Source organism: Actinomycetota bacterium (assembly GCA_030776625.1).
Lineage (GTDB): Bacteria > Actinomycetota > CADDZG01 > CADDZG01 > WHSQ01 > MB1-2.
In genome coordinates this window covers 54312-167524 of record JALYHL010000002.1, presented here as the reverse complement: position 1 = coordinate 167524, position 113213 = coordinate 54312, and the positions used below count along the sequence as shown (strand labels likewise).

Below are 113213 nucleotides of genomic sequence, written 5' to 3'. Positions count from 1 at the left end.
ACCGAGTTCCTGTCCGGCCTCCTCGAGGCTATGGGCCTTCAGGCCGAGGTCGAAAAGTCCATCGAGGGCGACGCCGTGTCGCTGGAGGTGACCGGGCCCGAGCTCGGGATGCTCATCGGGCGACGCGGTCAGACGTTGGACGCGCTCCAGGAGCTGACGCGGACGGCCGTTCAGCGTCGCCTGCGGGCCCGGGTCCGTCTGATGGTGGACGTGGAGGGATATCGCGCCCGGCGCCGAGACTCGCTAGCGGACTATGCTCGCTCCATCGCCGAGCGCGCCAAGGAGCGGGGGACCGAGATCGAGCTCGAGCCGATGTCGAGCTGGGACAGGAAGATCGTCCACGACGCGGTCTCAGAGATCGAGGGCGTGTCGAGCTTCAGCGAAGGCGTCGATCCCGCTCGGAAGGTCGTCATCAGGGCGGAGTGACGCCGTCCTCCCGCGTGTTCGCCCAGCTAGCGACGCGTAAAACGTGAAACACCCCGGCATCGAGGAGCGGTTGGCGGTGTACCGCGCGCTCCTCGAAGGGTGGGCCCCCCGGCTCGACCTGATCTCCCCCGGCGACCTGAGCCGCGTCCGCGAGCGCCATATCGAGGACTCGCTACGGGCTCTCCCACTTGTGACGGAGGTCGGCAACGGCTGGTGCATCGACGTGGGTTCGGGCGCCGGGCTCCCGGGGATCCCCCTAGCGATCGGCTCCGGCCTCCCCTGGCGCCTGCTGGAGCCGAGGAAGAGGCGGGCCGCTTTCCTGGAGGAGGCGCTGAGGGAACTGGAGCTGGACCAGTGCGAGGTGGTCGTCCGAACGGCGCAACAGGCGGCCCTGGATCCCGCGCTGCGAGCCGCCCACAGCGTCGCCACCGCGCGGGCGCTGGCTCCGCCCGCAGACGCGGCCGCGCTGTGCCGGCCCCTGGTCCGTGCGACCGGTCACGTCATCCTGCTCGTGGGATCGAGCGCGGATATCCCTCGAGATGCCGAGGAGATCGAACCGGGTCTGATTAGACTGAGTGCAGATGCCTCCGAGTCAGGAAATACCTGGAAATAATCCCCCTGCCGCGTGGTCGGGGACGTCGTGGAAGCTCCTGGAGACGCGGCCGATCCTGCCCGGTGCGGGTCGCCTCGTCTGTGTCGCCAACCAGAAGGGCGGGGTCGCGAAGACCACGACGTCGGTGAACCTGGGTGCAAGCCTGGCGCTGCGCGGGCACCGGGTCCTGGTCGTCGACGTGGATCCACAGGCGAATGCGACGACGGGGCTGGGCTTCGACCACCGCGACTCGACCCCGACCACGTACGACCTCCTCATCGGAGCGGCACCTCTCGCAGAGGTGGCCCGGCCGACGGCGGTTGCCGGCCTGGACTGTGCTCCCGCCGCGCGCGACCTGGCCGGCGCCGAGATAGAGCTCGCGGGAGCGATGGCTAGGGAACGAAAGCTCGCCGACGCCCTCGAGGGGGCAGCGCAGCGGTACGACCTGATCTTCCTGGACTGCCCTCCTTCGCTCGGCCTCCTGACCCTCAACGCTCTTGCCGCGGCGCAGGACCTGATCGTGCCGGTGCAATGCGAGTACTACGCGCTCGAGGGTCTGGGTCAGCTGCTGGCGACGGCGGAGAGGGTGCGCCGGTCGTTGAACGCGGAGTTGAGGATCGCCGGGTTCTTGCTGACGATGTACGACGCGAGGACGAAGCTGTCGAGCCAGGTGGCAGACGAGGTACGCACGCACTTCGGCAACGCGGTCTTCGGCACCGTCATCCCGCGCAGCGTGCGGCTGTCGGAGGCGCCGTCGTTCGGCGAGCCGGTGGTGACGCTCGACCCCTCCTCCCGCGGAGCGGTGTCGTACCGGCTTCTGGCCGCCGAGGTCGAGGAACGCTACGGGTTAGACGTGCACGTGCCGCCTTCACCACCCGCCCCGCGTCCGAACCCGGTTGCGGTCCCGGCACCGGCTGCGGTTCCGGGGCCCGGGGGCCGGGGGTACGGCACCATCGCGCCCGAGCCGGCCGGTCTCGACGAGGAGTGGCCTCGCCGCGAGCCGTGGACGGTGGCCAGATGATGCGCCGGAGCGGCCTCGGTCGTGGGCTCGACGCTCTCCTGCCGCCCACCGCCGACGAGGGGCTCGAGCGGCGCACAGGAACCGCTACCCCCACCGCCGCGGTCGATCGCATCCGCCCGAACCCTCTTCAGCCGCGCCGGTCCTTCGAACCCGACGCTCTGCACGAGCTGACCGCGTCGATCCGCGAGCTCGGGGTCCTACAGCCCTTGCTCGTGCGCCCCGACGGCGATGGATACGAGTTGATCGCGGGGGAGCGACGGTGGCGCGCCGCCATCGCTGCGGGGTTGACGGAGGTTCCGGTGGTCGTGGTCGAGACCGACGAGCGCGGGTCGCTGGAGCGAGCCCTCGTCGAGAACATCCACCGGGCAGACCTCGACCCCATAGAGGAAGCCGCGGCCTACCGCCAGCTGATGGACGAGGCGGGTCTGACCCAGGAGGCGCTGGGCGACAAGCTCGGGCGGAACCGGGTCACGATCACGAACGCGTTGCGGCTCTTGGACCTCCCGGTCGAGATACAGGGGCTGCTGACCTCGGGACGGCTCACCGCGGGTCATGGGCGAGCGCTGCTCGGGCTGCAGGGCAACCCCCTACAGCAGCGCATCGCGCGGCGCGCAGCCACAGAGTCGCTCTCGGTGCGAGAGGTGGAAGACCTCGTCAGGCGGTATCAGGCGATGACCGGTTCCGCACCGGCGCGGGCACCGGGTGGGGCCGCCGCCTCCGCTGCGGCTATGGAGGCGCAGCGGATCCTGGCGGACCACCTGCAGACGCGAGTGCGCGTCGAGGTGGGGAAGCGCAAGGGGCGGATCGTCCTGGATTTCGTGTCTCCCGCGGAACTGCAGCGCCTGCTGCACATCATCACGGGCGCTCGGGCGGAAGCAAGCGCCGACAGCGAAGACGGCGAAGCTCTAGAGACCGCTCTCTAAAACCCCTCCTCGTAGTAGCGGCCCACCGCGGCCGCGACCGCATCCGCGACACGGGAGAGGAACTCGGGATCGCGGAGCCTCTTCTCGTCGTCGGGGTGCGTGATGAACCCCGGCTCCACCAGGACCGCCGGCATCCGAGTCTCTCGCAGCACGGGATAGGAGCGAGCGTGGCTGCGACAGTCCTTCAACCCGAGGCGGACGAGCTCGCTCTGCAACTTGTCGGCCAGCGCCTCACCGGCTCGCGATCCTCCGAAGTAGAAGGTCGTCGCACCCTCGGCACCCGCCTCACCGTGAGCGTTCAGGTGGATCGAGATGAACAGGTGCGCGCCGAAACGGTTGGCGCGACGCGCCCGCTCGTGGGGATCTAGGTCCTCCACCTCGGTGCGCGTGAAGCGCACCTTCGCCCCCACCGCCACGAAGCGCTCGGCCAGCTTCAGCGCAAGCTCCCAACAGACGTCGGCTTCCACGAGACCATCTGCGCCGATCTCGCCGGGATTCGCGCCTCCGTGGCCGGGATCGATCGCGATCACCGCGTCCGACAGTCCCTCCTCGCCCCGCCGAAGCTCCTCGCGCAAGCGTGCTGCGGTGCCAGGACGATCCACGCGAAGCCCCGTCAGTGCGGCGTGGCTGGCGGGTCCGAAGATGCCATCCTCGGCAACGCCGTACTCGCGTTGGAACGCGCGTACCCCCTCGTCCGTCTCGCGCCCGAAGATCCCGTCCTCGCGCCCCGCGTCGAAGCCGAGTGCATTCAGTCGTGACTGCAAGGTCAGCACATCGTCTCCCCGGATCACGGGGACCCTCAGGTACAGGACGCGGTCGCCCAGGCGCCACGAGGCTTCGACGAGCTCGTTCCATGTGTGTGGACCGACGATCCCGTCGACGATGATGCCGCGCTGCTGCTGGAAGGCGCGAACCGCCTGCTTCGTCGACGCGCCGAACTGGCCCGTCTCGTCTTCGACCCGCAGCTTCAGCGCGCGCAGGCGCATCTGAACGTCCGCGACTTCCTCGGAGCGATCGCCCTCCCTGATCAGCCCCTTCATCGAGCGGGTCGGTGCTCAGGGCGGATGGGGGAGCACAAGCTACGGAACATGCACGAAGAGTAGCCCCGCGCTGCTTCCGTGAACCGTTTACCAGGCGTGCTCTGTGACCGGCATCCCTTCCAGGTAACGCTCAGCGTCGATGGCGGCCATGCATCCCATGCCGGCCGCAGTGATGGCTTGCCGGTACCTGAAGTCGACGACGTCGCCGGCCGCGAACACGCCGGGCACCGTGGTCTGGGTGTCCTCGCCCCTCGTCAAGATGTAACCACCCGCGAGCTCGAGCTGACCTTCGAACAACGAGGTGTTCGGCGTGTGGCCGATCGCGACGAACACGCCGCCCGTCAGCTTCTCTGTCTCCTCTCCGGTCTTCAGGTTCTTCAGCCGGACGCCCGCGACCTTGCCGTTGCCGAATATCTCGGTGACCGCGGTGTCCCAGATGAACTCGATCTTCGGATTCGCCCGCGCCCGGTCCTGCATGATCTTCGACGCCCTGAGGCTGTCGCGGCGATGTACCACGGTCACCTTCGCGGCGAAGCGAGTCAGGAAGTTCGCCTCCTCCATCGCGGAATCGCCGCCGCCCACCACGACGATCTCTTGGCCGCGGAAGAAGAAGCCGTCGCAGGTCGCGCAGGTCGAGACGCCGTGACCCAGCAGCTCCTTCTCGCCGGGTACCCCGAGCATCAGCGCGGAGGCGCCGGTGGAGATGATCACCGTGTCGCTGCGGATCGCGCGATCGGGCGTCTGGATGCCGAAGGGTGGCTCGGAGAGGTCAACGGAGGTGACGTTTTCGGTCAGGAACTCGGCGCCGAACCGGGCGGCCTGCGCCCGCATGTTCTCCATCAGCTCGGGGCCCATGATCCCGTTGACGAAGCCCGGATAGTTCTCGACCTCGGTCGTCAGCATCAGCTGTCCACCTGCGTCGATCCCTTCGATCACCAACGGCTCGAGGTTGGCGCGAGCCGTGTAGACCGCGGCGGTGAGGCCCGCAGGGCCGGAGCCGATGATGGTCACGCGTCGCTTGTCTTGGACCACGTCCATAACCTATCGAACCCTCGGCCGGGGCGGTTGATTCCCCGGTTCAGAGGCGGCTAGGGCCGGGGCTGGATGACGTTCTTCGAGTAGTGGACGGGGATCCCGGCGCAGTCATCCACGGCCCACGCCCACACCATCGACTGGTCGAGAGGTCCCTGTTCCTGATCGCTCCAGGCGAAGGCCAGAACCAGGATGTCGCCGCGGTTGCGGTACTCCGCCAGCGCGGCGTACGCGGGCAGGGCGTTGGGAAACTGCGTCGTGACAAGGCCGGCGCACTCCCGGATGTCGTCACCGCGAGCGTCGGGCGCGCGCTCTGCCAGGCTTTCGATGAACTCACCCTGGAGGCGGGGGACGTCGTCGACCGTGTAGGCGCGTGAGAACACCACCAGCGGGAGGCCCTGCTCTCCCAGCTTGTTGAGGCGCTCTGGGTCCACCTCACCCAACGAGGCTCTGAAGGTGGGAGACGGGGCACCTGTTGCAGCCCCTGCCTCGGAGGAGGTCCCCATGACTGCCTCGCTCGCGCCGCGCCCCCGCCGCGGTCTCGCCTCCTCGACAGCATCCGAGTCGGCACCGCCTCCCGTGCTGGTGATGCCTGCCTGATCGTCACCCCCACTCATCCCGCCGAACCCCAAGTAAGCGAACGTGCCGATCACGGCCACCAAAGCGGCCGCCCCGAGGAGCGACCACAGACGGCTGCCCGACCGCGTGCCCGCAGCGGGTGCATCGGCGCCCGCGGCCGGCACCGGCACCGCCTGGTTCAACACTGCGCGCCGCAGCCCGACGCGTTCGAGCTCGGACAACTGCGGAGCATCCGGCTCCGGCACGACCGCGCGCAGGGCAGCCAGCTCTTGCGCGCATGTGGCACAGGTGCCGAGGTGCTCTTCCACCCAGAGACGGTCGTCGTCCGCAAGGTCGCCGTTGACGAACCCGCGCAACAGGTGCGAACAGCGCTCGTGTTCTGGTGCGTTCATATCGTTCCCTTGGACTCGCTGGATGGTGCGCGTTGTTCCAATAGCTGCGCCAGCCGCTGGCGACCTCTGCTGATGCGCGACTTGACGGTGCCGACCGGCGCGTCGGTCAGCAGCGAGATCTCCTCATACGGGATGCCGCCGATGTCGTGCATCACCACAGCCTCGCGGTAATCGTCGGGTAGTTGAGCAAGCGCACGCGTGACATCCAGGCGGGCCGTCACCCGGTCGTCGAAGCTCGGTGATGCAGCTTCAGGGTGCTGCTCCGGGTCGCCCTCATCCAGAGCCCACCGCTTCCGTTTCCGAAGGAGATCGTGACAGGCGTTGATCCCGATCCGATACAGCCAGGTACCGAACGCGGAGTCGGAGCGGAAGTTCGCAGCTTGGCGGAAGGCGGCAACGAAAGTGTCTTGCGTTGCATCGAGCGCGTCGGCGCGGTTCCCGGTCATGCGGTAGGCGAGCGCGAAGATCCGGTCCTCGTGTCGCGCCATGAGCTCTGCGAACGACGTCTGGTTGCCCTCCAGGAAACTCCTGAGAAGCATGCCGTCGCTGCGCCCGTCAGCTGCCACGGAACTCGACCTCGGCGATCGACGCGGCTCCGCCCTCCGGTCCGATCTCTGTGATCCAGATCAGCCAGTAGCGGCCGGACGTCGGGTCGGGGCGCAGGGTCAGGACGGGCGGGATCGCGCGGCGACCGGCAGCCTCGACGAACGCTTGTTCGTCGGACCCGAGGGAGTCGGAGGCCCTGACCTCCAAGTCCAGACCCGACGAGGCCTGGATCCGCACCTCGGTCACGTCGACGGTTGCACCTAAGTCGAAGACGAGGCCGACGCCGGGCTTCCCTTGCGCCGCGAGGGACGAGCTGTACGACTCCGTCGTCCACGAGGTGGAGGTGTCGCCATCGGCGGCTGCCGGCGCCTCATCGGAGTGCTCGGCGCCGTCGCCGTGAGGATCGAAATCCGTCGCCGACGCGATCTCGAGGGGCGCCGCGGCGGCGGGTTGCGGGCGCTGCTGGGAAGGCTGCTCTCCTTGCGGCTCGGGCCCCTCCCCTGCTCCGTCCAGCAGAGACGAGACGAAAACGGCAAGGAGGATGGCCCCGAGCACGGCCCCGACGACCCGGAGTATCCAACCGGCATCTCCTGCGCGCGTTCGCTCGGGAGCTGCCCCACGGCGCCGAGGGACGGGCATGCGCATCGCAACGGTCGCGCCGTCTCGCTCGAGGGACGCACCGAGCGCCGCCGCCATCTCGTCTGCATCTGCGAAGCGTTGAGCCGGATCCTTCTCGAGCGCTTTCAGGATCGTCGCCTCTAACGGACGTGGCACGCCTGCCTTGATGCTGCGCGGAGGAGGTGGCGGGTGTTTCAGATGCATCAGCGCGGTTCCTATCTCCGTCTGGCCCGTAAAGGGCGGGCGCCCGACCAACAGCTCGTACAGCACGACGCCGAGCGCGTAGAGATCCGACCGGTGGTCAGGCTCGCGCCCCTGGCCTTGCTCAGGCGAGAGATAGGTGACCGTTCCGATGATCGAGCCCGTCGTAGTGATGTCACCCTTTACGAAGGCGGCCCTCGCGATCCCGAAGTCCCCCACCTTCAATAGACCGTCGGCCGCGATCAGGACGTTCGCAGGCTTCACGTCGCGATGGATCACGCCCTGCCTGTGGGCGTATCCGAGGGCGTCGCAGATCGTGATGCCGATCGCGACGACACGTTCCGGCTCCATCGGTGAACCACCCGCTAGCAGCCCGGCGAGGGTTCCTCCGGCGCACAACTCCATCACGATGAATTGCACCCCGGCAGCGCCGGACTCGGATTCCTGCGTGCCGGTGTCGAAGATCGACACGATGTTCGGGTGACTTAGCCGCGCCGCCGCTAGAGCCTCTCGCCGGAACCGCTCGAGGAACGCTTCGTCCTCGGACAGGTGGGGATGGAGGACTTTGACGGCGACCGGGCGCGCGAGGATCTGGTCGCGCGCCTGCCACACGGTCGCCATCCCGCCGCGTGAGATCTCGGTCTCGAGCACGTAACGCCCGGCGATGACGTCGAGCTGAGAGGACATGGGGATCTAGCGGAAAGCTACGTGGTCCCGGCCTGGCCGTCGGAGGTGGCCCGCGCCCATTTCGCTATCGGGCCGATCCGGCTCACGATGAGGCTGTCGGCCGTGCGCCGGAGCCGGATGTGAACGACCCCGGTGTCATCGATATTGGTTCCCTCTCGCAGTACGCGCGCTCCCTCGACCCCGCCGTCTTCGCTGTTCACCTCGGCTTTAGCGAGCTGGTAGATCTCTTCGTCGGTGTACTGGCCGGCGTTGCCGGTGGTGCCGACGATCAGGGAGACCGCGATAGCGACGTCGTCGGCCCCCGAGTCGAGCGTGAAGTAATTGACGAGGATCGAGCCGGCGTCGTAAGCGATGACCGCGAAGATCGCCATCCCCAGGACCACCTTCACGATCCAGTCGCCGATGATCCCGCGCTGGTCTCTGATGAGCATCCGTGGATTATCGCGTGCCTGCAGGGCCTCAGCCCTGATTCGGACCGCGTCGCCCGACGAGTCGCTTCACGAGCGAGAGCTCCTCTACCCCGAGCGCGGCGGCCACCGCTAGATACGTCACCACCCCCACCAGGGCGGGGGCGAGGAGCGCCACCGCCTGCTCTCCGAACGTTTCTGGAGCTATCGCTTCTTGCAGGCCCTCGGACGCCGCCCACACGAGAGCTCCCATCACGACCGCCGCAACGGCGATCCTCACCACGCTGCGCGCTAGACGGCGTCCGTCAAGCGCGTCCAGGCGCTTGCGCAGCGCGCGCGTCTGGAGCGCGACGCCCAGCGTGTAGGCGCAGGCGTGACCGAGAGCGAGCCCCTTCACGCCCAGCCACAGGAACAGAGGGACGTTGATGATCGTGTTGAACACCACCGCGACCACGTTTATCTGGAACGGTGTCTTCGTGTCCTGTAGTGCGTAGAACGTCCGCAGGAACAACTGGAATATCGAGAACGGGACGAGGCCCAAGACGAAGAACCTCAACACTCCCGCGACGAGCTCGGTCGACCGCGCCGTCATGACCCCGCGCTCCAACAGGAGCCGCACCACCGGCTCGCCCAGGACGAGATACCCGACGGCCGCAGGAAGAACGAGCAGGATCGTCGTCCGCACACCTGTCGAGACCCGGTCTCGGAACGAATCCCAGCGGCCGTTGCTGGCGTCGGCGCTCATGCCCGGAAGCAGCGCGGTTATGACGGAGACTGCGAAGAGGCCGTGCGGAAGCATGAAGAATGTGAACGCGGCCACGTACGCGGTGTATCCACCGGTCTGCTCGTTCGCCAGCCACTGCACGATCAGGTAGCCGATCTGATTCGTCACGACGTACCCGATGACGAAGACCGACAGCCGCGCCAGCTTCCTGAGCGACGGGTGGTTGATCGAGAGCGTCGCGCGGTAGGTACCGAGGCCCCGCAAGAACGGGATCTGCGCGAGCGCCATCAGCGCGACGCCGGCCGTCGTACCGAGCCCGATGATCAGCAACTGTGTCGTCGTGACAGCGCCGAGGTCGTCGATCTCCCCGTAGGCCTGGTGGAACGCGACGAACACGCCGATCACCGCGAGGTTGTTGAGGATCGGCGTGTACATCGGGGCGCCGAACCGCTTGTGCGCGTTCAGCAATCCCGCCGTGACCGCGGTCAGCCCGTAGAAGACGATCTGTGGGATGAAGAGGCGCAGGAGGAAGCTCAGCACCTCCACCTGCTGGACGGCCTCGGCCCCCTCGAGGCGGACCGCGTAGAACCGCGCGATCAGCGGCGCCAGCACGACACCAAGGGTGGCTATGGCCACCAGCACGACCAGTGAGAGGTTGATGATGGCGCTGGCGACTTGCCACGCCCGGTCGCGGCCTTCCTTCTCTAGAAGGTCAACGAACACCGGGACGAACACCGACGTCAGGACCCCGCCGAGGACGAGCTCGTAGATGATGTTGGGAGCGGTATTGCCGATGTTGTACGTGTCTGCAAGGCGGCCCGACTCGACTACCCCCAAGGCGGCGGCGATCGCCGCCAGCCGCAGCAGTCCGGTCACCCGCGAGAGGATCGTCCCGGCCGTCATGACGACGGTCGCACGGGCGAGAGAGGTCAAACCGGTGCCTGGCCGCGTCGCCGCCGCGAGAGACGCAACAGATAGAAGAACACCAGGAACGCGAGCGCCCCCAGCGTCACGCCGAGAGCGATCCGGTTGAAGGCGGTGGAGCGGATCGTGATCTGTTTCGACGCGATCTCAAGCGAGCCGTCCACCGTCTCGACCACGACCTGCATCTGGAAGATTCCGCTCGAGCGCGCGGTCGCGTCGACCGTGAACTGGAAGGTGTCCTGCGCCGCAACCTGCTGAGGAGGCAACGCCTGCGGTTCGAGCGCGAGGTCTCGCTGTGGAGACGTTATCGCGACCCGTACCGTGGCCGGGAAGCTCGTTTGGTTGGAGACCACCAGCGGGATGCGGCCCTCTCGCGAGGTGAGGTTGATCTGATCGGGACCGCCGATCGTGACCTTCTGCGTCTCCGCGGCGATCTCTGCCTCGGTTCCATCTAGGTATCCCTCAGCGACCCGGAGCAGATCAGAGCTCGCCCACCAGAGCCTGCTCTCCGCAACCAGGGTGTTGCGGCGGAGGCGTCTGATCAGGGTCTCCGGAGGCTGGAGGCGCCGGAAGCTGTCGACCAGTTCGGTGGTCTCCTCGATCGAGTCGAAGAACTCCTCCGGCGGCTCGTTCTCCAGCGTCGGGAGGTTCTGGACGAAGCGCTCCGTCACCTGCTCTGGTGGCGCGAGCTCCACCGCCTCCTGCGGCGTCACCGTCCGCAGCCACGGCGCCTCGCGCAGCCCCGCCAGCAGCTGTTGGGACATCTGGGGGCGCGGGTGCCACAGCGAAGGCATGGTGGCCTGCACTACGCGACCGGCTATGGACGGGAGCTCTTGCCTGATGGCCGCCGTCTCCGCGAAGAAGTTCTGTAGACCGAGCCTGTCCCCGGCCCCCAGGGCCAGGTCGACGAAGCGCTCGCGCAGCCCCTCGTCGGCGACCAGGCCCTCGGTGGGACCCTGCAACGTCCTGACGGAGACGGGGCAGGTGAACGAGGCAAACGCTTCGGGGCATCCCGGCAGCGGAAGGCCGGTGGGGTCTTCGAACGCCTCCGGCAGGAACAACGTCCTGGTGGCCGCGTCGGCATCGGCGAAACGGACCTCGTCCAGCGTCTGTGCGCCCAGCCTCGCGCCGGGTGCAAACAGCCACCCGTCGCCGACGTCGAGCCCCAGGGCCCCCGACAGCACCGCGGCCCCCTCATCGAGCTCGATCTCGAGGCGGTCCGGAGCGGCGCGCGCCAGCGTGGGGAGGTCGGGGAACGAATAGGGCGCCAGGAGGGTCTGGATCCCCTCTTCACCCAGAAGCGCCCGGAGCCTGTCGAGCAACGAACGCGCCGCGGCGGCCGTGGGGGCACTCGCCGCGACCGGGGTGGAGCCGTCGGCATTCTGGATCCGATACCCGTCCGCGAGCTGGGCGAGCTCGTCTATCAGTCTGGGAGTCGGTGCCACACCGAGGTGCAGCCCGCGCTGCGGGATCTCGATCGTCCGGAACCTCGGGCGACGGTTCTTGCCGCGGGGCCTCTTCACGCGGACGTTCCTCTCGAGCGGCGGCAGCTCTCCCGCCTGGGCCTCGAGCGCTCCGACGAGCCCGTGCAGCCATCCCCCGGGCTTCGCGGCTTCCTCGATCGCGATCTGGCCGCCTTCGAGTGGAGCACCTACGGTCGCGTCGGGACCAACGCTGGGCAGCTCGTTCAATGGGACAACGAGCGCCAGGTTCAACGGCGTCTCGGGTTGCTCCGGGTAGATGATGAGCGGCGTCGTCAGCGAATCGTGCTGAACCACGCCGGGGCGATCCGAAAGAGTGAGGGTGAGCGGATAGACGCCACCTTCCGTGACGCCCCCCAACGCCAGGCTTGGCAGCGTCTGATCGAGCTCGATCACGAGGGAATCGCCCGGGTCCACCTTCTGATCGGAGCTTTCCGACGCGGCGCTGAGGATCGCCCCCGCGTTGCCGGCGAAAGCCTCGTGAAGCCCCGACCGCGTCGTGACCACGGGGTGGGCGGCAAGGCTCAGCAGGAAGCCGTCGAGCGGGGTTAGGCCGCGGTTGACGATGCGAACCCGTATCGACAACGAGTCTGCGGGGCGATGCCACACCGGCTGGTCGACGAGGCGCAGAGAGATCGCCCCCGCGGGCGCTTCCTGGGCAGAGGCCCTCGGGGACCATCCGGGGACTGCGAGCGAAGCGGCCACCACCACGCAGCTCAGCGATCGGAGCGCGGGTCCTGCGCACCTCATGCGGGAGACCTGCGTCAAGCGGAGGTTTCCGGCGAACGCGTCGCGGCTCGTGCGGGCGCCGTGCGAGTGCAAGACATCGCAGTGAGCATAGAGAAAGGGCTCCTCCGACAGGTGGAGGAGCCTGGATGTCTAGGTGTGCGTGCGGGTTACTTAGAACCTCCCAGACGACCGATCTTCTGGTAGAACTCCGAGCCGTAGCGCTCCTTGGTCGTCTCGCCGCCCTTCTTACCGCCGATCTTGCCGATGCGACCGAAATGCTCTTCGCCGTAGCGCTGCTTCGTGGTACGTCCGCCCTTGCGTCCGGCCTCGGCACGGCTCATCTTGTTGTTGCCATTGCTGCTTTGAGCTTGCATGGCTTGCTCCATCCACTGCCTCCTGCATCCCTCAGGGCACCCTTTCCAGAAGCAGCCATACCCCTTGAAGATTCCGCGGAAACAGGGATGATTGCGCCACGCGATTCGCTGGATGGGGTCAACCCGGTGTCCGTCGGTGCCGATGGAACAAGGCGGCCGAACCGGCCGGCGACCGAGATAAGGGGCAGCAGCGAGATGACCGGCAACGCCATAGACATGCAGGAGTTCTTGCGGTTCGTCGTGGATAAGAAGGCCTCGGACCTGCACGTGAAGGCGGGCGGCCCTCCCTACGTGCGGGTCAGCGGGCACCTCGTGAAGACCGATTTCACGCCCATGTCCGCGGCCGACTGCGAGCGGACCGCGATGGAGCTGATGAACGACGAGCAGGCCATGCGTTTCAAGCAGGTCGGCGAGGTGGACTTCGCCTACTCGATCGCGGGCATGGGCCGGTTCCGCGTCAACGTCTTCAGACAGCGCGGCAGCGTCGGAATGGCGCTTCGCCGCGTTCTCCCGGGGAGTCCGTCGTTCGAGACACTCGGACTTCCCCCGGTCGTGAAGACCCTCGCCGAGGAGCACCGCGGTCTCTTGCTGATCACCGGTCCCACCTCGTCGGGAAAGACCACCACGACCGGAGCGATGATCAACTACATCAACGCGACCCGCTCGTGTCACATCCTGACGATCGAGGATCCGATCGAGATCTTGCATCCGGACCGGCAGGCGATCGTGAACCAGCGTGAGATAGGTCTCGACACGAACAACTTCGCGACGGCGCTGCGCGCCGCGATGCGCCAGGACCCCGACGTGATCTTCGTCGGCGAGATCCGCGATCCCGAGACGGTCAAGGCCGCGCTGCAGGCGGCCGAGACCGGTCACCTCGTGATCTCGACGCTCCACACGACCGACGTCACCGAGACGGTCAACCGCATCATCGACTTCTTCCCGCCGCACCAGCAGAAGCAGATCAGGGTGTCGATCGCGGGGTCGTTGAAGGGGATCCTGTCGCAGCGTCTCTTGCCCCGCAAGGACGGCCGCGGCCGCGTCCCCGCGATCGAGGTGTTGGTGATGAACGGGCGTATCCGCGACCTCATCTTGGATCCGGAGAAGACCCACGAGATCCACGACATCGTGAAGGAGTCCGGCTTCTACGGGATGCAGACCTTCGACCAGGCGTTGCTCGGCCTTTACCGGGCGGGCCTCGTCAACTTGGAGGATGCGAAGAACGCGGCCACCAACCCGCACGACTTCGAGATCGCGCTGAAGCAGGAGGGCCTCCAACCCGTCTCTTAGGGTGAGTGCGTGTCTTCTCCCCAAGCGGCACCTGTGGTTCCTCTCACGGAGTTGTTGGCGGAAGGATCGCGGGTCCTGCAGCTAGCGGAGCGGTTCCGGGAGCGGGAGCGGGCTCTGTACCTCGTTGGTGGCACCGTGCGCGACGCTTTCCTCGGCAGGAGTGGCGGCGACTATGACTTCGCCACCGACGCGGCGCCCGACGAGACCCTCGAGATAGTGAAACCGGCGGCGGAGGCCGTGTGGCTGCAGGGCTTCAGGTTCGGCACCGTCGGCGCGCGCGTGGCGGGCGTGGATGTGGAGATCACGACGTTTCGCACGGAGCGGTACGAGCCCGACTCGAGGCATCCGGAGGTCGCCTACACGCGCGAGATCGAGATCGACCTGTCGCGGCGCGACTTCACCGTGAATGCGATGGCCGTTCGCCTGCCCGAGAAGGACGCGATCGATCCCTTCGGGGGGCTCGACGATCTGAAGGCGAAGGTCATCCGGACGCCGATCGACCCGAACGAATCGTTCGCGGACGATCCGCTGAGGATGCTGCGCGCGTTCCGCTTCGCGGCGCAACTCCAGTTCGCCGTGGCGCCCGAAGTGTTGGAGTCGGTGAAGGCCTCGAAGAACAAGCTGGAGACGATCTCGCGAGAGCGCATCCGCGATGAGCTGTCACGGCTGTTGCTCGGTCGCGACCCCGCCATGGCGCTGCGGCTGGCCGACACGACCGGGATAACGGATCTCTTCCTTCCGGAGCTATCGGCTCTGAAGCTAGAGCAGGACCCCGTTCACAAGCACAAAGACGTGTTCGAGCACACGCTGGCGGTCCTGGAACGGGCCACGAAGGTGGATGGGGACGAAGCCAGCCTCGAGGTCCGGCTCGCCGCGCTCCTGCATGACATCGGCAAGCCCAAGACGCGCCGGATCGATCCGGAGGGCGGCGTCTCGTTCCACCACCACGAGGTGGTGGGGGCCGAGATGGCGAGGGAACGTCTGCGCGAGCTGCGCTTCCCGAACGAGGTGGTCGCAACGGTGGAGGAGATCATCCGGCTGCATCACCGCTTCCATACCTACGGGTTGGGCTGGAGCGATTCCGCGGTGCGGCGTTACGTGCGCGACGCGGGGCCGCACCTTCAGAGGCTGAACGCGTTGGTGCGGGCAGATTGCACGACCAGGAACCCGAACAAGGCGCGTCGTCTCGCGGCCCGGATGGACGAGCTCGAGGTGAGGATCGCCGCGCTCGCCGAGCAGGAGCAGCTGCACCAGATGCGGCCCGATCTGGACGGCGCACAGATCAGCGCGTATCTAGGGATCCCGCCGAGCCGCACGATCGGCGAGGCTCGTCAGTTCCTGCTGGACGCGCGCGTGGACGACGGACCTCTGGGAGAAGAAGAGGCGTACCGGCGCCTGGACGGATGGGCGCGGGCACGGGGGATCGACCCGGTCGGCGAGCGGATCCCGCCGAAGGAGAAGAAGGCGGACCCGACAGATCCCGCGGGATGACCAAACCGCATCCCGGCTCCCCTTACTTCGTCGACCTCGCGGAGCGCCTGGGACGGAGCTACCTCCGCTACAGCTTCACGAAGGGGTCCGATCAGGAGGTGGGTTTCTTGGTCGAGCTATTGCGGCTGCCCCTCGGCGCGCGGCTCCTAGACGTCGGTTGTGGCCCCGGCCGTCACGCCGTGCGGCTCGCGCAAGCGGGCCTCGCCGTAACGGGCGTGGATGTCTCTAGGAGGTTCCTAGAGCTCGCCGCCGAGGATGCGCGAGCGGCCGGGGTGCGCGCTTCTTTCTTCGAGGTAGACGCGCGCCGCATGCCGTTCGAAGATGAGTTCGACGCCGTCATCTCACTGTGTCAGGGCGGCTTCGGTCTCATGGGCGGTGACGACTCCGTCGTGTTGAAGCGGATGATGGAGGCACTGAAGCCCGGAGGCCGCCTCGTGATGACCGCGTTCAGCGCGCTGTTCGAAGCGCGTCACCCGCGCCCCGAGGCGGACTTCGACGCCGACGCCGGCATCGTCCACGAGGTCTCTCAGATCAAGAACGATGCAGGAGCCGAGGAGGCGATGGACCTGTGGACGAGCGTCTACACGCCGCGCGAGCTCCGTCTACTGGCGATCGGTGTGGGGCTCATCCCCGAAGAGGTCTGGTCGGTTGCACCGGGCGAGTACGCGCGCCGGAAGCCAGACCTCGAGCACCCAGAGCTGATGCTGGTAGCGCGCAAGCCAGCGGCCTGAGAACCTCGCGCTTCGAGATCTGGTGAGGAGTGATCCAGCGGACCAGCTCGTTCTACGTCTTGCGGATCGTGTGCCCGCTTGTCGCGCTTTCGGGACGCCCTAGCAGGAGTGCAGCTCTTCACCCCTCACACAGCCGTCTTCACCCGGGCCGCCCCAAAGGGTGTCTCGTCCACGCCCCCCGTCGAGGCCGTCGGCCCATTCCCGGCCCCGTAGAACATCGTGACCACGGCCACCCACGAGGCGCTCGTGGCGGCTTCCGCCCGTTAGGAGATCTCCGCCAGAGCCACCGATGAGGATCGCTTCGGGATATGCGCAGGCAGCGGTGTCATCGCAGCGCGAGGGTGGGGGCCCCGTAGCTGTTATGCGATCGGCTCCCCTTCCGCCGCGCAAGAACAGGAATCCTTCGCCGCCACGGACCAGGTCGTCTCCAGCACCAGCGCAAACGATGTCGTTCCCGTTAACCCTGCGGATCTCGTCATCACCGCCGCGAGCGTCGATGACGTCGCTTCTTCCGGTTCCCTTGAGCGTGTCGCTGCCTCGCGTTCCCGTGATGGTTGGCTCGCGATCGGCGCAGAGCGGTCGAAGTCGGTGGAAGATCGTCCCGGCGTCGGGGGCGCGATCGGTGCAACCTGCGGAGCAATCAGCCTGATCGGTGGTCGTCACCGTGACGAACGTCTCGTAAGTCTTCACGCTGCCGAGTTGCCACCTCTTGATCCAGATCTCTACCGAGCGTTGCGAGGGCCGTCTCAGAACGCCTCTCCCGATCCTGTTTCCGTCCCCGTCGTAGATACTCAGGCGCATCTGCGCACCTCCTCCGCCGGTGTACTCGAGGATGGCTCGCCGTTCGATCGCAGGATCGTCGTCGGTATCGAAGTCAAACACCAAGCCGCCGTCCGCAAGATCTATGGGGTCCCATTGCTCGTACGCAGTGACTCGGTAGAGCGCGTATTCGAAGTAGTGACCTTGTAGCACCTCACTGATGTCGATACGGGACGAGGAATCAGCCGGGTCTCGCACCACGGCGCGGTCGGCGTTGGCGACATCGCGCGCTGAGAAGGTGCCGAAAAGCACGAGCGGCATCAGGACGAGCGCGCTCCACCGCCTGCCCCAGGACCTAGTCACAGTCTTATGAACGCAATCCGCGGGCGAAGGTTCTCAAGATCGCGTCGTGACGCACGAAGGTCACGAGCCCAGCCCCTGGCGGCTCAGAGCTTGATGTTGTAACTGTTGCGCCTCGCCGCGGTTGAGCGGGATGCCGGCGCGGCGGAAGGCTGTGGCCAACACAGCCGTGAGGAAGAGGCCGACGAACCCCGCCACGATCAGGAGGATCCTCAACCCCTCGGGATCGGTCGCGTCGTAGAAGGCGACCATCAAGGCCCCCGCTACGACGCTGGCGGCGTTGTAGAGGATGTCGTAGAGCGCGAAGGCGCGGCCCCGGTAGTGGTCCGGCAATGCCTCCTGAACGGCCGCGTCGACCGCGACCTTGGTGACGAAGCCGCCGTACCCACCGAGGAACGTCAGCGCCATGACCGCGTAGATGTTCACGATGCCGCCAAGCGCGACGATCCCGGCGCTGGAGATGGCGAAGCCGAACAGCATCAACCCGCCGCGCTCGAGACGGTTGCCTGCCGCAGGCGCGGTGAGCGCTCCGATGAACGCGCCGACTCCGGCCGCTCCCAGGGCGAGCGCGCTGGACGAGAGGCGCCCGATCCGTTCGCCCTCGCCGAAGGTGTTCTTGATGATGAGGATCGCGGAGATCGCGACGAACATCGCCAGTGTCCGAAGCAAGAAGATCGAGAGCAGTGGGAGCCGGGCGTGGGCGCGCCGCCAGATCGCGCGTACTCCCTCGATGAGGTCGCGTCCGACGGCGACGACGGCCGCTCCGAAGGCAACTTGATCACGAGCGCCGTGTGCGAGCGAGGTCGAGATCGACCCGGCCGTGACCGCAGCCCCGACATAGATGGCTCCGGCCGCCGCGAACGCGCCCTCGGCAGGAAAGATCGTCACGAGGCCGATGCCGGCGACGGCGCCGACGAGCGTGGCCACCATCCCGCCGCCGCCAGAGACGGCGTTTCCTCTCAGCAGGCGGTGTTCGTGCAGCAGGACGGGCAGTACGGCGCCCTTCGTCGTCAGGAACATCCGGCCGAGCCCGAGCAGCAGAAGGGTCGCGGCGAACAACCCGCTCGTGCCGGGCAGAGCACGCGACCAGGCGAAGAGCGAGAGCAGCATCACGCCTCTGATCACGTTCGTCCAAACGAGCACGTGGCGCCGGGGCCACCGATCGACCAGCACGCCCATGAACGGCGACAACAGCGAATAGGGCAGCAGGGTCACTGCGAACAACGTCAGGATCCGCGCCGGCGTGCCCGCGTTCAACGGCTCCAGCACCAACACGTCCGCGAACACCGCCTGCGCAAGCCCGTCGGCCGCCTGGGCCAAGAACTGCGCGACCAACAGGAGCCTGAGGTCGCGGTCGCGCATCAGCTCGCGCAGCTCGTGCCGCCGACGCGTGTTCATCCGCCCACTATGCCTCTCTCTTAGAGAGGCCTTTTACCTACGAGCGGGCTTGAAGGTCGCGCTCGAGGTCCAGCTTGATCCCATTGCTCGAGTGGCCGTTGGCAGTGATCGCTGGCGTCTCCCTGATGAAGTCCTCGACGAGGTCGTGCGCCTCGGCATCCGTGTACTGCACGGGAGGTGACTTCATGAAGTAAGCGCTGGGAGCGAGAAGCGGCCCGCCGATGCCGCGGTCCTGCGCCAGCTTGGCGCAGCGGACGGCGTCGATCACCACTCCTGCCGAGTTCGGCGAGTCCCACACCTCGAGCTTCAGCTCCATCGAGATCGGGATGTCGCCGAATTCGCGGCCCTCGATCCGGATGTAGGCCCACTTGCGGTCCTGCAGCCAGGGCACGTGATCGGACGGCCCGATGTGGATGTCATCTGCGTCGATGCCGGTTTTGATCTGCGAGGTGACGGACTGTGTCTTCGAGATCTTCTTCGACTGCAGCCGTTCGCGCTCGAGCATGTTCTTGAAGTCCATGTTGCCGCCGAAGTTCAACTGGTAGGTGTGATCGATGATCACGCCGCGGTCCTCGAACAGCTTCGACAGCACCCGGTGGCTGATCGTCGCTCCCACCTGGCTCTTGATGTCATCGCCGATGATGGGGACGCCCCGCTTCGTGAACCGCTGTGCCCAGTCTTCGTTCGTGGCGATGAACACCGGCATGCAGTTGATGAAGGCGGTACCGGCCTCCAGAGCCTCCTCCGCGTAGAAGCGCGCGGCCTGCTCGGACCCCACGGGCAAGTAGTTGATCAGCACGTCGGTGCGCGTGTCCCGCAAAACCTTCGCGACGTCAACCGGCGGAAGAGCCGACTCGGTAACGACCCCGCGGTAGTAGTGGCCCAGGCCGTCATAGGTGTGGCCGCGTTGGACCTTGACGCCGGTCTCCGGCACGTCCGAGAACTTGATCGTGTTGTTCGGCTCCACCCATATCGCCTGCGCGAGGTCGAGCCCGACCTTGTTCGTGTCCACGTCGAAGGCGCACGAGAACTCGATGTCGGACACGTGGTACGGCCCGATGTCGACGTGCATGAGACCGGGCACCTTCTCGTCGGAGCGCGCCTTCGCGTAGTACTCGATGCCCTGGATCAAAGACGAAGCGCAGTTACCGACTCCGATGATTCCGACGCGGATCTTGCCCATCTACGTCCCCCTTCAGCTATGCGTTCGTGGGATTGGGCGCTCCACCTTCGAGCGAGCGCTCCTCCCGGATCAGTTGGTCGATCCACTCGATGTCGGACTGCGTTGCAGCCATCGAGTGGTTCTGCAGAGACAAGGTGTAGCTATCGATGCGTTCGCGGTACTCGCGCAGGTTCGTCTTGAACTGGGCGAGCTTTTCTTGAAGGTAGGCGCGCCGGCGCTCGAGCAAAGCGAGCCTGGTCTCGGGCTTCAGGTACCGGAAGAAAGCGAGCTTCAGGGTGAAGTGCTCCGCGTCGACCGCGGCCGCGGTCTCCTCGAGCATCTCGGTGAACATCGCCTCGCCCCGGGGCGTGATCCGGTAGACGGTCTTGCGCCGTCCTGCGCTGATGCTCGAGTTCGACCGGGCGGCGCGCTTGGGAGGTTTCTCGTCGGCAAGCTTCTCGACCGCGCCCTCCTTGGCGAGTCGCCTGAGGGTCGGATAAAGCGAGCCCCACGACACCTGCCAGAAGGGGCCGAGCATCCCGCCCAATTGCTTGCGCAGCTCGTACCCGTGCATCGCTCGCTCTTTCAGCAGTCCCAGCACGGGAAGCTCGAGCATGCCTGGTTGTTTCATCTTGGTGATTGTCTCCAATCTTGTTGCGTCGATATATCGGTTCGATATATCAGTATGATACCCATCCCTCGCGCAGGTGCCCACCGGGCGGTCTAGGAGGCGCCAGGTAGGCGGCCATAGCGGGGGTAGCATCCTCGGATGGTCACCTCAGGTCGGAACTTCGACCCGACGCGAACGCCGTCGCCGCCGGCCGGGCCCAGCGTCGACTACCGGCTCGCACGCAGGGCCGCCCTGGCCTCGTTGCGGCAGGGATCGCTCGACACGGGTGACATCTGCGACGCGCATCCCGAGCTGATGCGCGCCGCGAAGAACATCGGTGAGATCTGCGACGCCGTCTGCCCGGTCTGCTCGCACGAGTCTTTGCGCCTGGTCCGCTACGTATACGGCCCCGACCTGAAGCGAGACAACGGGCGTGTCGTCTACCCGGAGGAGTGGCTGGGCGAGCTGGCGAAGCGCCATGAGCAGTTCACCTGCTACGTCGTCGAGGTCTGCGTCGACTGTGCCTGGAACCATCTGGTCCGGGCGTATCAGGCAGGCACCAAGTACACCTCTCCCCGCGGCGGAACCGACCTCGGGCGGCGGCGTACCGAGCGGGGTTGAGCTCGCCCGTTCTCACCGGTTCGAACTTTCAGACCGCCTCGGCGGCAGCGTTCTCAACCGCCACCCGCGTCGCGGGGATCGTGATCGCGCTCGGGTACCTGCTCGGTCTCGTCGGGGGTCCGGTCGTCGCCGTGGTGGGTGCGCTGGGGTTGATGACCTACGGGCGCAGCGTGCTCGTGGCTCAGAGAGCGGCGATCGTTACGGGTGCCGCCCTTGCGGTCATGGCGGGGGCCCTGGGCGTCGCCGCGCTCCGCTGGGGTGCCTTGGACCTCGGCGCGCTGCGTGGCGTCCAGTCGGTGTTGGGGCCGACACTTCTGGTAGGGCCGGTGCAATCCGCGGTAGCCACGACGACCGCGGCCGCGGCCGCGATGGGCGCCCTTGCGGTGTGGCTCGCAGCGCCCTGGCCGGAGTCTCGTGTGGAGATCTCGTGGGCGCTGGCCGAGGGCGCCGTCGGTGCGTTCGCGATAGTGACTGTCTTCTTCGATCCCGCCCGGTCCGCGTTCGCGGGCGGCGACGCAGCCTCGATCGGGATCGAGATCGCGCGCTGGGTGGGCGCCGTGGTGATAGTCACCGCGGTCACGGGAGGAGCGGCGTGGCTCCTCCATAAAGGCCATGAGCTGTGGCGTGCTGCGGTTGCAGCGACGGCAGGGACGGCCGTGGTCGTGGCCGCGGCGCTGCTCATGGGCGCGCCGTAGATGCTGCCCTTCCTCTTTCTCTCGCATGCCGCCCTTGCGCTGTTCTGCCTCTTCACCCGTGTGCTCGCAGCCGACCTACGATCGCTGTTGGTCAGATGGGCCGGCGGTGTTGGTGCTCTGTCGGCGCTGTGGCTGTTCTTCGCTCGCGGGTCGGAGGCCACGTGGGGCGCCTTCTCGCTGCGCCCGGGTCCAGTCTCGGTCGTGGCCGCGGCGATCTTCTGCGCATGGGTGATCTTGGTCGCGGTCGACGGCGGCCGCGGGCGCTGGGAGCTGGGCGCGCTCGTGGGCGCGGGCTCCTCCGCCCTGGTGTTGTTCGCCAGCAGCGACTGGATCGCGCCGACACTGTTGTTCTGGGTGTGCCTGAGTGCCGCCCTGTGGGTGACGGTGTGGCTGCGCGGTGCGGGCGGTGTGGCGCTCGGGCTGCTCGCTCTGTCCGATGTCCTCTTGATCGGCGGCTTGACCGGGCACAGCCTGGCGCGGGAGAGCTGGGCGATGCCCGAGGTGATGAGGTCATGGGCGGGATACGCGCTCATCGCGTCGGCGGTAGTGAGAGCGGGGGTGTTGCCGGGGCTCGGGATCTGGTCTCTGCTCGGCCGAGCCGAGACCGCCGCGATCCCGCTGGCGGTGGCGTCGGCTTTCGTCCTGGTGCCGACTGTGTCGACCGGCGACGAGATCTTCGTGGCGCTTCCTCTGCTGCTGGTGGGGGTAGCAACCGCTACCTGGGTCATCGCGAGGAGGTCTGGCCACCTGTCGCCGGTGGCGGCATGGCCGGTTGGGCTGATGCTGTCGATCGTCTGGATCGAGCCACGCGCGCTCGGAAAGGCGGGGGTCAGCGCCGTGCTCGCGGCGTCGGTGGTGGCGCTGTGGTCGTGGACGGGAGGGCGTGGGCAGTCCGAGCGCGGCCTCTTGCTTGCGGTGGTTCCCGTCACGGTCGGCTTCGGTGCGCTGGTCGGCGGAGCGACGGCTTCGTTCGAGCGCGCGCTGGACATCGGTACCGTCCTCGGCGCCGCCCCCTGGAGCGCGTTCGCGGCGCTGCTGCCGGCGGCGCTGGCGCTCGGCGTGACGCTCGGGGCCGCCGTCGCCCGCCGGGTCGAGCCGGAGCGGTATCAGCCCGCGGCGGTCTTGGCAACGTGGGCTTTGGTGCTCGCCGGGATCGTGCTGGGACTGTCTCCAAGCGTTCAGCTCGGCTTCTCGACGGGTGCCGGCTCGGCGGGTCGCGCCCCGTGGCTGTACCTCGTAGCCCTCGCCGCCGGCGTGGCGGCGGCGAGGTTCGGTCCGCGCCAGCCGGTCGAGCTGGGGATCAGTCCAGCGGCACCCGAGCCCGGCGCGATCGAGGCCTCCGGTCTCGCCGCGACGATCCTCTTGCGGGTGGCGCTCCTGATGGGGATCTGCGGCTTCGGGTTCGCGCTGTGGTTCACGTACACGGGCCTGAGGGTGGGGTTCCTCTAGCCGGAGGCTCCACCTACAACTCGCCGCCGCACCTAAACTGAGCCGGATGAGGACGAAGAACAAGCCCGCGGCTAGGGCCGGGGCAGGCGCCCCCGCGCGCTCTACCAGAAGCAAGAAGCCGCAGCCGAGATCGAAACTGCAGCGGTTCCTGCTGCGCTACGGGTGGCTCCTGCCGCTGGGCGCGATCTTCGTCGGGAGCGGGATCCTTGCGCTCACCTACGCCTTCGCCGCGATCCCGCTTCCGCAGGACATCAAGCTGAACTCATCGGCGGAGGTGTTCGACGTGAACGGGAAGCTGATCGGCACCTACTCCGACGAGATCAAGCGGTTCCTGATCGACACCGAGGAGCTCTTGAAGAAGAAGCCGTACATCGGGGAAGCTGTGATCGCCGCCGAGGACCGCCAGTTCTACGAGCACAACGGCGTCTCGGTTCGCGGGATCACTCGAGCCGCATGGGCGAACCTGACCGGCGGAGAGATCGCCCAGGGCGGCTCCACGATCACGCAGCAGTACGTCAAGAACGCGGTGTTGCAGGACCCGTCTAGGACGGTGACCCGCAAGGCGAAAGAGGCCATCCTGGCGATCAAGCTCGAGCGCCGGTACTCGAAGGACCAGATCCTCGGCTTCTACCTGAACACGATCTATCTCGGGCGGGGCGCCTACGGGGTGCAGGCCGCGGCGGATGTGTACTTCGGGAAGGAGGCTCACGAGCTCACGCTCGCGCAGGCTGCTTATCTCGCCGGCATCATCCCCGCTCCGGAGAGCTACCAGCCCGACCAGAACCAAGCGGGGGCGAGGGAGCGCCGCGACCGCGTGCTCGGGCTCATGCTCGACGCGGGTTTCATCACGGAGGACCAAGCGGACCGAGCGTCGCGAGGCAAGGTCAAGCTCACCGGCGAGACCAAGGAGGAGCTCGAGGACTCCGAGGCGGCCTACTTCATGGAGTGGCTGCGCAAGGACTATCTGTATCCGGAGTACAAGGACAAGCTGTACACCGGCGGGTTCAAGATCCACACCACCCTCGATCTAACGATGCAGGAGCAGGCAGAAGCCGCGATCGAGCAGATCCTCACGGAGAAGGAGGACCCGCAGGCGGCCGTCGTCTCGATGACTCCGAAAGGAGAGGTGCGTGCCTTCGTGGGGGGGCGCGACTTCACGAATATCAAGAAGGCGCGCGGGTTCAACTATGCGTCCGATCCTCCGGGTCGGCAGCCCGGCTCCGCGTTCAAGCCGTTCACGCTGTTGGCCGCGATCGAGGAGGGGATCTCACCCACCTCTACCTTCTCCGGACAGAGCCCGATCACGATCGACGAGCCCGCCTGCACCGGCGACGAAGACGGCGACGGCGACCTCGACCCGTGGGAGCCGACGAACTATGCGGAGGCGTCCTACGGGACGCTGACGCTCGATCAAGCCACGACCCAGTCGGTGAACACCGTCTACGCGCAGCTGATCGCGGAAGTTGGGCCCGACAAGGTACGCGACCTCGTAGAAGACCTTGGTTTCGCGCCGAAGTTCGGACTCCCACGGATCGAGCCGCGTTGCTCGCTCGCGCTCGGCGGCGCGACCGACGTCACGCCTCTGGAGATGGCACGCGCCTACGCCGCGATGGCGGGCCGGGGGCGGCTCCCGGAGGTCATGCCGATCACCTACATCGAGGACTCTCTCGGCAACTGCGTCAAGGAGTACAGGGAGCAGAAGGGCGAGTGCGAGAAGGAGACGACGCCCCAGGTGACGCAGGTCGTCGAAGAGAACGTCGCCGACGTTCTGAACCAGACGCTCACGCACGTGGTCGAGGCCGGAACGGCAACCGTCGCGGACATCGGGCGACCCGTCGCGGGCAAGACCGGAACGACGCAGAACTTCGGCAATGCGTGGTTCGCTGGGTACATACCGCAGCTCGCGACCGTCGTGTGGGAGGGCCACCCGTTCGAGCCCGGGCCCGACAAGAAGATCGGGACGCCCGACGACGTCGTCCCCGAGATGCGCTACTGCGAAGACCCGAACCTGTGTCGGCCGGTTCACGGCTATGAGGTCACCGGTGGTGGATCACCCGTGAGTCCGGCCGTCATCTGGGCGAACTACATGAGAGAAGCGACGGCCGAGATGGAGATCCTCGAGTTCCCGACGCCGGTCGATCTGCCCGACGAGGTGATCAACGAGGCGCCTCCGGCTCCCGTGACGACGACCGCTCCCGAGGCACCGGTGGAGCCGGTCGAGACGGTGGAGCCCGAGCCCACGGATGAGCCCTCTCCGGAACCGCCCGCCGAGCCCTCTCCGGAGCCGACACAGGAGCCGTCACCTCCACCGTCACCCCCGCCCATCGATCCGTCTCCTAGCGGGCGGAACGACGAAGAGGAAGATCCGTAGCCACAACAGGACCGCGGTTCCGCAGCAGCGATTGGCTGAGCCTCGTTCTGGCGACGTGCGCCCTGATGCTCCTCGGCGGTTTCATGCTGAAGGCGCAGTGCACCGCGGCGGAGGGCTGGGACGGTCGGCAGTACTCGCGGCTTTGCTACAACGACGTGCAGGCCCTTTACGCGCTGCGCGAGATCGACTCCGACACGTTCCCGTATGTCGAGGGTCGGCTCCGAGACCAAAAGCTATCGGGCGGCGCGATCGAGTACCCCGTTCTCACCGGGGTCTTCATGTGGCTGAGCGGGTTGCTGGTGGAAGGTCCGAACTCGTACCTCCGCGTCACCGCGATCCTGCTCATGCCGTTCGCGATGGTGACGGCGTACCTGCTCGCGCGGATGCGGGGCCCGCGGGCACTGATGTGGGCGGCGGCGCCGGCTCTCGTTCTCTATTCGTTCCACAACTGGGACCTGCTCGCGGTTGCCGCCGCTGTGGGCGGGATCTGGTTCTGGTGGCGCGAGCGAGATATAGCCGCGGCCGTTCTGTTGGGCGTAGGTGGAGCTTTCAAGCTCTACCCGGTTTTCCTGCTGGCGCCACTGGCGCTGTACGCGGGACGGCGGCGCGGTTGGCGGGGGGCAGTCACGGTCTCGCTCGCCGGGGCCGGAACGCTCGTGGGCATCAACCTCCCGTTCGCGCTGGCGAACTTCGATGGATGGATCGCCACCTACCGGTTCCACTCGCTTCGGGTCGGCAACTTCGACTCCATCTGGAACCTGGGGTTCTCGACGCTCGATGCGGCGACGCTGAACGTCGTGACCGGGGGGATGACGGCGCTCGCGTTCCTCGCGGCGCTGGTGGTCGGCTGGTTCCGCAGCCGAGACGGGAGCGTTTATCCATTTCTAGAGGTCGCGGCTGCCATGGTCGCCGCCTTCCTGTTGTTCAGCAAGGTGCACTCGCCGCAATACACGCTGTGGATCCTGCCGTTCTTCGCGCTCACGAACGTCTCCATCGCGTGGTGGGTCGCCTACTCATTGGTGGATCTCGGGGTCTATGTCGGAGTCTTCCGGTGGTTCTACGACTTCATCTACGAGGGCGAGGACTTCACTTTCTTCAAGAAGCTCATGATCGCGGGGGTCTGGTCGAGGGCGGTGCTCCTCGCGGCCCTCTTCATCGCGTTCCTGGCGGTGCGGCGACGGGTGGAACCGGCGTCGGAAGAGGTTGCGGAGGAACCCGCCCCGGCTACGGGACTCCGGACGGCGTTGGAATCGGGTGGCTGACCTCGAGCGCGAGCATCTGTCACACCCTCTCCCTAAAGTCCCGTCGTCGGAGCAGCATGGAGCGTCACAGCTCGATCCGCCGGGCGGAGGCTCGAAGAAAGGAGGTGCTAGCATCCATGAGCGAAAGAGCAGCCACATCGGCTGCACCGTCCCCTGCCCAACCCGGCCGACCGCCCCTTCAGGCGCCTACGTCGCGGGAGGGCCTCGGAGCCGTCAGGCTCGAGTCCGGAGGAGGAGTCATGCGGAAGTACGAAGCGATGGTCGTCGTCGATGCGCGCCTGGAAGAGGGCGACATCCAGAAGGCGGTCGAGCGATTCAGCTCTGCGATCGGCGATAACGGGGGCGAGGTCGCGAACGTAGACAGGTGGGGCAAACGCCGGTTCGCATTCGAGATCGACCACCAGCACGAGGGCTACTACTTCGTGACTACGTTCTCCGCGCCGGAGGCGGCGATCGAGCCACTCAGGCGCACCTTGCAGATCTCCGACGAGTTCATCCGAGGAAAGATCGTTCGTCCGGGTACGGGCGACGACGGCAAGTAAGGAGCGGGAACATGGCAGGACTACAGAACAGCGTCACGATCGTCGGAAACGTCACGGATGACCCGGAGCTTCGTTTCACTCCCTCTGGGCTTCCCGTCGCCAACTTCACCGTCGCGGTGAACAGCCGCGTCAAGAAGGGCGACCAGTGGGAGGACCGCAACGACGGGTTCTTCCGCTGCAGCTGCTGGCGGGACATGGCCGAGAACGTGGCGGAGTCGCTCCAGAAGGGCACGCGCGTGATGGTCATCGGCCGCCTGCAAGAGCAGAAGTGGGAAGACAACGACGGCGGAAAGCGCTCTCGCATCGAGATCCAGGTAGACGAGGTCGGGCCCACGCTTCGCTGGGCGACGGCGACCGTTCAGAAGTCCCAGCGGTCCGGCGGTGGCGGCTTCGGCGGCGGCCAGGGCGGCCAGGGCGGCGGCTCGTGGGGTCAGCCGGCGCAGGGCGGGGGTTGGGGTGCACCCGCGGCCGACGCTCCCGCAGCGGCTCCGCAAGGAGGCGGCTGGGGCTCGCCCGCTCCGGTGGGCGGCGCACCAGAAGAAGAAGGAGGGTTCTAGCAGTTGGCACGAGACAGAGATAGGCGTAGCTCCAAGCCGCCGGTCGTAAGGCGAGGGAAGAAGAAGTACTGCCAGTTCTGCGCCGACCAGCAGGACTACGTGGACTACAAAGACATCGCTCTGCTGCGCAAGTTCATGAGCGACCGCGGCAAGATCCGCGCCCGCCGCGTGACGGGGAACTGCTCGCAGCACCAGAGGCTCGTCGCGACCGCGGTGAAGAACGCGCGCGAGATGGCATTGCTCCCGTACTCATCGAGATAGAGGAATCCGCGAGATGAAGGTCATCCTTTCGAACGACGTAGAGAAGCTCGGGCGCAAGGGAGACGTCGTGAGCGTCGCCGACGGTTACGCACGGAACTTCCTGGTCCCGAAGGGCCTCGCCATGGTGGCAACCCGCGGCTCTCTCAAGCAAGCGGACCAGATGCAGCGCGCTCGGGCTGAGAAGGACGAGCGCGAGAAGCAAGCCGCTGCAGCGAAGGTGGCGCGTCTCGGCTCGACCCCCGTTTACATCTCCGCCCGCGCCGGAGAGGAGGGGCGGTTGTTCGGCTCCGTCACGAAGTCCGACGTCGCTCGTGCGATCGAGGATCAGCTGGAAGAGAAGATCGATCGCCACAACATCCGTCTCGACGAGGCGATCAGGACCCTCGGCACGCACCAGATCGAGGTGCACCTCCACGCCGAGGTCAACGCGCTGGTGACCGTCGAAGTCATCGCGCACGAAGAGGATGAATAGCTAGTAGTCATGGTCGGCGCAGCCGACCATTCGTGCTGCGACGTCTTCGGCTTACGCCGAATTCCTCGGACTAGCCCCTCCTCCACAGGTGCTGCCGCCTAATCAACAGGCTGTGGCCCTTGTTGTTCGCGCTGGCTAGCGCGTAGCTTCTTCATGACGCTCGTGCGATCGATCGCGCGAGCCACCTTCCCCCGGGTGGACAGATAGCCACGTTTCTGTCGTACCTGCGCGCCACAATGACGAACGTACGTTCGAGCTATCCAGGAGGGAAGTTTGGCGCTCGCAGCAGCGACCCCGATGCCCAACCGCATCCCGCCCCACAACATCGACGCGGAGCAGTCCGTGCTCGGCGCCATGCTGGAGTCGAAGGAAGCGATCGCGAACGTGATCGACATCCTCGAGGCGGAGGACTTCTACAAGCCCGCTCACACCGCCATCTACGAAGCGATCGTCGACCTCTATGGACGGGGTGACGCTCCGGACGCGATCACGGCCGCCGAGGAGCTTGCGCGTCGCGGAAAGCTCGAGTTCATCGGCGGTCGCCCCTACATCCTGGGGTTGATCGACGCTTATCCGACGGCGTCGTCCGCGAAGCACTATGCGCGCATCGTCGAGGAGCACGCGCTGCTGCGGCGTCTCATCACCGCCGGCAACGAGATCCAAGAGATCGGCTTCTCGCTACCTAGCTCGGTGGACGAGGCGGTCGACACCGCGGAGGAGATCGTCTACTCCGTCGGCGATCGCAGGCTGCGCGACGACATCCAGCCGATCAGACCGTTGCTCACGAAGTCGATGCTCGACATCGAAGCGCTCTACGACCGCGGCGAAAGCGTCACGGGTCTCGCCTCGGGGTTCCCGGACCTCGACGAGATGACGTCGGGCTTCCAGCAGTCGAACCTGATCATCCTGGCCGCCCGTCCGGCGATGGGGAAGTGCCTTCCAGCAACTTCCAGAATCGACGATCCCCTCACTGGCGCCCGCATCGGGATTGGGGAAGTTGTGAAACAACGGCGTCCGAGTGTTATGGGCGTGGGGGGCGACGGGCGGATTAGACCGAGTGCCATCAGCGACTGGATCGCAAGCGGCCGTAAGGAGTGCTTCGAGGTGCGCACGAAGACCGGCCGAACGATCACCGCGACCGGCAACCACCCGTTCCTTACCGTCGACGGCTGGATGCCGCTCGAGGACCTTCAACAAGGAAACCGCCTGGCGGTGCCTCGGAAGCTCGGCGTGTTCGGGCGCAACACGGAGTGGACCGACGAGCGCGCGCGGTTGCTCGCCTACTTCATTGCCGAGGGTGGTCTCACCGGACGCTCGCCGATTTTCACGAACGCAGATCCGGAGATCGTCGCTGACTTCTCCGCGGCAGTTGGCGAGTTTGCCGAATGCTCAGTCACCGGTCCCGTCCGTTACGGCTACCGGGCGCGCGGCCGCAACAAAGGCGCGAAGAACCCGGTCACTGCGTGGCTCCGCCAGCTCGGGCTCATGGGCAAGCGGGCGGAGGAGAAGAGTTTTCCCGACTGCGTGTGGACGTTCACGAAGCCGGTTCTCTCGGAGTTCCTTCGGGCACTGTTCAGTTGCGACGGGACCATCTATTCGATGAGCGGCTACCCCCGCATCGAGTTCACCGTTGCGTCGGAGAAGCTCGCCGAAGACGTGCACCACGCGCTGGTGCGGTTCGGGATCGTCTCCAAGCTGTGGCGCAAGACGGAGCGCTCGTGGCGAGTCGAAATCACGGATCCCGCGTCCGTCGAGGTCTACCAGTCAGAGATCGGGTGGATCGGCGAGAAGAGCCGGCGCATGTACAAGGAGCTGCGCGACCGGCGCCCGCACTCGAACTGCGGCCACGTTCCCAAGGAAGTGTGGGCGTATATCCGGAAGGCGCTCGAGGCGAAGGGCATGTCTTTGGCCGAGCTCGGGCGCCGGGCCGGCGAGAAGAGCTGGTCGAATCCCCATTGCGATCGGTCGCTGCCGCAGAGGAGGCTCGCTCGCTACGCGGAGATCCTCGACAGCGACGACCTCCGTTGGTTGGCCAGCCCCGATCTCTACTGGGACGAGATCGTTTCGATCACACCCGTTGGGGAGCGGGAGGTCTACGACCTCACTGTGCCTGATGGCAGCAACTTCATTGCGGACGACTTCTGCGTCCACAACAGCTCGATGCTGAACGATTTCGCGCTGAACGTGGCGATGCGGCAGAACGTGCCGGTTGTCATCTTCTCTCTCGAGATGAGCCGGCACGAGATCGTCAAGCGCTTCCTCGCCTCGGAGTCGCGCGTTGACGCTCAAAGACTGAACAAGGGTTCGTTGCAGGAACAGGACTGGACGCGGCTGTCATCGGCGCTCGGTCGTCTTGCAGAGACGCCGATCTTCATCGACGACTCGGCCAACATCACACTGATGGAGATGCGCGCCAAATGTCGTCGTTTGAAAGCCAAGCACGGGCTCGGGCTCGTCATCATCGACTACCTGCAGCTGATGCAGTCGCCGCGCAAGTCCGAGAACCGTCAGCAAGAGGTGTCGGAGATCTCACGGTCGCTGAAGATCCTGGCGAAGGAACTTTCGATCCCGGTGATCTGCGCGTCGCAGCTGAACAGAGGCGTGGAGTACCGCTCCGACAAGCGCCCCTTCCTGGGCGACCTCCGAGAGAGTGGAAGCATCGAACAAGATTCGGACATGGTGATGTTCATCTATCGCGATGAGGTCTACAACCCGGACTCTCCTAACAAGGGTGAGGCGGAGCTGATCGTGGCGAAGCACCGCAACGGCCCTACGGGAACGGTTCGGCTCGCGTTCATGAACCAGTACACGAAGTTCGCCTCGATCGCGAAAGGTCCGGGCATCTGACGGCAGGCGTCACCTCCCGACGCATCCGCGCGGTTCAGCGGCGGCTGCGGAAGCAACACGGTCCATTCGAGCCGAAGCCGGCTCTGCCGATCATCGACGAGCTGGTGCTGACCGTGTTGTCGCAGCACACCTCGGACATCAACCGCGACCGTGCCTTTGCGGGGTTGAAGCAACGGTTTCCGACCTGGGAGGAGGTGGCGAGGGCACCCGGGCCTGCGATAGCCGATGCGATCAGGCCCGGTGGCATCGCGGACGTCAAGGCGCAGCGGATCAAGACGATCCTCGCGAAGATCGAGCAGCGCGAGGACAGCCTCTCGTTGGATCGTCTTAACAAGCTGGACGATCAGGCCGTAGCCGAGTACCTGTGCGAGTTGCCGGGGGTGGGTCCGAAGACCGCAGCGTGCGTTCTCGTCTTCTCGATGGGAAGGCCTGCGTTCCCGATCGACACGCACGTTCATCGGGTCGCGCGACGGCTCGGTTGGATCGACGAGAAAGCGTCCGCGGAACGAGCTCATACAGAGCTGGCACCGAAGGTGCCGCCGGACATCCGTTACGACCTTCACGTGGCCCTGATCGACCACGGACGCAAGATCTGCAAACCGAAGATGCCTCGGTGCACGGAGTGCGCCGTATTCGATCTGTGCGAGGCGGGCCCGCGCTTCCTCGAGGCGGGGGAGGCGGTCTAGAGAGGGTTCAGCGCGACGTAGAGCCCGCGACCCATCCTCAGATCTTCCGACGGCCGCACCTCCAGCCCCGCGTTACGCAGCGCCTGTACATGCTGCTCGTCGGTGAACAGTCCGAGGCGGTGGGTCTCTCGGAGGTGCTCGATCGACCCGTGTTCGGCGATCAGGTAGTGGAAGTCCAGCACCGAGAGATCGCCGTCCCGCCGCGACTCGTTCATGCGAACGATCTTGAGCTCGGCCTCGTCCACCACGAGCAGACCGATGTGCCCGACCTCGTACGTGTCCGGTCGTAGCCACGGCTCGATCAGTAGGAGCCCTCCAGCGGAGACGTGGCGCGCGAGCGTCTGGGTCGCGCGCTCGAGGTTCTCTTGCGTCTGGACGTAGCCGATGCTGCTGAAGAGGCAGATGACAACGTCGAAGGTGCGGCCGAGGTCGAACGACGTCATGTCGCCCGCGTGGAAGGTCACGCCTGGATTCCGTTCCTGCGCGATCTCGAGCAGGTTCGCGTCGAGGTCAAGGCCCTCCACCTCGTAGTGCTCTCTCAATAACTCGAGGTGCTTCCCGGTTCCGCAGGCGACGTCCAGCAACGTCCGCGCGCCGGGCCGGTGCTCCTGGATCAGGTCGTGGAGCTTGGCGACCTCGGCCTCGTAGTCCTTCCACGAGTACAGCGCGTCGTAGTACTCAGCGGACTTCTCGAACATGGAGAGCGGGTGAAGGGAATCGAAGTAGAAGCAGACTCACTTCTCTCCCCTTCGACCCCCCCGCTCTCCGAGACACTCTCCGAGCGGGTGAAGGGAATCGAAGTAGAAGCAGAGTCATTTCGATCCCCTTCGACCACCCCCGCTCTGCGAGCGGGTGAAGGGAATCGAACCCTCGTCACTAGCTTGGGAAGCTAGAGCTCTACCATTGAGCTACACCCGCGAAACGGTGCCAGAGCGCCGTGGACAGCGATTATAGGCGGGTCACTCCTGCGCCCTCGGGCGCACGAAGGTGCCGCTGCAGGTGGCGGTCACCTCGCCATCGGCCTCGATCCTTGCCTCCACGCGCGCGCGCCTTCCCTCCACCTCCACAGCGCGCGCGACCAGCCTGAGCGGCCCGTTCGCCGGGGTCGGGCGCCGGAGCTTGATGGCGTACTCCGCCGTGACCGTCGGCCCCAGCTCGCGGCCCCCGTCGCTCAGCGCCCACCACGCGGCGGCGTTCGAGTGACAGTCGAGCAGAACGCCGATGATGCCGCCGTTCAGGATGTCGGGGAAGGCTTGGTGGTGTGGCTGCGGCGTCCACTCCGCCACCACGTCCTCGCCCTTCACGAAGCTCCGGATGTGCAAGCCCTTGTCGTTGGATGGTCCGCACCCGAAGCAGATGCCCTCGGGCCAATAGGTCTCCTGGATAGATCGCGCGTCGTTCACGCGCAGAGGGTACCGAAGCCGCCGCTCCAGTCAGGTGCCGACTTAGACTCCTCGTCAGTTCCCACCTTGGAGGCTTGTTGTGATCCTGTCCGACGGTGACATCCGCAAAGCGATCGCGAACGGTCGCATCGGCATCGATCCCTTCGACGAGAGCGACGTACAGCCGTCCAGCGTGGACCTTCATGTTGATCGGTACTTCCGGACCTTCCACAACGCCCGGCACCCCTACATCGACGTGAAGAAGCCGATGGAGGACCTTACCGAGATGGTCGAGGTGAAGCCGGATGAGGCCTTCATCCTGCACCCGGGCGAGTTCGTGCTCGGATCTACCGCGGAGTACGTGCGCCTCCCGAATGATCTCGTGGCGCGACTGGAGGGAAAGAGCTCGCTCGGGCGACTCGGTCTCCTCATTCACAGCACCGCCGGCTACGTCGACCCGGGTTTCGAGGGCCACCTCACGCTCGAGCTCTCCAACGTCGCCAACCTGCCGATCACGATCTATCCCCACATGAAGATCGGCCAGATCAGCTTCTTCCAGTTGACGTCGGAGGCAGAGAACCCTTACGGGTCCAGCAAGGTCGGCTCGAAGTACCAGGGGCAGCGGGGCCCGACGCCCTCGCGCTTCTTCGAGAACTTCAAGTAGTCAGGGTCGGCGAAGCCGACCCTTCGTGCTGCATCGTCCTCGGCAAGGCCGACTCCGATGGAGTAGGGCTAGGTCGTCCTCGGGTCTCCCGGCCCGACCGGCTGACCTGTCACCTCGTCGGGATCCGCGGTGGCGGGGAAGTCCTCCGCTCTGTAGCCGTTCCCATCGCCGTGGCCGTTGCCGTTCCGCCCGGCGCTGGACTCGGGATGGAACTCGATCGATTGCAACAGCAGCTGCGCCACATCCCGGACCTGCATCTGTGAGTCGGCGTGGCGTTCGGTGATCCCGTCGGCGAGCATGATGTTGCAGAAGGGGCAGCCGACGGCGAGGGTCTCCGACGCGGACGCGAGCGCTTCGTCCGTCCGCTCCATGTTCATCTTCTTGCCCATGCGCTCTTCCATCCACATGCGACCGCCGCCGGCGCCGCAGCAGAACGTCTGATGACCGTGGCGGTGAAGCTCGCCGTATTCGGTCCCGGGGATGGCCTCGATCACTTCCCGCGCTCCCTGCCACACGTCGTTGTGCCGCGCGTTGTAGCAGGGGTCGTGGTAGGTCACCTTCTTCTCGATCGCCCCCTTTGGACGGAGACGCCCCTTGTCCACCAGCTCAGCAAGGTACTCGGTGTGATGCACGACCTCGAAGGTGCCGCCGAACTGCGGGTACTCGTTGAACAGTGTGTTGAAACAGTGGGGACACGTGGTGACGATCTTCTTCACCTTGTGTTCCTTCAATAGCTCGATGTTCTGCTCGGCGAGCATCTGGTAGACGTACTCGGCTCCCATGCGCCGCGCCGGATCGCCGTTGCATGCCTCGTCCGCTCCCAGAACAGCGAACGACACTCCCGCGATCTGCATCAGTTTCGCGAAGTCGTACACGACCTTCTTGTTGCGGTCGTCGAACGCGCCTGCGCATCCGACCCAGAACAGCACCTCAGCGTCGGGAGCTTCCGAGATGTGCGGGATCTTCAGCTCTTCCTGCTTCGCCGTCCCCTTCATCCACTCCAGACGAGCCTGTGGCGGCTGACCCCACGGGTTGCCCGTGTTCTCCAGGTTCTGTAGCGCGGGCTGCATCTCTTTCGGGAATCGGGACTCGCCCATCACGAGGTTGCGCCGCATGTCCATGATGTGGTCGATGTGCTCGATGTTCACGGGACACGCCTGGACGCACGCGCCGCAGGTGGTGCAGTCCCAGATCACCTCGTCTTCGACGACCGTGGGATTAAGCGGCTCGAGCTGCCCCACGAGCTGTTGGAAAGCCTCCTCGCCGCTCCGCTTCGCCTTCAGCAGCGCGGGACCGTTCTCGAAGAACGCATCGCGCTCGTCCATGATCAACAACTTCGGAGACAGCGGCTTGCCCGTGTTCCACGCAGGGCACTGCGACTGGCAGCGTCCACACTCGGTGCAGGTCATGCCGTCGAGGATCTGCTTCCAGGTCAGATCCGTGATCTTCCCGGCCCCGAACTGATCGTCCTCAGACATCTGCTCGATGTCGATGTACATCGGCTTCAGCGCACCCTTCGGTCGCTCCGAGGTGAAGAGGACGTTGAAGCCGGCCGTGATGATGTGCAGGTGCTTCGAGTACGTGATGTAGACGAGGAAGCCGAGGATGATCAGCGAGTGCCACCACAGGAACACGGTGTCCAACGCTTCGCGTGTGGCGAGCGAGAAGTTCTCGAACAGCTGAGCCGTCGCGTCCGACACGGGCGTCCAGCGCGTGTCATACGGGAAATGCCCGAGTGAGATCTCGGCGCCACGCGTCAGCAGGATCGTGATCATGATGCCGCTGATCGCGACCAGGATGTAGTCCGCCTCCTTCAGGTGTGACCCCCGGAAGCGGCCGGGCCGCTGGATCTTCCGGATCACGAAGGCAACGACGATGCTCGCCAGCACCGCCACGACGAAGAAGTCCTGCAGCGCTCCGAGCGGTCCCCACTGACCGATCAACGGGATGTGGAAGCCCTCCTGATAGATGGCGCCGAAGGCTTCGATGATCGTCGTGAACAGGATCACGAAGCCCCAGAAGATGAAGAAGTGCATGATCCCGGGAATCGACCACTGCAGCAGCTTCCGCTGGCCGAACACCACCACGATCTGATCCCGGAGCTTCCGGCCCCAGTCCTTCGGCTTGCGGTCCTCGTCTTTGCCGAGCCGGAGGTACCCCACGAGGTCGCGCGAGCGCGACGCGAACGCTCCCAGCGTTGCCAGGATCAAGAGCGTCATGAGGATCTTCTCGAGCACCTTGAGCCCTCCCTTCGAGCATCGGCACTTGATCACGGGGTCCAGAAACGACGCGGAGTATAGGTCGTTCAGGTGATGATCCCCGGCGTGGAGGAACTCGTAGCGACGTCCGTTGGCGACGTGTCGGTGGTCGTCGACGGCACCGTCACGGACGACGTCTTGATCCTGGCCCACGGAGCGGGAGCGGGTATGCACCACCCGTTCATGGAGCGCGTCGCGCACTCGCTAGCAGCAGGCGATATCGCCGTTGCGCGGTTCAACTTCGTCTACGCGCAACAAGGTAGGAAGGCGCCGGACCGGCAAGCGATCCTCGAAGAGACCTATTCGGCCGTCGTCGACCGCGTCCGGAGTCGGCTGTCGCCGCGGCGCCTGTTCCTGGGTGGGAAGTCGATGGGGGGGCGCATCGCGACGCATCTATCGGCGACCGGCGAGACTTGCGATGGCGTCGTGTTGTTGGGGTACCCGCTCCACCCACCCGGACGACCGGAGCGGATCCGGGACGCCCACCTCTACGAACTGAACGTCCCCATCCTGTTGGTGGAAGGGACGCGCGATCCCTTCTGCCCGTTGGTCACACTCGAACGCGTGCGGTCGAAGATGAAGGCGCCGACCTCGCTGCTCGTGATCGAGGGCGGCGATCACGCGTTCAACGTCCGAAGGTCGTCCGGCCGCACCACCGACGACGCTCTAGCCGAGCTCGTCGCAGGGGTCAGGTGCTGGATCGCGGAACTCCCGGGCGTGACCGGCGCGTAAGGTGCCGGGATGAGGATCTCGATCGAGTACTGCGCTCAATGAGGCTACGCGCCTAAAGCCGTCGGTCTGACGGAACGACTTCTAGAAGAGTTCGAACAAGACATCACCGACCTGGTGATCGTTCCCTCGCGGGGAGGTGTCTTCGAGGTAGAGGTCGACGGGCAGCTGGTCTTTTCCAAGAAGGCAACCCGGCGACACGCGGAGTACGACGAGGTTCTGAAGTCGGTGCGGGAGCTGCGATCCTAAGCCTGCAGCATCTCGCCGATCTGGAACGCGAGATCGACCGACTGCCGAGCGTTCAGCCTCGGATCGCAGAGCGCTTGATACCGCTCCGACAGGTTCGCGTCGAGAACTTCCTCTGAGCCCCCGAGGCATTCTGTAACCGCCTCGTGCGTCAGTTCGAGATGGACGCCCCCCGGCACGGTGCCCTCTCGCTGGTGCACCGCGAAGAAGCCCTTGACCTCGCGCAGGATGTCGTCGAAACGCCTCGTCTTGTAGCCCGAGCCTGTCGAGAAGGTGTTCCCGTGCATGGGATCGCAGATCCACGCGACCTCGATCCCGCGGTCGCGAATCGCGCGAACGAGCGGCGGCAACGCCTCCTCGATGCGGTCGCTGCCCATCCGCGTGATGAAGGTGAGACGTCCCGGTTCGTTGCGCGGGTTGAGCCGCTCGCACAAAGAGAGGAGGTCCGCATCCTTCGCCCCCGGCCCTATCTTGCAGGCGATCGGATTCTCGATGCCCGTGAGGAATTCGACGTGCCCGCCGTCTGGCTGGCGTGTCCGGTCGCCGATCCACAACATGTGGGCTGAGCAGTCGTACCAGCCACCGGTCAGGCTGTCCTGCCGCGTCAAGGCCTCTTCGTAGCCCAGGATCAGCGCCTCGTGTGAGATGTAGAGGTCGACCTCGTGCAGGTGCGAATCGGAGGAGAGGTCGATGCCGCACGCGCCCATGAATCGCAGCGCGCGGTCGATCTCGCGCGCGATGGCCTCGTACCGCTGTCCCTGCCGGCTCGCTGCTACGAACTCCTGGTTCCACATGTGGATCTGATTCAGGTCGGCGAAGCCACCTTTGGTGAACGCGCGGATCAGGTTCAGTGTCGCAACCGACTGGTGGTAGGCGCGGACGAGTCGCGCGGGATCGGCACGGCGCGACCCCTCGTCGAAGGCGAGATCGTTGACGGAGTGACCTCGGAACGACGGGAGGACCTTGTCGTGGACGGTCTCGCTTGCGGAGCTTCGGGGTTTCGCGAATTGACCGGCGATGCGTCCGATCTTGACAACCGGAAGCCCCGACGCGTAAGTCAGCACGACCGCCATCTGCAGGATGATCTTGAGCTTGTCTCTGATCGCGTCGGCGGAGAACTCGGCGAACGATTCAGCACAGTCGCCGGCCTGGAGTACGAAGGCCTCGCCACGGCCGACCTTCGCCATGGCTTCCTTCAGCCGTCGTGCCTCGCCGGCAAAGACCAACGGCGGAAGCGCCCGGAGCGTCTCGACCGTCGACCGCAGCTGCTCGTCGTCGGGCCACTCGGGTTGCTGCCGGGTCTCGAAGTCGCGCCAGGAGGACGGGGACCATGTGGTTGCCATACCTCCATGGTCGCGTACGTGGGACGATACCGAGGTGCGCACCTCTCAGGCCCTCGTGGAGCTGGCCGACATCGAAGATGCCCGGCGGCGCCTCCAGGGTGTGGCGGTTCAGACCCCGCTCGACCGCTCCAGGGCATTGTCCGGCCACGTCGGGGGCGCGGTCTTCATCAAGTGCGAGAACCTTCAGCGCACGGGGTCCTTCAAGATCCGTGGCGCCTACAACCGGATCAGCAGGCTCAGTGACGCAGAGCGAGCCGCCGGCGTCGTTGCCGCCTCCGCGGGGAACCACGCTCAAGGGGTAGCCCTCGCGGCCTCCCTCTCCGGTGCTCGGGCCACGGTTTTCATGCCCTCGGCCGCTTCGCTTCCGAAGGTGGACGCGACGCGCCGCTACGGGGCGGAGGTGGTGCTGACCGGCAAAGACTTCGGCGCCGCGTTCGCCGCGGCGGAGGAGCACTCACGACAGACGGGTGCGGTCTTCGTCCACCCGTTCGATCACCCCCACGTCATCGCGGGTCAGGGAACGATGGGGTGTGAGATCGCGGAGCAGCTGCCGGACGTGGCAACAGTCGTCGTTCCGATCGGCGGCGGCGGGTTGATGGCCGGGACCGCTGCAGCGCTCTCCGCGCTCAAGCCTTCGATCCGGATGATCGGTGTTCAGGCCGCGGGCGCGGCTGCTTTCCCCGCTTCTCTGGAGAGGGGCGAGCCGGTGTCGCTCGAGTCGATGTCCACCATCGCGGACGGCATCGCCGCCAACCGCCCGGGGGACCTCACACTGGCGCACATCGCTCGACAGGTGGACGAAGTCGTCACCGTCACCGACGAGGCGATCGCCGAGGCGCTCGTGTTCACCGTCGAGCGGATGAAGCTCGTGCTCGAGCCCGCGGGTGCAGCGGGTGTCGCGGCGGTGCTTCAGAACGCGGCGGCGTTGGAGCCTCCGGTCGCGGTCGTGCTCTCGGGCGGGAACATCGATCCCCTCCTGCTATTGAGCGTGATCCGCTTCGGGATGAGCGCAGCCGGGCGCTACTTCGCTTTCCACACCCGCATCGCGGATAGTCCGGGAGAGCTTGCCCGCTTGCTGGCGCTGATCGCGGAGCTCGGTGGCAATGTCGTGGGAGTCGAGCACCACCGCGAGGGCGTGGCGATGCATGTGGGAGAGGTGTCGGTCGCTCTCCAGCTCGAGACGAAGGGCTCCCCGCACATCGCTGAGCTGGTCGAGGGCCTCGAGAACGAGGGTTACCCCGTAGAGCGGCTCTGACTTCCCGACGGCGAGGCAGCGACCGCCGCGGCGGACGCGGCGAGCCCGATCAGACCAGCGGCCGCAACCAGCGTGAGCCCCAGTCCGGGGCGTGGCCCGCGCCCGATCGCCTCGAGAGACAGATGCAGCTCGTCGATCCCTCGATAGTCCGAGATGGAGATGCCACCGATGACGATGCATCCGAGGAACGCGAGCCACGCGTAGCGGGAGCGGCCCTTGATGACGATGAAGAACGCGCATACGAGAACCAGGCTGGCCGCACCGATGACGACCCACCCGTCACCGATCTCGATGCCGGAGAACGGCGGGAGGCGGTGTAGCTGGTCGGCGGGAACGTCCGGAGGTTGCGCCTCCACCGTCACCCAATCGAGCAGGGAGCCGATGATGGCGGCCGCCCCACATGCGAACAAAACGGACGCCGCGATCGCGCGCGCCTTCTCGAAGAAGTCGCCGGACTGAGCGCTAGACATGCGCCGGGTAGCCTACAAGCGTGTCGCAAGAACAACGTTGCTTGCTGGCGATCCACGCCCACCCCGACGATGAATCATCGAAGGGGTCCGGCACCATGGCGCGCTACGCACGCGAAGGCGTGCGCGTGGTGCTGGCGTGCGCAACTAGAGGTGAGGAAGGAGACATCCTCAATCCTCGTATGGACAAGCCCGGCATCAAGGAACGGATGCCCGAGCTGCGCGAAGCCGAGCTAGCGACTGCTTGCGACCTGCTCGGCGTAGAGAAGATCTATCACCTCGGCTATCGCGACTCCGGCATGCCGGGTTCGCCCGCGAACGACCACCCCGCGGCGTTCTGTAAGGCAGATCCTGCTGAGGCGATCGGGAAGCTGGTTCAGATCATCCGCACTGAGAAGCCTGAGGTGGTGTTGTCGTACGACGAATCTCGGGGGTACGAGCATCCCGACCACGTAAGGGTGCACGAGTGGGGAAGAGAGGCGTTCTTCGCGGCGGGCGATCCTGACAGGTTTCCGGAAGCAGGTCCCGCGTGGGCGCCGTCCAAGCTCTACTACTTCGCAACCTTCAGCAAGCAGAGGATGCAGATACTTTCCGATGCGGCGACCGCGGAGGGAATCGAGAGCCCGTACGCGGGGTGGCTGGAGAACTGGGATCAGATGGGGTTCGAGGATCCCGAGATCTCGACACAGGTGGATGTCGCCGACTACATCGAGCTGCGCTCGAAGGCGTTGTTGGCGCACGCGACTCAGATCGACCCGGACAGCTTCTGGTTCGCGATCCCCGACGAGATCCACCGGAAGGTCTACCCCTGGGAGGACTACACGCTGGTCGCGACCCACGTGGAAAGCGACCTTCCTGAAGACGATCTCTTCGCGGGCCTCTAGAAGAGATCGGGAAGCCGTTCCGCCGGGGCGGTACCCGCCGCGGCAAGTGCGTAAGTCAGGGCGACCAGGAAGAAGGGAGCGCCTGCCGAGTGCGCCGCCGCTTGAGTCAGCGGGATCGCTGCGAACGCGACGCTGTCCGGTAGCAGGTCGACCACGGTCATCCCGATCATCTGCACGAGCGCCCCGACCACTATCGCGATCAGCGATCCGCCGGCGACGGCAGCGCCTCTGCTGCCGGTGATGGTGCCGATAGCGATCTCGGCGGGTTGACGGATCGACCGCCATGCGCCGAGTGCGGTTGGAACTTCTCCCTGTCCGTCCTTCGAAAGAACGTCTCGGGAGACGCGCAGGAAAACCGGGATAGCGAGAACCTCGATCAGCGCGAGGATCCAGAACCAGATCGCCGCCTGCGCCAGAGCGGCGCGACCCACACCTCGCACCAGCCGGCTGGGCGGGAACGCGTTGATCGCAGGGTGCAGCTCCCGCAGCTCGAGCACGTCGTGGAAGACCAGGCCGTAGGCGAGGTGCAGTGGTGCGAGCGCGATGAAGACGACGAGGAAGAGCGTGGAGAAGTTGCGCATGGTCGCGCGCAGGGAGAGGTCCAGCAGCATCGGGCGAGTTTAGGTTCTGGCCGATGAAGATCCTGCTCTGGCACGGCTACCTCCTTACGGGATCGGGCTCGAACGTCTTCACCGCGAACCTCGCGCGCAGCTGGCGGCGGAGAGGTCACGACGTCTTGTTGATGTGCCAGGAGCGAGCGACGGAACAGTTCGACTTCGTGGACGAGGCCGGTGATCTCAGCGGTGACAACGCGTCGTTCCGGCTGCGATCGGCGGAGGGACCGGCCTCCGCGACCGGTCGATGCCGGCTCCTGCGTCCGGAGATCGGCGGGTTGCTGCCGGTCTACGTCTACGACGAATACGCGGGCTTCCAGGTGAAGCGTTTCGTGGATCTGTCGGACGATGAGCTATCCGATTACACCCAGCGCAACGTCGAAGCGATGATCAGCGCGATCCGGTGGTTCGAGCCGGACGCCATCATCACGGGCCACGAGGTCATGGGGCCCGAGATCGCCCGGAGAGCGTGCGCCGTCACGGGTGGCTCGTACCTCGCGAAGCTCCACGGCAGCGCCCTGGAGTACGCGGTGAAGAAGCAGCCTCGTTATGTGCAGCACGCGGCGACCGGGCTCGGTGCCGCTAGCCGCGTCGTCGGCGGGAGCCGCTACATGGTCGAAGAGGCGGCGGCTTTCGTTCCGGGTTGGAAAGAGCGTGCGGCGGTGGTGAATCCGGGATGCGACGTTGACGTCTTCCAGCCGCGCCGTCGTTCCACCAACACAGGGACCGTGGGCTATGTCGGCAAGCTCATCGCCTCTAAGGGCGTTCACCACCTGCTGGCCGCGCTTCCGCTCTGCCGCGAGGTTCATCGAACGGTCGTCGTTGGATACGGCGGGTTCGAGCCCGACCTGCGCAGCCTCGCGGCCGCGCTGCGAGCTGGTGATGTCGCGGCGATGCTGGCGGTGGCGCGGCGCGGAGAGGGCGTTCCGCTCAGCCATCTGGTGCGTTTCCTCGAAGCCGCTCCTCCTGGTTATGCCGAAGCGGCTCGGACCCTCCAGATCGAGTTCACCGGGCGGCTGGAACACCGGGAGCTGTCTCAGTTACTCCCGAGCTTCGACGCCCTCGCGGTTCCGTCCGTAGTGCCGGAAGCGTTCGGCATGGTCGCGGCGGAAGCGGCCGCGGCCGGCGTTCTGCCTATCGTTCCCGCTCACTCCGGGATAGGCGAAGCGGGGTCTGCGATCGAAGAAGCGATCGGGCGACCGGGGCTCCTGACGTTCGACCCTGCGATGCCAGTCGAGGGGCTGGCCGCGGCGATCGACCGCGTGCTGGGGATCCCCCTGCAACAGCGGCTCGCTCTAGAGGAGGCAGCGGTTCATCTGGCGCGGGCGAGGTGGTCGTGGGATCACGTGGCGGATGCCCTGGCCGAGCTAGCAGTAGCGCCCTAGAAGTCGTCCAGCCTGACCTTCCGTTTCTGCTTCACCTCGCTGCGCTGCTTCTTTTCGATGAGCCTCTTCTCCCGCGCAGCCTTGGTCGGTTTCGTCTCCACCCGCTTCTTCGGGGGGATCAGGGCGGCGCTCACCAGCGTCCGGAAGCGCTCGATCGCCTCGTTCCGGTTCTGCATCTGCGAGCGGTTCCGGTCGCTTGCCAGGCGCAGGTTCCCCGACGCGTCGACGCGGTGGCGCAGGCCATGGAGCAGGCGTTGGCGCTGGCGCGGCCCCAACACGGCGGACCTCGACACGTTCCAGATCAACTCCACCCGGGTCGACGCCTTGTTCGCATGCTGGCCTCCGGGGCCTCCGGACGTGGTGAAGCGGAACTCGATCTCCTGATCGGGCACCGTCAGCGACCGGTTGATCTTGATGCCGCTCATCGAGACTCAGGCAAGTTGCGCGGAGAGTGCTGCGGCGTCCGTGACCGGGGCCTTGCAGGCACCACGGTGGCAGACGTAGGCGGTAGCGCGACCGTCGACGAGGCCTTTACCCCGCACGATCGGCGGCTCATCGCGGCCCGGTTCGACGAGGAGGCGGATGCTGTTCGGCGTGTAGGTCGAGCGCACCACGTCCAGCAACGCGTCCGTCTCTCCCGAGCCCCGGCCGCCGACGAGGACGATCTCGACGGGATCGCCGGTGTAGAAGTCGACGGCACAAAGCACGTGCGCGAAGCCGAGCGGCGAACGTGTCATCGGCTGGTGCAGCAGCCGGAGGACGTCAACGGCCTTCTCTTCGTAAGAGGTCTCTCCGGTGAACAGCGCGAGCCGCTGTAGCTCGAGAGCTAGAACGGAGTTGGCCGCCGGGATCGCATTGTCCACGAGGTCCTTCGCCCGCGTCACGAGCTGTTCCGCGTCCGTGCCGGTGGTGAAGAAGCCTCCGGCCTCAGGGTCGTGGAACAACCGGATCGCCTCGTCCGCTGCCCACCGCGCTCTGTCGAGCCAGACGTCGTCGAACGTCGCCTCGTACAGCGACAGACAGCCCTCCAAGACGAACGCGTAGTCCTCGGAGAAGCCGAGGTGATTGACCACGCCTTGGCGGTAAGCTCGCATCAATCTTCCGTCTACGACCAAGGTGTCGAACACGAACCGCATGGCGCGCTCCGCCGCGGCGACCCACTCCGGTTCTCGGAGCGTCGTACCGGCTTCCGCGAGAGCGGACGCGGCAAGAGCGTTCCACGCGGTGAGGACCTTGTCGTCTGTGCCCGGGCGCACCCGCTGCGACCGGCGCTCCAGCAGAGCGGCGCGCGCCCTCTCGATCGCCTCGGCATCGGATGGATCGGACGCGTAGACGGGGATGTTCTTGCCCTCGAAGTTCCCGTCTTCTGTGACACCCCAATGCGCTATCGCAGCGTCCGCGTCGGCACCCGTGACCTGCTTCACCTCCGCAAGAGACCACACGTAGAACTTGCCTTCTTCTCCCTCCGAGTCCGCGTCCAGCGAAGACCAGAAGCCCCCTGCGGGATCGGTCATCTCGCTCAGCATCCAACTCGCGGTGGCGCGCGCCACCTCTGCATCGCGCGCGTTCCCGGAGATCTGCCACGAGCGTGCGTACGTCCGCAACAGCTGGGCGTTGTCGTAGAGCATCTTCTCGAAATGCGGTACTAGCCAGTAGCGGTCGACGGAGTAGCGGGCGAACCCGCCACCCAGTTGGTCGAACATCCCGCCGCCCGCCATCGCATCGAGCGTCCGCCGGACCATCCGCGCGGCGTCCTCCCGCCCGCGTCGGTTCAGACGCATCGCGAGGTCGAGCGTCATCGGCTGAGGGAACTTCGGAGCTCTGCCGAAGCCACCCCATTCCTCATCGAAGGAAGAGCGGAGACCGGCTAACGCGGCATCGAGGATCTGAGAGGTGATCAGCTCGGTGCTCGGGCGCAGCCGAGCCAGCGGATCCATCTGCTCGACGAGTTGTTTTCCCTGCAGCTCGACGTCCTGGCGCCGATCGCGCCACGCTTCAGCGACCGCATCCAGCAGCCGCGTGAACGAGGGCAGCCCGTGCCGGTCGTCGGGCGGGAAGTAAGTGCCTCCGTAGAACGGCTTTCCGTCTGGCGTCAGGAAGACGGTCATCGGCCATCCGCCTTGTCCGGTCATGGCCTGGACGGCATCCATGTAGATGGCATCGATGTCCGGACGCTCCTCCCGGTCCACCTTGACGCACACGAAGTGCTCGTTCATGACGACAGCCGTCGCCTCGTCCTCGAATGACTCTCGCTCCATCACGTGACACCAATGACAAGCGGCGTAGCCAACGGACAGGAGGATCGGCTTGTCCTCCCGCCGCGCCCGCTCGAGCGCCTCTTCACCCCACGGGTACCAGTCAACGGGGTTGTTCTGGTGTTGCAGCAGGTAAGGACTGGTTTCTTGCGCTAGGCGGTTGCTCATCGTGTCATCATCCCCGTTGCGCCGAAACGGAACCCTGGGTACGCGGTGGCATCTGCCGGGGACTCCTTACCATGGCGCTATGGCCGCGCTCGCTTACCTATTGCTTCCTGTCTCCGGTCTTGCGGCGTACCTCTTAGGGGCGGACGCCCGCACGCGCTTCCACGGACTGCAAGCGATCCTCATAGGGTTGCTGTGGCCGCTTGCGCTGTATGCGGCGTCGTCGATGTCAGCCGCGCTGACACGAGTGGTGTTCGTCGCGGGCGTGACGGTCTGGTTGTTGCTGATCGTGGTTGCGGCATCGGGCCGCGACATCACACTGCCCGCGGTTGGACGGTATCTAGAGCGGTTGTCCCGAGAAGATCCGCGCGGCGGCGGTTAGGGCCGAGCCGCGAAGCACATCCGGCAGGTTGCGGCGGTCGAGCCGTTCACCGCTCCGCAGGTGGCGCACTTCCAGAAAGACGCGGTCTGCTCCTCGACGGTCGCCATCGGCGAGGTTGCCGCCGTCGTCTGACTCACCTGTTGCGCTGCGGGCGCGGCCGCGGGCTGGCCCGGCATTGACGTGGCCGGAGCGGGCTCCCATTGCCCCGTCGTCTCGTCGTACAGCAGCAGCTCGTCACCTCGCCGGAACCACCAGCGACCCTCTCGCTGGAAGGGCTCCTCTTGCGGGTCGTCGGCGTGCGCCGCGAAGACGCTGCCCACCACCGGCTCCGCTGCAGCGGGCTGAGCAACGGGCTCTTGGTAAGAGGCTCCGGACGACGACGGCGTCTCGCCTAGCCCGTGGTGCTCGAGAACCGAGCGGATCGTCGCCGCGGCTCCGGTCGCGCTGGTCGACGCCGCCGGCTGGGTCGCGGTAGCCGGTTCGGCTACCGAGCCCGCGTCCCCTGCGGACGCCGCGGGCGCAGCCGTTCGGCCGGGCCCCTGCGCCGTGCCGCCGTACCCGAGCGGGTCGGAGTGGGCGGTGCTGCCGGTCGCGGCTGGCTCGGTCGTCGACAGCTGGCCCGTTCCACGGCCCATCTGCGCGGAGCTTGCCAGCTCCTCCAGCGCACGCCGGATCGCGACGAGCGTGATCAGCAGCGCGATGAGCACGATGACGGCTAGGGCCACGAGGCCCAGGATCATGCCTTGCACGAGGCCGGTGTCCATCTGTATCCCCTCAATGGGTTTACCAGCAACAACGATGTACAGCTGTAACGCATCTTGCGCCGAAAGGGTACATCGGCGCCCCTGTCACGCTTGTTTAGCCCGTAGCTCCCGGTATCTCGTCCCGGAAGCCGCTCGTGTCCACGGGGTGCTAAGTAGAATCGCCGCGCTCGGAGATGCCTCTCCACGAGACGAGAACCCCCTGAAGGAGGACTGCTGGTGGCGGTGATCAAGACGATCGACCTCGTCGGAGTGTCGTCGGAATCGTGGAAGGACGCCGCGACCCAGGCTTTGACCGAGGCGTCCCGGACCATCCGCGGCATCACCCAAATGGAGGTCCTCGACACGTCTTGCACCGTCGCCGACGGCCGGATCAACGAATACCTCACCCACGTGCGGATCAAGTTCCGGATCGAGCGCTAGTGCGGGGGAAGCGCGGCTTGCCGTGCCGGGGGTAGCCCTCGTCGGCACCCAGTGGGGTGACGAAGGCAAGGGGAAGGTCACGGACCTCCTCGCCAAGCGGACGGACCTCGTGGTGCGCTACCAGGGCGGGAACAACGCCGGCCACACGATCGTCGTCGAGGGAGAGCGCTACGCGCTTCATCTGGTTCCGACCGGGATCCTCTACGAGCACTGCATCCCCATCATCGGGCCGGGCGTCGTCGTCGACCCGCAGGTACTGCTGGACGAGCTGGACACGCTGTCGGAGCGCGGCATCGATACCGGCAGGCTCCTCGTCTCCGGCAACGCGCACCTGATCATGCCGTACCACCTGGAGTTGGATCGGGTGACGGAGCGACGACTCGGCAAGAACCGGCTGGGGACGACGAAGCGCGGGATCGGGCCTGCGTACGCGGATAAGGCAACGCGGGTCGGGCTAAGGGTGCAAGACCTGCTGGACCCCAAGATCTTCACCGCGAAGCTCGAGGTCGCACTCAAGGAGAAGAACCTGATCCTGGCGCGGGTATACGGGCGGCTGCCGCTGGACGCGAAGCAGATAGAGGAGCAGTACCTCTTTTATGCGCAGCGTCTGGCGCCCCACATCGCGGATACGGATCCAATCATCCAGCGTGCGCTGGATGACGGCAAGACGGTGATGTTCGAAGGCGCGCAGGCAACCCTTCTCGACCTCGATCACGGCACGTATCCATTCGTGACGTCGTCTAACCCGATAGCGGGAGGGGCGTGCGCGGGAGCGGGCGTGGGCCCCCGCGACATCACGCGCATCATCGGCATCTCGAAGGCGTACTGCACGCGCGTGGGATCGGGACCCTTCCCGTCCGAAGCAGACCCCGCCGACGCCGACATATTGGTGGAGGCAGGGGGGGAGTACGGAACCACCACCGGCCGTAAGAGGCGCTGCGGCTGGTTCGATGCGGTTGCCGGTCGCTACGCGGCGCGGCTCAACACGCTGACGGAGCTGGTGGTAACCAAACTCGACGTCCTCTCGCAGTTCTCCGAGATCAAGGTATGTGTTGCATACGAATACGAGGGCGCACGTTACGAGCACTTCCCACCCAACCAGACGATCTTCAACAAGTGCCGGCCGATCTACGAGACGTTTCCCGGGTGGTCGAGGGACATCACTGCGGCGCGCCGCGTGGACGATCTGCCCAAGGAGGCGCGCGGATATATAGAGGAGATCGAGCGTCTCGTCGGTGTGCACGCGTCCTGGGTCTCGGTCGGCCCCGGCAGGGATGAGATCGTCCAGATGGCCGGGTGAGTCGTACGTCGTGAAGGTACTGGTCCTTGGGTCGGGCGGGCGCGAACACGCCCTCGCCTGGGCCTTGTCTCGCTCGAGCAGCGTCGGAGAGGTCATATGCGCTCCCGGAAACCCCGGGATGGCCACGCTCGGCGAAACCGTCGCGTGCGCGATCGACGACCCCCTCGACGTCGTACGTCTGACCCGCGACACGCGTCCCGACCTCGTTGTCGTGGGACCCGAGTTGCCGCTCGTGAACGGCCTAGCCGACCACCTGCGGGAGGAACGCGTCGCGGTCTTCGGACCCTCGAGGGCGGCGGCGCGGATAGAGGGTTCGAAGACGTATGCGAAGGCGCTCATGGAGCGAGCACAGATACCGACGGCCGCGTGGCGCGAGTTCGGCGAGCCCGAAGACGCCATCCGATACCTCGATGAGCTGGGACCCCCGTACGTCATCAAGGCGGACGGCTTGGCCGCGGGCAAGGGGGTCGTGGTCACAGCAGAGCGCGACGAGGCGGTGCGTGCGGTGAACGAACGCCTCGTCGAACGCAGGTTCGGCGCCGCGGGGGCAACGATCGTGATCGAGGAGTTCCTCGACGGCGAGGAGGCCTCTTTGATCGCGTTCAGCGACGGCACCCGCGTCCTCGCCTGCGAACCGGCGCAGGATTACAAGCGGGCGCTCGACGGAGACGCCGGTCCGAACACCGGCGGCATGGGGTCGTACAGTCCTGTTCCCGCGTGTCCGGCGGACCTCGCGCAACAGATCGTGACCGAAGTGATGGAGCCCATGATCAAGCAGTCGGCGGCGGAGGGAGCTCCATTCGTCGGAGCGCTGTACGCGGGGGTCGCGCTTACGAGCAAAGGACCGAAGGTGGTCGAGTTCAATGCGCGGTTCGGCGATCCCGAAACGCAGGCGCTGTTGCCTCGCCTGCGGTCGGATCTCGGGGAGGTAGCTCTTGCGGCGGCGGCCGGTGAGCTGGACGGCACAGCACTCGAGTGGTCGCGCGAGGCCTGCGTTTGCCTCGTGCTCGCCTCTAGCGGCTATCCGGGCGCCTACGAGATGGGCTACGAGATCACCGGCCTCGACCGAGCTGGAGTTATGGAGAACGTCCTCGTATTCCACTCCGGCACGCAGGCGGCGGGGGATCGCGTCGTGACGAGCGGGGGCCGGGTTCTGGCGGTTTCCGCGATTGGGGCCTCGTTCGCGGTAGCGCGGCGGCGCGCATACGCGGCGGCCGAGGTCATCGAGTTCCAGGGAAAGCATGTGCGCGGCGACATAGCGCTGCGCGCCGAACAAAGTGAGGAGGCTCTCTAGAAATGGAACCGCTGGTTGGCATCGTCATGGGAAGCGACTCCGATCGTGCTGTCATGGACAAGGCACACGCAGTGCTCGACCGTTTCGGCGTCTCCTACGAGAGCGAGGTCATGTCCGCCCATCGCAAACCCGCGCGGGTGAGCGAGTACGCCGCAACCGCGGAGGGACGCGGCCTGCGCGTGTTGATCGCCGGTGCCGGCCTCGCCGCTCACCTCCCCGGGGTCGTGGCTGCGCACACCCCGCTGCCCGTCATCGGCGTGCCTCTGTATCAGGAGGGACTTGCCGGCGCCGACGCGCTCTACTCCTGCGTCCAGATGCCGCCCGGCGTCCCGGTGGCGACGGTGGCCATCGGCGGCTCGAAGAACGCCGCGGTGCTGGCGGTCCAGATCCTGGCGACCGGCGACGATGACCTGCGGGCGAAGCTCCGCGACTACAAGCGCGAGCTATCCGAGGGCCTAAAGCTGTAAGCGAAATCCGTCTCTAGAACCGTTTGCGAGGCTAGCCTCATTTTGTGGCGCGACCCCCGAAGTACTCGAGCGAGCAGATCCTCGACGCGGTCGTCGAGGTCCTCCGCCGCCGCAGCCCCGCCGAGGTCACGATCGCCATGGTGGCTGACGTCCTGGGGGCGCCGAGCGGCTCGATCTACCACCGGTTCCCCTCCCGCGACGCGCTCCTCGCGGCGGCGTGGTTGAGGATCGGCGAGCGCTTCCAGGGCGAGCTCGCGGGCGCCCTCGGCGGGCCGGACCCGGCCACTGCCGCCATCGCGGCCGTGAGCCTGATGCTTGACTGGGCCCGCAGGCGCCCGGCCGAGGCCACCTTCTTCCTCCTCCACACCCGCAGCGCCTTCACCACCACGGAGTGGCCGCCGGTCCTGGCGCGCCGGGCCGTCCGGCTCGCGAACGACATCACGGATGCCCTGGCGAGGTATGCGGCTCGGGTCCCCGGCGTCTCCCTCGCCCGCGCTCGGTTCGCTCTGATGGATGTCCCACAGGCGGCTATCCGCCGTTCCGCCATCGCTGGATCCGCCCTTGACGACGAGATCCAGCACCTGGTCCTGGAGACCGTCGGGGGTCTGCTGGCGCCTACCGAACCGGTCACTAGGATGGCCTCGTGATCCCCCGTTACAGCCGCGAAGAGATGTCTCAGATCTTCTCGGAACGGGCGAAGTTCTCCCGCTGGCTCGAGATCGAGATCCTGGCGGTAGAGGCACGGGTTCGCCTCGGCGAGGTCGAGGTGGAGGACCTGACGCAGATAAAGGAGAAGGGCGCGTTCGATGTAGCGCGGATCGAGGAGATCGAGGCCACCCGCCACCACGACGTCGTTGCCTTTGTCGAGAACGTGAGAGAGAACGTCGGCGAGGCGGGCCGCCATATCCACTACGGCATGACGTCTTCCGACGTCTTGGACACCGCAACGGCGGTGGCTCTCCGCGACGCGGGAGACCTGTTGATCGAGGGCGTCGGACGGCTCACCCAGGCGGTTAGAAAGAAAGCGCTCGAGCACAAGACGACGCTGATGGCCGGGCGTACGCACGGGGTGCACGCCGAGCCCACGACCTTCGGCACAAAGCTGGCGGGCTGGGTCTTCGAGCTCGGCCGAGACCGCGAGCGGCTTCGGCGAGCGCGCGACGAGGTTGCCGTGGGCAAGATCTCCGGTGCGGTCGGGACGTACTCGCAGCTCGACCCCCAGGTGGAGAGCTACATCTGCGATCGGCTCGGGTTGGCCATAGAAGACGCCGCGACCCAGGTCGTCGCGCGGGACCGCCACGCGCAGTTCCTGGCCGCGATCGCGATCACGGGGGCGTCGCTCGAGCGTTTCGCGCAAGAGATCCGTCACCTCCAGCGCACAGAGGTGAGAGAGGTCGAGGAGCCTTTCGCCGAAGGCCAGAAGGGCTCGTCGGCCATGCCGCACAAGCGCAACCCGATCGTGACCGAACGCGTCACGGGGCTGGCGCGGCTCCTGCGCGCGTACGCGCAGACCGGCTTCGAGAATGTCGCGCTGTGGCACGAGCGCGACATCTCACACTCGTCGGTGGAACGTGTCACCTTCGCCGACTCTTGTCTGTTGCTCGACTACATGCTCGAGAAGATGCGGTGGGTGGTGGAAGGACTCGTCGTCTATCCCGAGAGGATGCTCGAGAACCTCAACGCCTCGTGGGGTCTGGTGCATTCACAGAGCGTGCTCACCACCTTGCTCGCGAAGGGAACGCTCCAGCGAGAGGAGGCGTATGCCTTGGTGCAGCGGAACGCGATGAAAGCGTGGGATGAGGGCCGTCCGTTGAAGGAGCTTTTGAAGTCCGACCCAGACGTCACACAGCATCTAGACCCAGATGAGATCGAACAGTGCTTCGACGAGTCTCGTTATGTGCGCAACGCAGAAACCATCTTCGAACGTATGGAGGCGCTTTAGATGACTACTACTCGGCACGTCGGTTCCGGCAAAGTGCGCGAGCTCTTCGCGGTGGGTGACGATCAGCTGCTCCTCGTAGCGTCCGACCGGATCAGCGCTTATGACGTCGTCTTGCCTCAGGACGTGCCTGACAAGGGCAAGGTGCTGACGGGGCTATCGCACCACTGGTTCCAGGTGACGAGCTCCATGTGCCCTAACCACCTGATCTCTGTACGGGAGCAGGACCTGCCGGACGTCGGCATAGACGATCTCGCCGGTCGCGCGACCCTGTGCCGCCGTGCCGAACCGTTGCCGATCGAGTTCGTCGTGAGGGGTTACCTCTCGGGCTCCGGCTGGAGCGACTACAAAAAGACGGGTGAGGTCTGCGGTCACCGGCTGCCGGAAGGCCTGCGCGAGTCGGACCGGCTGCCGCAGCCGATCCTCACCCCCGCGACGAAGGCAGTGACCGGCCACGACGAGAACATCACCGAGGCCCAGGCGGCCGAGGTCGCCGGCGCCGACATCTACGAGACGGCGAAGGGTTACGCGCTGGCGCTCTACGAGCAGGGTTCGGCTCTGGCGCTGGAGCGCGGCGTGATCATCGCCGACACCAAGTTCGAGTTCGGAGTGGTGGATGGAGAGGTCATCCTCATCGATGAGGTGTTGACGCCGGACTCCAGCCGCTTCTGGCCGCAGGACCTGTACGAGCCGGGGAAATCGCAGCCTTCGTTCGACAAGCAGTACGTCCGGGATTGGTTGAACGACAGCGGGTGGGATCGCACCCCGCCGCCGCCGGACCTGCCGGACGACGTCGTCCAGGCGACGCGCGCGAGGTACATCGAGGCGTACGAGAAGGTGAGCGGCCGTTCCTTCGAGGCTTGGTTGGCGGAGGTGGCGCGCTGAGTCAAAGCGACGCGACGCGGCGGGGCGCGATGACAGGGGGATCGCGAGCGCGGTCGAACGCATCGGCTCGGCTCGGCCTGACGCTTCGCTCGGTGTTGCTGTCCCCCCGCGACGGCTTTCGCGCTGCGCTCGCCAATGCCGAACGACGCCAGCGTGTAGGGCTGCGTCCTGCCGAAGGCGCAGCGCCCCTGGTGTTGGCGGCGATCGGCGGGGTGGCTACCGCCCTGTTGTGGCTGAAGGTGGGGGCCCTGATCGGCGCGCGCGAGGTCTGCAACCCTCAGTACCTCACCGGTTACATCGTTGCGACCGGCCTCCTCGGCGCGATCCTGGGCCTCGCGGGGCAGTCGGTGTGGGGCCGCATCGCGCCTCGCCTGCTCGGTTCGCTCCATGGTGAGCGGCCGGATCCTCACGAGCTCCGTCTGGTGTGGGGCGCCGCCGCATTCCCTCAGGTCTTCGCGCTCTTCTTGTTGCTCCCGCTCGATCTCCTGATCGTGGGTCAGGACACCTTCACAACGACCGAGCTCGTTGATCCGGTTTCGACCGCGTGGGCTGCGTTCTCCATCGCCCTCGGCGTCAGCGCCTTGGTCTGGTCGGTGTTCTTGTTGGTCCGCGGCGTCGAGTCGTCCTCCGGTCTCACCGGCATACGCGCGGTAGCGGGCGCGGGAACGGTGCTTCTATCTCTAGCGCTGGTTGTCGGCGTGCCGGCGGCCGCGACGCTTCTACGCGGGGGGGCGGGTTGTCCTACCTAGCTCAGGTGGACGTGATGCTGAAGCCTGGGATCGCCGATCCGCAAGGACAGACGATCGAGCGGGCGCTTCCGGTGCTTGGGTACCCGGGCGTGCGCGACGTCCGGGTGGGGAAGAGGATCCAACTCGAGGTCGAGGCAGAGAGTCGCGATGACGCGCGGATGAAAGTCGAGGACATGTGTCAACGCCTCCTCGCTAACCCGGTGATCGAGTCCTACGAGGTGACCATCGGATGAAGGCTTGCGTCGCGGTCATCGTCTTTCCCGGCTCGAACTGCGAGGTCGACGCACGCGCGGCGTTCACCGCGCTGGGAACCGACGTGCAGATGGTGTGGCACGCGGAGGCGTCGCTGCCGGAGGCCGACCTGGTGGTGCTGCCCGGAGGTTTCGCGCACGGTGACTATCTCCGCACCGGCGCCCTTGCGCGCTTCTCACCCGTGATGGAGGGGGTGCGGGCACACGCGGAGAACGGCGGGCTCGTCCTCGGCATCTGCAACGGGTTCCAGATCCTGTGCGAAGCCGGGATGCTTCCAGGCGCATTGCGAAAGAACAGCGGCTTGAAGTTCCTGTGTCGCTGGGTGGACCTCCGGGTGGAGAACGCACGCACTCCTTTCACTTCCCGCGCCGAAGCAGGCGCCGTGCTGCGGATCCCGATCAACCATTTCGAAGGGAACTGGTACGCCGAGCCCCAGGTGCTCGAGCGCCTGCGCGCGAACGATCAGATCGTTCTGCGCTACGTAGACAACCCGAACGGGTCGGCGGATGACGTGGCATGCATCTGCAACGAGGCAGGCAACGTATTCGGGTTGATGCCGCATCCTGAGCGCGCCTGCGAGCAGCTTCTTGGATCGACCGATGGGATCGTGTTGCTGGGCTCGTTGCTCGACCACATCTCCGACCGCAACAAAGCGGTCGTGTGAGCGCGGTAGCGATGCTCCACCGCGAGCTCGGCCTCACCGACGACGAGCTGGACGCGATCAAGAAGCGGCTCGGCCGGGACCCCTCCTACACGGAGCTCGCCATGTTCTCGGTGATGTGGAGCGAGCACTGCTCCTATAAGTCGAGCCGCATCCACCTGCGCGGGCTTCCGTCGGAAGCTCCTCACATCCTCGTCGGTCCGGGGGAGGGGGCCGGGATCGTCGAGATCGCGCCCGGCGTATCCGTGGCGTGGAAGATCGAGTCTCACAACCACCCTTCGTTCGTCGAACCTTTCAACGGCGCCGCTACGGGCGTGGGCGGGATCGTTCGCGACATCCTCTCGATGGGCGCGCGGCCGATCGCTCTGATGGACCCGCTGAGATTCGGGCCGCTCGACGACGCCCGCACTCGCTATCTGGTCGACGGCGTCGTGCACGGGATCTCTAACTACGGCAACTCGATCGGGGTGCCGACCGTGGGTGGCGAAGTGATCTTCGAGGACTGCTACGCCGAGAACCCACTGGTGAACGTGGCATGCCTTGGGGTGGTCGAGGACCGGCTCATGCACGGACGGGCCGAGGGCGAGGGAAACACCGTCATCCTCATCGGGTCCGCAACCGGCCGTGACGGCATCGGCGGCGCGAGCGTCCTTGCTTCGGCCGAGTTCGACGAAACCTCGAGCGAGAAGCGACCGTCGGTTCAGGTCGGTGACCCGTTCACCGAGAAGTTGTTGATCGAGGCGTGTCTCGAGCTCGTGCGCGGGGGACTTCTGGTGGGGTTCCAAGATCTCGGCGCCGGAGGCATCTCGTGCCCCACGTCGGAGATGGCGGCGAAGGCCGGCACGGGGATGCATCTCGACATCTCGAACGTCCACCTCCGCGAGGCGGACATGGAGCCGTTCGAGATCATGATCTCGGAGTCGCAAGAACGGATGCTTGCGGTTGTGGATCCGTCGGATGTGGACGCGGTTCTGGCGATCTGTCGGAAATGGGAGCTGCAGGCGAGCGTGCTCGGCGAGGTCACGAAGTCGGGTCGGGTCGAGGTACTCCGCGAGTCGGAGGTCTTGGCGGACGTTCCTGCCGACGCGCTCGCGGAAGAGGGTCCCGTATACAACCGGCCACTCGAACGACCGGCGTGGCTGGACGAACTCCAGGGAAGCGATCCCGGTGATGCGGCTCCACCGGATCTACAGGAGGCCTTCCTGAAGCTCTTGGGCTCACCGGCGATCGCATCGAAGAGGTGGGTGTGGGAGCAGTACGACCACATGATCTTCCTCGGGACGGTCATCGGTCCGGGCGGCGACGCAGCGGTGATCAGACTCCCCGGGCAGGAAGTCGCGGCCGCGATCTCGGTAGACGGCCCCGGGCGGTACTGCTTCCTCGACCCCTATCAGGGAGCGCGGCTCGCGGTGGCCGAGGCAGCTCGAAACGTCGCCGCGGTCGGAGGACGGCCGCTCGCGATCACGAACTGCCTCAATCTCGGCAACCCCGAGAAGGCTGAGGTGATGTGGCAGTTCGCGGAGGTGGTGCGCGGGATCGGCGACGCCTGTCGTGCGCTTGGAACCCCCGTGACCGGAGGCAACGTCTCCTTCTACAACGAGACGAACGGCCGCGCCATCTACCCCACGCCAGTGATCGGGATGCTTGGTTCGGTCGCCGATCCGCATCGTGCGGTGGGCCTCGCCTTCCGCTCGCCGGGCGATCTCATAGCCGTGGTAGGAGATACCGATCCGGCCGACTTCGGCGGCAGCGAATACGCAAAGACCGTCAACGGCACCGTGGCGGGGCGTCCACCGCGCCTCGACCTGTCGGCGGAAGCGGCGTTGCACCGATTCCTGATCGAGGGGGCCGCGCGCTCGATCTTCTCGTCCGCGCACGACTGCGCCGAGGGCGGGGTCGCGATCGCAATGGCCGAGTCGGCGGTTGCCGGTGACCTCGGCTTCGAGGTTGTGATCGACGAAGACGAGCCCCACAGGATGCTGTTCGCCGAGTCTCCGTCGCGCGCGGTGGTGTCGTTTGCTCCAGAGCGGGTCGAGGCCGTGCAGGAACTCGCCGATGAATACGGGGTACCCATGCACATATCCGGCTCGGTGGTGCCGGATCGGCTGGATTTCGGAACATTCGGGGTGGGTTTGGAGGTTGCTAGAGACGTGTTCGAAGGAGCGTTCGGGCGGGCTTTGACCGCTAGCATGAGCTGATGGCAGGGGAGGCGAGAGACGCCTGCGGTGTCGTAGGTATCTACGCGCCCGGCGAAGACGTAGCCAGGCTCACCTATTACGGCCTGTACGCCCTGCAGCATCGGGGTCAGGAATCGGCCGGTATCGCCATATCCGACGGCGAGACGATCCTGGTCTACAAGGAGCTCGGCCTGGTTGCGCAGGCGTTCGATGAGACCGTGCTGCAGAGCCTGCGCGGGTTCGTCTCGATCGGCCACACCCGCTACTCGACCACCGGCTCTTCCTCCTGGGACAACGCCCAGCCAACCTTCAAGAGCTCGCCTGCGGGCCAGATCGCGCTCGCTCACAACGGGAACCTGGTCAACTCGCTGGAGCTGGCGGGGACGTTGAAGCAAGCGGGCGGCGATCCCACCCCAGCGGGCGCGCGTTTGAACTCGTCGTCGGACACCGACCTCGTGGCAGCCCACATAGCGCGCGCGAACCAGGGCGACATGCGCGCTGCGATATTGGACGTTCTGCCGAAGCTCTCCGGCGCCTATTCCTTCACGATGATGAACGAGCACCGTCTGTTCGGCGCCCGCGATCCCCACGGGTTCCGGCCCTTGTGTATCGGACGTTTGCCCGGGGGCGGTTGGGTTCTCGCGTCCGAGACATGCGCCCTCGACCTGCTTGGTGCTCGCTTCATCCGGGACGTGGAACCGGGAGAGATGGTGACCATCGACTCCGACGGGCTCACCAGCGAGAACTTCATGCCGCGCCGTCCTGCTGCCTGTGTATTCGAACACGTCTACTTCGCACGTCCCGACTCGACGCTGATGGGTCAGAACGTGTACGCGACGCGGTACCGGATGGGCCAGCGGCTCGCCGAGGAGGCGCCGGTCGTAGCCGAGCTCGTGATGCCGGTGCCGGACAGCGGCGTGCCTGCCGCCCAGGGCTTCGCGCGAGGATCAGGCGTCGCTTATGGCGACGGGTTCGTCAAGAACCGGTACGTCGGCCGCACCTTCATCCAACCCACGCAGTCGATGCGCCAACAGGGGATCAGGATGAAGCTGAACCCCGTCCGCGAGGTCATCGAAGGGCGCCGCGTCGTGGTCGTGGACGATTCGATCGTGCGCGGGAACACGACGAAGCAGATCGTCGCGATGCTCCGAGATGCAGGCGCGCGCGAGGTCCACATGCGGATCTCGTCACCGCCGATCAAGTGGCCTTGCTTCTATGGGATCGACATGCCTGATCAAGACGAGTTGATCGGCTCTCGCTTGGAGGTCGATGAGATACGTGACCACATCGCCGCGGACTCGCTCGCGTATCTGTCGATCGACGGGATGCTGGGCGCAACGCACGTACCGGCCGAAGACTTCTGCACCGCCTGTTTCTCGTCGCGTTATCCCGTTGCCGTCCCCGAGCATGACCTGCGGGACAAGCACGTGCTGGAGGCGCCGGCCCAGCAGGCTGAGGCATGGCCGAGAAGGAGCTAACCCGCTCCGCTCAAACGGTCAGCGCGGCTCGGTCCGCCGGGGTCAAGAGAGAGAAGCTCACGCTGGCGGACGTCGACAAGCGGCGGACGCAGCTGTGGTCCCTGTCTCTGGGCTTGGTAGTCGCGACCACTGTCGCGATCGGAGTCATATACCTGGGCGGCGACCTCCTCCCGGACCAGTTGCGTGTCTTCGAGCACCTCGGCGCGTGGATCGTTGCCATTTTGTTCGCGGGGCTGGCGCTCGCTTTCCTGGTCTACGTCATCGAGCAGGAGAGAAACCTGCGGCGGGTCGCGATGCTGCTGGTGGAGGAGCGGGTCCTCACCGCGGCCCTGTCCAATCGACTAGCGGAGATCTCCGCTCTATCGGAGGTCGGCAAGGCCATCAACACCACGCTAGATCTGCAAGACATCCTCCGGATGATCCTCTCCTCCGCACTAGAGCTGCTGGGAGGCACCGAAGGCTCGCTCATGTTGCTGGACGACACCCGAACCCACCTGGAGGTCGTGAGTTATAGCGGGACAGTCCCCGAGCCTGTTGCTGCCGGGAGAACGGCGATCGGAGAGGGCATCGCGGGAACGGTTGCGGCACGTCGCGAGCCGATGTTGATCAACAGCGATCAGGTCGAACCAGGGCTAGAGGCACACGCGCATCCGGAGCGCGGGATCCAGTCGTCGGTATGCGTCCCTCTGATGCGGGGCGAGGAGCTTTTAGGGATCCTGAACCTCAATGAAACCGAAGGCGATCGCATTTTCACGCAGCAAGACCTGGAGGCGCTCGAGCTCTTTGCAGAGCATGCAGCTATCGCGATCGCGAACGCTGCCCTGCTCGAACAAGAGCGAGAGACCGTCCAGAGGCTCGAGGAGCTGGACCGGTTGAAGAGCGACTTCATCGCCACGGTCTCGCACGAGCTGAGGACGCCTCTGACGGCGATCATCGGGTCCGCCACGACGTTGTCGAAGCGATCCAGCAGGATGTCACCGGAGCAACGGACGACGCTCATCGAGATGATCGAGCGGCAGGGGCAGAGATTGCTGCGCCTGGTGCAGGACATACTGACGACTGCCCACATCGAGTCAGGGATGCCGAAGCTGCGGCGCGAGCTGGTGGATCTGCGTTCCGCTGCCGAGGTCATCATCTCGGACCTGCAACACGCGCATCCTTCGAGGGAGGTCGCGCTAACGACTGACCCTGATACCCCACACGCGTGGGGCGATCTGGGTGCGCTGCAGCAGATCCTCTCGAACCTCATCGAGAATGCGCTCAAGTACTCGGATGAGGGGAAGGTCGAGGTGTTCTTGACAGAGAACCAAGCCGAGACTCGGATCGCGGTGCGAGATCGAGGACGCGGCATCTCGCGGGAGCAGTTGGACACCATCTTCGACAGGTTCCGCCAGGTGGATCAATCGAACACGCGCGGCAAGGGCGGCTTCGGGCTGGGCCTCTACATCGTCAAGAGCCTCGTAGACGCTCACAACGGCGAGATCAAGGTCGACAGCGCGGAGGGTGCCGGTACGACGTTCACGGTGCACCTCCCGAAGAGGGCCCGCGATCAGGAGCAGCCGCTGCTGTCCACGTCACCTCACGCAACTGCACCTCAACCGGACGCCCTTTAGCGCACGCCGCACCCCGATGCTGCGGCTGGGTGGAGGTCGTGACCGGAGACTCGGGCTACCCTCGGCCGTATGACTCTGAACAGATCCGTCGAAGACGGCGTCGCGATCCTGACGCTCAGTCGCCCCGAGGTGCTGAACGCGTTCAACGACGAACTCGGGCTCGAGTTGTTGAACGCTCTCGAGGCAGCTTCGCGCGACGAAAACGTCCGTTGCATCGTCATCACCGGTGCAGGCCGGGCGTTCTCGTCGGGTGAAGATCTCGGTGCGCTCGCCGCGCAGTACGAGCGGGGAGAGGTCCCGGACCTCGGCACCACCTTGGTCGAGCGCTACAACCCGTTGATCCGTGCGGTCCGGGCCGCGCCCAAGCCCGTGATAGCCGCCGTCAACGGCGTCGCTGCGGGCGCGGGCGCCAGCCTGGCGCTCGCGTGCGACTTCCGGATCGCGTCCGAGCACGCGAAGCTCGTGCTGGCGTTCATCAGGGTGGGTCTCGTGCCAGACTCCGGCGCCCTGTGGTTCCTGACCAAGATGGTGGGTGCGGCTCGCGCTCTCGAGCTCGGTGCGAGCGGCCATCCCGTAGACGCCCAGCGCGGGCTCGAGCTGGGGCTGTTCTCGCAGGTCATACCGGCCGACGAGTTCGAGTCTCACTGGCGGTCCTTCGCGGGTCGTCTTGCAACTATGGCGACGGCCGCGTTCGCGTTGACGAAGCAGCTGACCAACGAGGCACTGGATCGTTCGCTCGACGACCAGCTCGAGGCGGAGGTGGAGGCGCAGAGCGCTGCGGGTCGCACCGAGGACCATCTCGAAGGTGTCCGGGCCTTCTTCGACAAGAGGCCGCCGGAGTTTCGAGGCCGGTAAGCTCCGAGCAACCACAAGGAGGTGGCGCGTGCTGAACAACAACGAAGACTCCTTCCCGATACTCGGTATCGACTACCTGCAGTTCTTCGTCGGTAACGCCAAACAAGCCGCGCACTACTACAGGGCCTTGGGCTTTACCCCCGTCGCGTTCATGGGGTTGGAGACGGGGACCCGCGATCGGGTGTCGTGGGTCGTGCAGCAGGGAGACGTCCGGCTGGTCTTCACCGGAGCCCTCGACCCCTCGAGTCCCATCGCGGAACATGTGAAGGAGCACGGGGACGGCGTCCACGACGTCGCCCTGCGAGTCCCGGACGCGGAAGAGGCCTATCGCGTGGCCAGGTCGCGCGGTGCCACGTCCGTTCACGAGCCCGAGGTCTTCGAGGATGAGCACGGGAAGCTGGTGAAGGCCGCGATCGCGACCTACGGGGAGACGATCCACTCTCTGGTAAGCCGGCAGGACTACTCGGGGGCGTTCTTTCCGGGGTTTCAGCCCCTGGCGAATGACGGTTCGGAAGGGTTCGGGATCGAGCACATCGACCACGTCGTGGGCAACGTCGAGCTCGGCAAGATGAACGAGTGGGTGAGCTTCTACGAGAGGATCATGGGGTTCACCGAGCTTCGCCATTTCTCCGATGAGGAGATCTCGACCGAGTACTCCGCACTCATGTCGAAGGTGGTGTGGGACGGCAACGGCAAGATAAAGCTGCCGATCAACGAACCCGCTGAGGGCAAGCGCAAGTCTCAGATCGAGGAGTATCTCGAGTACTACAGGTCGCCGGGGGTGCAACACATCGCCATGGCCACGGGAGACATCGTGGCAACGGTCGAGTCGATGAGGGGCGCGGGTATCGAGTTCCTCCGCGTCCCGGGCACCTACTACGAAGACGTCAAGAAGCGGGTCCCCGAGATCGCAGACCAGGTCGACGCGCTCCAACGTAATGGGATCCTCGCCGACAAGGACGAGGACGGTTACCTGCTGCAGATCTTCACGAAGCCCGTGCAGGACCGCCCTACCTGCTTCTTCGAGGTGATCGAGCGCCACGGCGCGAAAGGCTTCGGGGCGGGCAACTTCAAGGCGCTGTTCGAGTCCATCGAGCGCGAGCAGGCGGCTCGCGGCAACCTGTAGACGAGGAGTAGGCGTTGGACGTCGTTCATTCCAAAGGCAACGTCACCAAGCAAGCGCATGTAGGCGTGCCCGAGGGGACGTACGAGGAAGAGCACGGACGAGAAACCTTCTTCGGCCGCGCATCTCACCTCTACCGGAGTCATCCTCCGACCGCGTGGACGCGTATCGAGGGCAAGCTTCGGCCGCGGGCGATCAACGTGAACGAGATGAAGCCGGACGACGGGATCGATGAGGATGGCTTCTGGCAGCTGATTGCCGGCAACGAGGACGTGCGCCTCTATGTGTCGCGGAGAACGCAGCCGATGCCGTACTTCCTGCGCGACGCGGACGGCGACGTCTGCTACTTCGTGCACCGCGGTAGCGGAACGATCGAGTCCGACTACGGCCCGCTTGAGTTCGCGCCGGGCGATTACGTGATCATGCCGAAGGGGACCACCCACCGCGTCGTCCCCGCGGGCGAGGACAACTTCTTCTTCGTGATCGAAGGGAGCGGCGAGTACAGGCTTCCCGATCGTGGATTGATGGGGAAGCACGCGCATTTCGATCCCGGCATGATGCAGGTCCCCGATCCCGACCCGCACGACGAAGAGGGAGAGTTCGAGGTCCGCGTGAAGCGCGACGGCGAGTTCACCTCGTTGTTCTTCGCGTGGCACCCACTCGACGTGGTGGGGTGGCAGGGGGATGTGTCGCCGGTGAAGCTGAACATCCTCGATCACCGGCCTGTCTATTCACCCAGCTATCACATGCCGCCCTCGGCGCACTGCACCTGGGAGAACGACGGCTTCGTGATCTGCTCGTTCGTTCCGAGACCGCTGGAAGAGGATCCGCAGGTCTTGAAGGTGCCCTTCTATCACGCCAACATCGACGCGGACGAGGTGCTCTTCTATCACGAAGGCAACTTCTTCAGCCGCGCGGGCATCGACGTCGGTTACATCACCTTGCACCCGCAGGGGATCCACCACGGACCTCAGCCCGCGGCGATCGAAGCATCGAAGACGAAGCAGCGTACGGACGAGGTCGCGGTGATGGTCGAGACGCACAAACCGCTGATCGTCGCACCAGAGGCCGAGGCGGTCGTTGCAACCGAATACGAGACGTCCTGGGCCGCCGGCATGGGTCTGCTCGACGACCGGTAGGTGGATATCTCAGCTTGAGGTTGTACCGATTCGTATCGAACCGCGGGGGCTACCAACCCCGCGTCGCGGTGGCGGTGGGAGTGTCGCCTCCCGTCGATCTGCTCGACGCGTGGAACGAGGTGACCGGGACGCGCCTCGACCCCGAGACGGGCCCGTTCCTTGTCTCGACTGATGTATTGATCCAGCAGGGTCCAGAGGTGTGGACAGAGGTCCGCGACGTAGTTCGAGCCGCGGCCACGGTGCCGGACCTGTTGTTGTCGCCGGAGGATACGCGGCTGCTGTGCCCCCTCGACCGGGTTCAGTCGTTGCGCGATTTCCTCGCTTTCGAGGATCACGTGCTGCGCGGAGCGGCACGTCGGAGTGCCTCCGTCCCCGACTACTGGTACGAAGCGCCGGTCTACTACAAGGGCAACCACCGGACGATCATCGGGCCGGACGCCGAGTGCAGGTGGCCGCCGTACACGCAGCGGCTGGACTTCGAGCTAGAGCTGGCGATGATCGTCGGCAGGCGGGGGCGGGACATCGCGGTCGATGAGGCGCCCGACCACATATTCGGCTTCACGATCTTCAACGACTTCTCGGCCCGCGACGTGCAGGCGAACGAGATGAGCGCGTGGTTGGGGCCCGCGAAAGGAAAGGACTTCGCCAACGCTCTCGGCCCCTGCATCGTCACCGCGGACGAGGTCGGCTCGGAGCCGGACCTCGAGATGACCTGCCGAGTGAACGGCGAGGAGTGGGGGCGGGCGCGCTCGTCCGAGAAGCACTGGAGCTGGGGCCAGATGCTGGCACACGTCTCGGCGGGAGAAGACGTCTTTCCGGGCGACGTCTACGGCTCGGGCACGCCCGGAGGTTGCTGCGGGCTAGACCTGGGTCGCGAGCTGAGCCCGGGTGACGTGGTCGAGCTCGAGATCGAGCACATCGGCATCTTGCGCAACAGGATCGGCTCGAAGCCCGCCGGCGCCGGACCGGCTACCGCCCGCTAACCGCCGCGACGCGCCTTGACCACGATCGAGTCGCCGACGCGACCCTCCTGGGAGGCAGGCAGCAGGCGTCTCATCAGCGAGATGAGCTCCGGCGTGAAGAGCGGGTAGATCGCGCAGTCATCCACCGTCCACGGCGTCCGATGAACGACCTCGATCGCGGTGAACCCCACCCGGTCCAGCTTCTCGACGAAGTCACGCTCCGCCAGGGCCCCCGATACTCAGCCGGCCCATGCCGCGGGATGCGTCAACACCTCCGTCGGCAGCGATTCCTCCTCGACCGCGAGATCCGACACGCACAGCTTTCCTCCCGGTTTCAGGATCCGCGCGCACTCGGCGAGCACGCGGGCCTTACGCGGAGAGAGGTTGATGACTCCGTTCGAGATGACGTGGTCGACGCTTGCGTCGGGCAGCGGGATCGATTCGATCTCGCCTTCGATCGGCTCGACGTTGCTCAGTCCTGCCGCGGCCGCGGCTGCCGCTGTTCGCTCGAGCATCTCGGGGAGGAAGTCCAGCGCGATCACGTGACCGGCGGGACCTACGCGCTGGGCCGCGATCACGCTATCGATCCCGGCACCGCAGCCCAGGTCCACGACGGTCTCGCCTGGTTCGATCTCCGCGAAACGAAGGTGGTTGTTCACGCCGAGCGCTCGTGCAACGGCCGCGGCGGGGACGAGATCCAGTTCGTCGAGGGCGTAGAGCTTGTGCGCTACGGCGGTCGTGTCCTCATCGATCGACGCGTAAGCCTCGCGGACGAGCTGCTTGAGCTCCGTGCCATGCATCAGGTCTCTTGCCACGGTGTTCATAGCGACTCGATGAACGCGGTCAGACGATCTCGCGTAGGGGCAGGAAGTCGCTCGGTGTTGTGCGACGCGAGGAACCTCTGCAACTCGGCGGCGAACTCAGCCTCTCCGCAGCACCTCTTGCACACGTCGAGGTGCTCTTCGACCGCTGCCTTGTCTGCGGCGTCGATGTCGCCGTCCAGGTAAGCCCACAGCTGCTTCACGGCGTCGGAGCAATTGATCATCGCGGTCGCTCCTTGAGGAGCCCGTTGCTCTCGGCATGCTCCCACATCTTCCTCTCGAACAGCTTGCGCCCCCTGTGAAGCCGGGCGAGGACGGTACCCAGCGGCGCGTCCACGAGCTTGGCAACCTCCTTGGTGGAGAAGCCGTCCATGTAGACCAAGACGAGTGGGACGCGGTAGATCTCCGGCAGCGAAAGCAACACCGTCTTCACGTCGTCGCTGCCGAAGCGCTGCAGGAAGTCGAGATGCAGTGAGTCCGAATACGGAAACGGGTCCTCGTGCGCGATCTTCCTGAACAGCGAGAAGTCGTCGACGTCGTCGAAATTCACTTCCTGCGGCTGCCGGGACCTTGCCCTCCCACGGTCTCGGCAGCAGTTCACGAGGATGCTGATCAACCACGGACGGGCGGCCGCGTCATCGTGCAGCTGATCCAGGGCTTGGTACGCCTTCATGAGCGTTTCCTGTACCGCGTCTTCGGCGTCATCCGCGACGAGCCTGCGGGCGGTGGAATAGAGCCGGTCGAGGTGGAGCGATGTGATCTCGCGGAATCGCTCCTTCTTGTCTGCAAGTGTCCCCGTTTCCACCCATTCATCCTCTCGGAGCGCCAGAGCTCCAATACGTAAGACGACGACGAGCCCATAGTTATTGCATCCACCGGCACTTGCAATAAGGAAAGCGGTTTCCGTCGTCTCACCCGGTAAGGCGTCAAACGGTGGCGCCCGTAGCGAGGAGGACGCGCATGGCCGGGATCACCAAGAAGAGCTTCGACTCTCCGGACGAGACGCGGAGGCCGGACAAGACGAAGGTGGACGTGGTCAACCTGGAGTCTCTGACGGCGGCCCGCCTGGATCTGCAGCCGGGTTGGAGATGGTCCGAGTGTGTCAAGCCCGTAGCCGGCACCGACTCCTGCCAGGCGCGCCACGTCGGTGCCGTCGCCTCTGGGCGTCTTCACGTGCAGCACGAGGACGGCACGCATGTGGAGCTGGGACCGGGCGACGCCTATGTCATCGAGCCTGGTCACGACGCATGGGTCGTCGGCGAGGAGGGCTTCGTCGGTTACGAGTTCGAGAGCAAGAGCGCCGAGACCTACGCGCGCGGCTGAGGCGATGATCGAACAGCGCACGCTCGGTGCGGACGTGGCCGACCTCGTCGATGTGGACGCGCTCCACAACGAGGTCAAAGAGAAGTACCGCGAGGTAGCCGCGAACCCGACGGGGACGTATCACTTCCACACCGGGCGTGCGCACGCGCTACGGATGGGTTATCCGGAGTGGCCGCTCGCTCAGCTTCCGGATGAGGCGACCGAGGCCTTCGCAGGTGTCGGCAACCCCTTCTACTGGGGTCTTCCCGCACCGGGGTCTACCGTGTTGGATCTAGGCTCCGGCGGCGGCATGGACTCGTTCATCGCGGCTCTTGCTGTGGGTGCCGGCGGCAGAGTGATCGGCGTCGACATGACCGACGAGATGGTCTCCCGCGCGGGGGCGACGGCCGAGAGCCTGGGCCTCGGCAACGTCGAGTTCCGGGCCGGCTACATAGAAGACGCCCCGGTCGAGTCGGCAACGGTAGACGTAGTCATCTCGAACGGCGTCTTCAACCTGTGTCCGAACAAGGCGCGTGTGTACGAAGAGGTGGCGCGGGTGCTGAAACCGGGCGGACAGATGACGATCGCCGACATCTGTGTGGAGCGCCCGGTTCCGGAGGGCGCGCTGAAGGACATCGACCTCTGGACCGGCTGAATCGCAGGTGCCCTGCCGTGCGCAGGGTGGGAGACGGTCATCGCGGCGGCCGGCCTCGTCGAGGTGGAGTTGGCGAACCCGATCGACACGTTCGCGGGCGCTGAGGGGGAACGCCAAGCGCGTCAGTTCGGCACCTATGGCTATTCGATCCGGGCGCGAAAGCCGCGGTGACGGCTACATCGGAGGAGCTCAGGCCGCGGCCCTGTGACCTCGCGGAGTTCTACTCCGATTCTGCCGAGGGATACCTGAGGCTGTGGGCGCCCGAGCTCCTTCGGATGTCGCGCGTCCTGTTGGACGAGATGGCGCTCGGGGACACGAGCTCCGTGTTGGACCTCGCGACCGGCGTCGGCACGCTGCTGCCGGAATTGCAACGGCGGGCACCTGGGGCACGGGTGGCAGGTGTGGACGTCGCCGAAGGCATGGTGCGGATGACCCCGGAGGGTTTCCCGGTCGCGGTGATGGACGCGATGGGTCTCGGCTTCCGCGCCGGTAGCTTCGACGCCGCGGTGGTGGCGTTCGCGTTGTTCCACTTCCCGGACCCTGAAGGTGCTCTGCGGGAGGTCCACCGGGTTCTGCAGCCGGGCGGTCTGCTGGGGACGGTGACCTGGGGCGACGACCCCGGCTACGTGGCGTACGAGATCTGGAACGAGGAGCTGGACCGGTTCGGCGCGCCGCCACCGGACGTCGTGATGTCGCGTCACGAGCTCGTCGAGTCTCCCGCCAAGGTGAGCGATCTCCTGGCCCGAACCGGCTTCGAGGTGATCGACTGCTGGACCGGGATCTACGAGAAGACGATGACGCCGCAGGAGTTCGTCGACCACCGGATCGGTCACGGCCTCAGCAGGAAGAGGTTCACGTCGCTCCCGCACAGCGCCGTCGCCCCGTTCCTGCAGGCGCTATCCGAGCGCCTCGAGCGTCTGGATGCGGAGGAGCTTACGGATCGAAGCGAGGTTGTGTACGGCAGCGCGAGGCGTGGCTGGCCAGCGCGGGAACATCTTGCCGCAGGTCATGTTGACGTCTCCTGACGAGGATGCGGGGTATCGGTCCTCGGCTAAGCCTCCAGCGCGAGGACGGCGGGGTGCTCTAGCAGGCGAACCACGTCGAGGACGAACTTCGCGGCGGTCATGCCGTCGAGGATCCGATGGTCGAACGTGATCGACAGATTCATCATCTTGCGGATGACGATCTGTCCCTGCCTCACCACGGGCCGGTCGGTTGCACGGTGCACGCCCAGGATCGCGGACTGCGGATGGAACACGATCGGCGTCGCCATCAGCCCACCGAAGGGGCCGGGGCTCGAGATCGTGAAGGTCGCGTCCCGTAGGTCTTCTGCCTTCGAGCGACCCGCACGCGCTGCGGAGGCCAGACGTTCCACATCCGCGGCGACCTCCCGCAGCCGTTTCCTGTCGGCATCGCGCACGACCGGCACGGTCAGGCCCGCCGGGGTATCCACCGCGATGCCGATGTCGAACCGGTCGTGGAAGACGATCTCAGCTGCATCCTCGTCTAGAGATGCGTTCAGCGCGGGATAGTCGCGCAACGCCGTCACCACGGCTTTGACGATGAAGGGCATGTAGGTCAGCCGCGGCAGCTCAGGCGAGCGCTCGTTCGCGAGCCGGCGCGTCGCATCCAACTCCGTCACATCGCACTCTTCTACGTGCGTGACCGGCGGGACGATGCGATGTGCGTCCGTCATCCTCTGAGCGATCAGCCGTCGAACCCCCCTGAGAGGCTCCCGTCGCTCTCCTCCCTCCCGCGTCGCCGCAGATGACCCGCGGCCGTTCGCGGCGGCCTCGACGTCGGCGCGCAGGACGCGGCCACCAGGACCAGACCCGGAGACCGCGGACAGCTCGACCCCGAGCTCCCGCGCTAGCTTCCGAACAGGAGGCATCGCCTTCACGGCTGCCGGCTCGGCTACTGGCTCACGAACCGGAGGAGGAGGGGGCCCGCCGCGATTGCCGTGGGCGGGATCGACGGCGGGTCCGGCAGGCCCGGTCGGGGATGTCGCGGATGCAGCACGCGCGACGGGAACCGGCTCCGATGACGCGGCCTCGCCGATCGTGACCAGAGCGGTTCCGACCGGAACCACGCTCCCTGCTGGTACGTGGATCTTGGTGACAACGCCGGCGAAGGGCGATGGGATCTCGGCCGTGGCCTTGTCCGTGATGACCTCGACGAGCGGGTCGTCTTCGCCGACCTCGTCGCCCTCCTTCACTAGCCAGCGGTCGATCTCGGCCTCGGTCAAACCTTCCCCGAGGTCGGGCAACAAGAAATCCGCCACTAGAAGCTCAGCACCTTCTTGGCGCCGGCGACGATGCGATCGACCGACGGGAGGTAGTCGTCTTCGTTCGCGAACTGTGGGAAGGGCGCGTCGTACCCCGTGACACGACCGACAGGCGCCTCCAGATCCAGCATCACCCGCTCGTGGATCAGGCTCGAGATCTCGGCGCCGATGCCTGCGGTGCGCGGAGCTTCGTGAACGACGAGCGCGCGTCTGCATTCCGACGCGGCCTGTTCGATCGTCTGGACGTCGAGCGGATACAGCGAGCGAAGGTCGACAACGCGGGCCTCGGCCCCCTCTTCGGTCGACAGCCTCTGCGCCGCGTCCAGCGTCAACGGCACCGTCGCTCCGTAGGTGAAGATCGCGAGATCGTTTCCCTCCCGCGCGATGCGAGCCTTCGAGAGGTGATCGGTCACCGCGACGTTCCCGTTGCCGTTGCCGAGAGCGAACGGCGGGTTGTCGTCGATCTCCTGACGCCCTGCGCGGTAGATGCGCTTCGGCTCCATGAAGATGACGGGATCGGGATCCTGGATCGCGGCCAAGATCATCGTGCGCGCGTCGGCAGGGGTCGAGGGACAAACAACCTTCAGGCCGGGTGTGTGGACGAAGAGCGCCTCCGGCGAATCCGAGTGAAGCTCCGGCATGCGCACGCCGCCGCCGTAGGGGATGCGGATGACGATCGAAGCCGGCACCTCTCCCTTCGTCCGCCACGCATATCGGGCCGCGTGTACGACGATCTGCTCGAACCCCGGGTAGACGAAGGAGTCGAACTGGATCTCGGCGACGGGCAACAGACCGTAGACCGCCATCCCGATGGCGGATCCGACGATGCCGGCTTCCGCCAGCGGCGTATCCACCACGCGCTCATCCCCGAACCGGTCGAGCAACCCCGCGGTGACGCGGAAGACACCCCCGGTCTTGGCGACGTCTTCGCCGAGCACGACGACTCGATCGTCCGCCGTCATCGCCTCGTGCAGGCCCTTGTTGAGCGCTTCCACCATGTTCACGCCGCTCATATCGTCTTGCCCTCTTCGCCCGCTCCGGGGGTCGTGGCGGGGCCGAGCGGCTTGACCTCTGCCGGCCGCTCGACCTGGTCGAGCTCATCCAGCGCTTCCTCGAAGTTCCACGGCCGCCCCGACGCGTACACGTGATCGAACAGGATCTCTTGTCCCGGATGCGCGATCGCTTCCATGTCAGTTACCGCCTGCGCGATCAGCTGTTTCGCCTCGGCACGGATCTGCTCTTCCGCAGCATCGTCGAGGAGGGACTGGCGCCGGAGGAAGCCCGCCATCCGGCCGACCGGCTCCAGCGCCCGCCAGCGCTCCGTCTCGGCCTCATCGCGGTAGAGGCGCGGATCATCCGCGGTGCCGTGCGGCATGATCCGGTAGCAGTACGCCTCGATCAGCGTCGGGCCGTCGCCGTTTCGCCCACGCTCCAGAGCCTGTCTCGTCACCTTCCAACATGCGATCGGGTCGAACCCGTCGACACGGACGCCCGGCATCCCGTACGCCACCGCCTTCTGCGCGATGGTCTCGCTGGCCATCTGCTTCGCTATCGGCGTCGAGATCGCCCACTGGTTGTTGACGCAGAAGAAGACGGTCGAGGTCTTGAACACGGATGCGAAGTTCATCGCTTCATGGAAGTCACCCTCGGACGTGGCTCCGTCTCCGAACCACACGAGCGAGGAGGCGCGATCCTTGCGGATCTTCGCGGCCCACGCCACACCGACGGCGTGCGGGAGGTGGGTCGCGATGGGAACGCAGATCGGCGCCACCCGATGGTCACGCGGGTTCCAGAAGCCGTGTGTTCCTCCGTAGCCGCGCCACCATGCGAGGACGGTCGACGCGGCGACACCCCTCAGGATCCCGATCGCGTTCTGCCGGTAGGAAGGGAAGACCCAGTCGGCGTCTTCGCACGCGTAGAGCGCACCAGCCTGCGTGCCCTCCTCGCCCCAGTACAGCGCGTAGGTGCCGATACGACCCTGTCTCTGTAGCGCAACTGCCCGTTCGTCGAATGTCCGCAACAGGACCAGCCACCGGAACAGCTCGATCAGGTCCTTGTCGGCAAGCTCGCTGGGAACTTCACCGTCAGGTAGGTCGGCGCCGTTGCCGATGACGCGGACGATCTCAGTCATGGTCTCTAGAGATCTAGTTGGACGCGGCGGGACCGAACTCGGCGGTTCGGACCAACCTGATACGACTGATCTTGCGAATCCGCTCCTCTGCATGCAGCTCGGCGGCCTTCGCGGTGGAGAGACCCCGCTCCTTCGCGAGCGTGAAGATGTGCTGCATCTGCTTGTAGATGCCCTCAACCCGAGCCATGGCGCGGTCGCGGTCGTAGCCCCGTAGCTCGTCTTCGACGTTCATCAACCCGCCCGCGTTGATGACGAAGTCGGGTGCATAGAGGATGCCGAGGTCACGCAGCTTCTCGCCGTGCTCCTCGCGCGCCAGCTGGTTGTTCGCGGCCCCCGCGATGATCTTGCAGTTGAACTCCGAGATCGTGTCGTCGTTGATCCCGCCACCAAGAGCGCACGGAGCGAAGACGTCGCACTCGAGCTTGTGGATGTTCTCGAGCGGGACGGTCTCGACACCGTGGTCTTTCACGGCGCGCGCCATGTTGTCGAGGTCGATGTCACCGATCGTGACGGTTGCCCCCTCCTTGACGAGGTAGCCGCAGAGCGCGTATCCGACCTTGCCGACCCCTTGCAGCGCGACCGTTCGGCCAGCGAGCTCGGGCGATCCGAACACCTCGAGCAGACAGGCTTTGATCCCGTTCAGCACGCCGTACGCGGTGACAGGAGACGGATCACCCGAGCCTCCGTAGGTATGCGAGCACCCGGTGACCCAGCGGGATTCTCTGCGCACGATGTCCATGTCTTCCAGAGCCGTCCCGACATCCTCGGCCGTGATGTAACGCCCCCCGAGCGTTTCGACGAACCGGCCGTAGGCGCGCAGGAGCTCCTCGCTCTTGATCCGGCGCGGGTCACCGATGATGACGGCCTTGCCGCCACCCAGGTCAAGGCCCGCGGCCGCGGCCTTGTAGGTCATCCCCTTTGCCAGACGCAGGACGTCGACGAGAGCATCTTCCTCTTTGTCGTACGGGTAGAACCGCGTGCCGCCGAGGGCGGGACCTAAAGCCGTCGAATGGATCGCGACGATCGCCCTGAGTCCGGACTGATCGTCCGAGCAGAACACGATCTGCTCGTAGCCATCTCCGTTGATGTGCTCGAACACGCTCATGGAAGAGGGGTCTCCTGTGGTCTCCGCCGAGACGCCGTCGTCCCGGCTTCCCTGGTCATGGTACCCGCCGGAACGATTGCCGCGCCCGTGTCGTAGCCACTGAGTAGCATCGACGCCACATGATCAAGACCTCGTATCTCCGCATCTATCAGCCGCTGTCTTCGTTCCCGACCGAGGAGCAGGAGCAGTGGGTGGAGAACTGTCACGACGACGAGACGACCGAGGCCAAGGGGGCTCGTCGCTGGTTGATCGCAGCAGCCCTTCCCGCGGATCAGAACCTCACCACTCCGGCCGAGGGCGCTTTCGTTCGTGAAGTCGAGGGCGAGCTTCTGATCTGTCCGTGGCGCACGCGGCTCCGGATGCTGGCAGGGCTGCTCGCGTTCAGGAACAGTGTTCCGGAAGAGGTGGCGGAGGCGTTCGTTCCGGAGGCTGAGGCGCGACGAGCGGCACACGAGCTGGCCGTCCTCGGCGATAAGCGACCCGAGGTGCGTTCGCACATACTGCACGCGAACTGGCACGTCCCGCTTAGGTGGTTCGGCGCCTTCGACGGGTCCGAGAGGATCCTCACAGAAGACAAGAACGGCCTGCGCATCCGGTACGAGACTCCTTTGTCGACGGCGAAGGCACGGCTCGTCCGATGTCTCGCTGTTCTCGAGGACACCTGGATCGACGACACGGTCACCGCGGCCGTTCGCGAGCTCCTCGAGTGGCTCGACGGGTTCACGACCGACGGTGTGATCGAGCTGGATTATGGGTCGGTGGCGACGATGTTCTCGCACGAGGACCTGCTCGAGGATCAATCCGCTGCCGAGGTAGGCGCTTGCCTCGATGCCCTCGAAACCGGTGACCTCATCCGCGCGAGCAGGCTCTTCAGCGTGCTGACCGATCGCTGGACTCAAGTCCGGGCGAAAGAGGTCGCGAACTAGGATCGGCTGGCGATTTGTCCGTTTCGGACTAGTTCGCCGGGGCTATGGGGCCATAGTCTCGAAACGCCCGAAAATGGCCCCAAATAGCCATTACAGTCAGAGTCGTCTCAGCCGATGATTTCCTTGCGACAGAGCATTTCGGGCATCTGTGGCGAAGGTGGATCGGAACCGCCGATCCGAGGTGGAAATTGGAGGCGATATGAAGGCTCAGGCCGATGACACACTGCTGACGCCGGCCGAGGTCGCAGCGCTCTTCAGGGTCGACCCGAAGACCGTCACTCGCTGGGCTAAGGCGGGCAAGCTCTCCTCGATCCGGACGCTGGGCGGACACCGCCGCTACCGCGCCGACGAGGTGCGGAAGTTCCTCGAGGGAGCCAAGCAGCTTCACGACTGAAGCAACGAACGCGATCGGACGGACGCCCTAGAGGCGTCCGTTTCCGCGTCCGGCACAGGCGTGGCGAGGGACAGAATCGAACTGTCGACACCGCGATTTTCAGTCGCGTGCTCTGCCAACTGAGCTACCTCGCCGGGAGGCGCCCCAGACCGGACTTGAACCGGCGACCTTCTCCTTGACAGGGAGATGAGCACTCCAGACTGCTCCACTGGGGCGAGGGCAACGAGGCTAACAGACCCCACCACGGCCTTCTCTTGCTAGATGGCGCGCCGGCTAAGGGACTCGGTCCACCTTCCAGATCGTGCCCGAGAAGTCCGCGACATACATGGCGCCCGTGCGGTCGAACGCGAGGTCGAGCGGTAGGTCGGCGTAGAGGAAGACCTCCTGAGAGATCACCTTCGTGCCGGAGCGGTCGAGCTGAACCCGCACGACGTCGTGCCCGGCGGGAGGCCCGAAGATGTTGCCCCACTCCGCGACGAAGAGGTCGTTGACGTAATCCTTTCCCCACTCGTCGCTGGTCTGGAAGGCGAGGCCATCCGACGAGGTATGGAGCCCGAACGACGCGACCGGCCGCGGGACCGAGCGCTCGTCACAGCCACCAAAGCGCTTGCGGACGACCGGGTTCGGGCTGTCGTACGGCCGCAGGTTTCCCTTCTTCGCCACGTTGTAGAGACAGCTTGGATATCCGAAGTCGTCGGTTGATCGGTCGTTGATATCGGTCATGTAGAGCAGGTCGTCCGAGTCCGCGAGGTTCGGGTCTAGCGGGTTCTCGCCGGTGCTGCCCTTGCGCGCATCGTCGATGCCGTTCATCGGGATGAACAACTTGGTCGGGTCGACGGGCGAGAAGGCGGCGTCGTAGATGTTGCGGAGCCCGTGCGCAACCACGGCGCGGCGCGGGTCCAGCTTCGCGGCCGACAGGTTCTTCGCCCGCGGGTCGACCCTCACCACCGAACCGGACCACGGGATGACCTCAGACTCGCCGCCCTCCACGCCGTCGTCCGTCGAGTTCCCATTGGTGACGTAGAGCAGCCCGTCCGGCCCCCACGCCATCCCGTTGGTGTTGTGCCGTCCGTTGGGGAGGTCCTTCAAGACGAGGTTTCTCTTGTCGCCGATGCCGTCGCCGTCGGTGTCCCGCACGCGCCACACCCGGCCGTAGGGGCGGAATCCCCAAGGGCCCTCACGAGACGACTCCGAGTCGGACACGTAGATGCTTCCGTCGGGTCCGGAGAGGACGCCGAGGGGGCCGCGAAACCCGCCCGCGAAGACCTCCGGCTCGGTGCCGGCGCCCGCGAGATCGTCTACGACCAACACCCGGTTCCCGGCGTAATCCGCGATGTAGAGGCGATCGCCGTCTGCACCTTTTCTCGTGTCGTGGCCGAACGCGACGCTCGACGGCGTGCCGCCGGTCGCCACGTACGAGGTCACGACGAAGCCCGGCTCCACTAGAGGGAGCGAAGAGGATGACGCAGCGGGCCGAGCCTTCACCGGAGCGGCAGCCGCCGCGACGAGCGCGGTGGCGGCCAGCAGACGGACGGCGATGCGTATCTGCGCGTGCGGCATCAGCGCACGACCAGTGTCCCGATCATGTTGTGATGCAGCGTGCAGAAGAACCTGTAGCGCTCTCCCGCTTCGACGCGTTGCAGCCCCAGCACCTCGGTGGACTGGCCGACGCCGATCCTGGGGCTCCAGAAGAGGGGGCACCCGTGCTCGAACGCACTGCACCACTTGGTTCTGCGCGCCACGCGCTTCGAGAGGTACACGTCCAGCGCGACGAAGTCGTGCGGTGCGATGTCGAAGTTGGAGAAGGTGACACCTTCTCCCTCGTTCATGACGACGAGCGGAGTCGCGTAGCCGGTGACGAACCCGGCGGGACCGGAAACGGCAGGCGCGGCGTGCGCGGGCGCTGCGACCAGGCCCACCGCGAGCGCGGTCGTAGCAGCGATGCAAGCGGTTCGGCGCCTCTTCATCACTTCACGTAGAAGCCACCGCGCATCCACGCGTGCAGCTGGCAGTAGTAGGTGTAGTAGGCCTTGTCCAGCTTGGCGGTGTCGAGCTCCCAGTACGGCTCGGGCCGGGCGGTGACGTAGGTCTCCTCCCACATGTATCCGAGCGCTCCGGAGTGGATCCGGCCATCGTGGAACGGGTAGTTCACTGTGTAGTCCCCGTTGCACGGCGCGCGGCACGTCGTGATGCTGTGGCGCACCGCGCCCAGCGCGTAGTCGTCGTTGATGAACGTCAGGGTGTCGCCTTTGCGCACCACCGGGGGCCCGAGCGGCTCTCCCTCGTACCCGAGGTTCCCCGGCAGGTACTGGAACCCCGCGATGTGAACGGTGTTCGTCTCGGGCCCGGGCTTGGGGAGCGGACCGGGGCGGTCGCACCGTTTGCAGGTCTGCATCGCGTGTTGCTCCGGCCATTTCTGGTTCGGGATGGTCCACGAGATCTCGTCGGGCGTCGCCGTCGGATCATCCAGGAGCTCGGCCGTGCACACCTCGTCCTTCGAAGGTTTCGCCGACGTGTCGATGTACATGCCGAAGAAACTCATCGCGTCGGGGTATGCGTAGTTGGTGGCGTCGTATACGCCGTTCAGAACGAGGCGGTCACCCTTGCGGACGTGCACGCGCCACCCCGGCTGGGTTAGCCCCATCTGGAACTCTTCGGAGGGGAAAACGTCTCCGCGCGTGATGTTCCGGCTCCGCGCGACCGTGACTCCCGGGAAGCGGTCGCCGTCTTGGGAGCAGGGATCCTTCTTGGTCCCCATGTTCGACAGAACGACCTCGCGCGCGCCGGGATGCGAGTGGCCGGCGCCGATGACGATCGTCCCGTCCCAGGGCACGGTGAAGACCTGCCCCACGCCCGGCACCACCTCGGAGGACGCCACCGGGCTCGCGTAGTTGCCGTGCGGGCCGATGTTCTTCTTCGTGGTGTCGAGCGGGTAGACGAACTCGCCTCCCGTGCGCGGAACGTTGAAGGTCGAGCCGAACAGGACCGGCGTGAGGTTCTTGAAGTCCCAGCCCTTGGCGCGCTCGATCTCAGCGTGGGTCCCGTACACCATCTGGATCCGGATCTTGATGTAGACGGTCAGGGCCTGCGCCGTCTTGTTGTGCAGCATGGAGATGAACCCCAGACGATCGCCGCGCTCGACGCGGATGCCGTAGCGCATCCCGTCCTTGTAACGAGGATCTGCTCGCATGGCCGGATCGAGGCTCCCTTGGGTCCGCTCCTCGCCGGTCCCGTAGAACCAGCGGTGACCACCCGGTGCATCGGGGTCGAGCCAGGTCCAGTGCGCATGGTGGATGTGGATGTCGTGACCCGACGCTTCGGTCCCGTCCGCGTAGACGACGCTCGGTTCGAAGCCGACCGCATAGCCGTTCATCTGCGCGATCTCGGGGTCGATCCGGGAGAAGTCCGAGCCCGGGTGGATCTCGTAGGGCCCGTAGAAGAGCTCGATCCATTTCTTCGTGCCCGGCTCCTCTGGCAGCCACGCCCTCGCGCGGCTGGTCGGATCGGGAACCGACACCGGGAGGGTCAGGTCGTCCGGCGCGTCGGCGGCGACCCATGCGCCCGCCCCTCCGAGGGTCAGGAGCTCGCCGGTGGCTGGGGCGACCGCTCCACCCGAAGCGGTCAGAGGGAGAGCGGCCGTCATCAGGCCGAGAGTCAGTGCAGCTGCGAGGTAGCTGCGCCGCATGAGGGTCCCCTTTCCTCGAGCCCTGCCTCCGCTCGCCGCGACTGGAGCAAAGCGGGCAAAAGACGCCTACCCACGAGTCTTCTATGTATGCACCGGGTCTCCTTCTAGCGAAGCGGGATGTCGTCGCGGGCCAGGCCGCCGTACGCTAGCCGGGTGAGCCATCCGGAGGATCTGGTCCAGACCATCCGAGCTTCGGTGATCGGCGACAGCGAGGTGCTGGTCGGCCCCTTCGGCCCGCGGCGCGTGACCTACGCCGACTACACGGCTTCCGGTAGATCACTGACGTTCATCGAAGACTTCATCCGCGCCGCGGTGCTGCCCCTCTACGCGAACACCCACACCGAGACGTCGGGGACGGGATTGCAGACGACGCGGTTCCGCGAAGATGCTCGGCAGTTGATCCGCGAATCGTTCGGAGCGTCCGACGAACACGCAGTGATCTTCGCGGGCGCCGGGTCGACGGGCGCCATCGACAGGCTGATCACCATCCTCGGGCTGCGCCTGCCGGCGGAGCTCGACCGCCGGTTCAAGCTGTCTGAAGGGATCCCGCCCGATCAGCGCCCCGTCGTCTTCATCGGCCCGTACGAACATCATTCGAACGAGCTTCCTTGGCGCGAGTCGATCGCGGATGTCGTCGTGATCGGCGAGGACCACAACGGGATGATCGATCAGACACATCTGGAGCGCGAGCTGGTTGCGCATGCGTCGCGGCCTCTCAAGATCGGCAGTTTCTCGGCCGCGTCGAATGTCACGGGGATCGTCTCGGACACGCAAGGCATCGCGGCCCTCTTACACCAGCACGGCGCTCTCTCGTTCTGGGACTGTGCCGCCGCCGCGCCCTATGTCGGGATAGCGATGGGATCCGCGGCCGAGACACCCGCCTATAAAGACGCGATCTTCGTGTCGCCGCACAAGGCGATCGGCGGGCCGGGGACCCCGGGGCTATTGATCGTGCGCAAGGACCTGCTGACCAACCCGGTGCCGAGTGTTCCGGGTGGCGGGACCGTCGCCTACGTCAACGCGTCCGAGCACAGGTACCTGTCGGATCCAGAACAGCGCGAGGAAGGCGGCACTCCCGACATCGTCGGCTCGATAAGGGCGGGCCTGGTCTTCCAGCTCAAGCAGGCTGTCGGCATTGAAGAGATCGAGCGCAGAGAGGAACGCTTCATCCGTCGGGCGATCGCGTCGTGGGAGGCGAACCCGAACATAGAGGTGTTGGGGAACCACGAGGCCCGGCGACTGTCGATCGTCTCCTTCGTGATCCGCCACGGGACTCGTCACCTCCACCACAATTTCGTCGTAGCGCTCCTGAACGATCTGTTCGGCATCCAGGCCCGCGGCGGATGCTCATGTGCGGGCCCCTACGGGCACCGGTTACTGGGCATAGATCTCGAGACGTCGCACGAGTTCGAGCGCGAGATCGCCTGTGGGTCCGAGGGCGTAAAGCCGGGTTGGGTCCGGGTGAACTTCAACTACTTCATCTCGGACACCGTGTTCGACTTCATCCTGCAGGCGGTCCACATGGTCGCCACCCAAGGATGGCGGCTCTTGCCGCAGTACGACTTCGAGCCGCGGTCGGGCGCCTGGACCCACCGCATCGGGGTCGCGGAGCCCCCGATGAGCCTGCGCGATCTGAGGTACGAAGCAGGCGAGCTGACATTCGAGTTGCGGCGCGCGACGGAACCGGAATCCGTCCTGGCGGACTACCTCAAGTACGCGCGCTACATCTTCGATCAAGCAGAGGCCGGCGACGGGAACGGGTGTCTCCCGCCGGGGTTGTCCGAGGACTTCGAGCACCTGCGGTGGTTCCCCTTGCCGCACGAGATACAGCCACAGGGTGAAGCGGATCTGGGGGTGGCGCCGAGGGGATAAGGGGTGGCCCCAACGGGATTCGAACCCGTGCTACCGCCATGAACATGGCGCGGCGTCCGGCTTCCGGGACGCCGCCTGGGGTGGCCCCAACGGGATTCGAACCCGTGCTACCGCCTTGAAAGGGCGGCGTCCTGACCAGGCTAGACGATGGGGCCCGCAGATCGACCTAGAGGGTAACAACGCGGCTCTACGGGCCGACCCTCCACGATCCTGGGCTCTCGGATCGACCTGCGGGACAGCGCGCAGCACCCTCGCTCGGAAGGATCTGCAGATCACGGCCCCGCCCAGGCAATGGTCTCGGCCTCTCGTGCGTCTGTTCAGGCATGGGAACAGAGATGGCCGTGTTAAACCACGTCGCGGTGAGGGACCTAGGCAGGTCGGCCCGAGACGAGCAGATCGCGGTGCTCTTCGACGAGCACTATGACCGCCTGCGGGACCTCGGATACATGATCTTGGGCGACCGGAGCCTTGCCGAAGAGATCGTGATGGAGGCTTTCCTCAAGACGTTCACCGGATGGGGCCGGATCAGGGATATCGACCGCGCCGACGCCTACCTGCGGCGCGCCGTCGTCAACCTCTGTCGTTCCAAGATCCGACGCAAGACCGTCGAGGCGAGATCGAACGCCATCACGTACCGGCGCGAGGAGCGGAAAGCTCCCGACTGGGACCCAGATGTGCATGAGGAAGCGCGTGAGCTGTGGGCGGCGGTCCGGGATCTACCGGTTCGGCAGAGGGCCTGCATCGTCCTCCGGTACGCGGAAGACCTCCCCGAGCAGGAGATCGCGGACATCCTCGACTGCTCCGTCGGCACGGTTCGCTCGCAGCTCTCGCGGGCGCGGCGCAAGCTGGAGGTCGCACTCGAGGGAGTCATCACCGAGGAACCCGCATGAACGACTTCGAACGGCGGCTGAAGCACTCGCTCACAGAGATCCGAGACGCAGGTCGCGTCGCCGAGCCGCCGCGACGCGAGTTGGCCAAGCAGCAGCTTTTCCGCCGCCTCCGGCGCCGGAGGCTCATAGGCTTCGGTGGCAACGTCGTCCTCGCGGGCGCCACCGCTGCCGCGGTGTTCATGGGTGTGTCGCTGGTCGGTCGTGACCCGATCTCGGACGCGCCGGAGATCGCGCCCGTCGAGATCCCACCTGCCGCGGTGGCCGTGGTGGATGTGGGCGACGATCCGAGGCATCTATCGCTCGGCGGCCTCAACTTCGTCTGGTCGTCCGAGGAAGCATCCCGCACCGTCAGCCGGATAGACCCCGATACGAACGAGGTGGTGGCGACGGTGCACCTGCCGGCCAGCCCCGGCGACATAGCGATCGGAAACGGGCCGGTGTGGGTGGCGCTGCCGAGCGAGGGCACGGTCGTCGAGGTAGATCACGCCACTCGCACGATCGTGAGCGAGATCCGGGTCGCCGATTCGGCCGTCCAAGAGATCGAGCTCGGGGTCGGGAGCGACGCGCTATGGGTGGTGGTGCCCGGTCAGGAGATCCTGCGGGTGGATCTCGAGACGAGAGATCAGCAGCTGGTCGATATCTCTCCCAACCCGCGCGACATCGCGATCAAGGGCGGAATCGCACGCGTGCTCGACGCAGACGGGGTGATCTACCAGCTGGATACGGAGACGATCGAGGAGGTCGCCCCCCAGCTTCAGGTCCCACCCAGCGACACCGGCGACATCAGCTTCAAAGCGGGCGCGGTCTGGTACTTCACCGGCACCGATGGCACCCTGACGCGGGTCGACCCCACCACCGGTGAGGTTCTGGACGAGGTCCAGATCGAAGGCGACATCATCGACTTCGTCGCGGATCCGACGGTCGCGTGGGTCCTGTCACGAACCGAGGATGGGTACCTGCTTACCCCGCTCGATCGCGATCGCGCTGAGATCGTGGGAGCGTCGATCAGGGTCCCCGGCGAACCGGCGGAATTCATCCTGGCCGGGGGTTCGCTGTGGCTGACGTTGAGCGATCAGGATGCGGTGCTTCGTTTCAACAAGGTTCCGTAGAGCTACTTACTCCTCGGTGTCCTCGGTGTCCTCGTCGGCCGGCGCGGTCGCCGGTGGTTCCTCATCCGGCAGCTCGTTGCCTCCCTCGTCGATCTGGCTGCCCGACATGAACTCGTTGCCCGCTTCCATGTTCTCGTGGTCCTCGTCTTTGTATTCGTACCCGCAGTTCATGCAGCTGGCGCGAACGTCGTCTACCGGCGCGCCACACTCCGGGCAGGTCTTGTCCTGTGCGAGCGTGTCATCCGGCCGCTTGTTCTCGCCATCGGTGGTGTCGTCCTGCTCTTCGGGCTGCGGTCGCTGCTCGTCGTCGTCCACGCGAACCTCCATTCGTCGTCAGCGTTCTCGTTGCAGCTTCAGCTCGTCCCAGGTTGGGCGCTTCAGGTCGAAGAGACCGCGCGACGCGTCGGTGTAGGTCGAGCCGCCGAGACGAGCAACTGGTGCCAACAGCGCTGGGTCTACCCGCCCATCTCTCATCACCGCTTCGTCGATCACCACGCAGAGCGCTCGTCCGAAGACCATGCTGCCGTTTCCCAGCTGGACGATCTGCTCGACGCGGCACTCGAGCGCGGCCTTCGCGGCGGCCACGCGCGGGGGCGTTACCGTCATCGAAGGCGCTGCGTCCAGTCCAGCCCAAGAGAACTCATCTTCCTCGGGCGGGAAGTTCGCCGCCGTCAGGTTCATCTGCTCGACGAGGTCGCGGCTCACGATGTTGACGACGAACTCTCCTGTGTCACGGGCGTTTACGAGTGAGTCCTTCGTCCCCGTCGAGGTGAAGTGCACGATCAAGGGGTCGCTCGAGATCGCGTTGAAATAGCTGTGCGGAGCCAGGTTCCGGACGCCCGCTGCGGACAACGTGGATACCCACCCGATGGGGCGAGGTACGACCAGGCCGGTCAGGAGGTGGTACGCCTCTCTGCCCGGCAGCTCGGATGGATCGATCTGCTTGAAACCCACCAGGGTCACCTTCCTGCGCGATCGGACGGTCCTCTTTATATAGGCGCGGCGCGCGTCGAGTCCGCAGGGTTGAACGCGCCGTGGCTATGCTGGATAGATGTCCAAGATCCTCGTGACCGGCGGCGCCGGATACATCGGCAGCCACACCTGTGTCGAGCTTCTCGAGAACGATCACGACCTCGTGGTGATCGACAGCCTGGACAACAGTTCCGAAGAGGCGCTTACGCGCGTGCAAGAGCTGACCGGCAGGTCTCTCACCTTTCACCAGGTAGATCTTGTCGATGCGGCGAAGACGGATGAGATCTTCGCTGAGGGCGGGTTCGACGCGGTGGTGCATTTCGCCGGTCTAAAGGCGGTTGGGGAGTCGACGGAGATCCCCCTTCGCTACTACCAGAACAATCTGATCGGGACCCTGAACCTGTTGGACTCGATGACTCGGCACGGGGTGAGGGACCTGGTCTTCTCCTCTAGTGCGACGGTTTACGGGGAGCCGGAGACGGTGCCGATCACCGAGGACGCTCGGCTGGGGGCGACGAATCCGTATGGGCGGACGAAGCTCTTCATAGAAGAGATCTGTCGAGACGTTGCCGCGGTTGGGGATCAGGCTTGGCGAATCATCCTGCTCCGGTACTTCAATCCGGTCGGAGCGCATCCGAGCGGACGGATGGGCGAGGACCCATCGGGTATCCCGAACAACCTGATGCCGTTCATCATGCAAGTAGCAGTCGGTCGCCGAGAGCGTCTGAAGGTCTTCGGGAACGACTACCCGACGCCCGATGGGACCGGCGTGCGCGACTACATCCACGTCGTGGACCTCGCGCAGGGTCATCTCGCGGCTCTTGAATCTCTAGGCAACATAGAAGGGTGCGTGGCAGTGAATCTAGGTACCGGACGTGGTTACTCCGTCCTCGACATGGTGCAGGCTGCGGAGAAGGCAACGGGCAAGGAGATCCCGTACGAGATCGTAGGTCGACGGCCGGGAGACGCCGCGGTTGTCTATGCCGATCCAACCTATGCGCTCGACCTTCTGGGATGGAAAGCGACGCGCGGGCTCGACGAGATCTGCGCGGACGGGTGGCGCTGGCAGAGCGCGAACCCGCACGGGTACGGGAGCGCCTGATAAGCCGCTCTTAGTTTTGCTCGTCGACCGCCGGGTAAGCCGTTACCAGGTTGAGCCGGCAGCCGAACCCACGAGTCTTGCGGTCGGCGAGCGTGAAGCGGGATGGTGATCCGACCCGGTGAAGCCCGGCGCAGCGTGCGCGGAGGTTTCGGTGTGGGTAACGTTCAGTCCATGCATCCTGTATCCGGCGCGGCGAGAGGAGCGGCGTGATGTCTGATCCACGCGACGAGGAAGCGCAGCCGGGCTCGCAGGAGCAGGACCAGGCGGAGCACGAGGAAGTCCAAGACGAGGTCCAGGAGCAGTCCGAGGACTCCTTCCCCGCAAGCGATCCACCTAGCTATTGACGGACCCTTTCATGGAAATGAGGTAGTCGACATGGACGATGAGAGATCGCGCGCTCAGCGCGAACTGGAAGAAGAGGCCGAGCACCTCACCGGCGGCCCCGGTGTTGTGGCATCCAAGACCCAGGCTCGCGGCAGCCTCGCCGGACTCGTCGGCGGCCTCGTGGTCGGTGCCATCCTCGGTGCGATCGTCGGAGTGCTGTTCTTCCAAGGAACCCTGGGGATCGTCATCTCCGTGATCGCGTTCGCTACGGGAGGGGCAACCTTCGGTGGTCTCGCCGGTGGATCGTTCGCGCCGCGCAAGAAGCTGGAGGGATCGGAGGCGGACGTCTGATCTGGCTTCGTCGGGGAGGGTTCGATGAGGTTCGGGAACATGGAGATTCGGCCACTCGGCGGCGGGATGGGCTGCCTGATGATGATCTTGTTCTCGGTTCTCGCGTCGGTCATCGGTACCGTGCTGTTGAACCTCATCGTTAATTGAGCCCGTCCGGTCTCGATCGCTTCACCACCGCGCAGGTAGACGTAGAGAATTTCGCGTTGATCACGCACGCGGTACCGGTGGAACGGTTGCGGCGCGTGGTGCCCGATCGGTTCACCCTCGAGACATTCGAGTCGGAGTGCGGGCGCGAGATCGGGTTCATCTCCGCGAGCAGCTTCTGCAACCATCAGATCCACTGGTCCGCAGCGCGTTATCCGGCACATGATTTCGACCAAAGCACTTTTCGCACCTACGTGACGCACCGCGGTCGCCGGGGGGCCTACTTCTTCGGCACCTACGTAAGCACCCGCGCATCCTTCATCGCGCAGATCGCCGTTGCCGCGAACACGCATCTAGCGGAGTTCGACGTGGACATAGATCTACAGGAGGACGGATACGCCTCGTATTCGTCGCGCGCTGTGACCGCGCAGGGAGAGCTCCACTTCGAGCTGGAGGCACGCGGCGCTCCGGAAGCGAAGCCTCCTTTCGCCACGGGCCTCGAGCATTCGGAGTTCATTACCTATCGTCTTCACGGGTTCTCGCGGCCCCCGCTCGGAGGAGTGTCGTATGGGCCGATCGAGCATCGGCACATGGATCCGTGGTCCGGGCAGCTCATCAGCGGGCGCTTCGATATGTGGGAGGAGCTGGGGCTCTTGCCGCGAGACGAGTGGGACACACCTTTCTCTGTGCTGGTCGAGCCATCTGTGCGCTTCACGCTGCACCCACCGCGCCCCGCCGGTGCCTAGAAGGAGCTAGCGAACTCAGAGGGGTCGGGGCTTGAACGACCGGAGCGTCGGGAGCTCCGCGCCGGGTCCTCGTTGGGTTCTTTCGTCGTGCGACGTCGACCCCGTCCACACTCAAGCGGGGGGCGGGCGCGTCCCGGCTCTGGGCTCCGGAGAACGGCCACCGGCGAGCAGAACACAGACGTAATGCATCGCCTTTTGGGGATCGTCCTCCAACCGTCGAGGAAACCGCGCGCCCGCGCCACGCCTAGCTGGCGGTTGACGGGATGCCGAGTCGGACGAGAGCGTCGGTCAAGTCGCGTTCCCCCGTGACATACATCGGCAAGCGGACGCCGTCTGCGAGATTGAGCTGGAGCGCCTGGTAGATGCCTCGCCATCCGGGTGCGCCGAGGTATCCAGGGATCTCACCCGTCTCCGCCGACGAGATGGACTGCAGGGGAAGGCTCCAGGGCTTCGCTCCGCCCCATCGAGATGTCTTCACCGGCACCCATGACACCTCGTCCTCGCTCAGCGCCAAGCGACCGTGGACCCAGCCATCGGCGAAGAAAGCCCCGCCGCGAACGCGCGGAGGCGCTGCGGCCCGGAGCGAGGGGCTCTTCGTGAAGGCGTCGAGGTGGAGCGCTACGAGGCCACTCCAGATCGTCCCCTCCTTGAGCTTCCGACCCGGTTGGTACGCCCAGAGCCAGTAGAGCGCCCCCACGATGAGGCTTCCCCAGACGAACGTCGCCACGCCGCCCACGAGGCCTTCTTGTGAGAGCAGCCGGAGCACACCGACTGCAAAGAAAGGGGCATAGAAGATCCATCGACGACGTTCCAGGAGGCGCCAGTGATGACGCGTTCCTTCACTGGGTTGATGACTGCGGTTCTCGACCGGCTTACGAGCCGTCACCGGCATCTCCCGCGACGACCTGGGCACAGGGGAACCAGTACTGGGCTGGACGCCGCTCAGCGCCACCTCGTACCGGCGATGGCATCGAAGAGCTTCCTAAAGGCATCGGAGCAGCAGTTCCATCTGGCAGAGATTCTAGGTCGGCAACGGCACCAGTGAAGGGAGCCTCTCCTGTGGGGGCCCCGCCTTGAGGGCCCGGTTCGTGGGCCCCCAGGGACTCGAACGCGGCCACGAGCGGCGGAACGCCGCGGCAGGGTGAGAGGGCTCGGGTGTGGCGAGGGGGCCCGGTTTGTGGGCCCCCAGGGACTCGAACCCTGCCCGCCGGATTAAAAGTCCGGAGCTCTACCAGATGAGCTAGGGGCCCTGCGGTGCAGGCTACCTGCGGACGACGTGAAGCCTTAGACCGTCCACGCCCGTCACCTCGATCTCGTCGCCCGCCTCGGCGCCGGTCAGACATGACGCGTTCCAGATCTGGCCCATGACCTTGACGCGACCTTCCGGCCTGCACTCGCTGATCGCGGTTCCCTTCCTGCCGATCATCCCGTCGGGCCCTGTCATGGCCTTCTTCTTCCGCCATCGGAGCCAGATCGTGATCTCGAAGACGTCGCTGAGTAAGAGCGCCACGATCACGACGACGCGCAGCGTTCCGTCCAGGAAGAAGTACGCGAGGACCGCGCCGATCAGCGACAAGTCTCAGCGCTCGCGGGGCCGCGGCACCAACCTGTATCCGACGTTGCGGATCGTTTCGATCAACGCCTCGTGTTCGACGCCCAGCTTCGCGCGCAACCTTCTGATGTGGACGTCGACGGTTCGGGTGCCGCCGTAGTAGTCGTAGCCCCACACCTCACGCAGCAACAGGTCGCGATCACAGACGCGCCCCGGGCGTTGCGAGAGGAACTTGAGGAGCTCGAACTCTTTGTACGTGAGGTCTAGAGGCCGCCCCCGCACGTACACCTGATAGTTCTCGGGGTTCACGGTCAGGTCGCCCACCTTCAGAACGACCGCTTCGTCGCTATGCCCGCTCCTACGAGAGACGAGCGCCAAGCGCGCCGAGATCTCGCCAACGGTCGCGGTCGTGACGAGGAAGTCATCGACCCCCACCTCGAACCGGAAGCGCGACACCCCGTCCTGGTCGACGATGACGATGATCGGGGGCAGCCCGATCTCCCACGCAAGAGCGAGGCGCCGAGTCACCTCCTCGGCCCCCCCGACATCACCCGTCGCATCGATCAGGATGATCTCCGGATGAACCGTGACCAGCTCCTGGGCGCCGGTCTCCTTCAGCGGAACGTGGATCAGCCGGTACGGCGCGATGGGGAACGCCGGAAGGAGGTCGCGCACGTCTTCGACCTGATCCGAGATCAGTGCGACCGTCCACGCCATGTCTCTAGTCTCCTAGCGCTTTGCCTTCGCCGACGACGCGTGCCGGCAGAGGAGCTACGTCGCCCTCGCGCCACCGGCTGCTGATCGGGAGCCGCCGGTCGCGACCGAACGCCTTCGTCGTGACCTTCGGCCCCGGCGGCGCCTGCCTGCGCTTGTACTCGGCGCGATCGACCAGCGCGATCACCTTCTCGACCGTGGAGCGGTCGAATCCCATGGCCTCTATATCGGCGATCCCGGCGTCGTTCTCGATGTACGCCTCCAGGATCGGATCCAGCACGTCGTACGGCGGGAGCGAGTCCGAGTCCTTCTGGTCGGGCCGAAGCTCGGCGGACGGCGGTTTGATCAGGATGTTGTCCGGGATCACCGGCGAGATCCCGTTGCGGTAGCGGCAGAGGTCGTACACCTCCGTCTTGAACACGTCCTTCAACAGCGCGAAGCCACCTGCCATGTCGCCGTACAACGTGGCGTATCCACATGCCATCTCGGACTTGTTGCCGGTCGCCAGCAATAGGTGCCCGTAGCGGTTCGATATCGCCATCAGGATGTTGCCTCGTATGCGCGCCTGGACGTTCTCCTCCGCAAGCCCCATCTCCTCCGGCCCGAACGCCGCCTCCAAGCTCTCGAGGTAGGCGTGATAGGTGCGGGCGATCGGGATCTGAAGCATCTGGATCCCGAGGTTCTCCGCGAGCGCTTTCGCGTCGTCGACGGAATGGGAGCTCGAGAACTCAGACGGCATCGCTACGCCGAGCACGGAGTCGGGTCCGAGCGCGTCGGCTGCGATCACCGCGGTGAGGGCCGAGTCGACACCTCCCGAGAGCCCGATCACCACTTTCGTGAATCGGTTCTTCGAGGCGTAATCGGCAAGAGCGAGCTTTAGCGCGCGGTACACCTCTTCGGTCGCCGGTGGGTCTCGTTCCTCTACGCGCTGTAGGTCCCCGTGCGTTTCAGGCAGCTCGACGCTCATCCGCGTTATGGCGGGGTGCTTCCTGGCGCCTCCCGCGCCCGGGGGCACGTCGACCAGAGCGACGGTCTCGCGGAACTGCGGGAGGCGCGCCAGCAGCGCACCATCGGCTCCCACCGCCAGTGATCCACCGTCGAAAACCAACTCGTCTTGCCCGCCGATCATGTTGACGTAAGCGATCGCGGCCTTGGCTCTCTCGGCACGCTCGCGCAGGAGCGCGAACCGGGATCCGATCTTGTCCTTGTGGAACGGCGAGGCGTTGATGTTGACGATGACCTGGGCTCCCGCGTCGCCCTGGCGAGTGACCGGGCCGGTTTCACTCCAGGCGTCTTCGCAGATGCACACTCCGATGACGCCTTTCCCCGTGTCGAAGAGGAAATGCCCGCGCCCTTCATCGAAATAGCGACGTTCGTCAAAAACCCCGTAGTTCGGCAACAGGTGCTTCCTGTAGACGGCGAGGATCCGTCCCCCCTGGCAGATCGCCGCGGCGTTGTACAGAGAGCCGTGCCCGCGGTCGACGAAGCCGAAGATCGCCAGAGCTCGTCCGCTCGTCGCCGCGACTCGCTCCGCGGCGCGGACGTTCGCGTCTACGAACGACCGCTTCAGGAGGAGGTCTTCGGGTGGGTAACCGGTGATCGCCAGCTCGGGAAAAGCCACGACCTGTGCTCCAGCTTGTTCCGCCTCCGCCAGTTCGTGCTCGATCCGCGCGGCGTTACCGTCGATGTCTCCTACCGGGAGGTTCAGCTGCGCGAGCGCGATCCTGATCACCTCTAGAGCCTAGTGGGAGCACCGCCGCGGCGGCCAGGCGTAACGAGATCGAAACCTGCACGACGTAAGGTCTGACGTCATGGAACGACAGCAGGATTACGTGCTGCGAACGGTAGAAGAGCGGGGGATCCGCCTCGTGTGGCTGTGGTTCACAGACGTGCTCGGGTTCCTGAAGTCCTTCGCGGTCACCGCGGAGGAGCTAGAGCAGGCGTTCGACGAGGGGATCGGATTCGACGGATCAGCGATCGAGGGCTTCGCGCGCGTTCAGGAATCCGACATGCTCGCTCGACCCGACGCCGGGACGTTCCAGATCATCCCCAACCGCCGCGACGAAGAAGGCGGTGTCGCGAGGATGTTCTGTGACATCTATACGCCCGACGGACGGCCGTTCTGGGGCGACCCGCGTTACGTGCTGAGACGGAATCTCGAAAAGGCCGCGGAGCGCGGATTCACCTTCTATGTGCACCCCGAGATGGAGTTCTTCGTCTTCAAATCTGCACAAGATCCGGTTCCGATCGACGTGGGTGGTTACTTCGACTTCACGCCGGTCGCCGTGACGCAGGAGCTGCGGCGGGAGACGATCGCGGTCCTCGAGCGCATGGGCATCCCGGTCGAGTTCTCGCACCACGAAGTGGCTCCGTCGCAACACGAGATCGACCTACGTCACGCGGATGCCCTCACGATGGCCGATTCGGTCATGACGTATCGGTTGGTGGTGAAGGAGACGGCGGCCAACCGCGGGATGTACGCGACCTTCATGCCGAAGCCGACGACGGACCTCCCGGGCTCCGGGATGCACACGCACCTATCCCTGTTCGAGGGCGACGTGAACGCGTTCTATGACGGCTCCGACGAGTATCACCTTTCGAAGGTCGCGAAGGCGTTCACCGCGGGATTGCTCGTGCACGCGCGCGAGATCACCGCAGTGACGAATCAGTGGGTGAACTCGTACAAGAGGCTCATCACCGGCCGCGGGTACCCCGTCATGGAAGCCCCCGTTTATGTCTGCTGGGGGCGCCACAACCGCTCGGCGTTGATCCGCGTGCCCATGTACAAGCCGCGGAAGGACCAGTCGACTCGGATCGAGTTTCGTTCCCCCGATCCTGCTTGCAACCCTTACCTTGCGTTCTCGGTGATGCTCGCTGCCGGTCTCAAAGGGATCGACGAAGGTTACGAACTGGCGCCGGAAGCCACCGACAACATCTACGAGATGAGCGAGAACGAGCGACGGGCAAAGGGCATCGCGCAACTGCCGGACGACCTGTTCGAAGCGATCCACGAGATGGAGCGATCGGACCTCGTTGCGGAGACCCTAGGCGAAGAGGTATTCGAGTATCTGCTACGGAACAAGCGCGCGGAATGGGATCAATACAAGTCTTACGTCTCACCATACGAGGTCGACCGGTACCTCCCGCTGCTCTAGCCCTAGTTCTTGATCAGCGATGGAACGCGTGTTCCACCCACGAAGCGTGGTCCCCAGTAATACGGGTCGTAGAGCGACCGCACGCGGACCCCGTCGGACGAGGTGGAGGAGATGAACTTGCCCCTCCCGATGTATATGCCGGCATGACCTACGCGCGCGCTGGTGGTCTTGTGGAACACGAGGTCGCCGACCCGCAACCGGCTCTTCTTCCAGATCCGCCGGTAACCTCGACGCTTCGCGAGCTCGAACTGGTCGATCGAGGAGTGAGGGAGGTTCGCGCCGTGCTCCTGAAACGTCCAGCGCGTGTACCCAGAGCAATCGAAGCCCCTCGGGGTGGTCCCGCCGTAGGAGTAGTTCGCCCCGATCTGACTCTTCCCGCGCTCTCGGACGTGCGCCCGCTGGCGACGGACCTTGTCTCTCGTGTGTGCGTCCGCGGGCGCGGCGGGTGCAACCACGACCAGTGCAGCCGCAACGACGGCCCCGACCGCGCTCGTCCCAACCCGCTTCACCGTCGTGTGACGTTGTTTCCCGAAACCCATCTCCACCTCCGTGTCGGAGGACAACCGCACTGCGGCCCGCGTTCGGACGCCATCCGCGAAGGCACCCCGACGTGTCCTCTGTCTTCCGATCTCTCCCGGGGGATGTCTGGGCTCAGACAACCCGCGATCCCGGGGACCGATCACCGGCGTGCAGTGATTCGCTCCGCCTCTGCGCTCATGGCGCAATCGAGTGGCCACGGTAGGTGCAGGTGTCGGGTGCGTCCATCGGCTGCGTCCGAGAAGACGCGCGCATCCTTTGTGGATGCACCACAAAGGACTCACGCCACGGCACGCCGCGACAACCGTCCGCGCTCGTGAACCTCACTGAGCAACAGCAGCATCATCCTCGTGTCGTCGCGCTGCGTGGTGGAAGCCGATCGTTGTCGGAGTTCGTGGCCGTCGATGAGCGGGCGTTCGAGCTCCTAACCGATGACTCTGGTCTGCCGGCAGACGACGAATACGTAGCGGTGTTCGCAGATGCGGTGGCGCGCGGTGGAGCCGCCGAGCTTCGCCTCGAGAAGCGGCGGCGTCTCGCAACGGTCGCGGCGCGCGACCTCGCGGGGGAGCTGGACCTGATGGTGGTCGGACGCCAGCTGTCGGCGATAGCCGATGCGGCATTATCAGCCGCACTCACCTACACGGAAGCACCAGAGGCGCTCGCCGTCATCGCGATGGGGAAGCTGGGAGGTCGCGAGCTCAACTACTCGTCTGACATCGACCTGATGTTCGTGACGAGCGACGACGAAGATCCGAACGGGATCGCGGCGGCAGCCACTGCCGTGTTGCGAGAGCTAGGTGCGATGACGCCCGAGGGGCAGGCCTTCCGCATCGACATGAATCTCCGCCCGGAGGGTCGCAGCGGTCCGCTGGTGCGTTCCTTGTCTGGCTATCTCGAGTACTACAAGCGGTGGGCCGAGACGTGGGAGTTCCAGGCTCTGATCAAAGCCAGAGCCGCGGCGGGTAACGCCGAGCTCGGTGGGAGTTTCGTAGATGTAACGCGGCCCTACGTCTTCGAGCGCGCGGCCTCGACCGAGGGTGTGCAGAGCATCCGGAGGATGAAGGAACGCGTCGAAGAACATGCCGTTCGGACGGGCCGCCGGAGTGGAGCTACCAAGCACGACGTGAAGCTGGGGCCCGGCGGGATCCGAGACATCGAGTTCTCGATCCAACTACTGCAGCTGGTCCATGGCGGGTCGGATTCCGCCGTGCGGTCGCCCAACACCCTGGAGGCGATCGACGCGCTGGTCGAGGGCGGCTACGTCGCGGAAGACGACGGTGCCGGTCTCTCGGTGGACTACCGGTGGCTGCGAAACGTGGAGCACCGGATCCAGCTGTGGCAGGAGCGACAGTTGCACGTCCTTCCGCAGCAAGTGGAAGAGAGAGGGCGGATCGCCCGCTCCCTCGGGTTTCGTGACACACCTGAGGTAAGTGCAGCGGACCGCTTCGACCACGCGCACGAACGGGTCCTCGCCGACGTGAGGGGGCGCTTCGAGAAGCTCTTCTATCGACCGATGGTGGAGTCACTGGCGGACACCGGAGCGACGCGTCTGTCGCAGGAAGCTCTCAGGGAGCGTCTGCGGGTGTTGGGGTTCCGCGATGTCGAGAGGGCCGCCCGCACCCTCTCCGGCCTGGTGGCAGGAAGGGACCGACGCGCGAAGCTCTTCCGCGTCCTGACGCCGGCGATGTTGCGGTTCCTCGCGCCGACCCCACAACCCGATCAGGGCTTGTTCGCGTTCCTCCGCTTGGGAGAGGCTCTGGAGGGGAGGGTCGACGCTCTCGGCGCTCTGCGAGACAACCCGCCGGGGATCGAGTTCCTGGCGAACGTGCTCGGCAGCGGCCGTTTCCTCGGCGACGTCCTCATCCATGTGCCAGAAGAGCTGTCGGTGATCGCCGACGCACGCGGGCCGGGACGCGCCAAGGAACCCGAGCAACTCTTGCACGAAGCGTCGTCGTCTCTGGGATGGCGGGAACCGGAGGCGCGCCTAGATGGCCTCAGGAGGTTCAAGCGACGAGAGACGCTGAAGGTCGCACTGAGCGATCTCGCGGGGGTCTGTGATCTCGCCGATGTAGGCGCCTGGCTGAGCGCGATCGCCGCAGCGTGCCTCGATGCCGCACTCGAAGATGAGGATGCCTTCGCCGTGATCGGCATGGGCAAGGTCGGTGGACGCGAGCTGAACTACTCGTCGGACATCGACGTCATGTTCATCCACGAAGGCGATCCGCAGAAGGGCGAGAAAACGGCGGAGCGTTTGTTGCGGGCGATAGGCGAGGTGACGCCGGAGGGGCAGGCGTTCCGCGTGGATCCAGCGCTTCGACCGGAGGGGAAGTCCGGCCCGCTCTCGCGTTCGTTGGACTCGTACCTCGAGTACTACAAGCGGTGGGGGGAGCCTTGGGAGCATCAAGCGCTGATCAAGGCCCGCTTCCTCGCGGGTAACGCGGAGCTCGCTGACGCGTTGATCTCGGCCACGCGCGAACTCGCTTTCCCGCAGCGTTTGGCCGCTCCCGCGCTCGAGCAGATGCGTCACCTCAAGGCTCGTATGGAGCGAGAGCGGGTGCCGCGCGGGACGGACCCGCGGCGTCATCTGAAGATGGGTCCCGGCGGCCTCGCGGACGTGGAGTTCTCGGTGCAGCTCTTGCAGAGGCTGCACGGTTCGGAGCATGAGGCGCTGCGCGTCCCCGGGACTTTGCACGCGCTGGAGGGCGCGGTAGCGGCGGGACGCATCGGCGCAGACGAAGCGGGGCGACTGGAGGACGCATTCCGCTTCCTCATGAAGTTGCGCAACAGGCTCTTCTTCATCTTCGGCAAGCCGATGGATGCTCTCCCGACCAAGCCCGAGGAGCTAGAGGCGCTTGGGATCGCGATGGGCTTTCGGAACCAGCCACGGCAGGAGCTAGAAGAGCGCTACCTCCGCGTCACGCGACGGGCGCGACAGGTAGCGCAGTCCCTGATCTACGACTAGGACCTACTGGTCGGCGATCACCGCGAAGATGGCGACAAGAACGAGCATCGCCGCGATGGTGAAACTTATCTTGCCGATCGCCTGTAACCCCTTGCGCCGGTCGCCCGCCATCAACATCACCAACGTCAGCAAAGCAGCACCGAGCAGGAGGACGGGAAGCAGTCTCATGGGAGAGCCGCGAGGACCTCTTCTACCGGCGGGTTCTCCGCCGCTACGGAGGAGCGGAACTCGTAAACGACCCGTCCTCCTCGATCGACCACCAGCACCCCACCCATCTGCAAGGGGTCCTGCTTCGGCTTGTCGACGCCGTGCCCGGCGAGCATGCCTTTGATGTAGCGCGGCCAGTTCGGCGGCCCCATGACCTCCCACAGGTTTCCGCGCTTCATCTCGAGCGCTCGGTACGTCTCTTTGGTGCGATCTACGAGCAGGGGGAACGCGACGTTCTGTTTCTCGCGGAAGTCCGCGGCCATCTCCGGGATCCCCATGCCGATGCCCGCTACCTCCGCGCCCTTGGCGCTGAACTCGCTATACCGGCCGCTCAACTGAGCGGCGTACTCGCGGCAGAAAGTTCAGCCGTAGTGGCGGAGCCAGGCGAGCACGACGGGTTGGTCCTTCCACAGGTCGCCCACCCGCTGCTCGTTGCCGAACGAGTCGGGAAGCACCGCATCTTCGATCGCCGCGACGTTAGCCATGTGTGCAACCTAACGAACGCGGGCGGCGGGCGCGCGCAGGGGGCTCCGGTCGGGCCCCCCTGCGGCGATCTACAGCTCTACTGCGCCAGCTCTACTGAGTGAGCTCGATTGTGACGAGTGCCCCGTTCTTGTCACACATCTGCTGGTCTTCCCGGACCGTCACCGTGCCGCCTGCTCCCGCGTAAGGCCCGGTTCCGCCCGTAACCGCGCCGCCGGCGCCTGCCGCGTCAGGGCTGGCGAATTCCGTGAATCGACCGGGCCAGTAGAAGGTCAGCTTTCCGTCGGAGAGCAGGGCACCGCCATCGAGCAGGAAGAACCCGTCGTTCTGTCCCGCCGCCTTTACGAAGGTGAACCGCCCGAGGAACGTCCCTGCCTTCTCGCACGTGTCGGGGTCGAAGAAGCGGTCCTTGATAACCCCCCAGTCTCCGGGGCTGAAGCCCTCGCGCCCCTCGTCGATGTTCTTCTCGAAGTCCGTCCGGTTCGGGTCGAAGAAGGTGAGCGTCCTCCCACCCGACGCCTGGGATGACGCAGGCTGGAGGCTCCCTAGGAGGACGCCTCCCACCAACAGAACGAACGTCAGTACTGCGGCCAGCTTCCGCATACACAGCCTCCTGCTTGATCCGCTTCCTCAACGAGCGGGCGGATAACAAGTAGCAGGGTTCTGGCGGCGAAGAAAGAGCCTCGACCGAAGCCGAGGCTCTTTCGTGAAGCCGGTAGAGCTAGATGTCGTAGTACAGGTGGAACTCCCACGGGTGCGGGCGCAGCCTGATCTCGTCTACCTCTCGCACCCTCTTGTAGTCGATCCAGTGATCGATCACGTCTTGCGTGAACACGCCGCCCTCGAGCAGGTAATCGTGGTCGTTCTCGAGAGCGTCGAGCGCGGCATCTAGCGACCCCGGAACCTGCGGGACCTCTGCCAGCTGCTCGGGCGGCAGCTCGTAGAGGTCCTTGTCCATCGGGTCCGGCGGCTCGATCTTGTTGCGGATCCCGTCGAGCCCCGCCATGAGCAACGCGGGGAACGCGAGGTACGGGTTGCAGGAGGGATCGGGGCAACGAAACTCGATGCGCTTGCTCTTCGGCGACTTCGAGTACAGCGGGATGCGAACGGCGGCGGACCGGTTCCGCTGCGAGTACACGAGGTTCACCGGCGCCTCGTAGCCCGGTACCAGCCTCTTGTACGAGTTCGTAGTCGGGGCGCATAGCGCGAGCAGCGATCCGGCGTGCTCGAGGAGACCGCCGATGTACCAGCGCGCGGTGTCCGAGAGCTGCGCGTATCCGAGCTCGTCGAACATGAGCGACTCGCCGTCCTTCCACAACGACATGTGGACGTGCATGCCGGAGCCGTTGTCTTGGAAGATCGGCTTCGGCATGAACGTGACGGTCTTGCCCGCCCGCAGCGCCACGTTCTTGACGACGTACTTGTAGAGCATCAACCGGTCCGCCATCGGCAGGAGGTCGTCGAAGCCCATGTCGATCTCGCTCTGCCCGGCGGTCCCCACCTCGTGATGGTGGATCTCCACCGGGATGCCGAGCTGACGAAGGATGACCACCATCTCCGAGCGAAGGTCCTGGTAGTGGTCCATGGGAGGGACGGGGAAGTAGCCCTCCTTGTAGCGCGGCTTGTAGCCCAGGTTCCGACCGCCCTCTTCCGCGCCCGAGTTCCACGCCCCCTCGACCGCGTCGATGTAGTGGAACGCGGAGTGCTGGTTCTGATCGAAGCGGATCGAGTCGAAGATGTAGAACTCGGCCTCGGGACCGAAGTAGGCCCGATCGGCGACCCCGGACCCGTTCATGTAGTCGCTGGCCTTCTTCGCTATGTAACGGGGGTCGCGCGTGTAGAACTCGCCGGTCACCGGGTCCTTCACGAACGCGTTGATGATCATCGTCGGGTGCTGGCGGAACGGATCCATCACCGCGGTCTCCGCGTCGGGTACAAGGAGCATGTCCGATTCCTGGATCTCTTGGAACCCCCGGATCGAGGAGCCGTCGAAGCCGAACCCCTCCTCGAACGCGTCTTCACCGAGCTCGTCGAAAGGCATCGAGAAGTGCTGCATCAGACCTGGGAGGTCCGAGAATCGGATATCTACGAACTGCGCCCCGCTCTGCTGACCGAGCTTCAGGACGTCGGACGGACTTGCTGCCATTTACGCGCCTCCTCGCAGGGGTAGCCGACCGGTGTTGATCGCTGCGGCGACCCTAGCGAAAGGCGATTTCTCGAGGGTTTCGCGGGTGTTACAGCCCCGTTAAGTGGGAGAACGCGCCGATCGGTTTTCGCGCTCCAGCCACTCCGCGAGCCGCTCGGCCTCCTCGTCGTAGGCGGCTTCGATCCCGCTAACGATCCAGCCCTCGACCTTTGAGCCGTAGAGAGGAACCTTCACTTTCACGCTACCGGACACCGTCCGGCAGGCGCCCGAGCCCTGCTTTCCGACATCGATGTGCCCGCCGGCGGACATCAGCTCGGCGGCGACTTCGGGGTGGATCGTCCAGGTCCAGCGCCTCGCGCCGGGATCCCACCGGGCCTCCTCGATCCAAGACGGCTTGGCGCCCCCGAGGAACTTCTTCGCCGCGCCGGAGACGTCTATGTCGAGGACGCACCGGATCCGGCGCAGGATGCTCCCGTCGCGCCGCTCTTCCTGGAGGATGACCTCTCGCTCCGAGAGCGACGCCACGTCGGCCAAAGACGCCTGGAAGTCCTCGTCTATCAGTGCGTCCGCGACCTCGTCCGGGCTTGCCTCGAAGTGGTGGGTGATCTTGAAGTCCACCCGCCGAGGATAGCCAGCGGGCAGCGGAGGGGCGGTCGGCGCACGCAAATCAGGGCATTGATGCTCAACAGTTGACTCTTGTAACAGGTGTCCGGTAGCCTGAATGCCGGTGTCCGCGACTAGCGGAGCGGGCCCGGGCAGTACCAGCGGAGCAAAACGTTTCTCGGATATTCCGACAGGCGCCTGCAGATCGAGTTCCGGTCGCGCGCTCATTCACCCGTCTACGTGGGGAGTTGGACTGTGTATCGAGGCAGCCGTTCGGCCATCATCGCCTTCTTGATCCTGTTCGTGATCGCCCTCCAGATCGGTACCTCGTGGGCCGATCCGGGCTCGGGCAAGGGACGAGACGACCCGCCCGCGCACGGGCGGGAAGACGCCGAAGAGGACGCACCCGAGGAAGAGGAGGCACCGGAGGAAGAGGGGTCGTCCGAGCAGGACGAGACATCGGATGACGAGGCCTCCTCCGAGGATGGCGACGCCCAACCGCGGCAGCGGGCGAGACCGAAGGACGACCACCAGCAGAGCCAGGAGGCGGCCGAAGAGGGCTCGGGCGACCCCCCGAGCGACGAGGATGCCTCCGGGGGGGAGCCGTCCTCCCGCCCCGCCGACGTTGTGGATCTCTCCTTCTCCGCCTCGCCGGCAACGCTGTCACGGGGAGAGACCTCGACCCTGGAGGTGGTGGCGTCCAATCCGGGCTCAGACAGCGTCGGCGACATCGGGCTGCTGGTCGAGCTCCCCACCCACCTCGACCTCGTGGACTCCGACCCCACCGGATCGAGCGACGGGCGGCTCCTGTCGCTTGACCTCGGCCCGCTTGCTCCCGGAGCCAGCTCTGCTGCCTCCATCACCGTCGCGGCCGCCTCCTCGCCCAGTGGCGAGCAGGAGCCCGTGCGGTTCGCGGTCTCGTTCGACGATCGTGTCATCCGCCATCAGCTCCTCGTTCAGGTGAGGCCGTCCGACCCCACCGGGCTCGGCTTGAGCCAGAGCTCACCCCTTCTGGTGCAGGTAGGAGAGAACTCGTCCTTCTCGATCACGGTCGCGAACCGAGCCGAGACGGCTCTGGAAGACGTCGCCGTCGTGACAGAGGTGGCCCCGGAGCTGGATGTGGTGGGGGTCACCGCGATCGCCGCCGCGGACGCGATCCAGGTCGGGAGGTCGCCCACTAGAGAAGACATCGTGTGGATCTTCGAGTCCCTAGCCCCCGGCGAAGAGGTGCAGCTGTCCTGGACGGGCCGCGCGGTCGCGCCGGGTGACCTGGAGGCTCTGAACGTGGTCGACGCGACGGTGGAGGGCCGCTCCGCGGCGACCAGCACCCAGAACACCTATCTCGGCTACGTCCTCGGCGTTCGGACCGATGCGGGGGGCGAGGTGGCTCCTGTGGTGGAGCACCGGACGGTGACGAAGATGGTGCCGGTGACCGTGGAGGTGGCGGGCTCCCTCGGAGGCGTGCTGCCGGTTACCGGAGCGTCGCCGGGGCGGCTGGTCGCGGTCGCGGTCGGTCTGATGACGATCGGCGCGTTGTTGTTAGTGGTCTCCCGCACCTCCCGCTCCCGTCGACGCGGCTTGGTCGTGGTGCTTGCGACCGTGATGCTCACCGGCGCCGCCTGTGTTTCGGACGGTGGCAGGCCGAGCGCGATTGCTCCTGACGCACCGGCTCCCTCCCCCACTGCATCAGCGACCCCCGACCCGGCGCCGAAGGACAAAGACCAGGTGCTGGGGCTGCGCCTCAATCGCGGACCGGAGGGATCAGGTCAGGGCTCGGCCACGGATACAGCCGACGAAGCCGGAGCCGCCGAGCCCGCGACCACAACGAAGGTTGTCTTCGAAGAGGTCACGTCGGTCGTTCCGGTGGTCGTGTCAGCCGAGGAGCTGCCCGCCGAGACGATGCAGTCGCGCTCAGGCGACAACACCGTCTCGCTCGAGTGGACCGGCGACGCGGTGGCGACTCAGACCTCCGGTCGGCGCCTCACGGCCGAGATGGCAGACGAGCTGCTCGCTTCTTTGCGGAGCAACGGCGAGCAGCTGACGGCAACGGTCGCGCTGTCCAACCTCGCTCGGGACCGGCGCCTGGTGGTGCGAGGCCGGCTCGTCTTGGACATCGTGTCCGGTGAGGGCCGCTCTTCCAGGCTCACCTCCGGCCCTATCGACGTCGTGCTCGAGCCGGGGGAGCACACGGCGGCCGATCTCTCGTTCTCACTGCCCGCGGGAACCTACGGCTTGACGGGGGGATTTGTCACGGATTGACCAGGATGGAGGTTCCTGGTTCCATACGTGCGGGTGGAAGAATCGGCGCGCTCGCGCGCCCCGTGGGAGGCATAGCGTTTGTCTGGCAATGAGCACGGTCGATCGGTCGAGAAGCCCCAGCGGACCCTCGACCCCGGCATTCAACATCCGCCTGAGGACTCCCCGTCGCCCGACTCCGTCGGTCGCGCCCAACGCCTTCAGGGGGCTCTGTCGCGGCTCCGGGGCGTGCGTGAGGCGAGGGTGGTCCCGCGTGCGCGCAGCTTCGAAGTCAGCGTTCTGACGCTTCCGGAGCGGAGAGAGGACGACACACTCTCGGACGTGCGGACCCTTGCGGACCGCGCCGGCATCGAGCCTGCGGCCCTGCGGGTGAGGGTGCTCGGAGGGACCTCTCCGAGCACGGTGATGCAGCGTCGCAAGTTGTCGAGCCTCTCTACCAAGCGCTACGGCCAGCGCTTCACCGCGCAGGTGACGCTCGAGCTGGAGGGCGACGCGCTCGTGGGGGAGGTGGACGTACCGATCGGGCGGAGGTTCGAGTATCGCTCGGTGGCGCGAGCGGTACTGGAGAGCGTGCGGTGCTTGATCCCGTACGCGCTTCAACTGGAGAACGTCGAGATCTTCAACTACGGCGTCGATCGGCTGGCGGTCGTCTCCGTCAGCTCCCGCGACAACGTCCTCATCGGGACCGCCCTGGTGAGGGGGGACGAGCTCGACGCGATCGCGCGCGCGACGCTGGACGCCATCAACCGCGTGTTGAATCTCGGCCCGATCGATCTAGCTCGCGCGGAGAGTGCGAGCCGATCCTTCAGCTAGTGGATCAGACCGCGGCGGAATGCCTCGGCGACGGCCTCCGTTCGATCTCTCACCTGCAGCTTGCGAAACACCTGCTTGAGGTACGTCTTGATCGTTTCCTCCGACAGGTGCATCTCGGAGGCCACCTCTTTGGTGGAGAGACCGTTGCTCAACCCCTGCAGTACCGACACCTCGCGGTCGCTGAGAGCGCGGGAGTCGCGGCCGCCCAGCCGTCCGAACACGCCTTCGGTCACCGTGGGGTCTAGCACGGACCGGCCCTGTGCGACGTCTCTGATCCCCTGTAGCAACGCCTCGCGCGAAGCGCCTTTCGACATGTAGCCGTCCGCTCCAGCTTTGATCGCCTCCGCGACGGTTGCCGGATCGGTGTACATCGTCAGCACGAGGATCTTGGTCTCCGGCTTCGTCTCTTTGATCCGCTTGGTGGCTTCGATGCCGTTCATCGACCCACTCAGGCTCACGTCCATCAGCATCACCGCCACGTCGTCCGCTTCGCTCGCGCTGATGGCCTCTTCGCCGGAGGTGCGCGTCCCGAGGAGGTTCAGGTCGTCCACGTCGGCGAGCATCGCCTCCAGACCTTGAGAGACGACGGTGTGATCTTCGACGATCAGAACGTTGATCGTCATCGTGCGGCGCGACCCGGAAGAACGGCCTCGAGTCGGGTCCCGCTGCCGGGCGTGGACTGCAGCTCTAACCTCCCTCCCACGCGGGCCGCTCGCTCCCTCATCAACCTCAGGCCGAGGTGTTGCGGCCCGGGTTCCGCCGACACATCGAAGCCGGGACCTTCGTCTTCGACCGAGATGTGAACCATCCCGTCATACTCGCTTACGCGCACGACTACCTTTCTTACCGCAGAATGCTTCAGCGCGTTCGTCAGCCCCTCTTGCAGTATCTGGAAGGCGGCCAGTGAGACCGGGATAGGAGGTTCTTCTTCGGTCCCTCCCTCGATGCGGATATCGGCCGACCACAGGATACGCATCTGTTCCGCGAACGCCTCGATCGTGGCCATCAATCCGCCTGCCCCGATGGACGAACGGCGTAGGTCGGTAAGCGACGATCTGAGATCGGCGATCGCGTCTTCCACCGCCCCTTTCGTGGAGGCCAGAGCGGCGCGTGCCTCCGAGAGTCGGCCTTCTTCGACATAGGTCCGGGCGTTTCCCGCCGCGTACGCGGCTCCGACGAGCAGTTGGAGGGCTGAGTCGTGGATGTTCTCGGCGATCAGGTTGCGCTCTTCCTCGCGGTCCGAAAACACTTTCTCCGTCGCGTCCAGGAGCGCCCTTTGTTGCTCTTGGACCTGCTGCGCCAGCTCCTGTTGAGCGCGGGCGCCCAGCAGGCTGAGCCGCGCGAAGAGCAGCGGTATCAAGAAGGCCGCCACGAAGAACTGGATCTCCTGGTACGCGGCGGCCGTCGCGACACCAAGGGCACCCAGAACGGCCTGTGACAGCAGGAAGCCCCCGACGGGCCGCGGCACAAGGGTCTCGAACGCTTCGCGCATACTGAGACCCCTGTCTCGATGCAACATGAGGGCGACCAGGCCAAGGTTGATCGCGACGAATATCAAGATGCCGCCCACGGTGACGAGCGCGCCGGTAGGGAATCGGTCGAACGAGCCGTCGTCGACGGTACGGACGACGAAAGAGGCGGCCCCGATCGCGAGGATCACCTGGCTTCGGTTGAACACCGATCGCCACAATGGGATCTCGCCCCTGAACTCCCGCCCGTCGAAGGCTCCCAGCGCTGCCATCGTCATCGCTATGGCTGGCTCGAATAGGAGCGCGATCGCGATCATGATCGGCAGTGACATCGTCACTCGGGTGTCGAAGCCGAGAGATACCGGCAGAAGTTCGGCCGCGAGGAGCAGCGCGACCCAGAACAAGAAGTTCGGCATGTCGGGCATATCCACGGGCCCGCGCCAGGCTGCTATCAACGCGCCGAGGGCGATAGCTCCGCTCAACCACGCAAAAGAGCGTCCTCTGGACATACGCGTATCGTAGGGGAGACGGGGTTCCGAGAACCGGCGCTTAAAAGCTAAAGGGAGGGGATCCTCGCCCCTCCCTCAGCGGTACCTTGTTTCTTAGTACTTCCAGGTTGCGCCGGCGACCTGAAAAAGCGCCAATAGCGTGCTTGCAAGAGCGATGAGACGGACCTTCATGCGGACCTCCTCTCGGAACTTAGAAGGTGTTCTAGGACCGACCCCCGGAGGGGTCGCCGCTCCGCTCTGTTGCTGTTCGTTCAGGTGTGACTCGCTACGCTGATCGACCCGCTCCCGGGTCGGTCTAAAGCGTACGTTTCTCGGAGTCCGGAAGCAATGGTTCGAATTACCAGCGGGACTCGCTCGGGGAAGCACCTTTGCCCTTCCGGGGGATGACCGCGAAGTGCTCGCTTCGGTCTACTTGTGGCGAGAGGCCGCCCCGGCCTCTGTTACGCAACCGTTCTAGCCGGACAGGGCATATGACGCTTTCTCAGCAAGCAGCAGTGAGGGTGTTGATCGCCGAGCGTCATCTGACTATCGCGGAATCTCTAGCCAAGATCATCGAAGCAGCCGGCAACGCAGAGGTGACTGCGCAGGTCACTTCGGCCGCGGAGGCTTTGGAGTCCGGACGTAAGTCCGCTCCCGACGTGGCCTTGATCGACCTCGCCCTGTCGCCGGACTGCGCTCTCGTTTCGGCGCTGCATCGCCTCTCGCCGGAGACCCGCATCATCGTGATGTCCGAGCGCGCCGCGCCTGCGACCGGCGTGATCGATGCGCTCGCCTCTGGGGCCGTGGGTGCCATCTACCGAGATGCGTCGATGGAGGAACTCAGCCGCATCCTGATGTCCTCCAGCCGCCACAACCCAGCTGTTCCGGGTGAGGCGACCGCGATACTCCTGGAGTCGTACCTCAACTCTCTGTCCGACCGCAGAAAGAGGGATCTCGCCACCATCGAAGCTCTCGCGGCTGCGGTGGAGGTGCGCGATCTGGAGACCGGACAGCATCTGCGCCGCGTGACCTCCCTCGCCGAGACCTGTTTGGACAAGATCGACCCTGACCTGGCTAGGAACGAGGAGGTGCGGTTCGGGTTCACGCTGCACGACGTCGGAAAGATCGGCGTCCCCGACGCGGTCCTCAACAAGGTGGGTCCGCTCACGGACGAGGAGTGGAAGAGCATGCGGCAGCACCCGGAGCTCGGGGTGAAGATCGTGGAGCCCATCGGCTTCTCTTCCGCCGCGACCGACATCATCCTGAGCCACCACGAACGTTTCGACGGCGGCGGCTATCCCTTCGGCCTCGCCCGCGAGGAGATACCGATCACCGCCCGCGCCTTCGCGGTAGTCGATGCTTTCGACGCCATGACGTCGGACCGCCCCTACCGGTCGGCGATGCCCACCGACCGGGCGCTAGAGCTGATCCACGCCAACGCCGGCACGCAATTCGACCCGGAGGTAGCGGACGTCCTGATCGACCTGACCGCCTAGCTCCGCTCTAGTCCTTGACCCGGTGCCCGTCACGTGGAAGCGTGGCGGGTTATGAACCGCGCCGAGCTCGAAGCCGGGCTCAAGAGGATCTCGGGCATCACGGGCGTCCGGGTGGTTGGCGAAGACCAGCCGACCGAGATCCACGTGGTGGCGTCGCAAGACCGCTCGCCCAAGCAGGTTGTGCGAGACGTCCAGTCGCTCGCGGCCGCGGGTTTCGGTTTGGCGATCGATCACCGGATCGTGTCGGTCGTCCAGGTCGACGAACCGTCCTCCAACGGCCACCGGCCGTCCCGGATCCTGATCGACAGGATCGAGGTGTCGAAAGGCGCCGACTCGGAGTGGGTGAAGGTGATGCTGCGGCACCCGTCGGGCGACATCTCAGAGGGGTCCTGCACGGGGGGCGGATCGCGGACATCCCGAGGCAAAGCAGCCGTGATCGCGACGTTGCGGGCGTTGGATCCGGTTCTATCGGAGCGAAGGGCGACGGTCGATCTCGAGAGCTTGTCTCTGCAGAGCGTGGACTCCGAAGACGCGGTGTGCGTGCGGGCGGCCTTCGCGGAGGGCGGGATCAGGCTGGCGTTGGTCGGGACCGCGGTGATCGAGGACGACATCGCGACCGCCGCTATCAAGGCTCTGCTGCAGGCGCTGAACCGGAAGCTCCTCTAGCTCTCGTTCGTCGCCCCCGCGGCGGCCGAGTCGCCCGGTAGACGAAGAGGCCCAAGCCGAGGGCCAACAGGACGTCGCCGAGACTGAGCACCGTTCGGAGTGGTTTGACCGGGATCGCGTCCGCAAGCCACCGGAGCTCTGTCTGGTCGTCCAGCACCTCGTGCCGTAGGCCGCTGCGTTCGGCCGTGATCGGTCTGCCGACCGATTCCGCCGCCTGTGGCAAGACCGGCATGGCTCCGTTCACCGCGATCACGGCGAGGTTCATCACCAATCCGGCACCCGCGAGCGCCATGCCCGGCACCCTCAGGTTCACGATCAGAAAGAGTGCGACCAGGGCGTTGGCTGCCATCAGCAGGAGGAACGCACCGTTTAGGTCGATCAAGCGTGGGCTGACCAGACCGACTGCGATCTGCGTCGCAAGACCCCCGAAAACCAGCCACGTGAAACGCAGCCGCACGGAAGCCAGCCGTTCCAGGCTCCCGTCTTGGAGCAACGCCGCGCCGAGGGCGACGCCTGCGGAGATGAACACCAGTTCGATGACTGCGCTCCCGACCTCAGAGACCCGGCGCTCCAGCATAGGAGACCTCGCTCCTCGGACCCGAGGATGGCGCGGCTGTAGCTTTCGCCGATGAAGACCGTGCTGGTGATCTCGAACGCCCACGCGGGTTCTGTCTCGCAGCGGACCAAGGAGGTCATCGTCAAGGCCTTGCAGGCGGACTTCAAACTCGAGGTCTGCGACACCCATGCCCGCTCGCATGCGACCGAGCTTGCCCGTGACGCCGCGGACAGAGGTTTCGACGCGGTGATCGCGTTCGGAGGAGATGGAACGATCAACGAGACGGCCCAGGGTCTGATCGGCACCGACGTTGCCTTTGGGCTGATCCCAGGGGGAAGCACCAACGTCCTCGCGCGGTCGCTTGGCGTTCCGCGCGACCCGGTCGAGGCGACCGCTTTCGTCGCGTCTCACATCGCTTCGACGACGAGCCGGATGATCAACGTCGGCCGGATGAACGAGCGCTATTTCCTGTTCTCGGCGGGAGTCGGTCTGGATGCCGAGGTGGTGAAGCGGGTCGAGGCCGATCCGGAGGCGAAGCGGCGGCGGAGGGAGTGGTTCTTCCTTAGTAACGCTCTGAAAGCAGGGGTCACGCACTACAGGGGCAGCGACGCGTGGATCGAGATCACCGCCGCCGGCGGGTCTCCCGAGCGCGTCGTCCTCGCCGTCTGTTGTAACGGCCGACCCTTCACCTTCTTCAAGAAGCACCCGGTCGATGTCTGCCCGCACGCGCGGCTGGACCGGGGGCTCGACCTCTTCGGGTTGCGACGGATGCGCGGCGCGACGATCCCGCGGCTGGCTTGGGCTCTCCTCGTCAGCCGCTCCCATGTCCGCTGGAGGCAGTCGGTCTACCTGCACGACGTCGACGACGCGACGCTGCGATGCGATCGTCCGCTGCCGGTGCAGGTCGACGGCGACTACGTCGGCGAGCGCGACGAGGTCTCTTTGAGCCTGGTCCCGCGGGCTCTGCGCGTGCTCGTCTGACGCCGAAACGGGCGGCAGCGACCTATCCATCGCTTACCCTTGAAGCTCACAAGACGTCAGGAGTGACCACCATGCCGATGCCCACCGAACAGCAGATCTCCGAGGTTCTCGGACAGATCCAGGACCCGGAGTTGCACCGCGGGCTGAACGAGCTCAACATGGTCCGTGGGATCTCGATCAGCGGCTCCGAGATCTCGGTCCTCATCGCGCTGACCATCCCCGGCTGTCCGCTGAAGGACTACTTCCACACCGTCATCCCAGCGAAGCTGAAGGAGAGCTTTCCCGACGTTTCTCACGTGAACGTCGAGCTCACTTCGATGACGGAGCAGGAGAGGGAGGCGCTGGTCGGCAACCTGCGCAAGGACACCCCGGCCCCCTTCGCGCGCTCCGATTCGACCACGCAGGTGATCGCGATCGGGTCGGGCAAGGGCGGTGTGGGGAAGTCGACGACCACGGTCAACATCGCGGCCTCGCTCGCGAAGCTCGGACACACCGTCGGACTGCTGGATGCAGACGTCTGGGGCTTCTCGATCCCGCGGATGCTGGGGATCCACGAACGTCCCACGGTCGTCGGCGAGATGATCATGCCGCCTGAGGTATTCGGGATAAAGGTCGTGTCGATCGGACTGTTCACGCCGGAGGACAACCCGGTCGTGTGGCGAGGTCCCATGCTGCACAAGGCTCTGCAGCAGTTCCTCAGCGACGTCCACTGGGACGAGCCGGATTACCTGCTCATCGACCTGCCTCCGGGCACCGGCGACGTAGCGATCTCGATCGCGCAGTTCCTGCCGGGTGCCAGCATGGTGATCGTCACGACGCCGCAGGCTGTGGCCGAGAAGGTCGCGCAGCGCGCAGGATTGATGGCAGAGAAGACCAATCTCGATGTCATCGGGGTCGTCGAGAACATGTCCTACTTCCGGGGCGACGACGGCAAGGAATACCGGATCTTCGGTGAGGGCGGTGGCGAAAGCCTCGCGGAGAAACTCGACGTCCCTCTGTTGGGTCAGATCCCGCTCGAGCCTTCGACTCGAGAGTTCGCCGACGCGGGTGCTCCCATCGTGCTGCAGGACCCCGACGCGGAGGTCTCTCAAGCCTTCGTCACCACCGCGAAAGAGATCGTGAACCTGGTGCCGCCCCGCCCCCGTCCGGCGAAGCGCATATCGCTGCCTCTCGTGCAGGGCCCGATGGGTCATGGAGGCCACAGCCACCAGCACGCCCACCAGCACTAGTCGCGTGTCCGTGGCGCCGGCGCTGGATCTCGCCGTGGTCGATCGGATCGGTGGCGCTGTGGACGCGGTCGGGGCCGAGCAGCGGGCGGCGACGCTCGGAAGTCGCTCGATCAAACGCGGATCCAAGCTGCAGGGCCTCGAGCTGGCGATCAGGTGCTGTGACCTCACCACGCTCGAAGGAGCCGACTCGGGGGGCAAGATCCGGCAACTCGCGGCGAAGGCGATGCGGCCGGCTCCCGGAGACCCCACGATCCCGCACGTTGCGGCGCTGTGCATCTACCCGCGCCTAGTCGCCGTGGCGCGCGCTGCGCTCGCCGGATCTGGAGTGAAGGTGGCGTCGGTGGCGACCGCGTTTCCCTCGGGGCAGGCGCCGCTCGAGCTGAGGCTCCAGGAGATCTATCGCGCCGTCGACGACGGAGCGGACGAGGTGGACATCGTCATCAGCCGCGGCGCGTTGCTCGCGGGCGACGAAGCCACCGTTTTCGACGAGGTCGCGGCTTCCAAGGCAGCGGCGGGGGCCGCTCACGTGAAGGTGATCCTGGAGACCGGCGAGCTCGGCTCCTACGACGGCGTCCGCCGCGCCTCCATGGTCGCCATGGCCGCCGGGGCCGACACGATCAAGACATCCACCGGCAAGATCACGCCGGCCTCGACGCCGGTGGTCGCGCTCGTGATGGCGGAAGCGATCAGGGACTTCGAAGGGGAGACCGGTCGCGCGGTAGGCCTCAAGGTCGCCGGCGGCATCAGGACGGCCAAGGACGCGCTGCGCTACCTGGTCATCGTGAAGGAGACCTTGGGCGAGGAGTGGCTGACGCCGGAGCGCTTCCGTATCGGTGCCTCGTCGTTGTTGAACGACCTCTTGATGCAGATCGACAAGCAGCGAACGGGCTTGTATTCAGACCCCGACCGCTACACCATCGACTAGTGACCTACTCATGACGTCCTGGCATTACTCTCCGGCGCCCGAGTCGACCGATGTCGTCGAGATCCGGGATGACTATGGCCTCTTCATAGGTGGAGAGTTCGTCCAGCCGACTTCGGGCGAGTTCCTGAAGACGATCAACCCGGCCACCGAGGAGGTGCTGGCGGCGATCCCGGTCGCCGACGAAGAAGACGTCGACCGAGCCGTGTCTGCCGCGGGTGCTGCTTTCAAGAAGTGGTGCCGCCTCGCGGGAGCGGAACGCGCGAAGTACATCTTCCGCATCGCGCGCGTGATCCAGGAGCGGAGCCGCGAGCTAGCGGTGCTCGAAACGATGAACGGCGGGAAGCCCATCAGGGAGAGCCGCGATCTGGACGTGCCGTTGGCCGCGGCTCATTTCTTCTATCACGCAGGCTGGGCGGACAAGCTGGAGTTCGCGTTCCCCGGCCGCACGCCCCAGCCGCTGGGCGTGGCGGCGCAGATCATCCCGTGGAACTTCCCGTTGCTGATGCTGGCGTGGAAGATCGCACCGGCGCTCGCGACGGGGAACACGGTCGTCCTGAAGCCCGCGGAGACGACGCCTCTCACCGCGCTGGAGTTCGCGTCGATCTGTCAGCAGGTCGGTCTTCCGCCCGGCGTCGTGAACATCGTGACCGGTGCGGGTCCCACCGGCGGCGCTCTCGTCCGTCATCCGGACGTGCAGAAGGTGGCGTTCACCGGCTCCACCGAGGTCGGCAAGGACATCCAGCGAGCGGTCGCCGGGACCTCGAAGAAGGTCACCCTCGAGCTCGGCGGCAAGGCGGCAAACATCGTGTTCGAGGACGCCCCGCTCGACCAAGCGGTCGAGGGGATCGTGAACGGCATCTTCTTCAATCAGGGGCACGTGTGTTGCGCCGGCTCGCGCCTTCTGGTGCAGGAGTCGGTCGCGGAGCGGCTCCTGGAGAAGTTGAAGAGGCGACTCAGCACGTTGAGGCTCGGGGACCCCCTCGACAAGAACACCGACATCGGTGCGATCAACTCTCGCGCTCAACTCGACAAGATCAAAGGATTGGTCGGAGCCGGGGTCGAGGAGGGGGCCGAGCTCTACCAGGCCGAGTGCGAGCTTCCTGAGCGCGGCTTCTGGTTCCCGCCGACGATCTTCACGGGTGTGTCGCAGTCGCATCGCATCGCGCGCGAGGAGATCTTCGGGCCCGTTCTCTCCGTCTTGACGTTCCGCACCGCGGAAGAGGCGGTCGAGAAAGCGAACAACACCCCGTATGGGCTCAGCGCGGGCGTGTGGACGGAGAAGGGCTCGCGCATCCTGTGGATGGCCGACCATCTCAAGGCGGGCGTCGTGTGGGCGAACACGTTCAACCGGTTCGATCCCGCGTCGCCCTTCGGCGGCTACAAGGAATCGGGCTACGGGCGCGAGGGTGGCCGCCACGGCCTCGAGGGTTACGTGAAGTTCGCGTGATGCCGTTCTCTCTGCACATGCGCTTGCTGCGTGGTCGGTTCCGGGAGACCAGAACGTGAGCCGCGTCGAGATCCGAAAGACCTACAAGCTCTTCATCGACGGAGCCTTCCCGCGCTCGGAGTCCGGACGCAGCTACGAGGTCAACGACACCACCGGCGCGCTGCTTGCGAACGCCGTGCGTGGATCGCGCAAGGATGTCCGCGACGCGGTGAAGGCCGCGCGCAAGGCGTCCGCGAGGTGGGCGACGATCACCGGCTACAACCGCGGGCAGGTGCTGTATCGGGTGGCGGAGATCATGGAGTCGCGCCGCGACGAGCTGATCGCCGAGGTGACGCGAGCCGACGGCAAGAGGGGAGCCAGCGCGCAGGTCGATCGCGCCATCGATACCTGGGTCTGGTACGCCGGGTGGACCGACAAGGTCGCTCAGGTCATGGGTGGCATCAACCCCGTTGCGGGTCCCTACTTCAACATCACCTCGCCCGAGCCCGTCGGCGTCGCGGGCATCGTCGCACCACAGGAACCGTCGCTGCTCGGTCTCGTCGAACGACTGGCACCCGCGCTCTGCGCCGGCAACGCCGTCGTTGGGATCGCGTCCGAGAAGCGACCTCTGCCCTCGATCGCCCTCGCCGAATGTCTTGCCACCTCGGATGTCCCGCCCGGTGTCGTGAACATCATCACCGGCCTTGCGACAGAGTTGGTTCCGGCTTTGGCTTCGCACCTCGACGTAGATGTACTCGACCTGTCGGGGGTGGACCCAGATGCTCTTGCTGAGGTGGAGACCGCAGCGGCCGAGAACGTGAAACGACTCGTACGCCCTGCGAATGAACGAAGTCCCTACGAGGTCACCGCATTCCAGGAGATGAAGACGGTGTGGCACCCGAAGGGGACCTGAGGGCGCCGCGTGATCCGGCACTCGTTCGTCACGCCTCTTTACTGCCTGTGACTCTTTCTTCCCAAGCGTCCACATAGCGTTGCGCGATATCCCGCAGCTTGATGTTCGCGTTCTGCGACACGTGGACCAGCTTCATGAAAGCCTCTTCGGATCCAAGGCCCTCCTGCGCCATCAGCAGGCCGACCGCTTGCCCGATCGTGGTCCGCGTGAGCAGCGCTTCCTCGAGCTGTGCCACCTGCGCCTTCGCTCCGGCCAGCGCACTCTCGACATCGTCGAGGTATGACTGGATCTTCGAGTCGACCGTGCTGCCGGCTATGGCGTCTGACTCAGCCAACGCCACCGCTCGTGTCGGGGAGTTCGGGAACCGATCTGCCGCCGCGGTCCGAGACCGCGGTGCTGTACAGCCGTTGCATCCGACCTCCCAGCTCGAGGTTCGCCTCGCCTGTTCCGCCGGAACCAACGAGGCGCCCCTAGTAGCCCACCGAAGCCGCGGCCCTACCCGTGTGGGTGTTGCCTTGGCACCGCGTCAGATTACCGCTGGTCTGGTCCTCGCGCTAGGAGGGGGCCTCGCCATCGAGGTTCTCGAGCAGGAAGATCTCGAACGAGTAGTCGGGGTTGAACACGATCTGGCTCTGGTACTGCACGACCTTTCGGTCGGTCAGCTGCTCGACCGCGTTCGTGAACGCGTCGCTCATCTGTTCCTGGAACCTAAGCCGAACCTGTCTCACCAAACCCTCGTCGCCGGACTCGATCAGGGTCTGTTCGATCTTCGTTATGCCGCCCTTGAGCACCACGAACAGGAAGTTGTCGTTCAGATACGACTTCGCCTCGACCGCGCCCTTGCCATAGTGCTGCGCCTTAAGACGAACCATCTCGCGCGAGATCGCCGCCAATGTTTCCCCTGATAGGTGTTGTGGCATGAGCTCCCGCGATCTGTGTGAGGTCCAAACCTGGACCTCCGGAACCCATACCCATCGAACCTGCGCGGTAACAGCCGACGGGAAGGCGTCGCAGGAGAGGCGTCAGATCCGCGGGATCAGCTGGCGCAACAACGCGTGAATGGGGCCCGCCGCTCCCGCGCCGACGCGGGCGACCTCCTCGTGGGTGGGCTCTTCGGTGCTCAGACCCGCGGCCAGGTTGGTGACGAGGGACAAGCCCAGCACACGGGCGCCGAGATAGCGCGCCATGATCGCTTCCAGCACGGTCGACATACCCACGAAGTCGGCACCAAGCGTCGCGAGCATCCGCACCTCTGCGGGCGTCTCGTAGGCCGGCCCGAGGAGCCCCGCGTAGACACCCTCCCCGAGCGTCGGGTCCACCTCCCGCGCCAGAGCCCGTAGCGCGGGGTCATAGACCTCGATCATCGAGGGGAAGCGAGGGCCCCTCCCGTCGTGGGGGCCGATCAACGGAGACGTGCCGGTGAGGTTCAGCTGATCCGAGATCAGGTAGGGCGTGCCGACCTGCAGGTCGGGGCGGATCCCGCCCGCGGCGTTCGTAAGGATGATCGTGTCGCATCCCGCTTCGACCGCCAGCGATACCCAGCGAGTGACGGTGCTTGCGTCATGGCCCTCGTAGAGATGCACGCGTCCGGAGAACAACAGGACGCCCGCGCCGGCGATCTCTCCCGCGTAAAGCGCGCCCTCGTGTCCGGCGACGGTCGAGGTCGGCATCCCGGCGATCGCGCTGTACGGGATCGGAGCTCCGCCGACGGGTTCTCCGCCGCGCCCTCCGAGACCCGAGCCCAGCGCGACCGCGACCTTGTACCTGGCCCTCCCGGTCACCTCCGCGATGGTCGCGCTCACGCGCCGATCCTCTCGATGATCAGCGGCCGCGGCTCCGGCGGTTCGTTGCCGATCGCGATGCCGCTTTGCAGCGCGTTCAGCGCGTGGTCGAACCGCGTCGGATCGTCAGCGTGTAGCTCGAGCACCGGCTGGCCCTCTTCGACCGCGTCCCCCGGTTTGGCCAGACACACGACTCCCGCGGCAGCGCTCACCGGGTCTTCCTTGCGCGTGCGGCCCGCGCCGAGCCGCCACGCTGCGATTCCTACGGCACGAGCATCTAAGCGCTGGATGTATCCGCTCGTCGGGGCGAGTACCGTCCGGCGCTCGGACGCTTCAGTGAGGGGGGCCGCCGGGTCGCCGCCCTGCGCGCGGATCATCTGGTCGTACTTCCGCTGCGCGCTGCCGTCTTCGAGTGCGGCTGCGGGGTCGGCATCTACACCGGCGAGCGTCAGCATCTCTCTCACGAGAGCCAGCGTTATCTCGCGTAGGTCAGGTGGGCCGCCCCCCTTCAGACACTCGACCGACTCCGTCACCTCCATCCCGTTGCCCGCGGCGCGACCCAGAGGCGTGTCCATGTCGGTGAGCAAAGCGCTGGTCTTCACTCCGTGCGCGTTTCCGAGCTCGACCATCGTTTCTGCGAGTCGCCGCGCTGACTCGAGGTCCGGCAAGAACGCA

Annotated in this window: 116 protein-coding genes and 5 tRNA genes (2 of these 121 cut by a window edge); 64 read left to right on the top strand and 57 right to left on the bottom strand. The window is 65.8% G+C overall.

The genetic code is table 11. The annotated features are described in order from the left end of the window. The 4 genes in view from M3N53_04995 to M3N53_04980 are tightly spaced (at most 43 nt apart) and all read left to right on the top strand, a layout consistent with a single transcriptional unit that may run on beyond the window. On the top strand, nt 1-426 hold the 3' portion of the coding sequence (locus M3N53_04995; protein ID MDP9067694.1) for a KH domain-containing protein. The gene continues 120 nt to the left of window position 1, outside the view; the window shows 426 of its 546 coding nt (coding positions 121-546); the start codon falls outside the window, past its left edge; it ends in the stop codon at nt 424-426. Between the two features lie 43 nt (nt 427-469). Continuing rightward, the gene (locus M3N53_04990; protein ID MDP9067693.1) at nt 470-1039 is read left to right on the top strand and encodes a class I SAM-dependent methyltransferase; all 570 of its coding nucleotides are present in this window, start codon (nt 470-472) and stop codon (nt 1037-1039) included. Continuing rightward, nucleotides 1008-2039 carry a ParA family protein gene (locus M3N53_04985; GenBank protein ID MDP9067692.1) on the top strand — a complete coding sequence of 344 codons (1032 nt, stop codon included), beginning with the start codon at nt 1008-1010 and terminating at the stop codon, nt 2037-2039. The genes M3N53_04990 and M3N53_04985 overlap by 32 nt, the downstream gene beginning before the upstream one ends. Further along, nucleotides 2036-2962, top strand: coding sequence for a ParB/RepB/Spo0J family partition protein (locus M3N53_04980; GenBank protein MDP9067691.1), 927 nt, complete (start codon nt 2036-2038; stop codon nt 2960-2962). Before M3N53_04985 ends, M3N53_04980 begins: the two co-directional genes overlap by 4 nt. Here the strand turns inward: M3N53_04980 and M3N53_04975 are convergent. The 9 genes from M3N53_04975 to M3N53_04935 all read right to left on the bottom strand — a co-directional run bounded on the left by M3N53_04975 (nt 2959) and on the right by M3N53_04935 (nt 12696). Further along, nucleotides 2959-4002, bottom strand: coding sequence for an N-acetylmuramoyl-L-alanine amidase (locus M3N53_04975; protein ID MDP9067690.1), 1044 nt, complete (start codon nt 4000-4002; stop codon nt 2959-2961). The genes M3N53_04980 and M3N53_04975 overlap by 4 nt on opposite strands. 87 nt (nt 4003-4089) lie before the next feature. Further along, nucleotides 4090-5040 carry a thioredoxin-disulfide reductase gene (trxB, locus tag M3N53_04970; protein MDP9067689.1) on the bottom strand — a complete coding sequence of 317 codons (951 nt, stop codon included), beginning with the start codon at nt 5038-5040 and terminating at the stop codon, nt 4090-4092. A gap of 50 nt (nt 5041-5090) precedes the next feature. Next, a complete protein-coding gene (locus M3N53_04965) occupies nt 5091-6005 on the bottom strand; it encodes a zf-HC2 domain-containing protein (protein ID MDP9067688.1) in 915 nt (304 codons plus the stop codon). Further along, the gene (locus M3N53_04960) at nt 6002-6571 is read right to left on the bottom strand and encodes a sigma-70 family RNA polymerase sigma factor (protein ID MDP9067687.1); all 570 of its coding nucleotides are present in this window, start codon (nt 6569-6571) and stop codon (nt 6002-6004) included. Before M3N53_04960 ends, M3N53_04965 begins: the two co-directional genes overlap by 4 nt. Further along, complete coding sequence (locus M3N53_04955; GenBank protein ID MDP9067686.1) at nt 6561-8057, bottom strand: protein kinase; 1497 nt, start codon at nt 8055-8057, stop codon at nt 6561-6563. The genes M3N53_04960 and M3N53_04955 overlap by 11 nt, the downstream gene beginning before the upstream one ends. A gap of 17 nt (nt 8058-8074) precedes the next feature. Beyond that, nucleotides 8075-8488 carry a hypothetical protein gene (locus M3N53_04950; protein MDP9067685.1) on the bottom strand — a complete coding sequence of 138 codons (414 nt, stop codon included), beginning with the start codon at nt 8486-8488 and terminating at the stop codon, nt 8075-8077. Nucleotides 8489-8516: 28 nt separating this feature from the next. Then, complete coding sequence (murJ, locus tag M3N53_04945) at nt 8517-10121, bottom strand: murein biosynthesis integral membrane protein MurJ (GenBank protein MDP9067684.1); 1605 nt, start codon at nt 10119-10121, stop codon at nt 8517-8519. After that, the gene (locus tag M3N53_04940; GenBank protein ID MDP9067683.1) at nt 10118-12343 is read right to left on the bottom strand and encodes a DUF6049 family protein; all 2226 of its coding nucleotides are present in this window, start codon (nt 12341-12343) and stop codon (nt 10118-10120) included. The genes murJ and M3N53_04940 overlap by 4 nt, the downstream gene beginning before the upstream one ends. Before the next feature lie 146 nt (nt 12344-12489). Then, complete coding sequence (locus M3N53_04935) at nt 12490-12696, bottom strand: hypothetical protein (GenBank protein ID MDP9067682.1); 207 nt, start codon at nt 12694-12696, stop codon at nt 12490-12492. A gap of 87 nt (nt 12697-12783) precedes the next feature. Between M3N53_04935 and M3N53_04930 the strand changes: the two genes are divergently transcribed. The 3 genes from M3N53_04930 to M3N53_04920 are packed head-to-tail and all read left to right on the top strand — an operon-like array spanning nt 12784 to nt 16208. Further along, nucleotides 12784-13986, top strand: coding sequence for a PilT/PilU family type 4a pilus ATPase (locus tag M3N53_04930; protein MDP9067681.1), 1203 nt, complete (start codon nt 12784-12786; stop codon nt 13984-13986). 9 nt (nt 13987-13995) lie between these two features. Further along, complete coding sequence (locus tag M3N53_04925) at nt 13996-15477, top strand: CCA tRNA nucleotidyltransferase (GenBank protein ID MDP9067680.1); 1482 nt, start codon at nt 13996-13998, stop codon at nt 15475-15477. Beyond that, nucleotides 15474-16208 carry a methyltransferase domain-containing protein gene (locus M3N53_04920; protein ID MDP9067679.1) on the top strand — a complete coding sequence of 245 codons (735 nt, stop codon included), beginning with the start codon at nt 15474-15476 and terminating at the stop codon, nt 16206-16208. The genes M3N53_04925 and M3N53_04920 overlap by 4 nt, the downstream gene beginning before the upstream one ends. A 99-nt stretch (nt 16209-16307) precedes the next feature. Here the strand turns inward: M3N53_04920 and M3N53_04915 are convergent, their stop codons facing one another. From M3N53_04915 to M3N53_04900, 4 genes are all read right to left on the bottom strand, one after another. Further along, nucleotides 16308-17288 (bottom strand): hypothetical protein, encoded by a 981-nt coding sequence (locus tag M3N53_04915; GenBank protein MDP9067678.1) that lies wholly within the window; start codon nt 17286-17288, stop codon nt 16308-16310. 102 nt (nt 17289-17390) lie between these two features. Further along, complete coding sequence (locus tag M3N53_04910) at nt 17391-18725, bottom strand: MFS transporter (GenBank protein MDP9067677.1); 1335 nt, start codon at nt 18723-18725, stop codon at nt 17391-17393. A 37-nt stretch (nt 18726-18762) separates the two neighbouring features. Then, entirely contained in the window at nt 18763-19908 is a 1146-nt protein-coding gene (locus tag M3N53_04905) for an inositol-3-phosphate synthase (GenBank protein MDP9067676.1), read from the bottom strand. Between the two features lie 16 nt (nt 19909-19924). Then, nucleotides 19925-20518 carry a PadR family transcriptional regulator gene (locus M3N53_04900; GenBank protein MDP9067675.1) on the bottom strand — a complete coding sequence of 198 codons (594 nt, stop codon included), beginning with the start codon at nt 20516-20518 and terminating at the stop codon, nt 19925-19927. Nucleotides 20519-20656: 138 nt separating this feature from the next. Between M3N53_04900 and M3N53_04895 the strand changes: the two genes are divergently transcribed. The 11 genes from M3N53_04895 to M3N53_04845 all read left to right on the top strand — a co-directional run bounded on the left by M3N53_04895 (nt 20657) and on the right by M3N53_04845 (nt 32260). Next, a complete protein-coding gene (locus tag M3N53_04895) occupies nt 20657-21118 on the top strand; it encodes a DUF5318 domain-containing protein (GenBank protein ID MDP9067674.1) in 462 nt (153 codons plus the stop codon). Continuing rightward, complete coding sequence (locus tag M3N53_04890; protein MDP9067673.1) at nt 21115-21813, top strand: hypothetical protein; 699 nt, start codon at nt 21115-21117, stop codon at nt 21811-21813. The genes M3N53_04895 and M3N53_04890 overlap by 4 nt, the downstream gene beginning before the upstream one ends. Then, on the top strand, nt 21814-23262 hold the full coding sequence (locus tag M3N53_04885) for a hypothetical protein (GenBank protein MDP9067672.1): 1449 nt from the start codon (nt 21814-21816) through the stop codon (nt 23260-23262). 46 nt (nt 23263-23308) lie between these two features. After that, the gene (locus tag M3N53_04880) at nt 23309-25633 is read left to right on the top strand and encodes a transglycosylase domain-containing protein (protein ID MDP9067671.1); all 2325 of its coding nucleotides are present in this window, start codon (nt 23309-23311) and stop codon (nt 25631-25633) included. Nucleotides 25634-25698: 65 nt separating this feature from the next. Continuing rightward, entirely contained in the window at nt 25699-26895 is a 1197-nt protein-coding gene (locus M3N53_04875) for a glycosyltransferase 87 family protein (protein ID MDP9067670.1), read from the top strand. A gap of 239 nt (nt 26896-27134) precedes the next feature. Continuing rightward, a complete protein-coding gene (gene rpsF / locus M3N53_04870; GenBank protein MDP9067669.1) occupies nt 27135-27437 on the top strand; it encodes a 30S ribosomal protein S6 in 303 nt (100 codons plus the stop codon). A gap of 11 nt (nt 27438-27448) precedes the next feature. After that, nucleotides 27449-27994, top strand: a complete 546-nt coding sequence (gene ssb / locus M3N53_04865; protein ID MDP9067668.1) for a single-stranded DNA-binding protein — start codon at nt 27449-27451, stop codon at nt 27992-27994. Nucleotides 27995-27997: 3 nt separating this feature from the next. Then, on the top strand, nt 27998-28255 hold the full coding sequence (rpsR, locus tag M3N53_04860) for a 30S ribosomal protein S18 (protein MDP9067667.1): 258 nt from the start codon (nt 27998-28000) through the stop codon (nt 28253-28255). Between the two features lie 13 nt (nt 28256-28268). After that, nucleotides 28269-28727, top strand: a complete 459-nt coding sequence (gene rplI / locus M3N53_04855; GenBank protein ID MDP9067666.1) for a 50S ribosomal protein L9 — start codon at nt 28269-28271, stop codon at nt 28725-28727. Between the two features lie 273 nt (nt 28728-29000). Then, on the top strand, nt 29001-31574 hold the full coding sequence (dnaB, locus tag M3N53_04850; protein MDP9067665.1) for a replicative DNA helicase: 2574 nt from the start codon (nt 29001-29003) through the stop codon (nt 31572-31574). A gap of 104 nt (nt 31575-31678) precedes the next feature. Continuing rightward, entirely contained in the window at nt 31679-32260 is a 582-nt protein-coding gene (locus M3N53_04845) for an endonuclease III (GenBank protein MDP9067664.1), read from the top strand. Here the strand turns inward: M3N53_04845 and M3N53_04840 are convergent. The 3 genes from M3N53_04840 to M3N53_04830 form a co-directional block, all read right to left on the bottom strand. Continuing rightward, nucleotides 32257-32958, bottom strand: coding sequence for a methyltransferase domain-containing protein (locus M3N53_04840; GenBank protein ID MDP9067663.1), 702 nt, complete (start codon nt 32956-32958; stop codon nt 32257-32259). The two genes, M3N53_04845 and M3N53_04840, sit on opposite strands and share 4 nt — an antisense overlap. 149 nt (nt 32959-33107) lie before the next feature. Next, nucleotides 33108-33178: transfer RNA gene (locus M3N53_04835), tRNA-Gly, on the bottom strand. Between the two features lie 41 nt (nt 33179-33219). Continuing rightward, on the bottom strand, nt 33220-33663 hold the full coding sequence (locus tag M3N53_04830; GenBank protein ID MDP9067662.1) for a PaaI family thioesterase: 444 nt from the start codon (nt 33661-33663) through the stop codon (nt 33220-33222). Between the two features lie 79 nt (nt 33664-33742). Between M3N53_04830 and dcd the strand changes: the two genes are divergently transcribed. Then, nucleotides 33743-34306, top strand: coding sequence for a dCTP deaminase (dcd, locus tag M3N53_04825; GenBank protein MDP9067661.1), 564 nt, complete (start codon nt 33743-33745; stop codon nt 34304-34306). Nucleotides 34307-34374: 68 nt separating this feature from the next. Here the strand turns inward: dcd and M3N53_04820 are convergent, their stop codons facing one another. After that, nucleotides 34375-36543 (bottom strand): heterodisulfide reductase-related iron-sulfur binding cluster, encoded by a 2169-nt coding sequence (locus tag M3N53_04820; GenBank protein MDP9067660.1) that lies wholly within the window; start codon nt 36541-36543, stop codon nt 34375-34377. An 87-nt stretch (nt 36544-36630) separates the two neighbouring features. Here M3N53_04820 and M3N53_04815 point away from each other — a divergent pair, with 87 nt between their 5' ends. Together M3N53_04815 and M3N53_04810 are read left to right on the top strand one after the other, a co-directional pair. Next, nucleotides 36631-37296, top strand: a complete 666-nt coding sequence (locus tag M3N53_04815; GenBank protein MDP9067659.1) for an alpha/beta fold hydrolase — start codon at nt 36631-36633, stop codon at nt 37294-37296. A 102-nt stretch (nt 37297-37398) separates the two neighbouring features. Next, on the top strand, nt 37399-37542 hold the full coding sequence (locus M3N53_04810; GenBank protein ID MDP9067658.1) for an Rdx family protein: 144 nt from the start codon (nt 37399-37401) through the stop codon (nt 37540-37542). On the opposite strand, the gene M3N53_04805 is transcribed toward M3N53_04810, so the two are convergent. Beyond that, nucleotides 37539-38882, bottom strand: a complete 1344-nt coding sequence (locus M3N53_04805) for a 3-deoxy-7-phosphoheptulonate synthase class II (protein ID MDP9067657.1) — start codon at nt 38880-38882, stop codon at nt 37539-37541. The two genes, M3N53_04810 and M3N53_04805, sit on opposite strands and share 4 nt — an antisense overlap. 34 nt (nt 38883-38916) lie before the next feature. On the opposite strand from M3N53_04805, the gene ilvA reads away from it, so the two are divergent. Further along, nucleotides 38917-40137 (top strand): threonine ammonia-lyase, encoded by a 1221-nt coding sequence (gene ilvA, locus M3N53_04800; GenBank protein ID MDP9067656.1) that lies wholly within the window; start codon nt 38917-38919, stop codon nt 40135-40137. On the opposite strand, the gene M3N53_04795 is transcribed toward ilvA, so the two are convergent. Next, entirely contained in the window at nt 40116-40607 is a 492-nt protein-coding gene (locus M3N53_04795) for a hypothetical protein (protein MDP9067655.1), read from the bottom strand. The genes ilvA and M3N53_04795 overlap by 22 nt on opposite strands. A gap of 20 nt (nt 40608-40627) precedes the next feature. Here M3N53_04795 and mca point away from each other — a divergent pair, with 20 nt between their 5' ends. Then, nucleotides 40628-41488: a mycothiol conjugate amidase Mca gene (gene mca, locus M3N53_04790; protein ID MDP9067654.1), complete on the top strand. Its 861-nt coding sequence runs from the start codon at nt 40628-40630 to the stop codon at nt 41486-41488. Here mca and M3N53_04785 read toward each other — a convergent pair. Then, on the bottom strand, nt 41485-42099 hold the full coding sequence (locus M3N53_04785; GenBank protein ID MDP9067653.1) for a hypothetical protein: 615 nt from the start codon (nt 42097-42099) through the stop codon (nt 41485-41487). The genes mca and M3N53_04785 overlap by 4 nt on opposite strands. A gap of 23 nt (nt 42100-42122) precedes the next feature. Here M3N53_04785 and M3N53_04780 point away from each other — a divergent pair, with 23 nt between their 5' ends. After that, complete coding sequence (locus tag M3N53_04780) at nt 42123-43487, top strand: glycosyltransferase family 4 protein (protein ID MDP9067652.1); 1365 nt, start codon at nt 42123-42125, stop codon at nt 43485-43487. Here the strand turns inward: M3N53_04780 and arfB are convergent. Both arfB and M3N53_04770 read right to left on the bottom strand, forming a co-directional pair. Then, nucleotides 43484-43912 carry an aminoacyl-tRNA hydrolase gene (arfB, locus tag M3N53_04775; protein ID MDP9067651.1) on the bottom strand — a complete coding sequence of 143 codons (429 nt, stop codon included), beginning with the start codon at nt 43910-43912 and terminating at the stop codon, nt 43484-43486. The genes M3N53_04780 and arfB overlap by 4 nt on opposite strands. Before the next feature lie 6 nt (nt 43913-43918). Beyond that, complete coding sequence (locus M3N53_04770) at nt 43919-45910, bottom strand: thioredoxin domain-containing protein (GenBank protein ID MDP9067650.1); 1992 nt, start codon at nt 45908-45910, stop codon at nt 43919-43921. Between the two features lie 79 nt (nt 45911-45989). Here M3N53_04770 and M3N53_04765 point away from each other — a divergent pair, with 79 nt between their 5' ends. Next, on the top strand, nt 45990-46289 hold the full coding sequence (locus tag M3N53_04765; GenBank protein MDP9067649.1) for a hypothetical protein: 300 nt from the start codon (nt 45990-45992) through the stop codon (nt 46287-46289). Here M3N53_04765 and M3N53_04760 read toward each other — a convergent pair. Beyond that, nucleotides 46286-47053 (bottom strand): zinc finger Ran-binding domain-containing protein, encoded by a 768-nt coding sequence (locus tag M3N53_04760; protein MDP9067648.1) that lies wholly within the window; start codon nt 47051-47053, stop codon nt 46286-46288. The genes M3N53_04765 and M3N53_04760 overlap by 4 nt on opposite strands. Before the next feature lie 216 nt (nt 47054-47269). Between M3N53_04760 and M3N53_04755 the strand changes: the two genes are divergently transcribed. The 17 genes from M3N53_04755 (at nt 47270) to M3N53_04675 (ending at nt 64388) form a co-directional block, all read left to right on the top strand. Continuing rightward, the gene (locus M3N53_04755) at nt 47270-47473 is read left to right on the top strand and encodes a dodecin family protein (protein MDP9067647.1); all 204 of its coding nucleotides are present in this window, start codon (nt 47270-47272) and stop codon (nt 47471-47473) included. 22 nt (nt 47474-47495) lie between these two features. Further along, nucleotides 47496-48773: an adenylosuccinate synthase gene (locus M3N53_04750; GenBank protein MDP9067646.1), complete on the top strand. Its 1278-nt coding sequence runs from the start codon at nt 47496-47498 to the stop codon at nt 48771-48773. A gap of 10 nt (nt 48774-48783) precedes the next feature. Then, complete coding sequence (purD, locus tag M3N53_04745) at nt 48784-50067, top strand: phosphoribosylamine--glycine ligase (GenBank protein ID MDP9067645.1); 1284 nt, start codon at nt 48784-48786, stop codon at nt 50065-50067. A 2-nt stretch (nt 50068-50069) separates the two neighbouring features. Next, on the top strand, nt 50070-50534 hold the full coding sequence (gene purE, locus M3N53_04740) for a 5-(carboxyamino)imidazole ribonucleotide mutase (GenBank protein MDP9067644.1): 465 nt from the start codon (nt 50070-50072) through the stop codon (nt 50532-50534). A 44-nt stretch (nt 50535-50578) separates the two neighbouring features. After that, entirely contained in the window at nt 50579-51181 is a 603-nt protein-coding gene (locus M3N53_04735) for a TetR/AcrR family transcriptional regulator (GenBank protein MDP9067643.1), read from the top strand. Then, nucleotides 51178-52476 carry an adenylosuccinate lyase gene (purB, locus tag M3N53_04730; protein ID MDP9067642.1) on the top strand — a complete coding sequence of 433 codons (1299 nt, stop codon included), beginning with the start codon at nt 51178-51180 and terminating at the stop codon, nt 52474-52476. Before M3N53_04735 ends, purB begins: the two co-directional genes overlap by 4 nt. Continuing rightward, nucleotides 52477-53358: a phosphoribosylaminoimidazolesuccinocarboxamide synthase gene (locus M3N53_04725; GenBank protein ID MDP9067641.1), complete on the top strand. Its 882-nt coding sequence runs from the start codon at nt 52477-52479 to the stop codon at nt 53356-53358. 92 nt (nt 53359-53450) lie between these two features. Then, nucleotides 53451-54107: a hypothetical protein gene (locus M3N53_04720; GenBank protein ID MDP9067640.1), complete on the top strand. Its 657-nt coding sequence runs from the start codon at nt 53451-53453 to the stop codon at nt 54105-54107. A 14-nt stretch (nt 54108-54121) separates the two neighbouring features. Beyond that, complete coding sequence (gene purS / locus M3N53_04715; protein ID MDP9067639.1) at nt 54122-54340, top strand: phosphoribosylformylglycinamidine synthase subunit PurS; 219 nt, start codon at nt 54122-54124, stop codon at nt 54338-54340. After that, the gene (gene purQ / locus M3N53_04710) at nt 54337-55023 is read left to right on the top strand and encodes a phosphoribosylformylglycinamidine synthase subunit PurQ (GenBank protein MDP9067638.1); all 687 of its coding nucleotides are present in this window, start codon (nt 54337-54339) and stop codon (nt 55021-55023) included. Before purS ends, purQ begins: the two co-directional genes overlap by 4 nt. Beyond that, nucleotides 55020-57218 (top strand): phosphoribosylformylglycinamidine synthase subunit PurL, encoded by a 2199-nt coding sequence (gene purL / locus M3N53_04705; GenBank protein ID MDP9067637.1) that lies wholly within the window; start codon nt 55020-55022, stop codon nt 57216-57218. The genes purQ and purL overlap by 4 nt, the downstream gene beginning before the upstream one ends. Continuing rightward, entirely contained in the window at nt 57218-58675 is a 1458-nt protein-coding gene (gene purF / locus M3N53_04700; GenBank protein ID MDP9067636.1) for an amidophosphoribosyltransferase, read from the top strand. Before purL ends, purF begins: the two co-directional genes overlap by 1 nt. Continuing rightward, on the top strand, nt 58657-60288 hold the full coding sequence (locus M3N53_04695; GenBank protein MDP9067635.1) for an ATP-binding protein: 1632 nt from the start codon (nt 58657-58659) through the stop codon (nt 60286-60288). Before purF ends, M3N53_04695 begins: the two co-directional genes overlap by 19 nt. Before the next feature lie 69 nt (nt 60289-60357). After that, entirely contained in the window at nt 60358-61143 is a 786-nt protein-coding gene (locus M3N53_04690) for an enoyl-CoA hydratase-related protein (GenBank protein MDP9067634.1), read from the top strand. A gap of 28 nt (nt 61144-61171) precedes the next feature. After that, complete coding sequence (gene hppD / locus M3N53_04685) at nt 61172-62269, top strand: 4-hydroxyphenylpyruvate dioxygenase (GenBank protein MDP9067633.1); 1098 nt, start codon at nt 61172-61174, stop codon at nt 62267-62269. 14 nt (nt 62270-62283) lie between these two features. Continuing rightward, nucleotides 62284-63405 carry a homogentisate 1,2-dioxygenase gene (locus M3N53_04680; GenBank protein MDP9067632.1) on the top strand — a complete coding sequence of 374 codons (1122 nt, stop codon included), beginning with the start codon at nt 62284-62286 and terminating at the stop codon, nt 63403-63405. A 14-nt stretch (nt 63406-63419) separates the two neighbouring features. Beyond that, on the top strand, nt 63420-64388 hold the full coding sequence (locus M3N53_04675) for a fumarylacetoacetate hydrolase family protein (GenBank protein ID MDP9067631.1): 969 nt from the start codon (nt 63420-63422) through the stop codon (nt 64386-64388). Here the strand turns inward: M3N53_04675 and M3N53_04670 are convergent. Genes M3N53_04670 through M3N53_04655 form a run of 4 tightly spaced genes read right to left on the bottom strand, consistent with a single transcriptional unit; the run spans nt 64385 to nt 65993 of the window. Next, nucleotides 64385-64558: a hypothetical protein gene (locus tag M3N53_04670; GenBank protein MDP9067630.1), complete on the bottom strand. Its 174-nt coding sequence runs from the start codon at nt 64556-64558 to the stop codon at nt 64385-64387. The genes M3N53_04675 and M3N53_04670 overlap by 4 nt on opposite strands. A 48-nt stretch (nt 64559-64606) precedes the next feature. Further along, nucleotides 64607-65191, bottom strand: coding sequence for a methyltransferase domain-containing protein (locus M3N53_04665; protein ID MDP9067629.1), 585 nt, complete (start codon nt 65189-65191; stop codon nt 64607-64609). Next, nucleotides 65188-65412, bottom strand: a complete 225-nt coding sequence (locus M3N53_04660) for a zf-HC2 domain-containing protein (GenBank protein MDP9067628.1) — start codon at nt 65410-65412, stop codon at nt 65188-65190. The genes M3N53_04665 and M3N53_04660 overlap by 4 nt, the downstream gene beginning before the upstream one ends. Then, nucleotides 65409-65993 carry a sigma-70 family RNA polymerase sigma factor gene (locus M3N53_04655; GenBank protein ID MDP9067627.1) on the bottom strand — a complete coding sequence of 195 codons (585 nt, stop codon included), beginning with the start codon at nt 65991-65993 and terminating at the stop codon, nt 65409-65411. The genes M3N53_04660 and M3N53_04655 overlap by 4 nt, the downstream gene beginning before the upstream one ends. A 155-nt stretch (nt 65994-66148) precedes the next feature. On the opposite strand from M3N53_04655, the gene M3N53_04650 reads away from it, so the two are divergent. The 3 genes from M3N53_04650 (at nt 66149) to M3N53_04640 (ending at nt 68170) form a co-directional block, all read left to right on the top strand. Next, a complete protein-coding gene (locus M3N53_04650; GenBank protein MDP9067626.1) occupies nt 66149-66511 on the top strand; it encodes a cupin domain-containing protein in 363 nt (120 codons plus the stop codon). Nucleotides 66512-66515: 4 nt separating this feature from the next. Next, on the top strand, nt 66516-67145 hold the full coding sequence (locus tag M3N53_04645) for a methyltransferase domain-containing protein (GenBank protein ID MDP9067625.1): 630 nt from the start codon (nt 66516-66518) through the stop codon (nt 67143-67145). A 167-nt stretch (nt 67146-67312) separates the two neighbouring features. Further along, a complete protein-coding gene (locus M3N53_04640; GenBank protein ID MDP9067624.1) occupies nt 67313-68170 on the top strand; it encodes a methyltransferase domain-containing protein in 858 nt (285 codons plus the stop codon). A gap of 26 nt (nt 68171-68196) precedes the next feature. Here M3N53_04640 and M3N53_04635 read toward each other — a convergent pair whose 3' ends face one another. The 4 genes from M3N53_04635 to M3N53_04620 are packed head-to-tail and all read right to left on the bottom strand — an operon-like array spanning nt 68197 to nt 72665. Next, the gene (locus tag M3N53_04635; protein MDP9067623.1) at nt 68197-69426 is read right to left on the bottom strand and encodes a 2-oxo acid dehydrogenase subunit E2; all 1230 of its coding nucleotides are present in this window, start codon (nt 69424-69426) and stop codon (nt 68197-68199) included. Beyond that, nucleotides 69426-70442 carry an alpha-ketoacid dehydrogenase subunit beta gene (locus tag M3N53_04630; protein MDP9067622.1) on the bottom strand — a complete coding sequence of 339 codons (1017 nt, stop codon included), beginning with the start codon at nt 70440-70442 and terminating at the stop codon, nt 69426-69428. Before M3N53_04630 ends, M3N53_04635 begins: the two co-directional genes overlap by 1 nt. Next, a complete protein-coding gene (locus tag M3N53_04625) occupies nt 70439-71560 on the bottom strand; it encodes a thiamine pyrophosphate-dependent dehydrogenase E1 component subunit alpha (GenBank protein MDP9067621.1) in 1122 nt (373 codons plus the stop codon). The genes M3N53_04630 and M3N53_04625 overlap by 4 nt, the downstream gene beginning before the upstream one ends. Before the next feature lie 13 nt (nt 71561-71573). Next, nucleotides 71574-72665, bottom strand: coding sequence for a leucine dehydrogenase (locus M3N53_04620; protein ID MDP9067620.1), 1092 nt, complete (start codon nt 72663-72665; stop codon nt 71574-71576). 119 nt (nt 72666-72784) lie between these two features. Here M3N53_04620 and M3N53_04615 point away from each other — a divergent pair, with 119 nt between their 5' ends. Both M3N53_04615 and M3N53_04610 read left to right on the top strand, forming a co-directional pair. Then, on the top strand, nt 72785-73591 hold the full coding sequence (locus M3N53_04615) for a hypothetical protein (protein MDP9067619.1): 807 nt from the start codon (nt 72785-72787) through the stop codon (nt 73589-73591). Between the two features lie 199 nt (nt 73592-73790). Continuing rightward, on the top strand, nt 73791-73985 hold the full coding sequence (locus M3N53_04610) for a BldC family transcriptional regulator (GenBank protein MDP9067618.1): 195 nt from the start codon (nt 73791-73793) through the stop codon (nt 73983-73985). Nucleotides 73986-74046: 61 nt separating this feature from the next. On the opposite strand, the gene M3N53_04605 is transcribed toward M3N53_04610, so the two are convergent. From M3N53_04605 to M3N53_04585, 5 genes are all read right to left on the bottom strand, one after another. Beyond that, nucleotides 74047-74119 (bottom strand) — tRNA-Phe (locus M3N53_04605). 6 nt (nt 74120-74125) lie between these two features. Continuing rightward, nucleotides 74126-74200 (bottom strand) — tRNA-Asp (locus M3N53_04600). Nucleotides 74201-74258: 58 nt separating this feature from the next. Further along, entirely contained in the window at nt 74259-75545 is a 1287-nt protein-coding gene (locus M3N53_04595; protein MDP9067617.1) for a hypothetical protein, read from the bottom strand. After that, on the bottom strand, nt 75545-75952 hold the full coding sequence (locus tag M3N53_04590; GenBank protein ID MDP9067616.1) for a hypothetical protein: 408 nt from the start codon (nt 75950-75952) through the stop codon (nt 75545-75547). The genes M3N53_04595 and M3N53_04590 overlap by 1 nt, the downstream gene beginning before the upstream one ends. Next, nucleotides 75952-77670, bottom strand: coding sequence for a hypothetical protein (locus M3N53_04585; GenBank protein ID MDP9067615.1), 1719 nt, complete (start codon nt 77668-77670; stop codon nt 75952-75954). The genes M3N53_04590 and M3N53_04585 overlap by 1 nt, the downstream gene beginning before the upstream one ends. A gap of 117 nt (nt 77671-77787) precedes the next feature. On the opposite strand from M3N53_04585, the gene M3N53_04580 reads away from it, so the two are divergent. Continuing rightward, nucleotides 77788-79542, top strand: coding sequence for an aminotransferase class V-fold PLP-dependent enzyme (locus M3N53_04580; protein ID MDP9067614.1), 1755 nt, complete (start codon nt 77788-77790; stop codon nt 79540-79542). An 81-nt stretch (nt 79543-79623) separates the two neighbouring features. Here M3N53_04580 and M3N53_04575 read toward each other — a convergent pair. Next, nucleotides 79624-79697: transfer RNA gene (locus M3N53_04575), tRNA-Glu, on the bottom strand. Between the two features lie 180 nt (nt 79698-79877). On the opposite strand from M3N53_04575, the gene M3N53_04570 reads away from it, so the two are divergent. Then, nucleotides 79878-80432, top strand: a complete 555-nt coding sequence (locus M3N53_04570) for a SigE family RNA polymerase sigma factor (GenBank protein ID MDP9067613.1) — start codon at nt 79878-79880, stop codon at nt 80430-80432. Then, nucleotides 80429-81541, top strand: coding sequence for a hypothetical protein (locus M3N53_04565; protein ID MDP9067612.1), 1113 nt, complete (start codon nt 80429-80431; stop codon nt 81539-81541). Before M3N53_04570 ends, M3N53_04565 begins: the two co-directional genes overlap by 4 nt. Nucleotides 81542-81547: 6 nt before the next feature. Here the strand turns inward: M3N53_04565 and M3N53_04560 are convergent, their stop codons facing one another. Further along, nucleotides 81548-81856, bottom strand: a complete 309-nt coding sequence (locus tag M3N53_04560; protein MDP9067611.1) for a zinc ribbon domain-containing protein — start codon at nt 81854-81856, stop codon at nt 81548-81550. Between the two features lie 18 nt (nt 81857-81874). Next, nucleotides 81875-82495: a flavin reductase family protein gene (locus M3N53_04555; protein ID MDP9067610.1), complete on the bottom strand. Its 621-nt coding sequence runs from the start codon at nt 82493-82495 to the stop codon at nt 81875-81877. A 97-nt stretch (nt 82496-82592) separates the two neighbouring features. Between M3N53_04555 and galE the strand changes: the two genes are divergently transcribed. The 3 genes from galE (at nt 82593) to M3N53_04540 (ending at nt 85180) form a co-directional block, all read left to right on the top strand. Next, nucleotides 82593-83615 (top strand): UDP-glucose 4-epimerase GalE, encoded by a 1023-nt coding sequence (gene galE, locus M3N53_04550; GenBank protein ID MDP9067609.1) that lies wholly within the window; start codon nt 82593-82595, stop codon nt 83613-83615. A gap of 375 nt (nt 83616-83990) precedes the next feature. After that, nucleotides 83991-84290, top strand: a complete 300-nt coding sequence (locus M3N53_04545; protein MDP9067608.1) for a hypothetical protein — start codon at nt 83991-83993, stop codon at nt 84288-84290. Nucleotides 84291-84433: 143 nt separating this feature from the next. After that, a complete protein-coding gene (locus M3N53_04540) occupies nt 84434-85180 on the top strand; it encodes a DUF2071 domain-containing protein (GenBank protein ID MDP9067607.1) in 747 nt (248 codons plus the stop codon). A gap of 244 nt (nt 85181-85424) precedes the next feature. Here M3N53_04540 and M3N53_04535 read toward each other — a convergent pair whose 3' ends face one another. From M3N53_04535 to M3N53_04515, 5 genes are all read right to left on the bottom strand, one after another. Beyond that, nucleotides 85425-86066, bottom strand: a complete 642-nt coding sequence (locus M3N53_04535) for a hypothetical protein (protein ID MDP9067606.1) — start codon at nt 86064-86066, stop codon at nt 85425-85427. Between the two features lie 292 nt (nt 86067-86358). Next, nucleotides 86359-86430, bottom strand: a tRNA-Lys gene (locus M3N53_04530). Nucleotides 86431-86441: 11 nt separating this feature from the next. Further along, on the bottom strand, nt 86442-86756 hold the full coding sequence (locus M3N53_04525) for a hypothetical protein (protein MDP9067605.1): 315 nt from the start codon (nt 86754-86756) through the stop codon (nt 86442-86444). A gap of 3 nt (nt 86757-86759) precedes the next feature. Further along, nucleotides 86760-87449, bottom strand: a complete 690-nt coding sequence (locus tag M3N53_04520; GenBank protein ID MDP9067604.1) for a response regulator transcription factor — start codon at nt 87447-87449, stop codon at nt 86760-86762. A gap of 4 nt (nt 87450-87453) precedes the next feature. Next, a complete protein-coding gene (locus tag M3N53_04515) occupies nt 87454-89178 on the bottom strand; it encodes an NAD+ synthase (GenBank protein ID MDP9067603.1) in 1725 nt (574 codons plus the stop codon). A 79-nt stretch (nt 89179-89257) separates the two neighbouring features. Between M3N53_04515 and M3N53_04510 the strand changes: the two genes are divergently transcribed. Then, on the top strand, nt 89258-90601 hold the full coding sequence (locus M3N53_04510; GenBank protein MDP9067602.1) for a glutamine synthetase family protein: 1344 nt from the start codon (nt 89258-89260) through the stop codon (nt 90599-90601). Between the two features lie 2 nt (nt 90602-90603). Here M3N53_04510 and M3N53_04505 read toward each other — a convergent pair whose 3' ends face one another. Continuing rightward, nucleotides 90604-91140 carry a C40 family peptidase gene (locus M3N53_04505; protein ID MDP9067601.1) on the bottom strand — a complete coding sequence of 179 codons (537 nt, stop codon included), beginning with the start codon at nt 91138-91140 and terminating at the stop codon, nt 90604-90606. A 314-nt stretch (nt 91141-91454) separates the two neighbouring features. On the opposite strand from M3N53_04505, the gene M3N53_04500 reads away from it, so the two are divergent. Beyond that, entirely contained in the window at nt 91455-94100 is a 2646-nt protein-coding gene (locus M3N53_04500; protein MDP9067600.1) for a bifunctional [glutamine synthetase] adenylyltransferase/[glutamine synthetase]-adenylyl-L-tyrosine phosphorylase, read from the top strand. A gap of 3 nt (nt 94101-94103) precedes the next feature. On the opposite strand, the gene M3N53_04495 is transcribed toward M3N53_04500, so the two are convergent. From M3N53_04495 to M3N53_04475, 5 genes are all read right to left on the bottom strand, one after another. Continuing rightward, nucleotides 94104-94268, bottom strand: coding sequence for a hypothetical protein (locus tag M3N53_04495; protein MDP9067599.1), 165 nt, complete (start codon nt 94266-94268; stop codon nt 94104-94106). After that, a complete protein-coding gene (locus tag M3N53_04490) occupies nt 94265-94642 on the bottom strand; it encodes an AhpC/TSA family protein (GenBank protein ID MDP9067598.1) in 378 nt (125 codons plus the stop codon). The genes M3N53_04495 and M3N53_04490 overlap by 4 nt, the downstream gene beginning before the upstream one ends. A 241-nt stretch (nt 94643-94883) precedes the next feature. Beyond that, nucleotides 94884-95393, bottom strand: a complete 510-nt coding sequence (locus M3N53_04485) for a hypothetical protein (protein MDP9067597.1) — start codon at nt 95391-95393, stop codon at nt 94884-94886. 118 nt (nt 95394-95511) lie between these two features. Further along, complete coding sequence (gene glnA / locus M3N53_04480) at nt 95512-96936, bottom strand: type I glutamate--ammonia ligase (protein ID MDP9067596.1); 1425 nt, start codon at nt 96934-96936, stop codon at nt 95512-95514. 99 nt (nt 96937-97035) lie between these two features. Further along, nucleotides 97036-97554, bottom strand: a complete 519-nt coding sequence (locus M3N53_04475) for a DUF2505 domain-containing protein (protein ID MDP9067595.1) — start codon at nt 97552-97554, stop codon at nt 97036-97038. A gap of 240 nt (nt 97555-97794) precedes the next feature. On the opposite strand from M3N53_04475, the gene M3N53_04470 reads away from it, so the two are divergent. Both M3N53_04470 and M3N53_04465 read left to right on the top strand, forming a co-directional pair. Further along, a complete protein-coding gene (locus M3N53_04470) occupies nt 97795-99798 on the top strand; it encodes a hypothetical protein (protein ID MDP9067594.1) in 2004 nt (667 codons plus the stop codon). Between the two features lie 225 nt (nt 99799-100023). Beyond that, entirely contained in the window at nt 100024-100608 is a 585-nt protein-coding gene (locus tag M3N53_04465; GenBank protein MDP9067593.1) for a hypothetical protein, read from the top strand. Here M3N53_04465 and M3N53_04460 read toward each other — a convergent pair. Both M3N53_04460 and M3N53_04455 read right to left on the bottom strand, forming a co-directional pair. Beyond that, nucleotides 100605-101231 (bottom strand): response regulator transcription factor, encoded by a 627-nt coding sequence (locus M3N53_04460; protein ID MDP9067592.1) that lies wholly within the window; start codon nt 101229-101231, stop codon nt 100605-100607. The genes M3N53_04465 and M3N53_04460 overlap by 4 nt on opposite strands. After that, nucleotides 101228-102559 (bottom strand): sensor histidine kinase, encoded by a 1332-nt coding sequence (locus M3N53_04455; GenBank protein ID MDP9067591.1) that lies wholly within the window; start codon nt 102557-102559, stop codon nt 101228-101230. The genes M3N53_04460 and M3N53_04455 overlap by 4 nt, the downstream gene beginning before the upstream one ends. Nucleotides 102560-103080: 521 nt before the next feature. Here M3N53_04455 and M3N53_04450 point away from each other — a divergent pair. After that, complete coding sequence (locus M3N53_04450) at nt 103081-104061, top strand: HD domain-containing protein (protein MDP9067590.1); 981 nt, start codon at nt 103081-103083, stop codon at nt 104059-104061. A gap of 51 nt (nt 104062-104112) precedes the next feature. After that, a complete protein-coding gene (locus tag M3N53_04445; GenBank protein ID MDP9067589.1) occupies nt 104113-104727 on the top strand; it encodes a hypothetical protein in 615 nt (204 codons plus the stop codon). On the opposite strand, the gene M3N53_04440 is transcribed toward M3N53_04445, so the two are convergent. Continuing rightward, nucleotides 104687-105304 carry a DUF5317 domain-containing protein gene (locus M3N53_04440; protein ID MDP9067588.1) on the bottom strand — a complete coding sequence of 206 codons (618 nt, stop codon included), beginning with the start codon at nt 105302-105304 and terminating at the stop codon, nt 104687-104689. The genes M3N53_04445 and M3N53_04440 overlap by 41 nt on opposite strands. A 51-nt stretch (nt 105305-105355) precedes the next feature. Here M3N53_04440 and M3N53_04435 point away from each other — a divergent pair, with 51 nt between their 5' ends. The 5 genes from M3N53_04435 (at nt 105356) to M3N53_04415 (ending at nt 110757) form a co-directional block, all read left to right on the top strand. Continuing rightward, a complete protein-coding gene (locus tag M3N53_04435; GenBank protein MDP9067587.1) occupies nt 105356-106264 on the top strand; it encodes a diacylglycerol kinase family lipid kinase in 909 nt (302 codons plus the stop codon). Between the two features lie 71 nt (nt 106265-106335). Then, entirely contained in the window at nt 106336-107493 is a 1158-nt protein-coding gene (locus M3N53_04430; protein MDP9067586.1) for an Mrp/NBP35 family ATP-binding protein, read from the top strand. Continuing rightward, nucleotides 107456-108418, top strand: a complete 963-nt coding sequence (gene deoC, locus M3N53_04425; GenBank protein ID MDP9067585.1) for a deoxyribose-phosphate aldolase — start codon at nt 107456-107458, stop codon at nt 108416-108418. The genes M3N53_04430 and deoC overlap by 38 nt, the downstream gene beginning before the upstream one ends. Before the next feature lie 10 nt (nt 108419-108428). Further along, nucleotides 108429-109865: an aldehyde dehydrogenase family protein gene (locus M3N53_04420; protein ID MDP9067584.1), complete on the top strand. Its 1437-nt coding sequence runs from the start codon at nt 108429-108431 to the stop codon at nt 109863-109865. 55 nt (nt 109866-109920) lie between these two features. Then, nucleotides 109921-110757, top strand: coding sequence for an aldehyde dehydrogenase family protein (locus M3N53_04415; protein MDP9067583.1), 837 nt, complete (start codon nt 109921-109923; stop codon nt 110755-110757). A 28-nt stretch (nt 110758-110785) separates the two neighbouring features. Here the strand turns inward: M3N53_04415 and M3N53_04410 are convergent, their stop codons facing one another. The 4 genes from M3N53_04410 to M3N53_04395 all read right to left on the bottom strand — a co-directional run. Continuing rightward, on the bottom strand, nt 110786-111091 hold the full coding sequence (locus tag M3N53_04410; protein MDP9067582.1) for an ANTAR domain-containing protein: 306 nt from the start codon (nt 111089-111091) through the stop codon (nt 110786-110788). A 220-nt stretch (nt 111092-111311) separates the two neighbouring features. Beyond that, complete coding sequence (locus M3N53_04405) at nt 111312-111650, bottom strand: DUF2294 domain-containing protein (GenBank protein ID MDP9067581.1); 339 nt, start codon at nt 111648-111650, stop codon at nt 111312-111314. 129 nt (nt 111651-111779) lie between these two features. Beyond that, nucleotides 111780-112559 (bottom strand): purine-nucleoside phosphorylase, encoded by a 780-nt coding sequence (locus M3N53_04400; GenBank protein MDP9067580.1) that lies wholly within the window; start codon nt 112557-112559, stop codon nt 111780-111782. Continuing rightward, a protein-coding gene (locus tag M3N53_04395; protein MDP9067579.1) for a thymidine phosphorylase crosses the window boundary here: on the bottom strand, nt 112556-113213 show its 3' portion. 614 nt of this gene lie beyond the right edge of the window; only the last 658 of its 1272 coding nucleotides appear in the window; its start codon lies beyond the right edge, outside the window; it ends in the stop codon at nt 112556-112558. The genes M3N53_04400 and M3N53_04395 overlap by 4 nt, the downstream gene beginning before the upstream one ends.

Bases quoted from the DNA above. Each gene is read 5' to 3' on its own strand.
- M3N53_04985 (MDP9067692.1), top strand. From the start codon at position 1,008: ATGCCTCCGAGTCAGGAAATACCTGGAAATAATCCCCCTGCCGCGTGG.
- M3N53_04980 (MDP9067691.1), top strand. From the start codon at position 2,036: ATGATGCGCCGGAGCGGCCTCGGTCGTGGGCTCGACGCTCTCCTGCCG.
- M3N53_04975 (MDP9067690.1), bottom strand. From the start codon at position 4,002: ATGAAGGGGCTGATCAGGGAGGGCGATCGCTCCGAGGAAGTCGCGGAC.
- trxB (MDP9067689.1), bottom strand. From the start codon at position 5,040: ATGGACGTGGTCCAAGACAAGCGACGCGTGACCATCATCGGCTCCGGC.
- M3N53_04965 (MDP9067688.1), bottom strand. From the start codon at position 6,005: ATGAACGCACCAGAACACGAGCGCTGTTCGCACCTGTTGCGCGGGTTC.
- M3N53_04955 (MDP9067686.1), bottom strand. From the start codon at position 8,057: ATGTCCTCTCAGCTCGACGTCATCGCCGGGCGTTACGTGCTCGAGACC.
- M3N53_04950 (MDP9067685.1), bottom strand. From the start codon at position 8,488: ATGCTCATCAGAGACCAGCGCGGGATCATCGGCGACTGGATCGTGAAG.
- M3N53_04940 (MDP9067683.1), bottom strand. From the start codon at position 12,343: ATGAGGTGCGCAGGACCCGCGCTCCGATCGCTGAGCTGCGTGGTGGTG.
- M3N53_04935 (MDP9067682.1), bottom strand. From the start codon at position 12,696: ATGCAAGCTCAAAGCAGCAATGGCAACAACAAGATGAGCCGTGCCGAG.
- M3N53_04930 (MDP9067681.1), top strand. From the start codon at position 12,784: ATGATTGCGCCACGCGATTCGCTGGATGGGGTCAACCCGGTGTCCGTC.
- M3N53_04920 (MDP9067679.1), top strand. From the start codon at position 15,474: ATGACCAAACCGCATCCCGGCTCCCCTTACTTCGTCGACCTCGCGGAG.
- M3N53_04915 (MDP9067678.1), bottom strand. From the start codon at position 17,288: ATGCCGCTCGTGCTTTTCGGCACCTTCTCAGCGCGCGATGTCGCCAAC.
- M3N53_04910 (MDP9067677.1), bottom strand. From the start codon at position 18,725: ATGAACACGCGTCGGCGGCACGAGCTGCGCGAGCTGATGCGCGACCGC.
- M3N53_04905 (MDP9067676.1), bottom strand. From the start codon at position 19,908: ATGGGCAAGATCCGCGTCGGAATCATCGGAGTCGGTAACTGCGCTTCG.
- M3N53_04900 (MDP9067675.1), bottom strand. From the start codon at position 20,518: ATGAAACAACCAGGCATGCTCGAGCTTCCCGTGCTGGGACTGCTGAAA.
- M3N53_04895 (MDP9067674.1), top strand. From the start codon at position 20,657: ATGGTCACCTCAGGTCGGAACTTCGACCCGACGCGAACGCCGTCGCCG.
- M3N53_04885 (MDP9067672.1), top strand. From the start codon at position 21,814: ATGCTGCCCTTCCTCTTTCTCTCGCATGCCGCCCTTGCGCTGTTCTGC.
- M3N53_04880 (MDP9067671.1), top strand. From the start codon at position 23,309: ATGAGGACGAAGAACAAGCCCGCGGCTAGGGCCGGGGCAGGCGCCCCC.
- M3N53_04875 (MDP9067670.1), top strand. From the start codon at position 25,699: ATGCTCCTCGGCGGTTTCATGCTGAAGGCGCAGTGCACCGCGGCGGAG.
- rpsF (MDP9067669.1), top strand. From the start codon at position 27,135: ATGCGGAAGTACGAAGCGATGGTCGTCGTCGATGCGCGCCTGGAAGAG.
- ssb (MDP9067668.1), top strand. From the start codon at position 27,449: ATGGCAGGACTACAGAACAGCGTCACGATCGTCGGAAACGTCACGGAT.
- rplI (MDP9067666.1), top strand. From the start codon at position 28,269: ATGAAGGTCATCCTTTCGAACGACGTAGAGAAGCTCGGGCGCAAGGGA.
- M3N53_04840 (MDP9067663.1), bottom strand. From the start codon at position 32,958: ATGTTCGAGAAGTCCGCTGAGTACTACGACGCGCTGTACTCGTGGAAG.
- M3N53_04805 (MDP9067657.1), bottom strand. From the start codon at position 38,882: ATGGCAACCACATGGTCCCCGTCCTCCTGGCGCGACTTCGAGACCCGG.
- M3N53_04795 (MDP9067655.1), bottom strand. From the start codon at position 40,607: ATGTCTAGCGCTCAGTCCGGCGACTTCTTCGAGAAGGCGCGCGCGATC.
- M3N53_04785 (MDP9067653.1), bottom strand. From the start codon at position 42,099: ATGCTGCTGGACCTCTCCCTGCGCGCGACCATGCGCAACTTCTCCACG.
- M3N53_04780 (MDP9067652.1), top strand. From the start codon at position 42,123: ATGAAGATCCTGCTCTGGCACGGCTACCTCCTTACGGGATCGGGCTCG.
- arfB (MDP9067651.1), bottom strand. From the start codon at position 43,912: ATGAGCGGCATCAAGATCAACCGGTCGCTGACGGTGCCCGATCAGGAG.
- M3N53_04770 (MDP9067650.1), bottom strand. From the start codon at position 45,910: ATGAGCAACCGCCTAGCGCAAGAAACCAGTCCTTACCTGCTGCAACAC.
- M3N53_04765 (MDP9067649.1), top strand. From the start codon at position 45,990: ATGGCCGCGCTCGCTTACCTATTGCTTCCTGTCTCCGGTCTTGCGGCG.
- M3N53_04760 (MDP9067648.1), bottom strand. From the start codon at position 47,053: ATGGACACCGGCCTCGTGCAAGGCATGATCCTGGGCCTCGTGGCCCTA.
- purE (MDP9067644.1), top strand. From the start codon at position 50,070: ATGGAACCGCTGGTTGGCATCGTCATGGGAAGCGACTCCGATCGTGCT.
- M3N53_04725 (MDP9067641.1), top strand. From the start codon at position 52,477: ATGACTACTACTCGGCACGTCGGTTCCGGCAAAGTGCGCGAGCTCTTC.
- purS (MDP9067639.1), top strand. From the start codon at position 54,122: ATGCTGAAGCCTGGGATCGCCGATCCGCAAGGACAGACGATCGAGCGG.
- purQ (MDP9067638.1), top strand. From the start codon at position 54,337: ATGAAGGCTTGCGTCGCGGTCATCGTCTTTCCCGGCTCGAACTGCGAG.
- purF (MDP9067636.1), top strand. From the start codon at position 57,218: ATGGCAGGGGAGGCGAGAGACGCCTGCGGTGTCGTAGGTATCTACGCG.
- M3N53_04695 (MDP9067635.1), top strand. From the start codon at position 58,657: ATGGCCGAGAAGGAGCTAACCCGCTCCGCTCAAACGGTCAGCGCGGCT.
- M3N53_04690 (MDP9067634.1), top strand. From the start codon at position 60,358: ATGACTCTGAACAGATCCGTCGAAGACGGCGTCGCGATCCTGACGCTC.
- M3N53_04665 (MDP9067629.1), bottom strand. From the start codon at position 65,191: ATGAACACCGTGGCAAGAGACCTGATGCATGGCACGGAGCTCAAGCAG.
- M3N53_04660 (MDP9067628.1), bottom strand. From the start codon at position 65,412: ATGATCAATTGCTCCGACGCCGTGAAGCAGCTGTGGGCTTACCTGGAC.
- M3N53_04650 (MDP9067626.1), top strand. From the start codon at position 66,149: ATGGCCGGGATCACCAAGAAGAGCTTCGACTCTCCGGACGAGACGCGG.
- M3N53_04645 (MDP9067625.1), top strand. From the start codon at position 66,516: ATGATCGAACAGCGCACGCTCGGTGCGGACGTGGCCGACCTCGTCGAT.
- M3N53_04630 (MDP9067622.1), bottom strand. From the start codon at position 70,442: ATGAGCGGCGTGAACATGGTGGAAGCGCTCAACAAGGGCCTGCACGAG.
- M3N53_04625 (MDP9067621.1), bottom strand. From the start codon at position 71,560: ATGACTGAGATCGTCCGCGTCATCGGCAACGGCGCCGACCTACCTGAC.
- M3N53_04620 (MDP9067620.1), bottom strand. From the start codon at position 72,665: ATGAGCGTGTTCGAGCACATCAACGGAGATGGCTACGAGCAGATCGTG.
- M3N53_04615 (MDP9067619.1), top strand. From the start codon at position 72,785: ATGATCAAGACCTCGTATCTCCGCATCTATCAGCCGCTGTCTTCGTTC.
- M3N53_04610 (MDP9067618.1), top strand. From the start codon at position 73,791: ATGAAGGCTCAGGCCGATGACACACTGCTGACGCCGGCCGAGGTCGCA.
- M3N53_04595 (MDP9067617.1), bottom strand. From the start codon at position 75,545: ATGCCGCACGCGCAGATACGCATCGCCGTCCGTCTGCTGGCCGCCACC.
- M3N53_04590 (MDP9067616.1), bottom strand. From the start codon at position 75,952: ATGAAGAGGCGCCGAACCGCTTGCATCGCTGCTACGACCGCGCTCGCG.
- M3N53_04585 (MDP9067615.1), bottom strand. From the start codon at position 77,670: ATGCGGCGCAGCTACCTCGCAGCTGCACTGACTCTCGGCCTGATGACG.
- M3N53_04580 (MDP9067614.1), top strand. From the start codon at position 77,788: ATGTCGTCGCGGGCCAGGCCGCCGTACGCTAGCCGGGTGAGCCATCCG.
- M3N53_04570 (MDP9067613.1), top strand. From the start codon at position 79,878: ATGGCCGTGTTAAACCACGTCGCGGTGAGGGACCTAGGCAGGTCGGCC.
- M3N53_04565 (MDP9067612.1), top strand. From the start codon at position 80,429: ATGAACGACTTCGAACGGCGGCTGAAGCACTCGCTCACAGAGATCCGA.
- galE (MDP9067609.1), top strand. From the start codon at position 82,593: ATGTCCAAGATCCTCGTGACCGGCGGCGCCGGATACATCGGCAGCCAC.
- M3N53_04545 (MDP9067608.1), top strand. From the start codon at position 83,991: ATGGACGATGAGAGATCGCGCGCTCAGCGCGAACTGGAAGAAGAGGCC.
- M3N53_04520 (MDP9067604.1), bottom strand. From the start codon at position 87,449: ATGGCGTGGACGGTCGCACTGATCTCGGATCAGGTCGAAGACGTGCGC.
- M3N53_04510 (MDP9067602.1), top strand. From the start codon at position 89,258: ATGGAACGACAGCAGGATTACGTGCTGCGAACGGTAGAAGAGCGGGGG.
- M3N53_04505 (MDP9067601.1), bottom strand. From the start codon at position 91,140: ATGGGTTTCGGGAAACAACGTCACACGACGGTGAAGCGGGTTGGGACG.
- M3N53_04495 (MDP9067599.1), bottom strand. From the start codon at position 94,268: ATGAGACTGCTTCCCGTCCTCCTGCTCGGTGCTGCTTTGCTGACGTTG.
- M3N53_04485 (MDP9067597.1), bottom strand. From the start codon at position 95,393: ATGCGGAAGCTGGCCGCAGTACTGACGTTCGTTCTGTTGGTGGGAGGC.
- glnA (MDP9067596.1), bottom strand. From the start codon at position 96,936: ATGGCAGCAAGTCCGTCCGACGTCCTGAAGCTCGGTCAGCAGAGCGGG.
- M3N53_04460 (MDP9067592.1), bottom strand. From the start codon at position 101,231: ATGACGATCAACGTTCTGATCGTCGAAGATCACACCGTCGTCTCTCAA.
- M3N53_04445 (MDP9067589.1), top strand. From the start codon at position 104,113: ATGAACCGCGCCGAGCTCGAAGCCGGGCTCAAGAGGATCTCGGGCATC.
- M3N53_04440 (MDP9067588.1), bottom strand. From the start codon at position 105,304: ATGCTGGAGCGCCGGGTCTCTGAGGTCGGGAGCGCAGTCATCGAACTG.
- M3N53_04435 (MDP9067587.1), top strand. From the start codon at position 105,356: ATGAAGACCGTGCTGGTGATCTCGAACGCCCACGCGGGTTCTGTCTCG.
- M3N53_04430 (MDP9067586.1), top strand. From the start codon at position 106,336: ATGCCGATGCCCACCGAACAGCAGATCTCCGAGGTTCTCGGACAGATC.
- deoC (MDP9067585.1), top strand. From the start codon at position 107,456: ATGGAGGCCACAGCCACCAGCACGCCCACCAGCACTAGTCGCGTGTCC.
- M3N53_04420 (MDP9067584.1), top strand. From the start codon at position 108,429: ATGACGTCCTGGCATTACTCTCCGGCGCCCGAGTCGACCGATGTCGTC.